General features: G+C 65.0%; 98 protein-coding genes and 1 riboswitch. Of the genes, 51 read left to right on the top strand and 47 right to left on the bottom strand.

Translation table 11 applies throughout. The features are described 5' to 3' along the window. Both XI04_RS14510 and XI04_RS14505 read left to right on the top strand, forming a co-directional pair. A partial coding sequence (locus XI04_RS14510; protein WP_271623716.1) for a DUF2147 domain-containing protein occupies window positions 1-393 on the top strand: 393 nt, incomplete at its 5' end. Window positions 394-662: 269 nt separating this feature from the next. Beyond that, entirely contained in the window at window positions 663-2,117 is a 1,455-nt protein-coding gene (locus XI04_RS14505; protein WP_271610695.1) for a FecR family protein, read from the top strand. A 170-nt stretch (window positions 2,118-2,287) separates the two neighbouring features. Here the strand turns inward: XI04_RS14505 and XI04_RS14500 are convergent, their stop codons facing one another. Together XI04_RS14500 and asd are read right to left on the bottom strand one after the other, a co-directional pair. Continuing rightward, window positions 2,288-2,857: an NUDIX hydrolase gene (locus XI04_RS14500; RefSeq protein ID WP_038947705.1), complete on the bottom strand. Its 570-nt coding sequence runs from the start codon at window positions 2,855-2,857 to the stop codon at window positions 2,288-2,290. A gap of 69 nt (window positions 2,858-2,926) precedes the next feature. Beyond that, window positions 2,927-3,790, bottom strand: coding sequence for an archaetidylserine decarboxylase (gene asd, locus XI04_RS14495; RefSeq protein ID WP_038971270.1), 864 nt, complete (start codon window positions 3,788-3,790; stop codon window positions 2,927-2,929). A 35-nt stretch (window positions 3,791-3,825) separates the two neighbouring features. Between asd and XI04_RS14490 the strand changes: the two genes are divergently transcribed. Next, the gene (locus XI04_RS14490; RefSeq protein ID WP_271623715.1) at window positions 3,826-5,490 is read left to right on the top strand and encodes an aminotransferase class III-fold pyridoxal phosphate-dependent enzyme; all 1,665 of its coding nucleotides are present in this window, start codon (window positions 3,826-3,828) and stop codon (window positions 5,488-5,490) included. Between the two features lie 179 nt (window positions 5,491-5,669). Here the strand turns inward: XI04_RS14490 and XI04_RS14485 are convergent, their stop codons facing one another. The 3 genes from XI04_RS14485 to XI04_RS14475 form a co-directional block, all read right to left on the bottom strand. After that, the gene (locus tag XI04_RS14485) at window positions 5,670-6,329 is read right to left on the bottom strand and encodes a hypothetical protein (RefSeq protein WP_271623714.1); all 660 of its coding nucleotides are present in this window, start codon (window positions 6,327-6,329) and stop codon (window positions 5,670-5,672) included. A 125-nt stretch (window positions 6,330-6,454) separates the two neighbouring features. Beyond that, window positions 6,455-7,144, bottom strand: coding sequence for a class I SAM-dependent methyltransferase (locus XI04_RS14480; protein ID WP_038947708.1), 690 nt, complete (start codon window positions 7,142-7,144; stop codon window positions 6,455-6,457). Between the two features lie 35 nt (window positions 7,145-7,179). Beyond that, a complete protein-coding gene (locus XI04_RS14475) occupies window positions 7,180-8,232 on the bottom strand; it encodes a glycosyltransferase family 4 protein (protein WP_028145560.1) in 1,053 nt (350 codons plus the stop codon). A gap of 274 nt (window positions 8,233-8,506) precedes the next feature. On the opposite strand from XI04_RS14475, the gene XI04_RS14470 reads away from it, so the two are divergent. Both XI04_RS14470 and XI04_RS14465 read left to right on the top strand, forming a co-directional pair. Then, complete coding sequence (locus XI04_RS14470; RefSeq protein ID WP_028145561.1) at window positions 8,507-9,223, top strand: L,D-transpeptidase; 717 nt, start codon at window positions 8,507-8,509, stop codon at window positions 9,221-9,223. A gap of 102 nt (window positions 9,224-9,325) precedes the next feature. Continuing rightward, on the top strand, window positions 9,326-9,745 hold the full coding sequence (locus XI04_RS14465; RefSeq protein ID WP_028145562.1) for a c-type cytochrome: 420 nt from the start codon (window positions 9,326-9,328) through the stop codon (window positions 9,743-9,745). A 217-nt stretch (window positions 9,746-9,962) separates the two neighbouring features. Here XI04_RS14465 and XI04_RS14460 read toward each other — a convergent pair whose 3' ends face one another. After that, window positions 9,963-10,187: a hypothetical protein gene (locus tag XI04_RS14460; protein ID WP_271623713.1), complete on the bottom strand. Its 225-nt coding sequence runs from the start codon at window positions 10,185-10,187 to the stop codon at window positions 9,963-9,965. After that, window positions 10,180-10,971: a DUF899 domain-containing protein gene (locus tag XI04_RS14455; RefSeq protein ID WP_370125096.1), complete on the bottom strand. Its 792-nt coding sequence runs from the start codon at window positions 10,969-10,971 to the stop codon at window positions 10,180-10,182. Before XI04_RS14455 ends, XI04_RS14460 begins: the two co-directional genes overlap by 8 nt. Before the next feature lie 153 nt (window positions 10,972-11,124). Here XI04_RS14455 and XI04_RS14450 point away from each other — a divergent pair, with 153 nt between their 5' ends. From XI04_RS14450 to XI04_RS14415, 8 genes are all read left to right on the top strand, one after another. After that, entirely contained in the window at window positions 11,125-12,345 is a 1,221-nt protein-coding gene (locus XI04_RS14450) for a helix-turn-helix domain-containing protein (RefSeq protein WP_212475182.1), read from the top strand. Between the two features lie 29 nt (window positions 12,346-12,374). After that, window positions 12,375-13,016 carry a Vgb family protein gene (locus XI04_RS14445; RefSeq protein WP_038971277.1) on the top strand — a complete coding sequence of 214 codons (642 nt, stop codon included), beginning with the start codon at window positions 12,375-12,377 and terminating at the stop codon, window positions 13,014-13,016. A gap of 122 nt (window positions 13,017-13,138) precedes the next feature. Continuing rightward, on the top strand, window positions 13,139-14,707 hold the full coding sequence (locus tag XI04_RS14440; protein ID WP_038947715.1) for a DUF4403 family protein: 1,569 nt from the start codon (window positions 13,139-13,141) through the stop codon (window positions 14,705-14,707). A gap of 136 nt (window positions 14,708-14,843) precedes the next feature. Further along, complete coding sequence (locus XI04_RS14435; protein ID WP_212475180.1) at window positions 14,844-15,953, top strand: ABC transporter ATP-binding protein; 1,110 nt, start codon at window positions 14,844-14,846, stop codon at window positions 15,951-15,953. Window positions 15,954-16,001: 48 nt separating this feature from the next. Beyond that, window positions 16,002-17,060: an ABC transporter substrate-binding protein gene (locus XI04_RS14430; RefSeq protein WP_028145568.1), complete on the top strand. Its 1,059-nt coding sequence runs from the start codon at window positions 16,002-16,004 to the stop codon at window positions 17,058-17,060. Between the two features lie 22 nt (window positions 17,061-17,082). Continuing rightward, complete coding sequence (locus tag XI04_RS14425; RefSeq protein WP_038947717.1) at window positions 17,083-18,345, top strand: ABC transporter permease; 1,263 nt, start codon at window positions 17,083-17,085, stop codon at window positions 18,343-18,345. After that, window positions 18,342-19,169 carry an ABC transporter permease gene (locus XI04_RS14420; RefSeq protein WP_038947718.1) on the top strand — a complete coding sequence of 276 codons (828 nt, stop codon included), beginning with the start codon at window positions 18,342-18,344 and terminating at the stop codon, window positions 19,167-19,169. Before XI04_RS14425 ends, XI04_RS14420 begins: the two co-directional genes overlap by 4 nt. Window positions 19,170-19,481: 312 nt before the next feature. Then, window positions 19,482-20,693, top strand: a complete 1,212-nt coding sequence (locus XI04_RS14415; protein ID WP_271610684.1) for an ABC transporter substrate-binding protein — start codon at window positions 19,482-19,484, stop codon at window positions 20,691-20,693. Between the two features lie 117 nt (window positions 20,694-20,810). On the opposite strand, the gene XI04_RS14410 is transcribed toward XI04_RS14415, so the two are convergent. Both XI04_RS14410 and XI04_RS14405 read right to left on the bottom strand, forming a co-directional pair. After that, the gene (locus XI04_RS14410) at window positions 20,811-21,341 is read right to left on the bottom strand and encodes a PRC-barrel domain-containing protein (protein WP_018318630.1); all 531 of its coding nucleotides are present in this window, start codon (window positions 21,339-21,341) and stop codon (window positions 20,811-20,813) included. Window positions 21,342-21,571: 230 nt separating this feature from the next. Next, complete coding sequence (locus XI04_RS14405) at window positions 21,572-22,144, bottom strand: hypothetical protein (RefSeq protein ID WP_271610685.1); 573 nt, start codon at window positions 22,142-22,144, stop codon at window positions 21,572-21,574. A 181-nt stretch (window positions 22,145-22,325) separates the two neighbouring features. On the opposite strand from XI04_RS14405, the gene XI04_RS14400 reads away from it, so the two are divergent. Both XI04_RS14400 and XI04_RS14395 read left to right on the top strand, forming a co-directional pair. After that, complete coding sequence (locus XI04_RS14400) at window positions 22,326-23,111, top strand: response regulator (protein ID WP_028145573.1); 786 nt, start codon at window positions 22,326-22,328, stop codon at window positions 23,109-23,111. Between the two features lie 15 nt (window positions 23,112-23,126). Then, entirely contained in the window at window positions 23,127-24,449 is a 1,323-nt protein-coding gene (locus tag XI04_RS14395; protein ID WP_271610686.1) for an ATP-binding protein, read from the top strand. A 1-nt stretch (window position 24,450) separates the two neighbouring features. Here XI04_RS14395 and XI04_RS14390 read toward each other — a convergent pair whose 3' ends face one another. Continuing rightward, complete coding sequence (locus XI04_RS14390; protein WP_028145575.1) at window positions 24,451-24,666, bottom strand: hypothetical protein; 216 nt, start codon at window positions 24,664-24,666, stop codon at window positions 24,451-24,453. Window positions 24,667-24,909: 243 nt separating this feature from the next. Here XI04_RS14390 and XI04_RS14385 point away from each other — a divergent pair, with 243 nt between their 5' ends. The 6 genes from XI04_RS14385 to thiC all read left to right on the top strand — a co-directional run bounded on the left by XI04_RS14385 (window position 24,910) and on the right by thiC (window position 30,594). After that, window positions 24,910-25,467, top strand: a complete 558-nt coding sequence (locus XI04_RS14385; protein ID WP_271610687.1) for a lytic transglycosylase domain-containing protein — start codon at window positions 24,910-24,912, stop codon at window positions 25,465-25,467. A 181-nt stretch (window positions 25,468-25,648) separates the two neighbouring features. Then, window positions 25,649-25,777: riboswitch (TPP riboswitch) on the top strand. Continuing rightward, complete coding sequence (locus XI04_RS14380; protein WP_212475175.1) at window positions 25,765-26,775, top strand: FAD-dependent oxidoreductase; 1,011 nt, start codon at window positions 25,765-25,767, stop codon at window positions 26,773-26,775. It overlaps the preceding riboswitch by 13 nt. Beyond that, entirely contained in the window at window positions 26,766-26,963 is a 198-nt protein-coding gene (thiS, locus tag XI04_RS14375; RefSeq protein WP_028145578.1) for a sulfur carrier protein ThiS, read from the top strand. Before XI04_RS14380 ends, thiS begins: the two co-directional genes overlap by 10 nt. Window positions 26,964-27,134: 171 nt before the next feature. Then, the gene (locus tag XI04_RS14370) at window positions 27,135-27,917 is read left to right on the top strand and encodes a thiazole synthase (RefSeq protein WP_271610688.1); all 783 of its coding nucleotides are present in this window, start codon (window positions 27,135-27,137) and stop codon (window positions 27,915-27,917) included. Then, on the top strand, window positions 27,904-28,512 hold the full coding sequence (locus XI04_RS14365) for a thiamine phosphate synthase (RefSeq protein WP_271610689.1): 609 nt from the start codon (window positions 27,904-27,906) through the stop codon (window positions 28,510-28,512). The genes XI04_RS14370 and XI04_RS14365 overlap by 14 nt, the downstream gene beginning before the upstream one ends. Before the next feature lie 183 nt (window positions 28,513-28,695). Then, window positions 28,696-30,594 carry a phosphomethylpyrimidine synthase ThiC gene (thiC, locus tag XI04_RS14360; protein ID WP_271610690.1) on the top strand — a complete coding sequence of 633 codons (1,899 nt, stop codon included), beginning with the start codon at window positions 28,696-28,698 and terminating at the stop codon, window positions 30,592-30,594. A gap of 249 nt (window positions 30,595-30,843) precedes the next feature. Here the strand turns inward: thiC and XI04_RS14355 are convergent, their stop codons facing one another. Continuing rightward, window positions 30,844-31,146 (bottom strand): hypothetical protein, encoded by a 303-nt coding sequence (locus tag XI04_RS14355; RefSeq protein WP_271610691.1) that lies wholly within the window; start codon window positions 31,144-31,146, stop codon window positions 30,844-30,846. Between the two features lie 168 nt (window positions 31,147-31,314). On the opposite strand from XI04_RS14355, the gene XI04_RS14350 reads away from it, so the two are divergent. Continuing rightward, window positions 31,315-31,842, top strand: coding sequence for a mismatch-specific DNA-glycosylase (locus XI04_RS14350; RefSeq protein ID WP_271610696.1), 528 nt, complete (start codon window positions 31,315-31,317; stop codon window positions 31,840-31,842). A 250-nt stretch (window positions 31,843-32,092) separates the two neighbouring features. Beyond that, window positions 32,093-32,743: a glutathione S-transferase family protein gene (locus tag XI04_RS14345; protein ID WP_271610692.1), complete on the top strand. Its 651-nt coding sequence runs from the start codon at window positions 32,093-32,095 to the stop codon at window positions 32,741-32,743. A 64-nt stretch (window positions 32,744-32,807) separates the two neighbouring features. On the opposite strand, the gene XI04_RS14340 is transcribed toward XI04_RS14345, so the two are convergent. From XI04_RS14340 to XI04_RS14330, 3 genes are read right to left on the bottom strand one after another with little or no spacing between them, the layout of a single operon-like run. Then, a complete protein-coding gene (locus tag XI04_RS14340) occupies window positions 32,808-33,266 on the bottom strand; it encodes an outer membrane protein (RefSeq protein WP_245448729.1) in 459 nt (152 codons plus the stop codon). A gap of 30 nt (window positions 33,267-33,296) precedes the next feature. Further along, window positions 33,297-34,070 carry an outer membrane protein gene (locus XI04_RS14335; protein ID WP_271610693.1) on the bottom strand — a complete coding sequence of 258 codons (774 nt, stop codon included), beginning with the start codon at window positions 34,068-34,070 and terminating at the stop codon, window positions 33,297-33,299. Between the two features lie 3 nt (window positions 34,071-34,073). Continuing rightward, complete coding sequence (locus XI04_RS14330) at window positions 34,074-34,364, bottom strand: hypothetical protein (RefSeq protein ID WP_271610694.1); 291 nt, start codon at window positions 34,362-34,364, stop codon at window positions 34,074-34,076. A 181-nt stretch (window positions 34,365-34,545) separates the two neighbouring features. Between XI04_RS14330 and XI04_RS14325 the strand changes: the two genes are divergently transcribed. Beyond that, window positions 34,546-35,241: a glutathione S-transferase family protein gene (locus XI04_RS14325; RefSeq protein ID WP_028145585.1), complete on the top strand. Its 696-nt coding sequence runs from the start codon at window positions 34,546-34,548 to the stop codon at window positions 35,239-35,241. Window positions 35,242-35,367: 126 nt separating this feature from the next. Here XI04_RS14325 and XI04_RS14320 read toward each other — a convergent pair whose 3' ends face one another. Next, the gene (locus tag XI04_RS14320; protein WP_028145586.1) at window positions 35,368-35,802 is read right to left on the bottom strand and encodes a hypothetical protein; all 435 of its coding nucleotides are present in this window, start codon (window positions 35,800-35,802) and stop codon (window positions 35,368-35,370) included. A 487-nt stretch (window positions 35,803-36,289) separates the two neighbouring features. Here XI04_RS14320 and XI04_RS14315 point away from each other — a divergent pair, with 487 nt between their 5' ends. The 3 genes from XI04_RS14315 to XI04_RS14305 all read left to right on the top strand — a co-directional run bounded on the left by XI04_RS14315 (window position 36,290) and on the right by XI04_RS14305 (window position 37,569). Continuing rightward, on the top strand, window positions 36,290-36,673 hold the full coding sequence (locus tag XI04_RS14315) for a RidA family protein (protein ID WP_095426030.1): 384 nt from the start codon (window positions 36,290-36,292) through the stop codon (window positions 36,671-36,673). Window positions 36,674-36,824: 151 nt separating this feature from the next. Then, complete coding sequence (locus tag XI04_RS14310; RefSeq protein ID WP_028145588.1) at window positions 36,825-37,085, top strand: hypothetical protein; 261 nt, start codon at window positions 36,825-36,827, stop codon at window positions 37,083-37,085. 232 nt (window positions 37,086-37,317) lie between these two features. Then, window positions 37,318-37,569, top strand: coding sequence for a hypothetical protein (locus XI04_RS14305; protein ID WP_028145589.1), 252 nt, complete (start codon window positions 37,318-37,320; stop codon window positions 37,567-37,569). A 178-nt stretch (window positions 37,570-37,747) separates the two neighbouring features. Here the strand turns inward: XI04_RS14305 and XI04_RS14300 are convergent, their stop codons facing one another. After that, on the bottom strand, window positions 37,748-38,245 hold the full coding sequence (locus XI04_RS14300; RefSeq protein ID WP_028145590.1) for a molecular chaperone DnaJ: 498 nt from the start codon (window positions 38,243-38,245) through the stop codon (window positions 37,748-37,750). A 111-nt stretch (window positions 38,246-38,356) separates the two neighbouring features. Between XI04_RS14300 and XI04_RS14295 the strand changes: the two genes are divergently transcribed. Further along, a complete protein-coding gene (locus XI04_RS14295) occupies window positions 38,357-39,124 on the top strand; it encodes an SDR family NAD(P)-dependent oxidoreductase (protein ID WP_271623712.1) in 768 nt (255 codons plus the stop codon). A 286-nt stretch (window positions 39,125-39,410) separates the two neighbouring features. After that, window positions 39,411-39,659, top strand: a complete 249-nt coding sequence (locus XI04_RS14290) for a helix-turn-helix domain-containing protein (protein WP_028145592.1) — start codon at window positions 39,411-39,413, stop codon at window positions 39,657-39,659. Here XI04_RS14290 and XI04_RS14285 read toward each other — a convergent pair. Next, window positions 39,656-39,898, bottom strand: a complete 243-nt coding sequence (locus XI04_RS14285; RefSeq protein ID WP_028145593.1) for a hypothetical protein — start codon at window positions 39,896-39,898, stop codon at window positions 39,656-39,658. The two genes, XI04_RS14290 and XI04_RS14285, sit on opposite strands and share 4 nt — an antisense overlap. A gap of 156 nt (window positions 39,899-40,054) precedes the next feature. On the opposite strand from XI04_RS14285, the gene XI04_RS14280 reads away from it, so the two are divergent. After that, complete coding sequence (locus XI04_RS14280) at window positions 40,055-40,567, top strand: collagen-like protein (protein WP_097668415.1); 513 nt, start codon at window positions 40,055-40,057, stop codon at window positions 40,565-40,567. Window positions 40,568-40,715: 148 nt separating this feature from the next. On the opposite strand, the gene XI04_RS14275 is transcribed toward XI04_RS14280, so the two are convergent. Both XI04_RS14275 and XI04_RS14270 read right to left on the bottom strand, forming a co-directional pair. Beyond that, window positions 40,716-40,937 (bottom strand): hypothetical protein, encoded by a 222-nt coding sequence (locus tag XI04_RS14275; protein WP_028145595.1) that lies wholly within the window; start codon window positions 40,935-40,937, stop codon window positions 40,716-40,718. A 97-nt stretch (window positions 40,938-41,034) separates the two neighbouring features. Then, entirely contained in the window at window positions 41,035-41,301 is a 267-nt protein-coding gene (locus tag XI04_RS14270) for a DUF2277 domain-containing protein (RefSeq protein WP_028145596.1), read from the bottom strand. 129 nt (window positions 41,302-41,430) lie between these two features. On the opposite strand from XI04_RS14270, the gene XI04_RS14265 reads away from it, so the two are divergent. From XI04_RS14265 to XI04_RS14255, 3 genes are all read left to right on the top strand, one after another. Further along, window positions 41,431-42,507: an alpha/beta fold hydrolase gene (locus XI04_RS14265; protein WP_097668417.1), complete on the top strand. Its 1,077-nt coding sequence runs from the start codon at window positions 41,431-41,433 to the stop codon at window positions 42,505-42,507. 148 nt (window positions 42,508-42,655) lie between these two features. Then, window positions 42,656-43,009: a hypothetical protein gene (locus XI04_RS14260; protein WP_028145598.1), complete on the top strand. Its 354-nt coding sequence runs from the start codon at window positions 42,656-42,658 to the stop codon at window positions 43,007-43,009. 77 nt (window positions 43,010-43,086) lie between these two features. Beyond that, the gene (locus XI04_RS14255; RefSeq protein WP_028145599.1) at window positions 43,087-43,689 is read left to right on the top strand and encodes a pyridoxamine 5'-phosphate oxidase family protein; all 603 of its coding nucleotides are present in this window, start codon (window positions 43,087-43,089) and stop codon (window positions 43,687-43,689) included. Window positions 43,690-43,885: 196 nt separating this feature from the next. Here XI04_RS14255 and bfr read toward each other — a convergent pair whose 3' ends face one another. The 3 genes from bfr to XI04_RS14240 all read right to left on the bottom strand — a co-directional run bounded on the left by bfr (window position 43,886) and on the right by XI04_RS14240 (window position 45,246). Then, on the bottom strand, window positions 43,886-44,374 hold the full coding sequence (bfr, locus tag XI04_RS14250) for a bacterioferritin (RefSeq protein WP_011089420.1): 489 nt from the start codon (window positions 44,372-44,374) through the stop codon (window positions 43,886-43,888). A 132-nt stretch (window positions 44,375-44,506) separates the two neighbouring features. Further along, a complete protein-coding gene (locus XI04_RS14245) occupies window positions 44,507-44,779 on the bottom strand; it encodes a (2Fe-2S)-binding protein (protein WP_018318601.1) in 273 nt (90 codons plus the stop codon). A gap of 161 nt (window positions 44,780-44,940) precedes the next feature. Beyond that, a complete protein-coding gene (locus tag XI04_RS14240) occupies window positions 44,941-45,246 on the bottom strand; it encodes a hypothetical protein (RefSeq protein ID WP_271610535.1) in 306 nt (101 codons plus the stop codon). A gap of 136 nt (window positions 45,247-45,382) precedes the next feature. Between XI04_RS14240 and XI04_RS14235 the strand changes: the two genes are divergently transcribed. Together XI04_RS14235 and XI04_RS14230 are read left to right on the top strand one after the other, a co-directional pair. Further along, window positions 45,383-45,706 carry a hypothetical protein gene (locus XI04_RS14235; protein WP_028145601.1) on the top strand — a complete coding sequence of 108 codons (324 nt, stop codon included), beginning with the start codon at window positions 45,383-45,385 and terminating at the stop codon, window positions 45,704-45,706. A 238-nt stretch (window positions 45,707-45,944) separates the two neighbouring features. Further along, the gene (locus XI04_RS14230) at window positions 45,945-46,229 is read left to right on the top strand and encodes a hypothetical protein (protein ID WP_028145602.1); all 285 of its coding nucleotides are present in this window, start codon (window positions 45,945-45,947) and stop codon (window positions 46,227-46,229) included. A gap of 80 nt (window positions 46,230-46,309) precedes the next feature. Here the strand turns inward: XI04_RS14230 and XI04_RS14225 are convergent, their stop codons facing one another. Together XI04_RS14225 and ettA are read right to left on the bottom strand one after the other, a co-directional pair. Continuing rightward, the gene (locus tag XI04_RS14225) at window positions 46,310-47,536 is read right to left on the bottom strand and encodes a lytic murein transglycosylase (RefSeq protein ID WP_271610534.1); all 1,227 of its coding nucleotides are present in this window, start codon (window positions 47,534-47,536) and stop codon (window positions 46,310-46,312) included. A gap of 7 nt (window positions 47,537-47,543) precedes the next feature. Beyond that, window positions 47,544-49,193 carry an energy-dependent translational throttle protein EttA gene (gene ettA, locus XI04_RS14220; protein WP_028145604.1) on the bottom strand — a complete coding sequence of 550 codons (1,650 nt, stop codon included), beginning with the start codon at window positions 49,191-49,193 and terminating at the stop codon, window positions 47,544-47,546. Window positions 49,194-49,427: 234 nt separating this feature from the next. On the opposite strand from ettA, the gene XI04_RS14215 reads away from it, so the two are divergent. Continuing rightward, window positions 49,428-49,643 (top strand): hypothetical protein, encoded by a 216-nt coding sequence (locus tag XI04_RS14215; RefSeq protein ID WP_028145605.1) that lies wholly within the window; start codon window positions 49,428-49,430, stop codon window positions 49,641-49,643. A 143-nt stretch (window positions 49,644-49,786) separates the two neighbouring features. Continuing rightward, entirely contained in the window at window positions 49,787-50,749 is a 963-nt protein-coding gene (locus XI04_RS14210; protein WP_038950863.1) for a D-2-hydroxyacid dehydrogenase family protein, read from the top strand. Between the two features lie 57 nt (window positions 50,750-50,806). Here XI04_RS14210 and XI04_RS14205 read toward each other — a convergent pair whose 3' ends face one another. After that, window positions 50,807-52,009, bottom strand: a complete 1,203-nt coding sequence (locus XI04_RS14205; protein WP_179879890.1) for a L,D-transpeptidase family protein — start codon at window positions 52,007-52,009, stop codon at window positions 50,807-50,809. Between the two features lie 369 nt (window positions 52,010-52,378). On the opposite strand from XI04_RS14205, the gene XI04_RS14200 reads away from it, so the two are divergent. Further along, window positions 52,379-53,167 carry a hypothetical protein gene (locus XI04_RS14200; RefSeq protein WP_271610533.1) on the top strand — a complete coding sequence of 263 codons (789 nt, stop codon included), beginning with the start codon at window positions 52,379-52,381 and terminating at the stop codon, window positions 53,165-53,167. Window positions 53,168-53,272: 105 nt separating this feature from the next. Here the strand turns inward: XI04_RS14200 and sseA are convergent, their stop codons facing one another. From sseA to XI04_RS14185, 3 genes are all read right to left on the bottom strand, one after another. Next, window positions 53,273-54,133: a 3-mercaptopyruvate sulfurtransferase gene (gene sseA, locus XI04_RS14195; protein WP_271610532.1), complete on the bottom strand. Its 861-nt coding sequence runs from the start codon at window positions 54,131-54,133 to the stop codon at window positions 53,273-53,275. A gap of 141 nt (window positions 54,134-54,274) precedes the next feature. After that, complete coding sequence (locus XI04_RS14190) at window positions 54,275-54,688, bottom strand: rhodanese-like domain-containing protein (protein WP_271610531.1); 414 nt, start codon at window positions 54,686-54,688, stop codon at window positions 54,275-54,277. 122 nt (window positions 54,689-54,810) lie between these two features. After that, on the bottom strand, window positions 54,811-55,986 hold the full coding sequence (locus XI04_RS14185; protein ID WP_028145611.1) for a vWA domain-containing protein: 1,176 nt from the start codon (window positions 55,984-55,986) through the stop codon (window positions 54,811-54,813). A 123-nt stretch (window positions 55,987-56,109) separates the two neighbouring features. Here XI04_RS14185 and XI04_RS14180 point away from each other — a divergent pair, with 123 nt between their 5' ends. Both XI04_RS14180 and XI04_RS14175 read left to right on the top strand, forming a co-directional pair. Next, entirely contained in the window at window positions 56,110-56,355 is a 246-nt protein-coding gene (locus tag XI04_RS14180) for a GlsB/YeaQ/YmgE family stress response membrane protein (RefSeq protein ID WP_018318587.1), read from the top strand. Between the two features lie 95 nt (window positions 56,356-56,450). Then, window positions 56,451-57,293, top strand: coding sequence for an AAA family ATPase (locus XI04_RS14175; protein WP_095426129.1), 843 nt, complete (start codon window positions 56,451-56,453; stop codon window positions 57,291-57,293). Between the two features lie 999 nt (window positions 57,294-58,292). Here the strand turns inward: XI04_RS14175 and XI04_RS14170 are convergent. The 6 genes from XI04_RS14170 to XI04_RS14145 form a co-directional block, all read right to left on the bottom strand. Next, window positions 58,293-58,586, bottom strand: a complete 294-nt coding sequence (locus XI04_RS14170) for a BrnA antitoxin family protein (protein ID WP_028145613.1) — start codon at window positions 58,584-58,586, stop codon at window positions 58,293-58,295. Continuing rightward, window positions 58,573-58,833 carry a BrnT family toxin gene (locus XI04_RS14165; protein WP_271610530.1) on the bottom strand — a complete coding sequence of 87 codons (261 nt, stop codon included), beginning with the start codon at window positions 58,831-58,833 and terminating at the stop codon, window positions 58,573-58,575. Before XI04_RS14165 ends, XI04_RS14170 begins: the two co-directional genes overlap by 14 nt. Window positions 58,834-59,026: 193 nt before the next feature. Further along, window positions 59,027-60,673 (bottom strand): GMC family oxidoreductase, encoded by a 1,647-nt coding sequence (locus tag XI04_RS14160; RefSeq protein ID WP_028145615.1) that lies wholly within the window; start codon window positions 60,671-60,673, stop codon window positions 59,027-59,029. Between the two features lie 16 nt (window positions 60,674-60,689). Next, window positions 60,690-61,283 (bottom strand): GNAT family N-acetyltransferase, encoded by a 594-nt coding sequence (locus XI04_RS14155; protein ID WP_038950869.1) that lies wholly within the window; start codon window positions 61,281-61,283, stop codon window positions 60,690-60,692. Between the two features lie 158 nt (window positions 61,284-61,441). Beyond that, window positions 61,442-62,380, bottom strand: a complete 939-nt coding sequence (locus XI04_RS14150) for an SMP-30/gluconolactonase/LRE family protein (RefSeq protein ID WP_271610529.1) — start codon at window positions 62,378-62,380, stop codon at window positions 61,442-61,444. Window positions 62,381-62,518: 138 nt separating this feature from the next. After that, window positions 62,519-63,352: an AraC family transcriptional regulator gene (locus XI04_RS14145; RefSeq protein WP_028145618.1), complete on the bottom strand. Its 834-nt coding sequence runs from the start codon at window positions 63,350-63,352 to the stop codon at window positions 62,519-62,521. A gap of 172 nt (window positions 63,353-63,524) precedes the next feature. Between XI04_RS14145 and XI04_RS14140 the strand changes: the two genes are divergently transcribed. Continuing rightward, complete coding sequence (locus XI04_RS14140; RefSeq protein WP_152102474.1) at window positions 63,525-64,628, top strand: mandelate racemase/muconate lactonizing enzyme family protein; 1,104 nt, start codon at window positions 63,525-63,527, stop codon at window positions 64,626-64,628. 9 nt (window positions 64,629-64,637) lie between these two features. Here XI04_RS14140 and XI04_RS14135 read toward each other — a convergent pair whose 3' ends face one another. Continuing rightward, window positions 64,638-64,994 (bottom strand): hypothetical protein, encoded by a 357-nt coding sequence (locus XI04_RS14135; RefSeq protein WP_271610528.1) that lies wholly within the window; start codon window positions 64,992-64,994, stop codon window positions 64,638-64,640. Between the two features lie 183 nt (window positions 64,995-65,177). On the opposite strand from XI04_RS14135, the gene XI04_RS14130 reads away from it, so the two are divergent. Next, window positions 65,178-65,402: a hypothetical protein gene (locus XI04_RS14130; protein WP_018318578.1), complete on the top strand. Its 225-nt coding sequence runs from the start codon at window positions 65,178-65,180 to the stop codon at window positions 65,400-65,402. 280 nt (window positions 65,403-65,682) lie between these two features. Here XI04_RS14130 and XI04_RS14125 read toward each other — a convergent pair whose 3' ends face one another. Next, on the bottom strand, window positions 65,683-66,339 hold the full coding sequence (locus tag XI04_RS14125; protein ID WP_028145621.1) for a glutathione S-transferase family protein: 657 nt from the start codon (window positions 66,337-66,339) through the stop codon (window positions 65,683-65,685). A 157-nt stretch (window positions 66,340-66,496) separates the two neighbouring features. Between XI04_RS14125 and XI04_RS14120 the strand changes: the two genes are divergently transcribed. Beyond that, window positions 66,497-67,720 (top strand): polyhydroxyalkanoate depolymerase, encoded by a 1,224-nt coding sequence (locus XI04_RS14120; RefSeq protein WP_028145622.1) that lies wholly within the window; start codon window positions 66,497-66,499, stop codon window positions 67,718-67,720. A 30-nt stretch (window positions 67,721-67,750) separates the two neighbouring features. Here the strand turns inward: XI04_RS14120 and XI04_RS14115 are convergent, their stop codons facing one another. The 7 genes from XI04_RS14115 to XI04_RS14085 all read right to left on the bottom strand — a co-directional run bounded on the left by XI04_RS14115 (window position 67,751) and on the right by XI04_RS14085 (window position 80,283). Continuing rightward, the gene (locus tag XI04_RS14115; protein ID WP_271610527.1) at window positions 67,751-69,655 is read right to left on the bottom strand and encodes a diguanylate cyclase domain-containing protein; all 1,905 of its coding nucleotides are present in this window, start codon (window positions 69,653-69,655) and stop codon (window positions 67,751-67,753) included. Beyond that, window positions 69,652-71,808, bottom strand: coding sequence for a glycosyltransferase (locus tag XI04_RS14110; protein ID WP_038973444.1), 2,157 nt, complete (start codon window positions 71,806-71,808; stop codon window positions 69,652-69,654). The genes XI04_RS14115 and XI04_RS14110 overlap by 4 nt, the downstream gene beginning before the upstream one ends. Window positions 71,809-71,820: 12 nt before the next feature. Next, entirely contained in the window at window positions 71,821-73,101 is a 1,281-nt protein-coding gene (locus XI04_RS14105) for an HlyD family efflux transporter periplasmic adaptor subunit (protein WP_240536535.1), read from the bottom strand. A 317-nt stretch (window positions 73,102-73,418) separates the two neighbouring features. Further along, a complete protein-coding gene (locus XI04_RS14100) occupies window positions 73,419-76,748 on the bottom strand; it encodes an adenylate/guanylate cyclase domain-containing protein (RefSeq protein WP_271611367.1) in 3,330 nt (1,109 codons plus the stop codon). 322 nt (window positions 76,749-77,070) lie between these two features. Then, window positions 77,071-77,586 (bottom strand): hypothetical protein, encoded by a 516-nt coding sequence (locus tag XI04_RS14095; protein ID WP_028145627.1) that lies wholly within the window; start codon window positions 77,584-77,586, stop codon window positions 77,071-77,073. Window positions 77,587-78,019: 433 nt separating this feature from the next. Further along, window positions 78,020-78,946: a 2-hydroxyacid dehydrogenase gene (locus XI04_RS14090; protein ID WP_038973445.1), complete on the bottom strand. Its 927-nt coding sequence runs from the start codon at window positions 78,944-78,946 to the stop codon at window positions 78,020-78,022. Window positions 78,947-78,954: 8 nt separating this feature from the next. Next, window positions 78,955-80,283 (bottom strand): NAD(P)/FAD-dependent oxidoreductase, encoded by a 1,329-nt coding sequence (locus XI04_RS14085; RefSeq protein WP_038973446.1) that lies wholly within the window; start codon window positions 80,281-80,283, stop codon window positions 78,955-78,957. Between the two features lie 235 nt (window positions 80,284-80,518). On the opposite strand from XI04_RS14085, the gene XI04_RS14080 reads away from it, so the two are divergent. Then, on the top strand, window positions 80,519-82,384 hold the full coding sequence (locus XI04_RS14080) for an ATP-binding protein (RefSeq protein ID WP_271610523.1): 1,866 nt from the start codon (window positions 80,519-80,521) through the stop codon (window positions 82,382-82,384). 10 nt (window positions 82,385-82,394) lie between these two features. Here the strand turns inward: XI04_RS14080 and XI04_RS14075 are convergent, their stop codons facing one another. Then, window positions 82,395-83,420, bottom strand: a complete 1,026-nt coding sequence (locus XI04_RS14075) for an AraC family transcriptional regulator (protein ID WP_271610522.1) — start codon at window positions 83,418-83,420, stop codon at window positions 82,395-82,397. A 188-nt stretch (window positions 83,421-83,608) separates the two neighbouring features. On the opposite strand from XI04_RS14075, the gene XI04_RS14070 reads away from it, so the two are divergent. From XI04_RS14070 to XI04_RS14055, 4 genes are all read left to right on the top strand, one after another. Then, window positions 83,609-84,058 (top strand): cupin domain-containing protein, encoded by a 450-nt coding sequence (locus XI04_RS14070; RefSeq protein WP_028145632.1) that lies wholly within the window; start codon window positions 83,609-83,611, stop codon window positions 84,056-84,058. 106 nt (window positions 84,059-84,164) lie between these two features. Next, window positions 84,165-85,655 carry a flavin-containing monooxygenase gene (locus XI04_RS14065; protein WP_271610521.1) on the top strand — a complete coding sequence of 497 codons (1,491 nt, stop codon included), beginning with the start codon at window positions 84,165-84,167 and terminating at the stop codon, window positions 85,653-85,655. 89 nt (window positions 85,656-85,744) lie between these two features. Beyond that, window positions 85,745-86,812: a hypothetical protein gene (locus tag XI04_RS14060; RefSeq protein ID WP_271611368.1), complete on the top strand. Its 1,068-nt coding sequence runs from the start codon at window positions 85,745-85,747 to the stop codon at window positions 86,810-86,812. Between the two features lie 65 nt (window positions 86,813-86,877). Then, the gene (locus XI04_RS14055) at window positions 86,878-87,873 is read left to right on the top strand and encodes an NAD-dependent epimerase/dehydratase family protein (RefSeq protein ID WP_271623711.1); all 996 of its coding nucleotides are present in this window, start codon (window positions 86,878-86,880) and stop codon (window positions 87,871-87,873) included. Window positions 87,874-87,899: 26 nt separating this feature from the next. On the opposite strand, the gene XI04_RS14050 is transcribed toward XI04_RS14055, so the two are convergent. Continuing rightward, window positions 87,900-88,691 carry an ABC transporter substrate-binding protein gene (locus XI04_RS14050; RefSeq protein WP_271610518.1) on the bottom strand — a complete coding sequence of 264 codons (792 nt, stop codon included), beginning with the start codon at window positions 88,689-88,691 and terminating at the stop codon, window positions 87,900-87,902. 244 nt (window positions 88,692-88,935) lie between these two features. On the opposite strand from XI04_RS14050, the gene XI04_RS14045 reads away from it, so the two are divergent. Further along, on the top strand, window positions 88,936-90,129 hold the full coding sequence (locus XI04_RS14045; RefSeq protein ID WP_161966368.1) for an efflux RND transporter periplasmic adaptor subunit: 1,194 nt from the start codon (window positions 88,936-88,938) through the stop codon (window positions 90,127-90,129). A gap of 13 nt (window positions 90,130-90,142) precedes the next feature. Then, on the top strand, window positions 90,143-93,301 hold the full coding sequence (locus tag XI04_RS14040) for an efflux RND transporter permease subunit (RefSeq protein ID WP_271610517.1): 3,159 nt from the start codon (window positions 90,143-90,145) through the stop codon (window positions 93,299-93,301). Between the two features lie 84 nt (window positions 93,302-93,385). On the opposite strand, the gene XI04_RS14035 is transcribed toward XI04_RS14040, so the two are convergent. Both XI04_RS14035 and XI04_RS14030 read right to left on the bottom strand, forming a co-directional pair. Next, a complete protein-coding gene (locus XI04_RS14035; RefSeq protein ID WP_271610516.1) occupies window positions 93,386-95,653 on the bottom strand; it encodes a cation:proton antiporter domain-containing protein in 2,268 nt (755 codons plus the stop codon). A 227-nt stretch (window positions 95,654-95,880) separates the two neighbouring features. Continuing rightward, window positions 95,881-97,053 (bottom strand): MFS transporter, encoded by a 1,173-nt coding sequence (locus XI04_RS14030; RefSeq protein ID WP_038973451.1) that lies wholly within the window; start codon window positions 97,051-97,053, stop codon window positions 95,881-95,883. A 59-nt stretch (window positions 97,054-97,112) separates the two neighbouring features. Here XI04_RS14030 and XI04_RS14025 point away from each other — a divergent pair, with 59 nt between their 5' ends. Beyond that, complete coding sequence (locus XI04_RS14025) at window positions 97,113-97,913, top strand: AraC family transcriptional regulator (protein WP_173015779.1); 801 nt, start codon at window positions 97,113-97,115, stop codon at window positions 97,911-97,913. The last annotated feature ends 155 nt before the right edge of the window (window positions 97,914-98,068 follow it).

The raw sequence follows: 98,068 nt of genomic DNA, 5'->3' as shown, positions 1-98,068 counted from the left end.
GCTGCCGCGCCGTCGGTCGGCTTTGACGCCAATACGCAGCCGGCTCCCGTCGCGGCTCCTGCTCCTGCACCCGCGCCGGTCGCGGTTGCTCCGGCGCCTGTGGTGGTTGCCAACACGCCGATCGGCGTCTGGGCCACCGAAGAGAACAAGGGCAATGTCCGCGTCGAGCAGTGCGGCGCCAATCTCTGCGGCTATGCCGAAAAGACCAATGCGCGCATCCTGATCAACATGAAGCCAGAGGGCTCGAAGTGGAGCGGCCGCATCCACGATCCCGACTCCGGCCGCAATTACGACTCGACCATCGCGATGAAGGGTCCGAATGCGATGCGCGTGCAGGGTTGCGCCTTCGGCGGCATGTTCTGCGGCGGCCAGACCTGGAAGCGCGTGAGCTGACACCGCAGGTGTCATCCCGGGGCGATGCGAAGCATCGAACCCGGGATCTCGCGCGGCGAACTCGCACCACAACTTCGAGATTCCGGGTTCGCGACTTCGTCGCGCCCCGGAATGACGAGTAAGAAGGCGGCGCCAAATCCCTCACCGAACGTGACGTCTGAACGTTCGGCCCTCCTCCTACCACACACGTTCATCCGCCATTCAGGTCCCCCCGGCTGATATCAACCGATCTCGCCTCGCGTTCTCACCGGGACTTCCTCGTGACATCAATGCTGGCCTGGCGCCGCTTCGTGTTCGCGCTCGTGCTGCCGGCATTGCCGCTGGCAGGCGCGAGCGTTGCGATCGCATCCGATGCGATCGAAGTCGCCCAGGCCCAGCCACAAGCGCAGCCGGCGCCAGCGCCCTCCCCGACGCCATCGGCTTCACCGACACCGGCCGCGGACGCACAACCCGCCGCCGTCGAGCCGATCGGCAACGTTGCGACCGTCACGGGCATCGCGACCGTGATCCGTGACAAGAATTCCTATCCGCTGCGCGTGCGCGACGACATCTATCTCAACGACGTGGTGCAGACCTCGTCGAACTCCACGGTCGGCATCACTTTCGACGACGCCACCACGTTCAATCTTTCAGCCAGCTCGAAGATCACCATCGACAATTACGTCTATGAGGACGGCGGCAAGCAGAACTCAGGGATATTCGACGTCGGAAGGGGCACAGTGGCCTTCGTTGCAGCTGCGGTGGCGAAGACCGGTAACATGAAAATCACGACGCCGACCGCGACGCTCGGCATCCGCGGCACCACCGGCGTCGTCGAGGTGCCTGAAGGCGCGGCAGCGAGCAGCGCGCGCAACGTCAACATCAAGCTCTATCCCGACGCCGACGGCCGCGTCGGCCACATCGAGGTCGACGACCGCACCAGCGGCACGCGGCTCGGCGCGCTGACGCAAGGCGCGAGCGGCTTTGCGATCCGGCCCGGCGCGGCCACCGCCGGAATCATGCGCTTCGCCGCGGTACCGATCACGATTCCCGCGCAACAGATCGCACGCGACCGCGGTTTCGTCGGCCAGGTGCATCTGGCGCAAACCACGGGCCGCCAGATCGTCACCGAGCAGCGTGACTTCCGCCGCGCCAATCCGACCGCGCTCAGCCGCATTCCGCGGCCGGCCCAGGCGCCGCAGCAACAACAATTGCGGCCGACGACCGCACCTAGCCAACAGTTGCAGCGGCCGAACGGCCAGCCCGGTCAGAACAACCGTCCGGGTCAGCAGCAGCCGGGCACGCCGGGCCGGCAAGGAACGCAGCAGCCGCCGCGGCAAGGACAACAAGGACAAGGCGGCGCCGTGCAACCGGGCACGCCGCGTGCGGGCCAGGGGCAACTGCCGCGAGGACAACAGCAACAAGGCCAGCCGCAGCACGGCCAGCAGCAAGGTGCAGGGCGTCCAACGCGCCCTGGACAAGCCACCCCGCCGAACGCCACGCCGCAAACACAGCCGCAGCGTGGTGGGCAGATTCAGCCCGGAGGAGTCGTGCCGTCACAGCCGGGCGGGACTCATCCGCAGTCGCAACTGCCGCGCACCGGCATGCAGCCGGCCCATCCGCCCGCAGTCCAACCGCCGGGCATGCAGCGACCCGGCGGCTTCCAGCAGCGCCTCCCTGCCGCGCAACGCCCCGTAGCGCCGCGCAAACCGGCGCCGGCTCCGAAGGAGAAGGAGCGGCGGTAAAGTTCGGCGTGCATGAGCGCGCTCGGTGCGCTTCCTCGCCTAGTGTGAGGGGCTGCTTCCGCAAAAATAGTGGCAGTGAGACTCGCGGAGAGTGCCCTCACCCGGATTGCATCTACGATGCAATGATGCAATCCGACCTCTCCCCGCAAGCGGGGCGAGGTGAAGACAACTCACGCCTCGCCGCGCAGCCAGGCCTTCACCTTCTGCAGGAGACCATGCCGCAGCTCCTCGACGGATGCGGCTTCGGCCGGCGTCAGCGTCTGCAGCGTTGCATCGATATCGTCGGCCGCGAGCGGCGGCGTCGGCTGGGGCGCGGGCGGCGACGCCAGCCCCGCTGCCGCAAGCGCGATCGGGCCGATCTGGGTCAGAAAGGCGCGCTCATATTCGCGCGACAGGCGCGCAAGCGCGTCGTCCAGCGGCAGCCAGTCGACCGCCTTGATGTCGTTCATCAGCTTGCGGACCGGACCGCCCTCAGCTTCCATGCGCCAGAAATGCACGACCTTGGAACGCCCGCCGGACTGATAGACGAGCGTGCCGAGGAATTCGTGGATGGCGACGTCGTGTCCAGTTTCCTCGAGCACCTCGCGGTGCGCGGCCTGTTTCGGCGTTTCGCCGTCGTCGAGCTTTCCCTTGGGCAAAACCCATTCGTTGCGCTTGCGCTGGCGCACGACCGCGATCAGCGGCACAGCTCCACGCCGCAGCACAATACCTCCCGCCGCCATGACCGGCGCTCGCGCCATCACTCACATCCGTGTCGATCTATGCATCCCCGCAGGACGATATAGGCGTCGGACGCGGCGGATTGAAGGCTATCCTCTCCTCAACAGCGCCTGACCGGCGCGAATGCGCGTGCCCTCGGCGATGCCGTCGCAGAAGGTGAAATCGCCGGGCGCGAGGATGATGATGGTCGAGCCGTGCTCGAACCAGCCGAGCTCCTCGCCCTTGGCCACGTTGACGTCGCAGGGGAAATTGACCGGGCCGCGGGTCTGCGCGTTCAGCACCATGTCGAGGAAGTGCAGGCGGATGCTCGCGACCAGGATCGCGGCAACCGGCACCAGCGTCACGGCCTCGCCGGTCGCTAGACGCGTCCGGATCACGGCGCGCTCGTTCTTGCAGAACAGACGCTCGACCCGCTTCAAGGCGATCGGGTTGACGTTCCAGACATCGCCATGGATCAGCGTGACCCGCTCGATATGCGCATCATGGGGTGCATGGAAGCGGTGATACATGCTCGAGGTCAGCCGCAACGTGACGAAGCTTCCGTCGCGATGCTGATCAACCAGTGCGGAATCGCCGAGCAGGTCGAGCAGCGAATAGGGCGCGCCCTTGACCTGAAACAGCTCGGTGTCGGCGATCTTCCCGTGGGCACCGACGATGCCGTCGGAGGGGCTGGCGACAATGGAGGGGTCGGGATCAAAAGGCCGCAGGCCCGGCTTGAGCTCCCGGGTGAAGCAGTCGTGCAGGCTCTTGAAATGAGTCTTGCGCGCCTCCGACAGATCGAGGTCGGAGAACAGCTTCCACAGAGCGATCGAGAAGTCCCGCACAAGCGGATTCTCGATCTTGGAGAACCAGCCCATGAAGCGGGTTAGCGCGGCGCGGGGGATGCGGTTGGTCAACAGGAAGTTGAGGTCTTCCTGCTGGGTGAAAGAGGCGATGAGGGCTTTGACTGTCATGAATCTGTCAGCTCACAGTATTAGCGCTTGTTGTCATGGAAACGACACTCCCGATTCTCTCGATGTCCGTGGCCGCCGCAGCGTCTGCTGCCGCCGTCCTCCCGAAGATCAAGGCGCGGGTCGAACTGTCCCGCGCCAAGCACCGGTCGCTCGCCGGGCACTCCAAGATGTCGCGCCGGGTGGCAAAGCTGCTCCCGTTCTACGAATTCGAGGGCGACAAATATTTCGGCTGCGACGGCGCGCCTGATAACGTGGTGGCGCAGCGTAAGGACGCCTTCTTCCGCCTCGCCAAGCTTTACGCCGAGCGCTACCCCAGGGGTCGCGCGATGACGAAGGAAGCGGCGGAAACCATCTCCGACCTGAACTTCACCGAGAGCTACCGCGTGCCGTTCCAGTTCTCGCGTCTCGTCCGCGAGCATCTGGGCACCTCGACCTTCATGGAGTCCTCGCGCGGCGTCACCGTCACGGACGTCGACGGCAACACCTCCTACGACCTCACGGGCTCCTACGGCGTCAACATCTTCGGCAACGACTTCTACAAGGAGTGCATCGAGGGCGCCGAGAAGCGGGCGCATGCACTCGGCCCCGTGCTCGGCCCCTACCATCCCGTCATCCTCGAGAACGTGCAGCGGCTCCGCCAGATCTCCGGCCTCGACGAAGTCTCGTTCCACATGTCCGGCACCGAGGCCGTGATGCAGGCGGTGCGGCTGGCGCGCTACCACACCAAGCGCACGCATCTGGTTCGCTTCGCCGGCGCCTATCACGGCTGGTGGGGCGACGTGCAGCCCGGCGTCGGCAACCCGATTTCCGCGCACGAGACCTACACCCTCGCCGAGATGTCCGAGAAGACGCTGCACGTCCTGCGCACGCGCAAGGACATCGCCTGCGTGCTGGTCAATCCGCTGCAGGGCCTGCATCCGAACGCCAACGCGCCCGGCGATTCCTCGCTGGTGGATTCCTCTCGCGGCGGCAATTTCAATCGCGCGGCCTACACCGAATGGCTCACGAGGCTGCGTGAAGTCTGCACCGAGCGCGGCATCGTGCTGATCTTCGACGAGGTCTTCGTCGGCTTCCGTCTCGCCGCCGGCGGCGCCCAGGAATATTTCAGCGTCAAGGCCGACATGGTGACCTACGGCAAGAGCCTCGCCGGCGGCCTGCCGGTCGGCGTGGTCTGCGGCAAGAAGGAATTGATGCGCCGCTTCCGCGACGACCGCCCCGCCGACGTCTGCTTCGCCCGCGGCACCTTCAACTCGCATCCGTACGTCATGACGGCGATGGACGAGTTTTTGAGCCGCCTCGCCTCCCCGAATTTCCGCGCCATCTATGACAGGCTGGATGCGACCTGGAACGGTCGCGCGCAAAAACTCAACCAGATGATGACCGACGCCGGCCTGCCAGTACGGTTCGCCAACTTCTCGTCGATCTGGACGGTGAAATACACCACGCCGTCCCGCTACAACTGGATGCTGCAATATTATCTGCGCGCCGAGGGCTTGGCGCTGAGCTGGGTCGGCACCGGCCGGCTGATCTTCAGCCTCAACTACACCGACGCCGACTTCAGCGAAGTCGCCGAACGCTTCGTCCGCGCCGCCGGGAAGATGAAGGCCGACGGCTTCTGGTGGCACGATGGCGTGCTCACCAACAAGAACATCAAGCGGCAGATTTTGAAAGAGATGCTGGCCAAGCGCTTCGGGCGCTGAGGCTGCGTGCTCCGACGCCGTCATGGCCGGGCAAAGCCGTCCGGAGGACGGCGTCGCTTCCGCTCGCCTATGCCCGGCCATCCACGTGTCTCCACGCAACGGCCCCAAGACGTGGATGCCCGGGACAAGCCCGGGCATGACGTAGACCATGGACATTCGCGATCCGGGCAACGGCCGTGTCAGGCGTGCTGCTCTTCGAGCGTGGGCTCGCCGATGAGGCCCAGCGTGTGCTCGGGGTTGAGGTGCAGGCCGGGGTCCATCAGCTCGCCGCGCATCAGGGCGAGCGGCGCGCTGCGATAGAGCATCAGATCGTGGAAGGGATCGGTCAGGATCTTGGTCATCCAGACGAGGCCGGTCTCGACGTCGCGGATGAAGAACAGGTGCACGGTGCGGAACAACAGACCGCCGCCGCCGACCACGAGCCAGATCTTGGCAACCTGCCGCATGAAGTCGGTCGCGGACGCCCAGGGGATGAACAGGCCGAACAGCGAGGGATCAGCGAACAGCACCAGGGGCGAAGCCGCCCAGATCGCCATCAGCACCACCTTGCGCTGAAGGTTGTAGCCGACCTTGATCTCTTCCTTGTGCTCGTGGGTGGCCTGGTTGATGTGGTCGTAGCCGTGCGGCTCGAAGAAGAAGTGACCGGCCTGGCGCGAGGTCATCGAGACCAGCCAGCCGACCAGCGCGGAGATGACAGGGTCGATGAACAGCCAGACATAGGCGAAGAGAAAGCTCAGCGCGCTGATGAAGTGCAGGCTCTGATTGATGCGGCTGTGGTGATAGTAGCGATGGTCGTCCCAGCGCTGGATCCGCAGCTGCTCGAGATAATTCTTGATCATGCTCTCCCCCAAAATGCTTTCGGGTACGGGATTACAGGGATTCGATGTAGGCCGTGTGACATCATCATTTTGTCATGTGGCGATGTGCAGCGGCGCGATGACGCACGCGACGCGTGAGCTTCAGCTCACGCCGCTTTCGCGACGTCGACCTTGCGGAAGCGCACCAGCGAGAAATGGCCGAGCGGCGGAATCAGGCGGCGCTCGGCGAGCTCGATGCCGTGGGCGCCGGCCAGCCACTTAGCATAGCGCGACCAGGCGAACTCTGCGGTGCGGAAGCCGAGCGGACGCACCACCGGCTGCAGCTTCTGCTCGATGAAGCGGCGCATGCCGGCATCGGCGCTGACGCGGGTGAGGATGATCAGCTCGCCGCCGGGCCGCAGCACGCGGGCGAATTCGTCGAGCGCCTTCTCCGGGTTCGGCACCGCGGTGACGACATATTGCGCCATCACGACGTCGAAGGAATTGTCGGGGAATTCGAGCTTCTCGGCGTCCATCACCGCGAGGCCCTCGACGTTCTTCAGCTTGCCCTCGGCGACGCGCTGGCGCGCCTTGTCGAGCATCGCTTCCGAGATGTCGGTGCCGAAGATGCGCAGGTTCGGTGCATAGAGCGGCAGCGAGATGCCGGTGCCGACGCCGACCTCGAGCACGCGGCCGCCGATCTTGTTGGTGGCCGCGATCGCCGCCTGCCGGCCCTTGGCGAACACACCGCCGAACACGAGATCGTAGACGGGCGCCCAGCGGTCATAGGCCTGCTCGACCGTGCCACGGGTGAGATCGAGCTGCTCGGTGCCGTCAAGGTTCATGATCTTAGCCATCGATGAGGTTCTCGCTGTGGGTCAGACGTTTGGGATCAACCGCGCACCGGCCGCCGCGCCATCCGAGGCGAGGCGCGCAAGGCGCGGCTGGGCTGAAGTGAGGTGAGATTGCCGACGAACTGGCGCGCGCTGTTTTCCCAGGAACGCTCCAGCGCGAAGTTACGGCAGGTCTCGCGCGACATGGTGAGCGCGCGCAGGCACGCGGTACGCAAATCGTGGTCGATCGCGCCGATCGGATGATCGGCGATGACGTCTTTTGGACCCGTCACGGGAAACGCCGCAACCGGCGTGCCGCAGGCCAGCGCCTCCAGCTGCACCACGCCAAACGTATCGGTCAGGCTCGGAAACACGAACACGTCGGCGGCGGCGAGATGCGCGGTGAGATCCGCGCCCTTCTTCTCGCCGAGGAACACCACCTCCGGATATTTCTTCTGGAGCGCCGCCTTCTGCGGGCCGTCGCCGACGACGACCTTGGTGCCGGGCAGATCGAGCGAGAGAAACGCTTCGAGATTCTTCTCTACCGCGACCCGGCCCATGGTCATGAAGATCGGCCCCGGCAGATCGAGCCGTGCCGGCGAGTCGGGATGAAACAGCTCGGTGTTGACGCCGCGCGTCCAGAAGCCGAGCCGCTTGAAGCCGCGCTCGGAGAGCTCTTGCCGCAGCGAGGGCGTCGCCACCATCGTCATCGCGGCGGCATCATGGAAGTGGCGCAGCACGGCATAACCGACGGCGGCGGGGATGCCGGTCCGCACCGAGACATATTCGGGAAAGCGCGTCGTGTAGGACGTGGTGAAGGCAAGCCGGTTGCGACGGCAATAGGCTCGCGCGGCCCAGCCGATCGGACCTTCGGTCGCGATGTGGAGCGCGTCCGGCGCGGCCTTCTCGATCCGTCGCGCGATCTCCTTTCCGCTCGGCAGCGCGATGCGCAGGCCCGGATAGGTCGGCAGCGGCCAGGACGGAAAGCCGTCCGGCGTCAGGAAGTCGATCTCGACATCGAGGGCCTTGGCGGCATTCGCCAGCGAGGTCAGGGTGCGGACCACACCGTTAACTTGGGGATGCCAGGCGTCAGTCGCGATTAATACCCGCATGGGGAAATCCCGAGAGTTTGATGATTCTCGGTTTCCGACCATCAACGAAGGATATTTCAGGCGTGTGACGTCACAGAAGTGTCGGCCCACAGTTTTGTTCGTTAACGGGCACCTGCGGCCACGAAACTGTCATGAAACAATCCTTGCCGCCGTGAAACCGTTTTCGGTTTTCCGCGCAAATGTCCCGAAACGTTTTGCGGTTAGTGATCTCAGCAACAGAGCACCGCAACGGTGCCGCGGTGGCCGAAACCACCGAGCAAACAGGGGCGATCACATGTTCAATCTGGATACGTTCAAGACGTTTTCGCGCGCCGTTGCATTCGGCGCAGTCGCGGTCTCCGCGATCGCATTCGCGGGTAGCGCCAAGGCCGCGCCGGTGCAGCTCTTCCCCTTCTTCCAGCCGCTGCCGCCGTTCGCCGCGCCGCAGCCGATCCAGCCCTATCAGCCCTACCAGGCGCCGACCTATCAGACCGAGCCGTCCGAGGATCAGGACGCCGTGGAGATGCCGGCGCGCTTCCGCCGCCAGACCGTCTCCTACGCGACGCGTGAGGCGCCGGGCACCATCATCATCGATACGCCCAACACCTATCTCTATTATGTGCTCGGAGGCGGCCAGGCGCTGCGCTACGGCATCGGCGTCGGCCGCGACGGCTTCACCTGGTCGGGCACGCAGTCCGTCACCAGGAAGGCCGAGTGGCCGGCCTGGACCCCGCCGCCGGAAATGATCGCCCGCCAGCCCTATCTGCCGCGCCACATGGCCGGCGGCCCCGGCAACCCGCTTGGCGCCCGCGCCATGTATCTCGGCGGCACCATCTACCGCATCCACGGCACCAACGCCCCCGACACCATCGGCAAGCGCGTCTCCTCCGGCTGCATCCGCCTGACCAATGATGACGTTTCCGACCTCTACTCCCGCGTCAACGTCGGCACCAAGGTGATTGTGCTGCCGATGACGGAACGGAGAGCGGAGCTCGGAACCGCGACGCGCTGAACCGACAGGACATTGTGACGCAAACGGCCCCGGAACATCCCCGGGGCCGCCTTCGTTTGCCCTCGACATTCCGGCGCGCGCTTGCTGAGGCGCGGGTCCCCGATGGAGGCGCAAATGCAATTCTCGGCGAACTCATGGCTGCGCCCAGTCGCCGGTGCCGGAGCGTTAACGCTGCTCGTGTCCGTACCCTCCTCGCTCGCTCAGCAGCCGGCGAGCGAAGCGGCAGCTCAGCAGGCCTTCAACAATTCCTGCCGCACCTGCCATTCCGTGAAGGAAGGCGACAATCGCCTCGGTCCCAATCTCAACAAGATCGTGGGACGCAAGGCCGGCTCGCTGCCGGACTACAACTACTCGTCCTCGATGAAAGAGGCCGGCTTCGTCTGGGACCAGGACAAGCTCACGCGCTTCATGGTCAAGCCGGACGAGGTCGTATCCGGCAACAAGATGCAGCCCTATGGCGGCGTCTCGGCGGAGGACGCGGCGAAGGTGGTGGCGTATCTGCAGGCGGCGGGCGGGCAATAGTCGCGTGGGCGCCGCGTGTGAGGCTTGCATTCGAAATCTCAGCGCAATCCTTCGAGACGCCCGCCTGCGGCGGGCCCTCAGGATGAGGACGGAGTGTGCGGCAGCTCGTGCTCACGCAGCTATTGCACCAGGGCGCGAATGCCAGTTAGCCTCATCCTTGAGGAGACCGCGAAGCGGTCGCCTCGAAGGACGAGGCGTTCACACCGGCGGAAATCGCTCATCCGCCGGTCCTCTCTGAGATCAATCGCAGCCACGCCGCTGAATGAAACGCGCTCATCAGCAGATACATCGGCACCATCTCGCCGAGCGAAGACCCGCGCCCGGCGGCGCACAGCATGTCCGCCTGACCGCCGCCGATCATGGCCGTCAGCCCGGCCATGATCGCAAAGGTCGGCGTGGCCGCGAGGCCGAACCATCTGGCAAGGCTGGCGGCACTAGTCACGACCTTCCGCCGCCTCCTGACGAAACGCCTTCTCGCCGGCGTCCGAGATCTCGACCCATTTCTTGTCGGGCGCCCCGCCGTCCGTGTAGCTGTCGTGCCAATTCCACCATTTGTAGGTCGGCGTCTGCGGATAGCCTTTTGGCGAGTCTTCCCAGACCTCCTGGCGGCCGAGCGGCGTGATGTCGAGATAATTCCAGGTGCCGCCCATCTGCTCGTCGCCGCGGCTCTTGACGAAATAGGTGCGGAAGATGCGGTCGCCGTCGCGGTAGAACACGTTCGTCCCGTGCCACTCGTCGACGCCGAAATCGGCGTCAAAGCTGTCGGTGACGGTGACCCACGGCATGGTCCAGCCCATATGCTTCTTCAGCCTGATGATGGCGGCCTGCGGCGCCCGCGAGGCGAACACCAGCGTGGTGTCGCGAGCGTTGAGATGCGCGACGTGGGCGACTTGGTCGGCCACCATGGAGCAGCCGCGGCAGGCGTGATCGGGCCAGCCGAACACGCCGGGCTCGAAGAAGGCGCGGTAGACGATCAGCTGCCGTCGGCCCTGGAACAGGTCGAGCAGGCTGACCTTGCCGCCGGGCCCCTCGAACGAATAGGTTTTGCTCACTTCCATCCACGGCATGCGCCGGCGCTCGGCGGCCAGGGCGTCGCGGGCACGGGTATGCGCCTTTTCCTTCACGAGCAGTTGCTGACGGGCGGCCTCCCAGTCCTGCGGCGACACCACCGGCGGTGTTTGCATGTCGGCCTGTCCGTTGTTCCGTTCGTTTTGGGCTAATGTCATCATGACTCTCCGAATCTCTTGCCTGACGTCTTGCCTGGGCGATCACTCCGCGTCTCGTGGAACCGCTCGCCCTTCACCGCACCTTGTCGGCCGTCAACGAATTCTGGCACCTCGTGGTTGCGCGGTGGGAGTAACAAGTGTGGCGGGATTGACATGGAGTCGCTGATCACGGCCGCAGCGCGCGCGCTCGAGGCCGGCGATCCGCTCGGCGCGCTGAACCGCGTTGCGTTGCGCAACGATGCGCCGTCGCTGGCGCTGCGCGGCATCGCGATGGCGCAGCTCGGCGATCTCGCAAAGGCGAAGACGCTGCTGCGAAGCGCCGCGCGCGCCTTCGGTCCGCGCGAGGCGGTGGCTCGCGCGAGATGCGTGGTGGCCGAAGCCGAGATCGCGCTGGTTTCGCGCGATCTCGGCTGGCCGACGAAGACGCTCGCGGCGGCACGGACGACGCTCGAAAAGCACGGCGATGTCGCCAATGCCACGCATGCAGGCCACATCGAGGCACGCCGTCTTCTTCTCGTCGGGCGGCTCGACGAAGCCGAGCGTATCCTCGCCGAGCTCGGCACCTCTCGGCTCCCGCCTGCCCCGCAGGTCGTCCGCGAGCTCGTGGTCGCCGGCATCGCAATACGGCGGCTCAGAACCAAAGACGCGCGCGTGGCGCTTGGCCGGGCGGCTCACGCAGCGAGCCTGGCGGGCATCCCAGGGCTGACAGCCGAGGTCGAGAGCACGAACCGCGTGCTCGATACGCCCGCGGCACGCCTGATCACGCATGGCAACGAACGTCCGTTGCTGCTGGAACAGGTCGAGGAGCTCGCGGCTGCGGACGCGCTGGTCGTAGACACGTTCCATCATTCGGTGCGCAGGCAAGGCACCAGCGTATCGCTCGGAACCCGCCCGGTGCTGTTCGCACTCGCCCGCATTCTGGCGCAGGCGTGGCCTGCGGACGTCTCGCGCGAGGCGCTGATGGCTGGGGCGTTTCAGGCGAGGCACGTCGATGAATCGCACCGCGCGCGCTTGCGCGTGGAGATCGGCCGCCTCCGCGCCAAGCTCAGGCCTGTGGCCGATGTGACTGCGACGAAGCAGGGTTTTGCACTGACGCCGCGCAAGACGCGGCAGGTCATGGTACTGGCGCGGCCCGTCGAGGAGAAGCACGCCGCTGTCCTCGCCTTCCTCTCCGACGGCGAGCCGTGGTCGAGCTCGGCGCTCGCGCTGGCGCTGGGAACCAGTGCGCGCACGGTGCAACGCGCGCTCGACGAGCTGGCGCGATCGAACAAGGTGCAGTCGTTCGGACATGGGCGGGCGCGGCGCTGGATGACGCCGCCTGTCCCGGGTTTCCCGACAGGCTTGTTACTCCCGGGACCGCTCCTGAAGACGTAAGGTAGGAGCACATCACAGGGAGCGATCACATGAAGCGTTCAGCCGCCGAGATCATCAGGGAGTACGGACCTTTTGCCGGCGTCGAGGCCGTGCATGGCGTCACCTATGACGGCAGCCATGTCTGGTTCGCATCCGGCGACAAGTTGAATGCGATCGATCCTGATAGCGGCAAGGTCGCGCGCTCCCTCGATGTCGCAGCCCATGCGGGAACGGCGTTCGACGGCCTGCACCTGTTCCAGATCGCCGAGGATCGCATCCAGAAGATCGATGCGGCCTCGGGCAAGGTGCTCGCCAGCATTCCTGCGCCGGGTGGCGGTGGCGATTCCGGCCTGGCCTGGGCCGAGGGCTCGCTGTGGGTCGGGCAATATCGCGAGCGCAAGATCCATCAGGTCGATCCGGACACGGGCAAGGTCCTTCGCACCATCGAGAGCAAGCGGTTCGTGACCGGGGTGACCTGGGTCGATGGCGAGCTCTGGCACGGCACCTGGGAGGGCGAGGATAGCGATATCAGGCGGATCGATCCTGACACGGGCAAGGTACTCGAACTGCTCGACCTGCCGGCGGGGACGATGGTGTCAGGACTGGAGTCCGACGGCGGCGACCGCTTCTTCTGCGGCGGTGGCGCTAACGGCAATGTGAGAGCGGTCCGCCGTCCCCGGCGCGGGGCCTGAATGCACGGCAGCGATGCGGTCGCTGCCGTTAGCCCGTTCGCCCCAATTCCACCCCATCGGTGCGCTCTAGCGCCCTCCTCGCCTGCCCTGTAGAATCCCTGCCGGGGCGGCTTGGGGGATCGATGCGACTGACGTTGAATCTGAAGACCATCACGATCGCCGTCGTAGTGCTCGCGGCGTCGTTCTTCATCAGCTTGAAGGCGATGGACTGGCTGTCGCCGCGCGCGACGAATTCCGCGCCGCCGGTGGCGCAACTGCCGCCGTTGCCGCCGGTCGCGAAGAGCTCGATCGTCGTGGCGCCGGTCGCCATCGCGCTGTCGGCGATCCGCGACCAGGCCGAGAAGGCCGCCCCGCGCAATTTCGCAGGGAAGGCCGACAACCCGATCTCGCAAATCCTGGAGAACGCCGACATCGGCTGGACCGCCGTGCGCGGGCCGATGGCAGCTGCCGGCGACAAGGACGTGCTGACGATCTCGACACCGCTCAGCGGCAAGCTGAACGTGACGGGCTCGCTGTCCTCGAAAGCCACCGGCGCGCTCGGCGATGCGCTCAGCGGCGTGCTCGGCGGTGACGCAGCGAAACGGATCGGCGCGGTCAACATCAAGAATCTGAACGCCAGCGCCGAGATCAAGGGCAACGTGATCGTCACTTCGCGGCCAAAGCTCGCGGCCAACTGGCATCTCGAGCCCAATCTCGGCGCCCAGGTCAATCTCGGCGACACCAACCTCAACGTCGCCGGCGCCAAGGTCAACGTGCCGGCGCAGGTCAAGCCGCTGATCGACAAGAATGTCGGCGAGCAGATCAACATCGTCTCCGAACGCATCCGCAACGATCCGAGCCTGCGCGAGAATGCGAAGCTGCAATGGGCCAAGGCCTGCCGCTCGATCCCGCTGCAGGGCTCGGGCTCCTCGGCCGCGCTTCCGCCGCTCTGGCTGGAGATGAAGCCGATCCGCGCCATTGCCGCGCAGCCGCGCGTCGATGCCCAGGCCGTGACGCTGCTGATGGGGCTGGAAGCGGAGACGCGCGTGACGTCGACGCAGACCAAGCCGGACTGCCCGTTCCCCGACAAGATCTCGATCGTGCCGCCGACCGGCACCGGCGTGAGCATCGGCGTGCCCATCGACGTGCCCTTCACCGAGATCAACAAGCTGATCGCCGCGCAGATGGTCGGCCACACCTATCCCGAGGACGGCTCCGGCCCGGTCGACGTGACCGTCAAGAGCGTCAACGTGGTCCCGTCGGGCGAGCGCCTGCTGATCTCGCTTTTGGTGCGCGCCAAGGAAAAGAAGAGCTGGCTCGGTCTCGGCGCCGAGGCGACCGTGCACATCTGGGGCCGGCCGGTGCTCGACCAGGGGCAGCAGACGCTGCGGCTCACCGACATCCAGCTTGCTGTGGAATCGGAAGCCGCCTTCGGCCTACTGGGTGCCGCGGCGCGCGCGGTGGTGCCGCAGATGCAGCAAGCACTGCTGCAGAGGGCGACGCTCGACCTGAAGCCGATCGCCGCCAACGCGCGCGAGAAGATCGCTGGCGTCATCGCCGACTTCCAGAAAAGCGAGGACGGCGTCAAGGTCGACGCCAAGATCGACAGCCTGACGCTGGCCGACATTGCCTTCGATTCCAAGACGCTGCGCGTGGTCGCGGAAGCCGGCGGCACGCTGAATGTGTCGGTGACGAAGCTGTCGGGGATGTAGCTCGCCTTCATTCGCCGCGCTTGGACGCCTCTTGATCGGTTGCGCCGCTGGCATTCTGATCGGAGGATGCTAAGCTGTTCCTCGCAACCTCGAATGAGGTGCCGACGGCACTGTAGTGGGTAAACGCGAGGTCAACATGGAAGCCGGCATGGTCACGCCTGCGCCGGCACTGGTGCGCTTTTCCGGCATTCAGAAGACCTATGATGGCGAGCATCTCGTGGTGAAGAACCTCGATCTCGACATCAGGAAGGGCGAGTTCATCACCCTGCTCGGCCCGTCGGGCTCGGGCAAGACGACCACGCTGATGATGCTGGCCGGCTTCGAGGTTCCGACCCATGGCGAGATCTACCTCGCGGGCCGGCCGATCAAGAACATGCCGCCGCACAAGCGCGACATCGGCATGGTGTTCCAGAACTATGCCTTGTTTCCGCACCTGACGATCGCGGAGAATATTGCCTTCCCGCTATCCGTTCGCAAGACGAACAAGGCGGACGTGCAGGAGCGCGTTGGATCGGCGTTACGCATGATCAAGATGGAAAACCTGGCGCACCGGCGGCCCGGACAGCTGTCCGGCGGTCAGCAGCAGCGCGTGGCGCTGGCCCGCGCGCTGGTCTTCAATCCGCAACTCGTGCTGATGGACGAGCCTCTGGGCGCTCTCGACAAGCGCCTGCGGGAGCAGATGCAGCTGGAGATCAAGCAACTGCACGAGACGATGGGCATCACCGTCGTTTACGTCACCCACGATCAGAGTGAAGCGCTCACCATGTCGGACCGCATCGCCGTGTTCAACGACGGCATCGTGCAGCAGATCGACAAGCCCGATGCGCTGTATGAGCATCCGGTGAACAGCTTCGTCGCCCATTTCATCGGCGAGAACAATGTGCTGGCCGGCACCGTCGAGACGGTCGACAAGGACTATTGCCGCGTCGCGCTGGCTGGCGGCGGCACTGTCACCGCACGGGCGGTCAATGTATCAGGCGCGGGCGCATCGACCTCGCTGTCGGTGCGGCCGGAGCGGATCACCATTATCCCGGACGGCACCTCCAGCGACGGACCGAACCGGCTGCCGGCCAGGGTGCAGAACATCATCTATCTCGGCGACCACGCGCTGGCCGTGCTCGATGTCTCGGGGAATGCCGAGTTCATGGTCAAGCTTCAGCCCGGCGCACATGACAGCCTGACACACGGTGCAAACGTGTTCGTCACCTTTCACCCCGAGGACTGCCTCGCCCTCGATCCCGTCTGATCCAGCGATCGAACTCAACGCAACGCACATGAAGAAGGAACCATGACCATGCTGAAGCGCAAGATTGGCAAGATTGCTCTGGGTTTCGCCGCGGCCTTCACCGCTAGCGCCGCGCTGGCCACGGTCGGGCAGGCGCGCGACCTCACCGTCGTGTCGTGGGGCGGCGCGTATCAGGATGCCCAGAAGAAGGCCTATTTCGAGCCGTTCAGGAAGGCGGCCGGAATTGCCATGAACGATGAATCCTGGGACGGCGGCGTCGGCGTGCTGCGTGCCAAGGTGCAGGGCGGCGCCGCCACCTGGGACGTCGTCCAGGTCGAGAGCGACGAACTCGCGGTCGGCTGCGAGGAAGGCCTGTTCGAGAAGCTGGACTATTCCAAGATCGGCGGCGAGGCCGCCTACATCCCGCCGTCGGTCAATCCGTGCGGCGTCGGCGCCATCCTCTATGACTTTGTTCTCGGCTATGACAAGGACAAGCTGAAGGAAGCGCCCAAGGGCTGGGCCGACTTCTTCGACACCAAGAAGATTCCGGGCAAGCGCGCCCTGCGTCAGGGCCCGAAGACCACGCTGGAGATCGCTCTGATGGCCGACGGCGTCGCGCCGAAGGACGTCTACAAGGTGCTGGCGACCGACGAAGGCGTCGAGCGCGCGTTCAAGAAGCTCGACACCATCAAGGGCGACATCGTGTGGTGGAAGGCCGGCGCCCAGCCGCCGCAACTGCTCGCCTCCGGCGAAGTCGCGATGACCTCGGTCTACAATGGCCGCATCGACACAGCGAACAAGAACGAGAAGAAGAACTTCGGCATGGTCTGGGACGGCGCGCTGTTCACCCTCGACAGCTGGGTCATCCTGAAGGGCAGCCCGAACAAGGACGCGGCCTACAAGTTCCTGGACTTCGCAGGCAAGGCGGAGAACCAGTCGAAACTGTCGGAGAATATCTCCTATGGCACCTCGAACAAGGACGCAGCCGGACGGCTCGCGCCGGCCGTTCTGAAGGACCTGCCGACGGCGCCTGACAACATCAAGAATGCGGTCGAGATCAACGTTGCGTTCTGGCTCGAGAACATCGACCGCCTGACCGAACGCTTCAACAAATGGGCCGCGAAATAGCGCGCCCGGCAAGGCTCGACGAATGACGGATGCGTCCCTGTCCGGTGCCAATGCGTCGACCGAGGTGCCGCTCAAGCGCCGATTGAGGCGCGCGGAGCGGACACGCCAGGTCAAGGCGTTGGCGCTGGTCGCGCCGCTTCTCGTCTTCCTGCTCTTCACCTTCGCAGGCCCCATCGCCGGCATGCTGTGGCGCGCGGTCGATGACCGGGAGGTGCGTCAGGTTCTGCCTCAAACCTTCGCGGCTCTCGCCAGCTGGAACGGCAAGGACCTGCCGGACGAAGAAGCCTTTGCTGCGCTGGCAAGCGACATCATGGCGGCGCGCACCTCCGGCACCATTGCGATTGCGGCCAAGCGGCTGAACTACGCACTCAACGGTTTTCGCACGATCCTGACCAGCACGGCACGCAATCTGAAGACGATGCCCGAGCCCGGCACGGCCAAGGAGACGCTGGGCAAGATCAATCCGGCCTGGCGCGAACGCACGACCTGGACGACAATCAGGGATGCCAGTGGCCCGGTCACGGGCTTCTACCTTCTGGCGGCGCTCGACCTTGTCAGGAACGTCGACGGCGTGATCGTCGCGGCCCCGCCGGACCAGGCCATCTATCGCAGCCTGTTCACCCGCACCTTCATCATCAGCCTCAGCGTCACCGTACTCTGCCTGATCCTCGGCTTCCCGGTCGCCTACCTCTTGGCGACGCTGCCGCCGAGCCGCTCGAACCTGCTGATGATCTTCGTCCTGCTGCCGTTCTGGACCTCGCTCCTGGTCCGCACCTGCGCCTGGATCGTGCTGCTGCAGAGCAAGGGCGTCGTGAACGACAGCCTGCACTGGCTCGGCATCATCGACGAGCCGTTGCGCCTGATCTACAACCGCTTCGGTGTCTGCGTGGCGATGACCCACGTTCTCCTGCCATTCATGATCCTGCCGCTCTACAGCAGCATGAAGGCGATCTCGCCGGCTTACATGCGTGCCGCGGCCTCGCTCGGCGCGCCACCGGTCACCGCCTTCCTGCGAATCTACCTGCCGCAGACCCTGCCCGGCATCGGCGCGGGAAGCCTGCTCGTGTTCATCCTGGCGCTCGGCTATTACATCACACCTGCGCTCGTCGGCGGCGCCGCCGATCAGATGATCAGCTACTTCATCGCGCTCTACACCACCGAAACCGCCAATTGGGGCCTTGCTTCGGCGCTCGGTGCGGTGCTGCTGCTCGCCACCCTTCTGCTGGCACTGGTCTACGGCAAGCTGGTGCAGGGCCAGCAGGTTACGGGAGGGATGAAGAATTGAGCGACAATGCTTCCCTCCGCACGCCCAGCCAGCGCATCGCGTGGACAGCGACCATCATTGTCTCCACGCTGGTGTTCATCTTCCTGATCGCGCCGATCCTGGCGATCATGCCGTTGTCCTTCAGCTCGGGCTCGTACCTGACCTATCCGCTGCCGGGCCTGTCGTTGCGCTGGTATGACGACTTCATCAATTCGCCGCGCTGGATGAATTCGCTGAAGAACAGCATGATCATCGGCGTCGCCTCGACGCTGCTGTCCATGGTGCTCGGCACGCTGGCCGCGCTCGGTCTGGCGCAGTGGAAGAGCCGGTTCAAACCGCTCGTGCTGGCCTTCGTGCTGTCGCCGGTCGTCGTCCCCGGTGTCATCACCGCGGTCGGCCTGTATTTCTTCTTCGCGCCGATCGGACTGACCGGCAGCTATCTCGGCTTGATCCTGGCCCACACCGCGCTGGCGACGCCTTTCGTGGTGATCACGGTCGGCGCGACGCTGCAGAGCTTCGACACCAATCTGGCCCGCGCCGCCGCCTCGCTCGGCGCCTCGCCGCTCGAGGCGTTCCGCCGCGTGATCCTGCCGCTGATCCTGCCCGGCCTCGCTTCGGGTGCATTGTTCGCCTTCGCGACCAGCTTCGACGAGGTCGTGATCGTTCTGTTCATGGCAGGTCCGGAGCAGCGCACCCTGCCGCGCGAAATGTTCAGCGGCATCCGCGAGAACATCAGCCCGACGATCACGGCAGCGGCGGTCATTTTGACGACGGTCTCGGTGGTCCTCCTCGCCACCCTCGAAGGCCTGCGCCGCCGCAATGAACGGCTCAAGGGTGGCGGCTGAGAGCCGGGCGTGACTTCTCTCCTTCCCCGCAAGGACGGCGGCAGTATCGTAGGGTGGGCAAAGCGAAGCGTGCCCACGCTTCTATCGCAATGTTGGTGAGATGGTGGGCACGGCGCAAGTGCGCCTTTGCCCACCCTACGATCCTGATCTCGCTGATCCTGCTTCGCGGAGAGAGGCGAAGGGGAACACCGCCCGCCCCTTCTCTTTTTGCATCCCGCTATGGCGCACACCGCTTAGCTGCCGTGACTGATTGTCGCTAGAACAGTCCCCGCAACAAAGCCCGAATAACAACACACAGGGAGAAGAACAACCATGCAAAAACTCATCGCAGCCGTCGCGGCCGGTCTCGCCCTCGCCGCTACGTCCGGCACGGCGCAGGCGCAGATTTCCGACGACGTCGTCAAGATCGGCGTGCTCACGGACATGTCGAGCCTCTATGCCGACGCGACCGGCAAGGGCTCGCTCGCCGCGGTCGAGATGGCGGTCGCCGATTACGGCGCCAAGGCCGCCGGCAAGCCGGTCGCCGTGGTCGCGGCCGATCACCAGAACAAGCCCGACGTCGGCGTCAACATCGCCCGCAACTGGTATGACAACGACAAGGTCGACGCGATCTTCGACGTTCCGACGTCGTCGGTGGCGTTGCCGGTCTCGGCCCTGACGCGCGAGAAGAACCGGATCCACATCAATTCCGGCGGCGGCTCGTCCGACATCACCGGCACCGCCTGCTCGCCCAACACCGTGCACTGGACCTACGACACCTATGCGCTGTCGAACGTCGCCGGCAAGGCGATGGTGAAACGCGGCGAGGACAGCTGGTTCTTCGTCACCGCCGACTACGCCTTCGGCATGGCGCTGCAGCGCGACGCCGCCAACGTTGTCAGGGAGAGCGGCGGCAAGGTGCTCGGCGAAGTCCGCCATCCGCTCAACTCGTCGGACTTCTCCTCCTTCCTGCTCCAGGCCCAGGCCTCCAAGGCCAAGGTGGTCGCATTGGCCAATGCCGGCGGCGACACCACCAATGCACTGAAGCAGGCGTCCGAGTTCGGCCTGACGCAGGGCGGCCAGAAGATGATCGCGCTTCTGCAGGAGATCACCGACACGCATTCGCTCGGCATCAAGGCGACGCAAGGCCTGATCGTCACCGACGCCTTCTACTGGGACATGAACGAGGAGACCCGCGCCTTCTCCAAGCGCTTCAACGAGAAGGTCGGCCACATGCCGACCATGATCCAGGCCGGGCTCTACTCGGCGACCATGCACTATCTGAAGGCGATCGACGCCATCAAGAGCGACGAGGCGCCGAAGGTGATGGCGCAGATGCGCGCCACGCCGGTCAACGACTTCTTCGCCAGGAACGGCAAGATCCGCATCGACGGCCGCATGGTCCACGACATGTATCTGTTCGAGGTCAAGAAGCCCGAGGAATCCAAGGGCGAGTGGGACCTCTACAAGCTGATCGCCACCGTGCCCGGCGACGAGGCCTTCCGCCCGCTCGACAAGGGCGGCTGCCCGCTGGTGACGCACTGAGAGCCGTCTCCCTCGCCCCGCTAGCGGCACGAGGTAAGAAATAGACACGACAGCACGCCCGGCGAAAACCGAGCGCGCTTCGTTTAGGCAGTTACGCGGGCTGCATTACTCCCTGCATTACTCCGCGTACTTGAACTCCGGCATGTTCTTCAGCTCGTCCTTGCTGGCATTGAACACAGCGTGGTCCGGATACCACTTCGAGGTGGACGACGTCGTGGTCGCGGCCGGCCTGTCGGTGCCGGTCGCAGCGCCTGTCGTGGTGGATGCGGCGGGCTTGGCGCCCGGGTTCGTGCCGGTGCCGGTATAGGCGACGGCCTCGTTGACGAACTTCAATTTCTCATAGGGCACGGCGACCAGATGCTCGCCCATGCCGAGGAAGCCGCCGACGCCGATCACGGCAATCTTGACGTTGCCGCTCTTGTCCATCAGCAACTCGTTGATCGAGCCGATGTTCTCGTTGGCCTCGTTATAGACCTTCAGGCCCGACATTTTCGACGTACGCCACTCGCCGGAAGCGGTCGTGGTGGCCGTCGTCGCGGTGGCCGCGGTCGGCGCCTTGTCGGTGGTGGCGGTCGGCGATTGCGCGAACGCCACGGTCGCAAGCAGTGCGGTGCCGGCGAGGCCGGCGGCGATGGATTTCGTCAGCATGTTGTCCTCTCCTTCACAGAAAAACTCGTGTAGAGAAAACAGCGCTGATCACACGCAGTTCCGTGCGCGCCGCAATTTCGTCGCGCTATGCGCGAGCGCGCAAACCTCGCAGGGACTGTTCCTGCGTCACCCAGGAACATTTTGCGGCGCACGGTTCCCCGCCGACGATCATGCGCCCTGGGTGAAGCACGATCGCGGCGAGGACCCGCGCCGACCCGCGTCGCTCAGGGTCAGCTCTTGTAGTCGATCAGAAGCGCGGAGAAGTCGGAATTGCCGGACGAGCCGCCGTTGGCGCCGTAGGACGCGCTCGATGATTGCGACTGCTGCAGCGCCTGCAGGAACTGCTGGAGGATCTCGGCGGTGGTCTGGTCGCTGGAGGTACTGCTGGTCGAGTCCGTGGACGACGCCGAATCCGAAGAGCTGTCGTCCGGCGGCGGACCGGGCGGAGGTCCGCCTGCACCACCGGGGCCGCCCGCCCCGCCCGGACCGTTCGCGAAGGCGGACTGAAACACGTTCTTCAGCTCCTCGGCCTGGTCCGAGGTCAGCGTGCCGTTCGACACCTCTTTCGAGATGAGGTCGTCGATCTTCGACTGCATCTCGTCCTTGGAGGGGCGCGTGCCGCTGGACTGGTCGCTCGACCGGCTCTGCTGGAGTGCCGTGTCGATGTCGGTCAGCGCCGTCGAGAGCGCCGACTGGTCCGAAGACGAGATCGTGCCGGCGGACACTTCCGATTGCAATTCCTGCTGCAGCCGCTGAAGCGGCGACTGGTGGTTGCCGGCGGAGGCCGCCGAAATCGAGGTCATGATGGCTCCTTGGATTTTGCGGGGGTTTCGTCGCGGACCACGCCACGCTATGGTTAACGGCCTTAACGAGACCTTGCCCTTTCGCGACGGCGCGATTGCCGCCTGTTGCGGGAAGCCAACCAGAAACAATCCGAAACAAAGATCTTCGCCATTTGGCCCGAATCCTGGACAAACAAAGCGCATGGCCATTCCCAATCCCAACATCCTGGTCGTCGAAGACGACCGCGAAACCCGGACGTTGATTGCGAAGTACCTGCGCAACAACGCCTGCAACGTCACCGCCGTGAGCGACGGCCGCGAGATGTCGCGCGCCATGGCCGATCACCGCGTCGACCTCATCATCCTCGACGTCATGCTGCCGGGCGAGGACGGCCTGAGCCTGTGCCGCAAGGTGCGTGCCGAGGCGCAGACGCCGATCATCATGCTGACCGCGCGCGGCGAAGACGTCGACCGCATCGTCGGCCTCGAGATGGGTGCGGACGACTATCTGCCGAAACCATTCAATCCGCGCGAGCTGCTCGCCCGCATCAACGCGGTGCTGCGCCGCCAGGCCGCGGCTCAAGCGGCAAGCTCGATCGAAGGCGCGAGCACGCTCACCTTCGAGGGTTGGCACATCGACCTGCGGCTGCGCGAGCTGCGCAATCCGGAAGGCGCGCGCGTCGCGGTGACCAGCGCCGAATTCGATCTCCTGCGCACGTTCTGCGAACGGCCCGGCCGCGTGCTGTCACGCGACAGCCTGCTCGACCTCACGCAGGGCCGCAACACCGGATCGTTCGAACGCTCCATCGACGTGCTGGTCAGCCGCATCCGCCGCAAGATCGAGCCCAATCCGGCCGATCCCACCCTCATCAAGACGGTGCGCTCCGGCGGCTATCTGTTCACGCCGCGAACGCAGGTCGCAGGCCCTCAAGCAGCAAGCCCTCAAGCAGCGAGCACTGAAGCGGTTGCGGCGCCCCTGAGCAGTTGAAGCGGGGCGCCGACGATGAAGCCGTTCGGATTCTTCCACCTCAAGGGGATCGGCGGGCAGATCGCCGCGCTGGTGCTGGCTTCGACCGTCGCGCTCCATCTCGTCGTCACCACCGCCTTCCTGATCAGCCGGCCCGACCGCCCCGACACGCCGCCGGACGGCGCGCATCAGTTGACCGATGCCGCGCTGCTGCTCGGCTCGGCCGAGGCCGGCGAGCGTCCGCGCCTCGTCGCCGATCTCGCGCGCGCCTTCCCCAAGCTCGGCATCGAAATGCTCGCGCCCGGCACCGCAAGCGTCGAGGAGAACGACAATCAGCACCTGCGCGGGATGCGCCGTCATCTCGGGCGCGGCTACCGGGCGGTCCAACTGACCTCGGACGGCACAGTATCCCGCGTCGGCGTCGCGTTGCCCGACGGCACCATGATCGCCGGGCATGTCGAGGGCGGGCCGCGGCCATGGTTTTGGGGCGCGCCGTGGCTGATGGCGCTGATGTCGGCTTTCATCTGCGTCAGCGTGCTCGGGCTGTGGGCGGCGCGCGCGCTGGCGGCTCCGCTGTCGTCCTTCGCCAAGGCCGCAGAGAATTTCAGCCTCGATGGCGGGGCGGAGCCGCTGCCGGAGCGCGGCCCGGAAGAGATCCGCTCGGTGGCGCGCGCGCTCAACCGCATGCATGAGCGGATCGCCCGCCTGATGTCGGATCGCACCAGGATGCTCGCTGCGATCAGCCACGATCTGCGCACGCCGATCACGCGGCTGCGCCTGCGCGCCGAATTCATCGAGGACGAGGGCAACCGCAAGCGGATGCTGGTCGATCTCGACCAGATGCGCGCGATGCTGGAATCGGTGCTGTCGCTGCTGCGCAACGACCGCAAGGTCGAGGCGGTCACTCTGGTCGACATCGCCAGCACGCTCCAGCTCGTCGCCGACCAGTTCGGCGACATGGGCCATGTCGTGCATTATGACGGGCCGGCGTCCGTGACCGCCGCCGCGCGGCCCGACGATCTGCATCGCGGCGTCACCAACCTGGTCGAGAACGCCGTGCGCTTTGGCGCCGAGGTGATGATCCGCCTCGACATCTCGGGCACCACGCTCGTCATCGACGTCGAGGACGACGGCCCCGGCATTTCAGATTCGCGCAAGCAGGAGATGCTCGAGCCGTTCGTGCGCGGCGACGATGCGCGCACCATGGACGAATCCACCGGCTTCGGGCTCGGCCTGTCGATCGCGCGCGCTATCGCGCTCGCCCATGGCGGCGAGCTGTCGCTGCACGACCGCAACCCACATGGACTAATCGTACGGATGCAATTGCCGCTCTGGCAGCAGCCGCGGCTCGCCGCCTGACTCAAGCCGCGAGCGGCGGGTGCTCGATGGCGGTCTCGTCGAAGATGGCCACGGCCTCGAAACGATAATTGCAGGCGTGGCAATTCCAGAGATAGGAGACGCGCCCCTCACCCGGCTCGATCCAGTCAGGCTGCGGGATCGGCGTGCCGCATTGGGCACAGGGGTTTTGTCTGGGGATGTCGCCGGCATACAGCCTGGCCATGTTTGATTTTGTCATGGCACCTCTCCCGATTTGCAGCGTCTTCTTACTCGCTTTCGCTGGCACGCGCGAATAGACAGGCGTGCTGCCGCGAGCGGGGGTCGTCCGCCCCCGAAGCTCTCTTGCGCCAGCTTTGAGTCGTAACAGCGGCTCGGCACCGCAAAATCGGGCGATGGCGGCGTTTGGTCACATCATCGCCGCGTTCGGAAGGCCTAACGACGACTGGGCGCAGGTCACTCTAGGGGACCTCAGGGATATCTGATGAAAATTTTACGCATTGCCGCGCTGCTCGCGGCCGGATTGACATTGCCGCAGGCCGCAATCGCGGGTGAAGCTGAATATGCCGAGATGGTCGCGGCTCATGCCCGCGCCAACGGCGTGCCGGAAGCGCTGGTGCATCGCGTGATCATGCGCGAGAGCCGCTACCAGCCACACCTCGTCGGCCGCGGCGGCACCATCGGGCTGATGCAGATCAAGCTCGCGACCGCCCGCGGGGTCGGCTACACCGGCGACGCCGCCGGTCTGCGCGATCCCGACACCAACCTCACCTATGCCGTGAAATATCTCGCCGGCGCCTATCGCGCCGCCAATGGCGACCACGCCCGGGCCGTGCGTTATTTCGCCGGCGGCTATTACTACGCCGCCAAGCGGCAGCGGCAGGAGACCGTGCAGATCGCCAATATGGGCGTTACCAATATGGGCAATATGGGCCAACCCTGGCTCGAGCCGAACGGCAACCCGCAGCCGATGTTCGGCAGCGTCCCGCATAAGAAGCTGGCCCAGCGCGTTCGCAACGCTCGGGCGCAGGCGCTGAAATAACTCCCATGTCCCGGACGCGCTGCGACGCGAAGCGTTGCTGCGCAGAGCCGGGACCCCGCATCCCTGCATCAGCATGGGCCCCGGCTCAGCAGCGCACCACTGCGTGATGCGCTGCGTCCGGGGCACGGCTGCAGTTCCCGTCAACACGCGTTGACCACCCCGCCCCACTGTCCTACATTAGAGCCGTTCCGAGGGGTGCTCCGAGGAGGAGCTGAGATACCGCTAAATGGGCAATACCGCCCAGGACCGCGGTGACCCTTTGAACCTGATCCGGGTCATGCCGGCGAAGGGACAGGGATGTTGCAAACGACCAAGCGACCGGACTCACCGGTATCCATCATCGGCGCAGGCATCGCGGGTGCCTGGCAAGCCCTGCTGTTCGCGCAGGCCGGCCATGCCGTGACCTTGCACGAGCGCGGTGACGAGGCGATGACGGACGCCACCAGCCATTGGGCCGGCGGCATGCTCGCGCCCTATTGCGAGGCCGAGGTCGCCGAACCCATCATCAGCCGCCTGGGGCTGCGCTCGCTCGACCTCTGGCGGCGCGAGCTGCCCGATACGCCGTTCAACGGCTCGCTGGTCGTCGCCCATCCGCGCGAACGCAGCGACTTCGAGCGCTTTGCGCGCATGACCGAGGACCACCGCCGGGTCGATGCCTCAGGCCTCGCCGCGCTCGAGCCATCGCTGGAAGGCCGCTTCCGCGACGCGCTGTTCTTCCCGGCCGAGGGCCATGTCGAGCCGCGCCGCGTGCTGCCGCAGCTGCACGAGCGCATCCGCGCCGCCGGCGGCACCATCAAGTTCTCCAGCGACGTCGCAGCCGGGGATCTCGACGGCATCGTGATCGACTGCCGGGGCCTTGGCGCCCGCGACGAGCAGAGCGAGCTTCGCGGCGTCAAGGGCGAGATGATCCTGATCGAGACCAGCGAAGTGCAGCTTGCGCGCCCGGTGCGGCTGATGCATCCGCGCTGGCCGCTCTACGTGATCCCGCGCGAGGACAATCTGTTCATGCTGGGCGCGACCTCGATCGAGGCCGAGGACACCGGCGTCAGCGTCCGCTCCGCGCTGGAGCTTTTGGGCGCCGCCTACGCCGTGCACCCGGCGTTCGGCGAAGCCCGCATCGTCGAATTCGGCTCCGGGCTTCGTCCCGCCTATCCCGACAATCTGCCGCGCATCGGCATTCGCGGCAAGACGATCTCCGTCAACGGCCTCTATCGCCACGGCTTCCTGATCGCGCCGGCGCTCGCCGAGCTGACGCTTGCCTATGTCGAGCGCGGCCAGATCGACAACGAGGTGATGCAATGCGTTTGATCGTCAACGGCGAGCAGCGCGAGGTGACTTCGGGAAGCGTCGATGCGCTGCTCTCGGAGCTCGACTACGAGGGCACGCATTTCGCGATCGCGCTCAACTACGACGTCGTGCCGAAAAGCCGCTGGGCCGAGACGGCACTGAAGGCCGGCGACGAGATCGAGATCATCACGCCGCGGCAGGGAGGGTGAGGTGATGGTGGCACGCTCTATCCTCGCGTCGTCCCCGCGAACGCGGGGACCCATAACCACACGGAGCGGTTATGAAGCTCGGTCTCTCCCCGCGTGCCCCAGGAGAAATCACGCGGTATGGATCCCCGCCTTCGCGGGGATGACAACTGCATTTGAGGAGACACCGTCAACATGGTGACCTTCTACGGCAAGACTTTCGCCTCCCGCCTGCTGATCGGCAGCGCGCTCTACCCCTCGCCGGCGATCATGCAGGAAGCGATCCGCGCCTCCGGCTCGAACATCGTCACGGTGTCGCTGCGGCGCGAATCCGCCGGCGGCAAGACCGGGGACGCGTTCTGGAATCTGATCCGGGAGCTCGATGTCACGGTGCTGCCGAACACCGCGGGATGCCGCAGCGTGCGCGAGGCCGTGACCACGGCAAAGCTCGCCCGCGAATTGTTCGGCACGAGCTGGATCAAGCTCGAAGTCATCGCCGACAACGACACGCTGCAGCCCGATGTCGTTGGCCTCGTCGAAGCAGCAAGCATCCTGATCAAGGACGGCTTTGAAGTGTTCCCCTATTGCACCGAGGATCTCTCGGTCGCCAACCGCCTGGTCGATGCCGGCTGCAAGGTGGTGATGCCGTGGGCCGCTCCCATCGGCAGCGCCAAGGGCATCACCAATCGCGACGCGTTGAAGCTGCTGCGCGAGCGCCTGCCCGATATCACGCTGGTGGTCGACGCCGGCCTCGGCGCTCCCAGCCACGCGGCGCAGGCGCTCGAGCTCGGCTATGACGCCGTGCTGCTCAACACCGCAATTGCAAAAGCCGCCGATCCCGTCGCGATGGCAAAAGCCTTCCGCCTCGGCTGCGATGCCGGCCGCACCGCTTATGAAGCCGGGCTGATGAACGCCCGCGACTTCGCCTCCCCCTCCACCCCTGTCGTTGGGACTCCGTTCTGGCATGCCGTATCCTGATCGATTTTATCCCGTCGTCGACAGCCTCAAATGGGTCGAGCGGCTGACAAAGCTTGGCGTCGGCACCATCCAGCTGCGCGCCAAGGAGCTCAACGACGCCGACGCGCTGCAGATCGTCACCGACGCGCTGGCGATCACCAAGGACACGCAAGCCAAGCTGGTCGTGAACGACTATTGGCGCGCCGCCGTCGTCGCCGGCGCGAAGTACCTGCATCTCGGTCAGGAGGATCTGGTGGAAGCCGACCTCAAGTCCATCCGCGAAGCCGGCCTCTCGCTCGGCATCTCCACCCATGACGATGCCGAGCTTGAAACCGCACTCAAGGCAAAGCCCGACTACGTCGCGCTCGGCCCGATCTTCTTCACCACGCTCAAATCGATGCGTTTCGAGCCGCAGGGCATTCCGAAGATCACGGAGTGGAAGAAGCGCATCGGCACCATTCCGCTGGTCGCGATCGGCGGCATCAAGTTCGAGCAAGCCGCGGAGATCTTTGCGGCGGGCGCGGATTCTATCGCGGTGGTGTCCGACGTGACGCAAAACGCCGACCCCGATGCCCGCGTGCGGCAATGGCTTGGCCTGTCCACGGAGGCTGCGTGATGTGCGCTCCGCTCTCACCCCACACTCCGCTGTCATCGCCCGGCTTGACCGGGCGATCCAGTACGCCGCGGCTTCTCGGCTCCAGCGCACCGCCGCGGACTACTGGATCCCCGCCTTCGCGGGGATGACAGCGGTAATTGCCTCTCGCACAGCGACATCAACGAATTAAACCGGAGGATCCCCATGAACATCCGCTCCAACCCCGAAAAAACCATCCCCGCCGTCACCACCGGCCCCCTTCCCTCCTCGCGAAAGATCTTCGCCTCCCCCGACGCCGCGCCCGACCTGCGCGTACCGCTGCGCGAGATCATCCTGTCGGAAGGCGCCGGCGAGCCGAACCTGCCGGTCTACGACACCTCCGGCCCCTACACCGATCCGAGCGTCACCATCGACGTCAACGCCGGCCTTGCCCGCAACCGCAAAGCCTGGGTGCTGGAGCGTGGCGGCGTCGAGGAATATCAGGGCCGGCAGATCAAGCCGGAGGACAATGGCAGCGTCTCCACCGACAACGCCGCGCGCGCCTTCAGCGCCTATCACCAGCCGCTGCGGGGCCTTCCCGGCCACAAGATCACGCAGCTCGAATTCGCCCGCGCCGGCATCATCACCAAGGAGATGATCTACGTCGCCGCGCGCGAAAACCTCGGCCGCAAGCAGCAGCTCGAGCGCGCGGAAGCCGCCCTCGCCGACGGCGAAAGCTTCGGCGCCTCGGTGCCTGCCTTCATTACCCCGGAGTTCGTGCGCGACGAGATCGCGCGCGGCCGCGCCATCATCCCCTCCAACATCAACCATTCCGAGCTCGAGCCGATGATCATCGGCCGCAACTTCCTCACCAAGATCAACGCCAATATCGGCAACTCCGCGGTGACGTCGTCGGTCGAGGAAGAGGTCGAGAAGATGGTGTGGGCGATCCGCTGGGGCGCCGACACCGTGATGGACCTCTCGACCGGCCGCAACATCCACACCACCCGCGAATGGATCCTGCGCAACTCGCCGGTGCCGATCGGCACCGTGCCGATCTACCAGGCGCTGGAGAAGTGCAACGGCGATCCGGTCAAGCTGACCTGGGAGCTCTACAAGGACACCTTGATCGAGCAGTGCGAGCAGGGCGTCGACTATTTCACCATCCACGCCGGCGTGCGCCTGTCCTACATCCATCTCACCGCGAGCCGCGTCACCGGCATCGTCTCGCGCGGCGGCTCGATCATGGCGAAGTGGTGCCTGGCGCATCACAAGGAGAGCTTCCTCTATACGCATTTCGACGAGATCTGCGACCTCATGCGCAAGTATGACGTCTCGTTCTCGCTCGGCGACGGCCTGCGCCCGGGCTCGATCGCGGACGCCAACGACCGCGCGCAGTTCGCCGAGCTCGAAACGCTCGGCGAATTGACAAAAATCGCATGGGACAAGGGCTGCCAGGTCATGATCGAAGGCCCCGGCCACGTGCCGATGCACAAGATCAAGATCAACATGGACAAGCAGCTCAAGGAGTGCGGCGAGGCGCCGTTCTACACCCTCGGGCCCCTGACCACCGACATCGCGCCGGGCTACGACCACATCACCTCAGGCATCGGCGCCGCCATGATCGGCTGGTTCGGCTGCGCCATGCTCTGCTACGTCACGCCGAAGGAGCATCTCGGCCTGCCCGATCGTAACGACGTCAAGACCGGCGTCATCACCTACAAGATCGCAGCTCACGCCTCCGATCTCGCCAAGGGCCACCCGGCGGCGCAACTCCGCGACGACGCCCTCTCCCGCGCGAGGTTCGACTTCCGCTGGAGCGACCAGTTCAACCTCGGCCTCGATCCGGACACCGCCAAGAACTTCCACGATGAGACCCTGCCGAAGGAAGCCCACAAGGTCGCCCATTTCTGTTCGATGTGCGGACCAAAGTTCTGCTCAATGAAGATCACCCAGGACGTGCGGGACTACGCGGCGACGCTGAACGACCCGAACAGCGTGGGCATGTCGATGCAGGGCACCGCCGAGGACGGCATGGCGAAGATGAGCGCGAAGTTCAAGGAGATGGGGAGCAGCGTTTATCTGGATGCGGAGAAGGTGAAGGAGAGCAATCGGGTGCTGTGAGGGAAAGCCGCCACGCTCCCATAATTTCGCTGGAAGCCGATCCGGTAATCCGCGGACGCGTAGAGGCCGGGCGAAAGCCTGGCCTCTTTCATTTGGCACAGAACGATCCAACGGCGCACTGGAGAGCAAGGGTCCGGTATCAGAGTTAGAGAGTTTGAGACTCGTTAGATGCGTCGATCTTGGTACTCTTGCTCCGTGAGATCCTCCAACTCTAGATCCCCGATTTGAAATGACCAACTCGTCCTGTGCTTAATCGGGTCGTTTTGGCGCCCCCCCGAGAAACCACCAGGATCTGAATTCCGGATTATCGTAGATCGACAGAACGTCTCCATTTTCAAACACCAAATCGAGCTGGTCCTTACTGACAATTCGCGCCTCGGCAACTTTAATCCGCAGAATGCGATCGACATTCAGAGATTTTTGAGTGCCGTAGATATCGTAAGAGAAATCGACTGCGCCATCGGAGGACTTGAATGAGAGACGGTCCGCCACATTCAGCAAAGCATGCTCATTCTCGAACCAAAACATAATATGATACTTGTCGATCGTCACTTGATAGAGCTCCCATCCAATGATGGGGCTAAAATCAAGGTGTTGGGTGAAACCAATCGCCATCTCAAATTCACCGCTAGCAAGCTTAGCTCGGATAAGAGTAGCGACATCCGAGGTCATTGTCGTCCCGCATATCTCTTCCCTCATGCGAGCTACAGCCGCGGATGTCTGACGTGTCGAACGCACCCCCCCCACCGCCTCCCCGACCAACTCCGCCCCAACCTCCGTCTCGTCTTCGTCGGCACCGCCGCCTCGACGCGCTCGGCCGCGGTCGGGCACTACTACGCCCATCCCGGCAACCGCTTCTGGCGCGCGATCCATGAGGCCGGGATCACGCCGCGGCGGTATCAGCCAAGCGAGTTCGCATCGCTGATCGCGCTCGGCATCGGCTTCACCGATCTCTCCAAGTCGGGCGCCGGGATGGATCACCAGATCGCGGCGGAGACGATCGACGTATCAGGCTTCAGGGCGAAGATGGACAAGTATCGGCCGCGGACGATTGCGTTCACCAGCAAGAAGGCGGCGAGCTTGTTTTACGGCAGGGCATCGGCTGCGATTTCGCTGGGGCGGCAGCCGCGCGATGCAAGCTTGCCGGAGATTTTTGTGCTGCCCTCGCCGTCCGGTGCTGCGTCGGGGAGTTGGACTCTGGAGCCGTGGCGCGAGTTGGCGGCGTGGATTGGTCGTGAGGTGAGCTGACAACGGCGCGTCACACTCCGCCGTCGTCCCGGCGAACGCCGGGACCCATAACCACAGGGAGGGGTTTGGCGAAGACTGTTCGTTTCGGGAAGGGGACCAACCGCAACAGATAAATCACGCGGTATGGGTCCCGGCGTTCGCCGGGACGACACCGTTTGTTTGGCTACACGCGGGAGAAGGAACGAACCGTTGTCGGAATCCGCGCTGCCCGTTCGTCCTCGAACCAAACGCGCGCCACATGGAGCCACTTATGCCCCCCACCATCACTGCCTTCGAAAGCTCCCCCGACCGCGGCCGGGGCCAAGCGCGCGACATGCGGGTTCGCTGGGCGCTGGAGGAGGTCGGCCAGCCCTACGACGTCCGCCTCGTCTCGTTCGCGGCGATGAAGCAGCCGGCGCATCTTGCGCTGCATCCGTTCGGGCAGATCCCGACCTATGAGGACGGCGATCTCGCGCTGTTCGAGTCCGGCGCGATCGTGCTGCATATCGCTGAGCGCGACGACGGGTTGCTGCCGAAAGACGCCGATGCCCGCGCCCGCGCGATCGCGTGGATGTTCGCCGCGCTGAGCACGGTGGAGCCGCCGATCGTCGAGCTCACCATGGCCATGCTGTTCGAGCGCGACAGGAGCTGGTACGCGGAGCGGCTGCCGATGCTCCAGGATCGCGTTCGGACCAGGCTCGGCGAACTGTCCCGCCGGCTCGGCCAAGCCGACTGGCTCGACGGCGCCTTCAGCGCCGGCGACCTCATGATGGTGACGGTGCTGCGGCGGCTGAACACATCCGGCCTGCTGGACGAATATCCTGACATCGCCGCCTATGTCGCGCGCGGTGAAGCGCGGCCGGCGTTCCGGCGCGCGTTCGACGCGCAGCTGGCGGTGTTCAAGGCTGCATCACAGTCGTAGGGTGGATTAGCCCCGGGCTGCGCGAATGTCCCTCGGCATAATCCTGCGACCGTCTCGCGCCGCCTCACTGAAACCGATACGTCATGGCGAACGTCGCCAGATGCGCCCGCATCGCGACGTCGTAGGTGTTGACGGACGGATCAAACTCGGCCCGGCCGCTCGACCGTGCGACGGTGAAGCCGGCCTTGCCGTAATCGGCATAGCGGTATTCGGCGCGCGCGAGCCAGTTGCCCCACACGACTGTCTCCAGGCCGCCACCGAGCGTCCAGCCCATCTTCGTGGTCGACGAATTGATGATCGGCGACGACAGCGCGAAGAAGCCGCTGCAATTGCGGCTGGTGCAGGTCGAGGTCAATTCGAAGTTCTGCCACGCCGCGCCGGCGGTGGCATAGAGCATGGTGTGGGGGTTGACGAGATAGCCGGCGCGCGCGCGCAAGGATGCGTCCCAGCGGCTGCGGATCGAAAGGCTCTCGCCGCGCGCCTGGGAGTCGGCGAGATGGACGCTGGTAAAACCTTCGCGCACGGTGGTGCGGTCGGCAAAACCAAAATCGCCCTACACGCCGGCGGTCCATTGCGAGGCGAGCTGCCAGAGATAACCGGCATAAGGGCTGGCGCGGAACGCGGTGTTGTCCATCGGCCGGTTGTTGGCGCGCTCTGCGAGGTCGAACGCAAAGCCGCCGATCGTCTCCGATGTCGCGGTCAGGTCGGTGCGCGTGGCGCGCGCACCGAGACCAAGGCCGAGATACGCACCGGTCCAGGATGGCAGCATGGCGGCCTGCGCTTGCAGCGGATGCGAACCGGCGCCGGTGACGGGAGCACCGAACTTGTAGGCGAGGCCGACGCTCGCCGTGTGGGTCCGCAGCCTGGTGTCGAAATTGTCGACCGTCAGCGCGGGCCCCGCGCCGCTTCTGGTGCGTGCCATGGTGAACGGCGTGGTGCCGAAATCGGCGTAGCGATAGTCGGCGCGCAGCAGCCAGTTGCCCCACAGCGCGGTCTCGAGGCCGCCCCCGAGCGTCCACCCGGTTCTGGTGGCGGAGTTCGACACCACGGCAGGCAGCGCATTGTTGCAGGTGGCGCCAACACAGACCGAGGTGACGTCGAATTGCTGCCAGGCAAGTCCGCCCGTCACATAAGCCATTGTCGCGGGCGTCAGGAGATAGCCGGCGCGGCCGCGCAGGCTCGCATCCCAGCCGGCCGTGAGCGCAAGGCTGTCGACGAGGAAGGTGGACGAGCCGGCCCGCGGCGAGGCGCGAAACCCCTGGAGGATGGTGGTCTGGCGACCAAAACCCACATCGCCTTCGACGCCGAGGACCCAGCTCGGCGCCACCTGTCAATTGAAGCCGGCATAGGGATTGACGCGAAGGCCCGGGCCGTCGAACGGCTGACTGACGACGGCATCGCTGATGTCACGGGGAATGCCGTCCTCGAATACCGATGTGGTGGTGAGGTCGGCGGCGGTCGATCGGAAGCCGAGGCCGAGGCCGGCATAGAAGCCGGTCCACGACGAGATCGCGACCGGCGGCGCCTTGGTGAAGGGCTTTACCGCGATATCCGCAGCCTGTGCCGATGCTGCAAAGGCGAGCCCGACCAGAAGCGCGCCGCCGAAAGACAATGCCGGCATGTTTCGGCGGGTCAGTGAGCATCGCATGTCGGGGCCCTGGCGCAATAATTTCAGGCCGAATCCATACTGCGAACGGGCGATACCTCGCGTCCTCCGATCGAACGACACCGCCCACAAGGCGCCGGACTGTTGCAAGCCTGTCACTGCGGCGATACGACTCCGGGTGGAAGGGAGCCCGCCCATGCTGACCCTCTATTCCTACCCGCAACTGTTCGGCGTTGCCGACAACAACGGCTATGGCCTCAAGGTCTACGCCTTCCTCAAGCTCGCGGGCGTGCCGCTCGTGCACGAGCACATCTTCGACGCCTCCGCCGCGCCGCGCGGGCAGCTGCCCTACATCGTCGACGACGGTGAGGCCATCGGCGACAGCGAGGCGATCATCGCGCATGTGATCGCGAAATATCGCCTGACGATCGATGCCGCGCTCTCGAGCGAGCAGCGCCGCACCAATCTCCTCGTCACGCGCATGCTCGACGATCTCTATTGGGTGATGTCGTATTCGCGCTGGAAGGACGAGCGCTATTATCCGGCGTTCCGCGACGGCTTCATCGCGCAACATCCGCAAGTGAGTGCAGAAGGATTCGAGAAGGCGAAGGCGTATAATGCGCAGCGCTATCATTACCAGGGCATCGGCCGCTACACGCCGGAGCAGGCTTACGCGCGCGGGCTCGCCGATTTGCAGGTGCTGGCCGAAATCGTGCCCGCCGCGGGCTTCGTGCACGGCGCCGCGCCAACGAGCGTCGATGCCGGCATCTACGGCTTCGTCGCGAACATCTATTATTTTCCGATCCCGACGCCGCTGAAGGCGTTCGTCGATGCGCAGAAGAATCTCGTCGCGCATTGCGAGCGGATTCATGCGGCGATCGGAAAATCGTAGGGTGGGTTAGCGCAGCGGCTGCGCGAAGCGCGGGCCGATGCGCGTAACCCACCTCTTCTCCTTCCGCGGTGACAGAAGTGGTGGGTTACGCCAAGGGTCTAACCCACCCTACGGCGGCACCCTGCTCTACCGCATCGTGATCGCGAGGCCGCTGAGATCCGCATTCGCCATCAATCCCACCTGGGTGCCGGTCAATTCCAGCACGGCGCCCTTCTGGTTGGTGAGCACGATGGCGCGGGCGCCGCGGCCGACGGCAAGGCCGGCACCGGCGGCGCCGTAAACGCCGGCGACATCGGAGGGACGATTGATGTTGGAGACGCGGCCGCGCAGCACCGTCTTGGAACCGCCGAAGACGAGACCGTAGTCGAGCCCGCCGGTGGACAGCCCATAGGAGCGGCCGCGGAAGTTGAGCACGCCGGAACCGCCGGAGCCGCCGATGATCCAGCCCGCCTTGTAGATCGTCAGCACCACGGTGCCGCCGTCGGCCATCGCCGAGGTCGAGAGCCCGGCCAGGGCGGCAATGGCGACCAGCGCGGCGCGGAAGGTGGATGCGATCTTCATGGATATCTCCGGGGGCTATTTTTCAAGGAGGGATTCGAATCAGACGCAGCGAATCTATCCGATGGATCGCGGCGGCAAAATGATGGGGCTGCCATGAGACGCAAGGCGCGGCGTCGCACTCAACCGTCATCGCCCGGTCCAAACATCCAACCGGGCGATCCAGTATTCCAGAGGCGGCGGTGACTGCGCCGAGAGGCCGCGGCGCAATGGATGCCCCGGTCAAGCCGGGGCCTGACGGCGGAGGTTCGGGCACAAAGTCGCGCATCTCCATCATCCCATTCCGCCCCTGTCTTGCCCGACGGAGCAACTTGGAGGTTTATCCTTTACCGAATTGTAAAAACTCAATGATCTCCACATGATCTCTACTGTGCATGGGGTTGTTTTCGCGTTTTTGTTCTTGCCGGTCTCCGCAACCCGATTGCAAGTCTCCCGCATGTCGCTACGCTCATGCGGGCTACGCGCCCGTTCCTGCATTCGAGGTGATGCCATGCCGATCCAGCATTTCGCGCCCCCGCCGCACGTGAAGGCGCCGCCGCTGTCCTTTGCGACGCGCGTCGGTGATCTCCTGTTCGTCTCCGGCATTCCCGGCTTCGATGCCAATGGTGCGCTGCCCGACGGTTTCGAGGCGCAGTTCGCCAATGTCGTCGTCAACATCAAGCGCGTGCTGGGCGAGGCCGGCGCCGGTGTCCGCGACCTCGTCAAGGTCAACGTCCTCTTGACCCGCGCCTCCGACGTCGCCGCCATGAATGCGCTCTATGCCGGCGCCTTCGGCCCGCCGCCCTATCCGGCGCGCACCACCTGCGTGGTTCACGCCCTGCCCGACCCGAGGATGCTGATCGAGATCGAGGCGGTGGCGTCGCTGGCGAAGTGAGCCACTGAGCGTGTGGCTTGCCGGGCACGCGGCCGAACCAAATGCTTGGGGAACAGCTGACATGTCCGTGAACGGCAGCTCCCCGGCTTGCAAAGGACCTGCTTTTACCGCACGAATTTTTGCGTCCCACTTCCCCACAAGGAGATATTTCATGCGTCGCGTTCTCGCCCTCTGTGCCGTTGCCGGCATCGCCACCTCTGTGTTCGCCGTGCCGGCCTCGGCGGCGGTCGGCTATTACGTGATCCGCTGGGACAACACCGGCATCTGCCAGGTCTGGAACGAGGACCTGAAGTACAAGCCGTTCCAATGGGGCGTGTCGACCTACAAGGTCGTCAGCAAGCCGCTCCCGACCTTCCAGGCCGCTTCCGACGTCCAGATCAAGATGCGCGCCGAGCGCCGCTGCACGCTCTGAGCTTTTGCAACGGACCGGATTTGGAGGGCGGGTCGCGCGAGCGATCCGCCTTCTTCTTTTGCGGGACCGCGCGTTTTCCGGCCGAAATCAGCCATGTCCCGCTCGCGCGCTTTGAACCTGACCGGCCTGCGGAACTACTCACATCTTGTCCGGGGCGCATCCCCAGCGTCCGGCACCAGCCCTCCCCGCATTGCCGGGAGGCGCATCACATCATTCATTTGAGGAGCTGATCATGCGTCGTATTTCCGTGCTGTGCGCTGCCGCCGGTCTTGCCGTCACCGCCTTCGTCGCGGCGAACCCAGCGGAAGCCAGCTATCACCTGATCCGCTGGCAGGACACCGGCCTCTGCCAGATCTGGGACGAGAGCATCCCGACCACGCCGTGGCCGGCCGGCTATCATCGCGCCAGCGCAACCGTGCCGACGTTCATCGACGCACTCGCCGTGAAGGACGCCGCGCTGAAGAACGGCCAGTGCACCTGGTAAGATTTCGATCGGCGGACGAAGAGCGGGCAAGGACGCGGGCATGCGTTCTTGCCCGTTTCTCTTCGAGATGTCGCAGGGTGGGCAAAGCGCAAGCGTGCCCACCGTTTCCATCCACCACGAAGATGGTGGGCACGGCGCTTGGCGCCTTTGTCCACCCTACGAGATATCGTCGAGCACCTCACGCGTCCTTGTGCGCGCCGGGATGGATCAGGACGTCGCGCGCGGCGGCGAGGTCGATGAAGGCTTGCGTGCTGCCGCCGTGGTCGGGATGCATGCCCTTGGCGGCGCGGCGATAGGCCTGGTTGATGTCCTCGCAGGTGAGCTGCACCGCGAGCGGCAGGCCGAGCATCTTGCGGGCACGATCCTCGCTGGACAGCTGTTTCGGCGTGGCGTTGCGCCGGCCGAAGCGCGGCGCGGTCAGATCATGAACGACTTCGAGAACGACGCCGATGCGGCGCTGGGCCGCCAGCGTGACGCCGTGATCGTCATTCTCGACCGCCTGGCGCAGCACCGGAAGCGCCTGCTCGGCGGCCTGGCGCAGCGTGGCATCGACGCTCGTCCGCGCGATCTCGGCCACGAGCCGGCCCGCCTCGGCCCAATCGGCCGATTGCGCCGACCGCAGGCGTTCAAGGGCGAGTTTCCAGGAGTCGAGCCGTGTGTCGAGCCGTTCCATCATGCGCGCAACGTTTAGCAATGAAGATCAGTATGCCAAGGCTGCCGTTTCCGTCCCCTTAATTTCGAGTTAGCGTTTCGTGAAACTTCGAAACGAAATCGGGAGAAAAATGTCATGGCATTGCTCGCAAACCACATCGCCGTCATTACCGGCGCCGGCTCCGGCATCGGCCGGGCCATCGCGGCCGGCTACGCTCGCGAGGGCGCGCAAGTGGTGCTGCTCGACGTCAATGCCGACACGGTCGCGGAGGCCGCCCAGGAGATCAGCAAAGCGGGCGGCAGGGTCGAGAGTTTTGCGCTCGACGTGACCCGGCGCGAGGACTGTTTTGCGCTCGCCAAGCAGATCGCCGACAAGGTCGGGCAGGTCTCGATCCTCGTCAACAATGCCGGCATTACTCGCCGCAACGCCTTCACCGCGGAGACCGAGACGGTGGCGAAGGACTGGAACGACATCATCTCGCTCAACCTCAACGGCGTCTTCAACATGACGCAGGCCTTCCTCGCACCCTTGCGCGCGAGCAAAGGCCGCATCGTCAATATCGGCTCGATCCAGTCCTTCGTGCATCTGCGCACGCCGAGCTCGGCGGCCTACACGACCTCGAAACACGGCGTGCTCGGCTTCACCAAGGCGCTCGCGGTCGAGCTCGGCAAGGAAGGCGTGCGCGTCAACGCGATCGGGCCGGGCTTCATCGAGACCAACATCAACGCCAATGTGCGCGCGACCAATCCGGCGCTGGTGCAGGCCTTCGTCGACCACACCCCGCTGGCGCGCACCGGCAAGCCCGAGGATATCGTCGGGCCCGCGATCTTCCTCGCGTCGGATCTGTCGGCCTATGTCACGGGAACGATCGTGACGGTGGACGGCGGCTACCGGACGGTGTGAGGCGCGACTCACTATCCCCGCGCACGGGATCATCGTCCGCCTTGTCGGCAATTGCGCCACTGGACCGGACGATGACACCGCATGTGTGGAAGAGATAGTCCCGCATCACGATGCATCTGGCGCCAATCGCGGCGGCTTAGCGGCATTCCTGGGGTCAATTGGTGCGTTCGTTCGCGATTAACCTTTCATTAACCAAACCCGCCCACCGTACATCTACGGCTTGGGGGTCGTTGGTTCTCGATCCGCTTCCAAAGATGGCAGCGGGCGTTGATCGGGAGGTGTGTTGATGACCACTGTTCATGTCGCTGCGTCCGAGTCGGGCGCGCAATTCCTTGCTCCCAACCAGATCGTTCCGCTTCTGATCGGCGCCACCGTCGACGAAGTCGAGCGCGAGCTCGTGCTTCAGACGCTTGCGCGCTGCGACGGCAACCGCACCCGCGCATCGCGCGTGCTCGGCCTGTCGGTGCGCACGCTGCGCAACAAGATCAGGATCTACGCGGCGTCCGGCATCGACGTGCCCGCCTATCAGGATTAGCGTCCGAGGACGCGCCGCTGAATCAATCCGCCGATGATGACCGCAAGCGCGATCATCACGACCGAGGCTGCGATCATCTCGATCGCGCGGAGGAAGAAGGCCGTCATGACAGCCCATGACGGCTGCGGCTCCTCGGCGAACGCGACCGGCACGACGTCGGGTACCAGTTGGTGCGCGAGGCCAAGCGCTGCTGCAAGGACGGCAGCGAACAGCCAAAGGATCTTCCACGCTGCGCGCATCGGTCGCTCCTCGCAAGAGATGTGGCCGTGCGATCGATGACACAGCAGCGCGTGCCGCCGATTGATGTTGATCAAGCGTGGTGAGCTGTCCCGGCGGAATTGCTGCTGTCGTCAAACGCCGCTAAGTAGCTTGCTTCCGGTCAAGGGAGCAGCGGCGTGGCAGACGAACAGAAACGGCAGGGATCTCAAGGGCCGCGCGGACGGCAGGGCGAGCCGGGACGGCCGGGGCCGCAGGGTCATCCGGGCCGGCGCGGTCCCGACGGCGCGCGCGGCAAGCCGGGTCCGCAAGGCAAGCCGGGGCCGATCGGAAAGGCGGGACCTCAGGGCAAGCCCGGTCCGCAAGGCAAGCAGGGCGAGGCTGGCCCGCGTGGGGCCGCCGGCGCGCAGGGACCTGCCGGACCGCAAGGGCCGGCGGGGCCGCAAGGCCCGCGCGGCGAGGCTGGGCCTGCCGGTCAATTGCCCTCGATCGAACAGGTGCTGCCGTGGCTCGAGCAACTGTTCGACGCCTGGGACGAGCGCCGCCGCCAACGCGAGCGCGACGCCGCCGAGCGCGAGGCGCTGGAGGCCGCCGTGCAGGAGCCCGATGAGGCCATCGTCGACGACGAGAGCGACGAAGGCGAAAGCGACGAGCACAGGAAGAAGAAGAAAAAGAAGAAGCACCGGGATTAGCGATGCCGGTGCCCCGGACGCAGCGCGGCATGCAATGCTGCGCTGCTGAGCCGAGGCCCTTATCGCCGGGAGCTGCGCTGACGATGACTGGGTCCCGGCTCTGCGGAGCGGCACTTCGCGCCGCACCGCGTCCGGGACACGAGCCAAATCAAGACGCGCCGGAAGCGTCATCCTTGCGCGGCAGCATGCCCATGCGCTCGAACTGCCAGCGCATGGCGCGATACCAGAGATAGCCCACTGCCGCGCCGCACAGGGCCAGGATGATCACGTTGGCGCTCGAGAACGAGCCGCTCCACCACATCATCCACGCAGTCCACAGCAGCGTGAAGACGATGGCACCTGCTTTCAGCGGAAGAAGGGGGCGGCTCATGATCCTGCTCCGGGCTGTCAAAATCCCGGCGGACATCATTGCAGGACGAGGCGCCCCATACCGTGAGCCAGATCACGGAATGCGAAGCTGCAGCCCTCTAACCGAAGCGCAGCCGCGAGCGCTCCTTCGCCCTTTCCGCCTCGACCTCGCGGTCCCGCGCCGGCGCATGGGTGTGCAGCGAGGTCAGGAGATTTCGCGCAGCCTGCGAGACCTCGGCCACTGCACGGTCGAACGCCGCCTCGTTGGCCTGCGACGGCTTGTTGAAGCCGGACAGTTTTCGCACGAACTGGAGCGCACTGGCGTGGATCTCATCCTCCGTCGCCGGCGGCTCGAAGTTGAACAGCGTCTTGATGTTGCGGCACATGCAGGGGCCTCTTCCGGATGTTTCCTTGAAGACGATCGGCGGAGCCGAAATCCTACATCCTTCCGCGCACTTCTGCTAAGTTCCGCTCCAACGCGGCCGCCGACCATGAGCCGCAATGGGGAGAGAAACATGAAGGCTTCCTGCGCCGCGCTGTCGGCTGTCCTGCTGTCCTTTTCAATGCCGGTCCTGGCCGCCGATTATCCGGCACCCAAGCAGGGCGACTGGATCGCCAGGGACTTCAAGTTCCACACCGGTGAGACCATGCCGGAGCTGAAGCTGCACTACACCACAATCGGCGAGCCCTCAGGCCAACCGGTGCTCGTGCTGCACGGCACGGGCGGCTCGGGCACAAGCATGCTGTCACCCGCCTTCGCCGGGGAGCTGTTCGGCGCGGGGCAACCGCTCGACGCCTCCAAATATTACATCATCCTTCCCGACGGCATCGGTCATGGCAAATCGTCAAAACCCTCGGACGGCATGAAGACGAGCTTCCCGAAATACGATTATGACGACATGGTCGAGGCGCAGCATCGCCTGGTGACGGAAGGACTCGGCGTCAAGCATCTGCGGCTCGTCATCGGCAATTCGATGGGCGGCATGCACACCTGGCTGTGGGGCGAGAAATATCCGAACGCGATGGACGCGCTGATCCCGATGGCCTCGCAGCCGACCGAGATGGCGTCGCGCAACTGGATGCTGCGGCGGATCATGCTCGACACCATCCGCAACGACCCGGACTACAATGGCGGCAATTACACCAGCCAGCCGCGCATGATGAGATATGCCATCACCGCCTACGGCATCGCCAGCATCGGCGGCACCCTGGCCTACCAATCGCAGGCGCCGACCGCGGCCAAGGCCGACAAGATCGTCAACGACCGGTTGGCGACGCCGATCACGGCGGATGCCAACGACTTCGTCTACCAGTGGGAGTCCTCGCACGACTATAATGCCGGCGAGAAGCTGGAAGCCATCGAAGCATCGCTGCTGCTGATCAATTCCGCCGACGACGAGCGCAACCCGCCCGAGACCGGCATCACGGACGCGGCCATGAAGCGGGTCAAAAACGGCCGCCTCTATCTGATCCCGGCGAGCGCCGAGACGCGCGGCCACGGCACCACCGGCAATGCGAAATTCTACAGCGAGCAGGTGCGGCACTTGCTGGAGAGCACGCCGCAACAAACGATCGAATCGGCGCGTCGCTGATTTTGCAGCGCATCATGTGCGGCACTTCGGAGCCGCATATTATTTGGGCATGCAATGCGCTGACAGCTCGGGCTTAATCGCGTCACCGATGGAATCGACGCGAGCAAGACTCGCGCGCGAATAGCGGAACGCGACGAGGAGGGATCGCATGCACAGGCTCGCACTGTGCGTTTGGCTGGTCGCGATGACGGCGCTGACCAGCGCCGCACTCGCATTCGACAACGGGCAATATGACCACATCCCGCCCGATATCCGCGCCTGGTTCAAGAGCGTGATCGCGCCGAACGGCGTGCCCTGCTGCGATGTCTCGGACGGCCATCGCACCGACTACGATGTGCGCAGCGGCGCTTATTGGGTGCCGATCGAAGGGCAATGGATGGAGGTGCCCGAGCGCGCCATCATCCGCGACCGGGGCAATCCGGTCGGCCAGGCCGTGGTGTGGTACGTTCGCCACCGCGGCGCCATCATCATCAGCTGCTTCGTGCCGGCCGATGCCGTGTAAAACGTCTTGATCGATTCCATTGGCTGGAGGCGGCCCGATTGGGTAGCTTGCCGCCAAGCTGAAGCGGAGGCACGCCATTGACCGATCTTTGCGCCGAAGACCTCACCACCATCTACGCCAAGCCGAGCCCGCGCGTGATCGCGAAAGCGCGTCCCGCGATCGACGCGCATGCGAGGAAGTTCATCGAGATGTCGCCGTTCTGCGTGCTCGCGACGTCGGGCGCGGACGGCAGCGTCGATGCCTCGCCACGCGGCGGCGGCACCGGCTTCGTCCACGTCGCCGGTCCGAACCAGCTATTGATGCCTGACCGCTCCGGCAACAACCGGATCGACAGTTTCCGCAACGTCGTCGAAGGCTCGGGCTTCGTGCATCTGTTGTTCTTCGTGCCCGGCATCGACGAGACGCTACGCGTCGGCGGACGCGGCACGCTGTCGGCCGATCCGGATCTGCTCGCTTCCATGGTGGAATTCGGCAAGCCACCGCGGGCGGTGCTGAACGTCGCCGTCAGCGAAGTCTATTTCCATTGCGGCAAGGCGCTGATGCGCTCGAAGCTGTGGTCGCCGGAGAAAGTGCAGCGCTCGGTGATGCCCAGCATCGTCACGGTCATCCACGACCAGACCGGCCTCGGCGAACCGGCGAGCCAGGAGACCGTGGAAGAGATCTACAAGACGCAGTTGTAGGTGGGGCGACAATCACGGTGTCGTCCCGGACAAGCGCAGCGCAGATCCGGGATCCATAGCCACAGGGAGTGGTTTTGCGAAGACTCGCAGTGAAGAACTCGTCCCACGGTACTCATACCGGCGCATCCAGATAGATCACGCGGTATGGGTCCCGGCTTTCGCCGGGACGACACCGAGTATGCGCCAGAGCCGAAGCTTAGTGCCCCTCACCCTCGAGCCCACCGACGTGCTTCTGGGTGTAGAGCTCGAGGCCGATGCGGCCGATCAGGTCGAGCTGGGTTTCGAGGAAGTCGATGTGGTGCTCCTCGTCGCTCATCAGCTTCTCGAACAAGTCACGCGTGACGTAGTCCTTGACGCCGTGGCAGTAGGTCGCCGCTTCCTGGTAGAGCGCACGCGCGCTCATCTCGGCAGCGAGGTCGCACTCGATGATCTCCTTGACGTTCTGGCCGATGCGCAAGGGATCGAGCACCTGCATGTTCGGAAAGCCGTCGAAGAACAGGATGCGCGCGGTGAGCTTGTCGGCGTGCTCCATCTCCTCGATGGACTCCTTGCGCCAGACCTTGGCCATGTCGAGGAGGCCCCAATTGTCGAGGAAGCGGTAGTGCAGCCAGTACTGGTTGATCGCAGTCAGTTCGTGACGCAGTGCCTTGTTGAGATAGTCGATGACTTTTGCGTCGCCCTGCATGGTTCACTCCAGCTCTTGCAGTCCAAATCGGCCCAAAACCGAATTTAGAACGCTTCTAAGTCAGTTTACGAATGAGGGCAACTGGCTACGGCGGCGCGGCCGGGGAAATGCTCAACCGAGCTGCGAAGGCTTTCAGCAGGCCGCGAGGGCGAACTGGGCGGGCTCAGCCGCTTCGTCATTGGCAGCCACAGTGTGGTTGTGCGGACAGCCGGCACAGCAGGACTGGGCGCAGGGGCCAAGGGCTTCGTCGATGATGGTCTTGATCGTCCGGGCGCAGCGACCGCATTCGGCGCTGCAGCCGAGGCATCCATAGACCTGCTTGGCATGGCGCACGGCGTCGTCGGACTCGGCGACGGCGGCACGGATGTCGTCATCGCTCAGCACGTTACAGGAACAAACGATCATGGAAGCGGCAGGCCCTTCGGTGATGCGTCATCATCGATATTTAACGAGCCCGCCGGATGCAAAAGGAAAAAGCGGTATTTGAAGCTATTCCAAACTGGCCCAAAAGCAGCCTAGAACGGCCCTAAATTTCAGCGTTGCGCTGGATCAAGATTGGAGCGGATCTAATCGCCGCCTCCGCCTCCCCCACCATCGCCGCCGCCTCCGCAATCGCCACCACTGCTGCCGCTGTCGCTGCTGGAACAGCTGCCGCTGTCGGCCGAGCTGCCCGAACTGTCGCTGGAAAACCAGCTTCCCAGCGAGAAGCCGTTATTGCTGCCCGAATAGGTGTCGCCGCTGCTGCTGCCATCGCCACCCGGCCCGACGCGGGAGCGCCGCTGGCCGCGGTTCTGGAGATGGGTGATCCAGCCGTAACCGATCGCGGACACGACCCCGGCAGCAATCAATGCATTGATCATCGCGTTGCCCATCGTCGCCTCCTGGCCGAGCCTGCGGTTCACATCAATTGGTCGCCCGCCACCAAGGTGCCGTTCATTGATCATTCAAACGAAGTATGGAACTCTGCTCCCAAAGGGTTCCCGCGTGTTCGTACGAAAGGTCAAGCCGATGAAGAAGTTGCTCCTGACGGTCGCCGCCGTCGCCTCCCTGGCCGTTGCGGCCGGAACCCCGGCCCATGCACAGCGCGGCGTCGCGGCGGGCGTAGCAGCCGGCATCATCGGCGGCGCCATTGTCGGCGGCGCGCTGGCCTCTCCGTATTATTACGGACCCGGCCCCGGCTATTACGAACCCGGCTATTACCCGCCCCGCTACTATGCGCCGGGCCCGGGCTATGTCTCTGACGATTATTACGGCGGCGGCTGCGTCTGGCAGAAGCAGCGCTTCTGGGACGGCTATGCCTGGCGCGTCCGCCGCGTCAGAGTCTGCGGCTGAGGCGACTCGAACCGGTCCATCGCGACCACATCGGCTGACCGGTTCACTACGGATTCGCCGTTCATCTCCGGGCCTGAAAAAGACCGCTTTTTCTCGTCACAGCTCCGTGTGCGTTTACCGTGGGTTGACCAATTGCGCGCTTCCTAGCTGCACGGCCAATTCCATCAGCGTGTGCGTGAACCTTTGAAACCCGGGCGCCTCTAACAAGAGGAACCCATCTCCCAGGAGAGCCAAGAGCATGAAGAAGACTTTAGTTGCCGCCCTCACGGTTGCGACGGTCGCCGGTTCGCTGGTGACCGCCACTCCGTCCGCCAAGGCCCATGACGGCGTTGGCGCCGGCATCGCGGCCGGCCTGATCGGCGGCGCCATCGTCGGCGGCGCCATCGCGTCGAGCCGTCCGGCCTATGGCGGCCCCGTTTACGTCGCCGAGCCCGGCCCGCCGCCCCCGCCCTGCTACTGGCAGCGTCAGCGTTATTGGGACGGTTACGGCTGGGTCGTTCGTCCGGTTCGCGTCTGCTACTGATCTGATCGCACCGGCGCTCGTGAGCGCCGCGATCGAAGCCCGGCCGAGACCATCGGCCGGGCTTTTTCTTTGGTCGCGCGCTATCGCGCCGCCTGGATCGAGCGCAGCACCTCTTCGCTGGGCCAGCAATCGACCTTGAGGCCCGCCGACTTCTGATAGGCACCGAGCGCGGCGCGCGTCTGCATGCCGGCCTTGCCGTCGATCTTGTCCTTGTAGAGCCCGACGCGCGTAAGCCCACGCTGCATGGTCTCGACATCCCTGGTGCGCAATTGCTTCGAGGCCGCCCATGGCGTTGCGAACGGAAGCGGGCTCGTCATGCGGTCGGCCAGATGACCGACGAACAGCACATAGAGGTCGGAGAAATTGTATTCCTTGATGACGAAGTAGTTCTTCGTGGTCAGGAATGACGGGCCATAGATGCCTTCCGGCTGCAACAGCGAAGCCGGCTGCGCCTGCTCAGTGGCACTCAGCTTCTGCCCACGCGCTGGCACAAAGCCTTCGCGCAGCCACTGGCTGAGCGGCTTCGTCACCTCGGGCACACCGGTGGTGCAATCGACCTTGGCCGGCGCCTGCACCTCGTAGGCCCAGCGCACGCCGCTCTGCCAGCCCTTGTTGACGAGTTGCTGCGCGGCTGAGGCCAGCGCATCCGGCACCGAATGCCAGATGTCGATGCGGCCGTCGCCGTCGAAATCGACACCGTGCTTGTAATATTCGGACGGCAGGAACTGCGTCAGCCCGGTGGCGCCGGCCCAGGACGAGCGCATGTCCTTGCGCGTCACCACGCCTTCGCCGAGGATCTTCAGCGCAAGGATGAACTCGGTGCGGTATTGATCCTTGCGTCGCCCGACATAGGCCTGCGTCGCCAGCACGCGGACGAGATCGTAAGGCAGCGTGTAGCGGCCGTAATCGGTCTCGCGGCCCCAGATCGCGAGCATCACGGTTGCCGGCACGCCGGACTTCTTCTCGATCTCGCTCAGCGAGGCGCGATATTTCTGCAGCAGCCGCTGTCCTTCGCCCGCAAGCCGCGCGATCGAGGCTTCCTTGACGTAGTCGGCCGGCACCTGCACGAACTCGGCCTGCGACGGCGCACCTAGCGCGGGCCGTCCGGGCAGGATCAGATCGGGCAGCTTGTAGTCGGGCTCGAGCCCGCGCGTCTGCTCGTCGAACGTCTTGCGCGAGACGCCTTCTGCCTGCGCCTCCGGCCACAGCGAGGCGATGAACTGGGTGAAGGCGGCATCGGCGGCGCGCGCGGACGTCCAGCCGCAGGTGACCACGATCACCGCAGCGATGAGCGCCCGCCGCATCATGCCGAAATCACCGCGTCAGCTTCTTGTACTTCACGCGGTGCGGAATGATGCTGTCCTGGCCGAGCCGGCGCATCTTGTCCTTCTCGTAATCCTGGAAGTTGCCTTCGAACCATTCGACATGGCTGTCGCCTTCGAAGGCCAGGATGTGGGTCGCGATACGGTCGAGGAACCAGCGGTCATGGCTGATGATGACGGCGCAGCCGGCGAAATCCTCCAGCGCCTCTTCGAGCGCGCGCAGCGTGTCGACGTCGAGGTCGTTGGTCGGCTCGTCCAGCAGCAGCACGTTGGCGCCGGACTTCAGCATCTTGGCGAGATGCACGCGATTGCGTTCACCGCCGGACAGCGCGCCGACCTTCTTCTGCTGGTCGGCACCCTTGAAGTTGAACGCCGAGCAATAGCCGCGCGAGTTGACTTCCTTCTTGCCGAGCAGGATCAGCTCGTTGCCGCCGGAGATCTCCTCCCACACGTTCTTGCTGCCGTCGAGCGCGTCGCGCGACTGGTCGACATAACCGAGATGCACGGTCTCGCCGACCGTGATGGTGCCGTTGTCCGGCTGTTCCTGCTTGGTGATCATCTTGAACAGCGTGGTCTTGCCGGCGCCGTTGGGGCCGATCACACCGACGATGCCGCCGGGCGGCAGCTTGAAGGTGAGATCGTCGATCAGCAGGCGGTCGCCGAAGCCTTTGCTGAGACCTTCGAAGTCGACGACGTTGGCGCCAAGCCGCTCGGCGACCGGAATGATGATCTGCGCAGTCTGGGTCTGCTTCTCGCTCGCCTGCTTGAGCAGATCCTCGTAGCGCTGATAGCGCGCCTTGGACTTGGCTTGGCGTGCCTTCGGTGACGAGGCGACCCATTCCTGCTCGCGCGCGAGCGTCTTCTGGTGCGCTGCGTCCTCGCGTCCCTCCTGCTCCAGCCGCTTCTGCTTCTGCACCAGCCAGGACGAGTAATTGCCCTCGTAGGGAATGCCCTTGCCGCGATCGAGCTCGAGAATCCAGCTCGTGACGTTGTCGAGGAAGTAGCGATCATGGGTCACGATCAGGATCGCGCCGGGATAGTTGCGCAGATGGCCTTCGAGCCAGGACACCGACTCGGCATCGAGATGGTTGGTCGGCTCGTCCAGCAGCAGCAGCTCGGGCTGGTCGAGCAGCAGCTTGCACAGCGCGACGCGGCGGCGCTCACCGCCGGAGAGCTTCGTGACATCCGCATCGTCGGGCGGGCAGCGCAGCGCGTCCATGGCCTGGTCGACCTTGCTGTCGAGATCCCAGAGGCCCTGGGCCTCGATCTCGTCCTGTAGCTTGGTCATCTCGTCGGCGGTTTCCTCGGAGTAGTTCATCGCCAGCTCGTTGTAGCGATCGAGGATGGCCTTCTGCTTGGCGACGCCCAGCATGACGTTCTCGCGCACGCTGAGTGCCGGATCGAGGTGCGGCTCCTGCTCGAGATAGCCGACACGGGCGCCCTGCGCGACCCAGGCCTCGCCGTTATACTCCTTGTCGAGGCCAGCCATGATCTTGAGCAGCGTCGACTTGCCCGAGCCGTTGACGCCGAGCACGCCGATCTTGGCGTCCGGGTAGAACGACAGATGGATGTTATCGAGCACCTTCCGGGTCGGGTAGCTCTTGGTCAGGCCCTGCATGAAATAGATGAACTGGCGCGCCATCGGTCCCGAAAACCTTCGATTTGAGGAAATTTGCTTAGCCTGCGATGTAGCGATCCCGCCCCCAAAGGGCAATGTTTTCCGTCCGTTCACCACGGATGAATACGGGACGGACACCATCCGGTCACCGATCCGGACAATTGAAACCATCTTTTAATAAATCAGGCCGAAAGCTCGGTTTCGCGCGGAAACAGCGCCACCCGCTCAGAACGAACGGGAGCACAGCGAGGCCGCATCATGGCTCTGATCGAGACCCATTCTCTTCCTGTTCCGGCAGAAGCCGGCCACGTCTCCGGCTTCGTCTCGGAGATCAAGGGATTCTGGAAGCGCTTCTTCGCCACCGCCTTCAATCCCTACCGGCCCGAACTGCACTACATGCGTGGCCCCGGTCCAGCATGGCGCGCCAAGCACGGCATGGATGCGCCGTTCCGCCTGAAGCCCCGGGATCTCTGAGCGCCTCCTTCCTATCGGACTTTTGAAGACGCAAGCGGCTTGCGCGCCGTCCTGATTGCGCGCAACCATGGCCCGGTTCCGACGATGGCGCGCGCCCAGCGCCCTCACCTCTCGCCATCAACTCTGGCCCTGGATGAACGCTGATGAGCCGGCTGCGCTGTGCAATTCTCGACGACTATTTCAATCTCGCGCTCGACGTCGCCGACTGGCAGAAACTGTCCGACCGCCTCGACGTCACCGTGTTCAGCCATCCCTTCGCCTCCGAGCAGGCCGCGGCCAGCGCGCTGGCCGATTTCGAGATCATCTGCGCGATGCGCGAGCGGACGGCCTTCCCGAAGAGCCTGTTCGAGAGCCTGCCGAAGCTGAAGCTGCTGCTCACATCGGGCATGCGCAACGCCGCGATCGACATGGAAGCCGCGAAGGCGCGCGGCGTCACCGTCGCGGGCACGCAATATTCGCGCGATCCCACCGCACCGCTGACCATGGGCCTGATCCTGGAACTGACCCGCGGCATCGGCCGCGAGAACGCGCGCATGCATGCCGGCGAGCCCTGGCAAACCTTTGCCGGCGTCGAGATCGAGGGCATGACGCTCGGCATTGTCGGGCTCGGCAAGCTCGGCAGCAGGATGGCCGGGATCGCCAAGGCGTTTGGCATGAACGTGATTGCCTGGAGCCCGAACCTGACGCCGGAGAAATGCGCGGCGGCCGGCGTCGGCTACGCCACCAAGGAGGAGCTGTTCGCCAAGGCCGATATCGTCACCATCCATGTGGTGCTGAGCGAGCGCTCGCGCGGGCTGGTGAGCCGCGACGATCTCGCGCGGATGAAGCCGACGGCCTTCCTCGTCAACACCGCGCGCGGGCCAATTGTCGATGAGGCGGCGCTGCTCGAGGCGTTGCAGCAGCGCAAGATCGCGGGCGCCGGCATCGACGTCTTCTCGGTCGAGCCGCTGCCGGTCGACCATCCCTTCCGCAAGCTCGACAACGTCGTGCTGACGCCGCATCTGGGCTACGCGACCTCAGACGGCCTGCGCATCCATTACGGCCAGATGGTCGAGGCGATCGACGCTTTCACCAAAGGCAGCGAGCTGCCGCGCAAGCTGGCCTGAATGATGAAGGGCGTGCCGATGGCACGCCCTTTTGCAATCTGAATATTCCCGACGCGCTTAGCGCACGGTGACCGGCGCGGGTAGCGGCGGCACCACGGTCGGCTGCGTGCCCGGGACCGGACCGGCCTGGGCGGCCATCGGAGCCGGACCAGCAGCAACGGGCGCGGGCGCTGCGGACGCCGTCGCGGTTCCCGGCGGCGGACCACCGGGCATCACCACCACGCGGGTGCCGACCTTGACGCGATCGAACAGGTCGGAGACGTCCTCGTTCAGCATGCCGATGCAGCCGGACGAGACGAACTTGCCGATGGTCGAGGGCTGGTTGGTGCCGTGGATGCGGTAGACGGTCGAGCCGAGATACATCGCGCGGGCGCCGAGCGGATTGCCGGGGCCGCCGGCCATGAAACGCGGCAGATAGGGCTGGCGCTCGATCATCTCGGTCGGCGGATGCCAATCCGGCCACTCGGCCTTGCGGGTGATCTTCTGCACGCCGGTCCAGGTGAAGCCGTCGCGGCCGACGCGGACGCCGTAGCGGATCGCACGGCCGCCACCGAGCACGTAATAGAGGTAGGTGTTGGGGGTATCGACCACGAGGGTGCCCGCGGGCTCCTTGGTCTGGAACGAGACCTCCTGGCGGCGCAGGTTCTGCGGCAGCTGCACCGGCGCAGCATCGGGCTGCTCCTCAGGCGGCAACGCGGCCATCGTCATCGGCCTTCCGTCAGCGCCGACCGGCGGCTGCCCGGCCTGGACCGTTCCGGTCGCGGCGGGACCACCAACGGCCTCCGGCGGACGCATGCCGTCACCGGCGGGAGCCTGTCCCTGCTGGCCCGGACGATTGGCATAGATCACTGGCGGCGGACCCGCGGGGCGGCCGTAGCGGGGATCGTCGGGCGACATCACGGGGCCCTGCGACGGTGCGGCCGAATAGACCGGCGCCCCAGTCGGGCGGCCATAACGCGGATCATCCGGCGACATCACCGGACCCTGCGGCGGCGCGGCCGAGTAGACCGGGGGAGCACCGACCGGACGGCCATAGCGCGGATCGTCGGCCGGGCCGGGCGGCGGCAACGATGCCTGCGGCATCGCGTCGTCGTCATCTTCCAGCGCGTCGAAATTCGGCGTGCGGTCGCCGGGCCGATATTCGGCCGGGGCGCCGTAGCTCGGTGCCTGCTGAACCGGATAGCTCTGAGCCTGCGCGAGCGAGGTTCCCGCCGCAGCGACTGTTGCGGCAGCGCATATCGTCAGAAAATGTTTGATCATCATCGCTCTTGTATAGTCCCCAAGCCCGATCGGACCGTTAACGGCCAGATGGCCGAAGATAGCGGCACATTCAAGACATATCAGGCTTATTTGCGCGGGACCTGCCGATTTGTGATCCGCAAGACTACCGTTGCCCCGTTGCATCACGGGGCGGAAATCAGCTCATGGCGTCGATTGCCGGAGTCTTCGGCCCCGTTTTTTGCGGAACGGGTCGGAATCGTTGCGGTATGTTCGAATCAGCCTGATTCGCCGCCCATTTGAGCTCCCGATCCCCGCGTGGCGAACGCGGCAAACAGTACCGTCACCGCGTTCAGATGGCTCTTGGGCCCTGGCCTCTTCGCCGCCGGGGCGGAAATTCGCAATCGCTCGATGCTTCCCGGCTTTCGCTTCCTGTTTGCCGCGATCCTGCTGTCAGTCTCCATCCTGGTGTTCGGCCTGGGCGCCGCCGCACTGCTGCGGGCGAGCCACGAGCAGTATGTCAGCAACCCCTCCTGGCGGAACGGCCCGCAGGAGCAGGTGTTCGCGCAGGCTCCCGAGCCGGCCCAGCCGGTGCTCGCGGTCCTCCGCGCGGAGCCGGAGCCGACCGCCGAGCCCGAGCCGTCGCTGCGCGACAAGGTACCGACCATTGGACTGCCCGAAAGCGAGTCCGACCAGGTCGCCGTGCTGACGACCGAGACCGAGGCCCAGTCCCAGGTCGCGGCACCTCCGGCTGACGTCCCGGTCGCCGAACCGGCCAAGGCCGAGACAACGAAGACCGAGACAACGAAGGCCGAGACGACGACGGAGGCCGCAGCGCCGGCGCCCGCCGACACGCTCACCCCGGCCGACACCACGGCGTCGATCCCCGCGGCCGAGCCTGCCGCGACCGCCAGCGAGCCAGCGCCGGTCGATCCCAGCGCGGCCCTGGCCTCCTCCGCACGCGATGCCGCCTCGGCCAAGCTGGCCGCTTTGAACGAGCCGGCGACGACGGCCGTGAAGGATGCGCCGGCGAAGGCCAAGACCGAGAGCAAGGCCGACGACAAGGCGGCCAAGCGCAAGGCGAAGGTCAAGAAGCGGCATCGCGTAGTGCGTCGTCCGCCGCCTCAGCAGTTGCAGCAGCAGCTCGATCCATTCGGTCAGCCGCAGACGTTTGCGACGACGACCACGCGCACGCGGTGATCTTCACCGCGCCCCGCTTGCGGGAGCGATTTCGCTTGTGGCCATCCTTCGAGGCACGCGCTCAAGGCGTCGAGAGCGCGAGGGCGCGCACCGTCATCGTGACGCTCACGCCGGCCCGGTCGCGATGGCTGGGCCGCCCTCCTGGCCCCATTCCGACCACGAGCCGTCATAGAGCGCGGTGTCGGTGATCCCAAGGCGATAGAGCGCGAGCGTCAGCACCCCGGCTGAGACGCCCGAGCCGCAGCTCGTCACGATCGGCGCATCGAGCTTGACGCCGGCGCTCGTGAAGGCGGCGCGCAAGTCCTCGAGCGGCTTCATCGTGCCGGTCGCGGCATCGAACAGCTGATTGTAGGGCACGTTGCGCGCGCCGGGGATGTGGCCGGAGCGGATGCCGGCGCGCGGCTCGGGGGCGCGGCCCTCGAAGCGGTCGCCGGCGCGCGCGTCGATCACCTGCTCGGCACGGCTTTCCACATTGGCGATCAGCTGCTGCATGCTGCGCACGCGATTTGAATCGTAGCTCGCCTTGAACGTCGCTGGCTTCGGCTTCACCTCGCCGCTCTCGACCGCTCGCCCCTCGGCGCGCCACTTCTTCAGGCCGCCATTGAGGATGCGCACGTTGCTATGGCCGAAGGCCAGGAACATCCACCAGGCGCGGGGTGCGGCGACCCAGCCGCCGGCATCGTAGAGCACGACGGTGTCGGCGTTGGAGATGCCGAGATTGCCGATGTCACGGCCGAACTGCTCGGCGCTCGGATACATGTGCGGCAGCGGGTTGGAATGGTCCGACACCGCATCGACGTCGAAGAACGCAGCGCCGGGCAGGTGCGCGGCGAGATAGTCGTCCTTCGGCAGCGGCAGCACGCCCGGCAGCTTGAAGCTGGCGTCGAGCACTTTGACGTTGGCGTCGTTGATGTGGGCGGCGAGCCATTCGGTGGAGACGAGGGGGTCGGTGGGGGTGTCAGTCATTGATGTACTCTCTGGCAACTTTGTCGGTCGTCATGCCCGGGCTTGTCCCGGGCATCCACGTCTTTCGGTGCGCGAGCAAGAACGTGGATGGCCGGGACAGGCCCGGCCATGACGGAGTGTGTGGTACGCGCGGTATCCAATTCACCCCTTCTTCTTCGGCTCCCACGCTTCCGTCGGCCCACCGGCATCGCGCCAGGCGGCGTAGCCGCCGGCGATGTGGGCGACGGGCTTCAGGCCCATGTCCTGCGCGGTCTTGGCCGCGAGTGCGGAGCGCAGGCCCCCGGCGCAGTGGAAGACGAACTTCTTGTCCTCCTGGAAGACCGGCTTGGCGTAGGGGCTCTGCGGGTCGATCCAGAATTCCAGCATGCCGCGCGTGCAGGCGAACGCGCCGGGGATTCGACCGTCGCGCTCGATCTCGCGAGGGTCGCGGATGTCGACGATGACGACGTCGCCATTCTTGGAGATCTCGATGGCGTCCTTGGCGTTGAGCGTCTCGATCTCGGCACTGGCCTCGTCGATCAGCGCCTTGATGCCGCGGGTGATGTTTTGGGGCATGTGGTTCTCCCTCTTGTTGTCATTCCGGGGCGCGCAGCGCGAGCCCGGAATCCATTCCTCTACACGCACTGCGGCCCGATGGATTCCGGGCTCGCCCTTCGGGCGCCCCGGAATGACGAGAGCTAGTGCGTCAATTCCTTCATCGCACCCTCAAGCCCCTCGATCGTGATCGGGTACATGCGGTTCGCAAAAATGCGTTTGATGATTGTGGTCGATTCCGAATAGTCCCAATGCTTCTGAGCGACCGGATTGAGCCACACCGCATGCGGATAGGTGCGGATGATGCGGTCGAGCCAGACCGAGCCCGGCTCCTCGTTGACATGCTCGACCGAGCCGCCGGGCACCATGATCTCGTACGGGCTCATCGACGCATCGCCGACGAACACGATCTTGTAGTCGTGCGGGTATTTGTGCAGCACGTCCCAGGTCGGCGTGCGGTCGGTGAAGCGGCGCTTGTTCTGCTTCCACACGCCCTCATAGAGGCAGTTGTGGAAGTAGAAATACTCCATGTGCTTGAACTCGCTCTTCGCCGCCGAGAACAGCTCCTCGACCTGCTCGATATGCGCGTCCATGGAGCCGCCGATGTCGAAGAACACCAAAAGCTTCACCGCATTGCGCCGCTCGGGGCGCATGTGGACGTCGAGATAGCCGTGATTGGCGGTCTCGCGGATGGTGGTGTCGAGATCGAGCTCGTCGGGTGCGCCGGTGCGCGCGAATTTGCGCAGGCGGCGCAGCGCCACCTTGATGTTGCGGATGCCGAGCTCGACATTGCCGTCGAGGTCCTTGAACTCGCGCTTGTCCCACACCTTCACGGCGCGGTTGTTGCGGTTCTTCTCCTGGCCGATGCGCACGCCCTCGGGATTGTAACCGTGGGCGCCGAACGGCGAGGTGCCGGCGGTGCCGATCCACTTCGAGCCCCCCTGGTGCCGCCCCTTCTGCTCTTCGAGGCGCTTCTTCAGGGTCTCCATGAGCTTGTCCCAGCCCATGGCCTCGATCTGCTTCTTCTCTTCGTCAGTCAGGTATTTTTCGGCGAGCTTCTTCAGCCACTCCTCGGGGATCTCCGCCTTCTCCATGGCGTCGAGCAGGTTTTCCAGCCCCTTGAACACCGTGCCGAAGACGCGGTCGAACTTGTCGAGGTTGCGCTCGTCCTTCACCAGCGAGGTGCGCGACAGGTAGTAGAAATTCTCCACCGAATAATCCGACAGGTCAGCGTCGAGCGCCTCCATCAGCGTGAGGTATTCGCGCAGCGTCACGGGGACCTGCGCATCGCGCAGAGAAGTGAAGAATTGCAGGAACATGGGTGACAGATTGCCCGTCGGGTGGCTGACGTCAAGGGGCGGAGACCGCCGCGGGGTGCTGGACCGCGAAGCTTTTTGCTCTAGAATTGGGGCCCTCACGGGGTTGTTTTGGGGACGTTTGCAATGGGAATTGTCGCAGCACTCATCATCGGTGCGATCGCGGGCTGGCTTGCGGGCAAGATTGTCCACGGGGCGGGATTTGGACTGATCGGCAACATCGTCGTCGGCATCATCGGTGCGCTGGTCGCAAGCTGGGTGTTGCCCCAGCTGCACATCCAGCTGGCAACGGGCACGGTCGGCGCCATCGTGGACGCCACGATCGGCGCGGTGATTGTGCTCGTCATCCTTTCGCTGATAAAACGGGTCTGAAAGCCTGACCGAACCAGGAACAGCCGCCGCGAGCGGCCGTTCGCTTGTCGCGACGGGGCCGACGCCTCTCGCCGACGATGACCCAAGGACACGCGATGAAATTTACCGGCACCAAGGACTATGTTGCGACCGACGATCTCAAGGTCGCAGTCAATGCCTCGATCGTGCTCGAGCGCCCGCTCCTCATCAAGGGTGAGCCCGGCACCGGCAAGACGGTGCTGGCGGAGGAAGTCGCGAAGGCTCTGAAGGCGCCGCTGCTGACCTGGCACATCAAGTCCACCACCAAGGCGCAGCAGGGCCTCTACGAATACGACGCGGTGTCGCGCCTGCGCGACAGCCAGCTCGGTGATAGCAGGGTGTCCGACATCAAGAACTACATCAAGCGCGGCAAGCTGTGGGACGCCTTCACCGCCGAGCAGCGGCCGGTGCTCTTGATCGACGAGATCGACAAGGCCGACATCGAATTCCCGAACGACCTCCTGCTCGAGCTCGACCGCATGGAATTCCATGTCTACGAGACCGGCGAGACGATCAAGGCCAAGCAGCGCCCGATCATGATGATCACCTCCAACAACGAGAAGGAGCTGCCGGACGCGTTCCTGCGCCGCTGCTTCTTCCACTACATCAAGTTCCCCGACGCCGACACGATGGGCCGCATCGTCGACGTCCACTTCCCCGGCATCAAGAAGCGCCTGGTCGAGGAAGCGCTGCGCATCTTCTTCGAGGTGCGCGAGGTGCCCGGCCTGAAGAAGAAGCCGTCCACGTCGGAGCTTCTGGACTGGCTCAAGCTGCTGCTCAACGAGGACATGAGCGTCGAGCAGCTGCGCGAGCGCGACCCGCGAAAACTGATCCCGCCGCTGCACGGCGCTCTGCTGAAGAACGAGCAGGACGTGCATCTGTTCGAGCGGCTGGCATTTTTGAGCAGACGGGAAGTGTGACCTTCCCGTGTCCCGGACGCGCAGCAGCGTGCAACGCTGCTGCGCGTCCGGGACCCAGTAGGCGACACGGTACAATGCGGAGACATGGGCCCCGGCTCTGCAGCGCACCGTCAAGAGATGCTGCGCTGCGTCCGGGGCACGAGAGTAGAGTTCGGTGCGCCGCTTTCTCCACACCGTCATTGCGAGCGCAGCGAAGCAATCCGGAATCCCTCCGCGGTGACAGTGTGGATTGCTTCGCTGCGCTCGCAATGACGGAGTATGAGGCAGCAGTTGCCCTTCCGACTCGCATTTTGAATCGCAGACACACCTTCGCAGCCTCGCGACGCATCTCGCCCGAGCTTTGCTCTCTCCGTCGCCCCCAAGGAAAGAGGGCGCAGGGAAGGCCGGGTGCCGGCTTGGCACCCGCGGTCCGCTGTGCGCAGATAGCGCAAAAGGACTGCACAGCGGCATACAGGTGCGGCCGAACACACGGCCTTCCCTGCGCGATGGTCGGACGGCTTATGCCGTGATCTCCCGGGAGCCGAACTTTCCCTCTGGCCTCCCTCGCCCCGCGAATTGGATGATGCCGTCTGCCCGGTTGGGCTCGCGCACATCTCCGCGACAGGCTTGACCGTAGCAACGACGGCCAGGACCACACGGTTTTGCCGTACGCAGCTCATCCGGCTTCGCCAAGAGGCTTCGCCGGACTTCAGCGCCGCTCGTCCGCACGAAGCCTCGGGCTCACAGGGACTACCCGCCCTGCCCACGCCTCTCGCGCACGACGCTGCCGCGTCCACCGCAACCCGGCCCGCGCTTCGAACGACTCGCGAACCGCCCCTCTTCGTCAGGCCGGGCTGTTTCGATGTATGCCGCAATTCCGAATTTCGGTAAAGTGGAATATTTGCGCGGAGGGGTTGACGGGTTGCGGGTGTTTTGCCCGACGGGACACGAAAGATGGATTGTTCAGGCTTCCCCCGAAGATCGCGGGGCAACATCCCTCCGCATCGCCCATCTCGGCCATCACGGCGCCTTGCGCTTGACCGCCTTGCGCAAGGTCTCGTCGATCCGCGATTGCCAGCCCGGCCCGGTCGACTTGAAATGCTCGACCACCTCCGGGCTGAGGCGCAACGAGACGAGCTTCTTCGTCGGCGCCTTGTTCGGGCCGCGGCCCTTCCGGATGGATGCGCCGAGATCTGGGAAGACCTCGGCAAACGGTCGCGCCTTGGCAAAGTCCGCCTTTGTCAGCTCCGGATTATCGCTGACTGCGCGCAGGTCTCTCTTTGTGTAGCCTGACTTCTTCCTAGCGTTCGGCATAGAGTTTCCTTTCGCTGCGGCTTGCCGGTCGCATGCTGATGATGCTGACGCCCTCGCGGCCCGGCCGCGCGAATACGACAACAATGACGCCACGGATGCTCACGCCGACCGCGATCCAGCGCTTGCTCTTGTTGTGCGAGGGAATGACCAGCGCGGTGTCGAAGAACGCTTCGTTGAGATCGGCAAAGTCCAGCCCGTGCTTGTCGAAGTTGGCGAGCCGCTTCGGTTCGTCCCAGACGATCTTCATTGCCTTTAATGTAGCTACGATTTAGCCGGTCCGTCAATATCTTGTAGCTACAAAATAGACCGGCCGCAGCTCGTAGGGTGGGTTAGCGTCAGCGTAACCCACCTCTTCCGTTTCCGCATCGGCAGAAGTGGTGGGTTACGCCAGCGAACTGCGCTTCGCGCAGCCCGCTAGCTAACCCACCCTACGCAGATCCTCACGCCACCGCGGCGTCCGGAATCCTTGCGGCTTCCATCGGCGCCTTGCCACGGATCAGGTCCGAGGCACGATCCGCGATCATCATCGTCGACGCATTCAAGTTGGCCGAGATCATGCGCGGCATCACGGAGGCGTCGATGACGCGGAGACCTTCGAGGCCGTGGACGCGGAGCTGGTCGTCGACGACCGCCCAGGTGGAATCCGCCGGGCCCATGCGGCAGGTGCAGCCGGGGTGGAAGGTGGTGGTACCGCGCTCGGTGGCGGCCGCCAAAAACTCGTCGTCGGTGTTGATGTTGGGACCGGGGAAATCCTCGTAGGCGTAATAGGGCGAGAGCGGCGCACTCTTGAGCAGGCGCCGCGCGAGCTTCATGCCGCCGACGATGACGCGGCGATCGAGCTCGGCGTCCAGATAATTGGTCTGGATGATCGGCGGCGCGAACGGATCATTGGAGCGGATGCGGACATAGCCGCGGCTCTCCGGGCGCTGCTGCCAGGAGGCGACCGTCATGCCGGGCTCGTCTTCGAGCTGGCCCTGCACGCCTTCCTTGTAGGACGCCGGCGTGAAGGTGAGCTGGAGGTCGGATGAGTCGGCACTCTCGCCGGAGTGCCAGAAGCAATAAACCATGGTCGGCGACAGCGAGAGCAGGCCGCGGCGCGCGGTCGCCCATTTCAACGCCTCGATCCACAGCGAGACACCGCGGCGGAGCTCGTTGATGGTCTTGATGTCCTTGACGCGCGCCACCGTGCGGGGGGCGTAGTGGTCCTGCAGGCCTTCACCGACCGGCAGCGCGTGACGCACTGCGATGCCGTGCGCGGCCAGCAGGTCCGGCGAGCCGACGCCGGAGAGCTGCAAGAGCTGCGGCGAGTTATAGGTGCCGCCGGACAGGATGACTTCCTTGTTGGCGCGCACCTCCACCGGCGTGCCGCCCCGGCCGCCCTTGGTGTAGCGCACGCCGACGGCGCGCTTGCCCTCGAAGATGATCTCGGTGGCATGCGCGTGCGTATGCACATGCACGTTGGGCCGCTTCATCGCGGGCTTGAGGAAGGCGGTCGAGCCGGAGACGCGCAGGCCCTTGTCGATGGTGCGCTGGCAGTACGAGACGCCCTCTTGCTTGGCGCCGTTATAGTCGGGGTTGCGCGGGATGCCGAGCGAGACCGCGCCTTCCATGAAGGCCTCGCAGAGCGGGTCGCGCCACTCCATGGTCGTGACCGTGAGCTTGCCGTCGCGGCCGCGGAAGGTGCTGTCGCCCTCGCCGACCCGCTTCTCCAGCCGCTTGAAGTAAGGCAGCACGTCGGCATAGCCCCAGCCGCGATTGCCCATCTGCGCCCAGGTGTCAAAATCCATGCGCTGGCCGCGGTTGTAGATGTGGCCGTTGATCGAGGAGGAGCCGCCGAGCGTCTTGCCACGCGGCGCATAGATGCTGCGCCCGCCGGTCCAGGGCCCCGGCTCCTGCTGATAGGCCCAGTTGATGCTCTTCATGTGGAAGGTCTTGATGAAGCCCGCCGGCAGATGGATGTAGGGATGCCAGTCGGACGGGCCGGCTTCCAGCACGCAGACGCTGACGTTGGGGTCTTCGCTCAGCCGGCTGGTGAGCACGCAACCCGCAGAGCCCGCGCCGACGATCACATAATCAAATCTGTCCATGGTGCCTCGGCCGCTCCTAGCGCGGCTTGTCGTTGAGTTGAAATTCCAGATGCGTCTGCACCGTCGGCCATTCGGCGGCGGTGATGCTGTAGACCACAGTGTCGCGCAAGCTGCCGTTCGGCGCGACCTGGTGGCTGCGCAAAATGCCGTCCTGTTTGGCGCCGAGGCGCTCGATGGCGCGGCGGCTCTGGTGGTTGAAGAAGTGGGTGCGGAATTCGACCGCGATGCAGTTCAGCGTCTCGAAGGCGTGGCGCAGCAGCAAGAGCTTGCACTGCGTGTTGAGCGGGCCGCGCTGCGCGCTCTTGCCGTACCAGGTCGAGCCGATCTCGACGCGGCGGTTGGCGGCATCGATGTTCATGTAAGTGGTCATGCCGACGATGTTGCCGCCGGCGTCGAACACGGTGAACGGCAGCATCGAGCCCGCAGCCTGCAGCCCCAGGCGCCGGTCGATCTCCTTGGCCATGTTGTCCGGCAGCGGGATCGCGGTGTACCAGAGCTTTGACAGCTCGCCATCCTTCACGGCCGTCACCAGCCCGTCGAGATGCTGCTGCGACAGCGGCTCGAGACGGGCGTGCTGTCCACGCAGGGTGATGGGATCGGGCCAGGGCATTTCTCACTCCATATTGACTGCTGTCATTCCGGGGCGACGCGAAGCGGCGAGCCCGGAATCCATAACCACCGCTCGGGGTTATGGATTCCGGGCCTGCGTGCCGGCGCACGCATCCCGGAATGACGACGGATGTATTGGCACGGCTCGTCCAGATACATTCACTTGTTCAAAAAGTTCAACGGCAAACCGCCACGCGGCCAGTCCATGGCGACGAGCTCGCCCTTGCCCGATAGCGTGATGTAGGCGGTCTTCAGCGCGGGGCCGCCGAAGGCGATGTTGGTGGTGACGCGGTCGCCGGTCGGGACCTGCTCGACCAGCGTGCCGTCGGGCGCGATCACCGAGATGCAGCCGGAAACGAGGGTGGCGACGCAGACATTGCCGTTCGCCTCCACCGCGAGCGAGTCGAACATCTGGTAGCCGCCGAGGCCGCAGATCGGCTTACCCCGCTCGCCGCGATAGATCACGTCGCGCGGCTTCAGCGTGCCGGGCGCGGAGAGCTCGTAGGCCCAGAGCCGGCCGGTCGGCGTCTCCGCGATGTAGACGGTATTCTCATCCGGCGACAGCCCGATGCCGTTCGCCGGCAATATGCCGTGCACGACCTCGACCAGCTCGGTCATCCCAGGCTTGAGGTAGTACATGCCGCCGACGTCCATCTCGCGGGCGCGGCGCTTGCCGAGATCGGAGAACCAAAGGCCGCCCTGCTTGTCGAACACCAGATCGTTCGGCCCGCGCAGATCGTGCGCGCCGCATCTGGTGACGACGGTCTCGACCTTGCCGGATTGCAGATCGACGCGCTGGATCGAGCCGCCGAGGTAATCGTCGGGCTGCGGGCCCGGCATGATCATGTTGCGGGTCGGGATCCAGGAGAAGCCGCCATTGTTGCAGATGTAGATCTTGCCGTCGGGGCCGAGGGCGGCGCCGTTCGGCCCGCCCGGAATTTTCGCGACGATCTCCTTGCGGCCGTCGGGATAAACGCGCGTCAGGCGCTGGCCGCGGATCTCCACCAGCACCACCGAACCATCAGGCATCACGACCGGCCCTTCGGGAAATTCGAGGTCGGTGGTGAGAACGCGGACGTTGGACGTGGCTGTGGACATTGGGGCCCCTCCCGGCTGATTGTTATGACTTGCACGGGATGTCCGGCACGGGCCCCACACGCAAGATTTGCCTGCGGTTATGACAAAGACACCCCGGCTTGCCAAGCAAGCGGGATGGTATGCCAGCGTTGCGGAAGCCTACGGCTTCACCGGCAGCCAGATCTCGAAGCCGCCATTGCCGGTTGCGGGATCGAACGCCTCGTCGTAGCGCTCGAAACTCGGCGCGTCCGCGGCCGTCAAACCTGAGGCGGGCAGCCATCGATTCCAGATCGTGTTGACGGTGCGGCGGATCGAGGCGACGTGCTCGGTATGCGTGAACACGGCATAGCGCTGCTCGGGGATGCGGATGCGGGCGAAGCGTCGCGGCAGGTCCGAGAACTCGGCGACCTCGACGCCTGCGATGTAGTCGAAATTGCCGGAATCGTCGCCGTTGCAGCAGACGCCGTAGGCGACCTGTCCGACCCTCGAGGGAATATCGGCGACCTCCTGATGAAAGCGGTGCCACAGGCCGGGGATGACGGCGCCGTTGTCGCAAGAAATGCGCTCGCCGGGACCGGCGACGAGCAACGCCCGCGCGGTCTCGAAGCGCGGCGGGGCGAGATGGTCGAGCATGGTGGAGTCCATGAGGATCGGCTCCTGAAGCTTGAGGTCATTGGCGCACATTGCCGCCCTGACCGCTTCGGGCGTGGTGCCGAATTGGTCGCGGAACGCGCGGGTGAAAGCTTCGTGCGAGCCGTAGTCGGCCTCCAGCGCGACGCTGAGGATATCAGGCGCGCCGTTCGCGAGAAGACGCGCCGCCTCGGTCAGCCGCCGCGCGCGCAAATAGCGCATCACCGGAAGTCCGGTGGCTGCGGCAAACGCGCGCACGATGTGGAACCGCGACACGCCCGAGATCGCAGCGATCTCGTCGAGCGTCATCGGCTCGGCCAGATGGCTCTCGATATACCAGAGCGCGCGCTGGGCAGGGTTCATGGCGGCTCAACCCTCGTTCGAAGCGTGACGATGATGCGCCGTCAGCGCCGGCTTCGCTTGATCGGCATTGCTGTCCTCGCGGGAGGATAGTCCGGGAATGGCCACTGGCAACGCCTTGGCGTTCGCGGCTAGACTGTTTGGAAACCGCTCACGAGAAAGAGGAACCCGCGTCATGGAAATCACCGATGTGCGGGCACACCATATCCGCATCCCCTATGACGCCGGCGTTGCGAGCTTCCGCCAGGGCGCATCCGCGATCACCGCGCTCGACATGGTGCTGGTCGAGGTCACCACCGACGCCGGGCTGACCGGCTGGGGTGACGCCTTCGCCTATGTCTGCCCGCGCACCACGCGCAGCGCCGTCGAGGAGATGATCGCGCCGCAGGCCCGCGGGCTGAAGGTGCCCGATGCCGCCGGCATCCCCGCCGCGATGGAGCAGATCCAGCGCAATCTGCATCTGTTCGGCCGCTACGGCATCACCATGTTCGCGATCTCGGGGCTCGACATCGCGCTCTGGGACCTTGCTGCCAAGGTCGAGGGCGTGCCCCTGCATCGCCTGCTCGGCGAGACCAGGCGCACGGCCATTCCCGCCTATGCGAGCCTGCTGCGGATCGGCTCGCCCGACAACATCGCGGCCGAATGCAGGAAGGCGCTCGCGCTCGGCTATGGCGCAATCAAGCTGCACGAGACCACGGCGCCTGCGGTGTTCGCCGCGCGGGAGGCGATCGGGCCGGCCATTCCGCTGATGGTCGACATGAACTGCCCGCTCACGGCCGAGCAGGCGATCGCGTTCGCAACCTCATGTCGGGACGCGCGGCCGATGTTTCTGGAGGAGCCGGTGTGGCCGCCCGAAAACTTCGCCGCGCTCGCCGAGGTCCGAAGCAAAGGCGGGCTCGGGATCGCCGCCGGCGAGAATGCCTGCACGGAATATCAATTCCGCCAGATGATGGAGGCGGGCGCGGTGAGCCACGCCCAGCCGTCGGTGACCAAGGTCGGCGGCATCACGGAATTTCTGAAGGTCGCGGCGCTCGCCGATCAGCTCGGCGTCAAGATCGTTCCGCACTCCCCGTATTTCGGTCCGGGCCTGCTCGCGACGCTGCATCTCCTCGCGACACGCGACGACGGGCTGGTCGAGATGTTCTATCTCAAGCGCGAGGCCTGCCTCTGGGGCGACCGCGCGGACAGCGATGCCACCGGCCATGTCGCGGTGCCCTCGGGCGTCGGGCTCGGTTATGATCCCGATCGGGACGTGATGGAGCGCTATCGCGTGGCGTGATCGGCAGGCTTATTTCGCAGCATCCTTCGCCGGCGGCGCGTCCTGCTTCTTCTTCAGATCCTCGGCCGTCTTCACCTGGGCGGCCTGGAGATCGAGAAGCGTCTTCTGCAGGCCCGCGAGGTTCGTCTTCAACGCGTCGATCTGGCGGTTTGCTGCATCCAGCTTCTGCTGGTGGTCGAGGTTCAGCTTCGTGATCGTCTTCTGCAGGAAGTCGACATTGCTCTGCAGGCAGCTGGTGCGCCGCTCCATGGTCTTCTCGACCGTGCAGATCTCGATGCCGGGCACGTCCTGCGCGTGCACCTGCGCATTCGCCAGCGTTGCGAGCAGCAATATTGCGAAACAAATGCCGGCGTTTCGAAGCAGCATGAGAGGTTCCTCGTCCAATCGATCACGGCAATGTGCGCTTTTTGCGCACAGCCACTCAGGGCTACCACACTCGTACCGCATTCTCGCGTTGAGCTTGCATCGTTCCCTTGGACGGGGAACGATGATCGGCACGCGGAAGAAGTGGGCGCTGTTCCGCGGCTTTGTTTAGGGGAGATTTTTGGAATGGCAACGCGCGATAGACGACTGGCGGAATTCGACGGCGCCGGAGAACCACCGCCGGGGCTTGCGCTCGAAGTGCTGTGCGAGGACCACAGCGGAACGTACCAGCTGCCGTTCGCCTGCCGCTATGTCGAGGGACGCTGGCAGAACCACGAGGCCGGCATCGCGGTGGAAGCGACCGTCATCGGCTGGCGCCTGCCGCGCGTGAGGCAGCGCGGGGCCGCCTGACGCCCATATCTGTTCCAAAATGCAACGCGGCCGCGCTCCGCCTTAACCTTCGGAACGCGGCCCGAACGAATCACGTCCGAATCGGCCGAACGGCTGCGTACGCAGCTGTTCACGGCTAGATGTCGATGCGGCTCTACCGGCGCGTACAATATCTGCGCAGCGCGGCGGATGGCCCGGGCCGGGCACGGGCGCCAAAGGTTAATCGCGACAAGGGTATAGCGCGCAAGACCACCCTGGCCGGCACCCGCCCCCGAAACAGGCAGGGCCAGGCAAGGACTGCCTAATATTCGACCTCGAGCTCCTCGATCTCGGCCGGCTCCTCCCTCGCCGCCGCGATCCATTCCTTCATCTCATCCATCGCCATGACGGTGTCGGCGTAGGCCTTCAGCTGCGGCTCGAGCTTGACGTCATAGGTGACGAAGCGCGTCACCACAGGCGCGTACATCGCATCCGCCATGGTGCGCCGCTCGCCGAACAGGAACGGGCCGCCGGATTTTTCCAGGCAGTCGCGCCAGATCGACCAGACCCGGTCGATGTCGGCCTGGGCGCGCGACCAGATCTTGAAGCCCGGAAAATGTCCTTTCAGATTGACGGGCAGCGAGGCGCGCAAGGTGGTGAAGCCGGAATGGATTTCGCCGCAGATCGAGCGGCAATGGGCGCGCTGCACGCGGTCATCAGGCAGCAGGCCGGCTGACGGCATCGCCTCGTTGAGGTATTCGGCGATCGCAAGCGTATCCCAGACCACGGCACCGTCGTGCCGCAGACACGGCACCAGGATCGACGACGACAGCAAGAGGATTTCGGCGCGCGCCGACGGATCGTCCGGCGCGGTGACGATTTCCTCGAAATCGAGCCCGGAGAATTTCGTCAGCAGCCAGCCGCGCAGCGACCAGGACGAGTAGTTCTTGCTGCTGATGGTCAGTGTCGCCTTCGCCATATGGCCCTTCCCTCACGCCTGGGAGCGCACTGCCGCGCGTGCGCGCCCCGTCCTTCCCACCCAAAGATCAGCAAGCGACGTGCCAATTTTGCGGACGGTGTGGCTGCCGTTTGGCGTCGTTATTGCATAGCACCACGGGATGGGTGGGCACTTTAGTATGATGTCGATGTATTATCAGGCCTTTCAGAACCAGATGGACCTGACTGCGCCGTGGCGCGCGGGGGCTTCGTCCGCGCTCAGATTCCTCAATCTGGTGCCCCAGGGCATGTCGGATCAGGTCGTCGGCCGGCTGTCGGCGGCGCTGGAGCTGATCTCGCGCTCCACCCTCACCTATCATCGCCCGGCCTACGGCATCGACAGCGTCATGGTGGGCAATCGCGAAGTCGCCGTCACCGAGGAGATCGCCTACGCGACACCGTTCGGCTCGCTGCTGCACTTCAGGAAGGACGGCGTGACGGAGCAGCCGCGCATGCTGCTGGTGGCGCCGATGTCCGGCCATTTCGCAACGCTGCTGCGCGGCACCGTGCAGACGCTGCTGCAGGACCACGACGTCTACATCACCGACTGGCACAATCCGCGCGACATCCCGCGCAGCGAGGGTCGCTTCGGGCTCGACGACTACACCGAGCATCTGATCGATTTCCTCGGACAGCTCGGTCCGCGCCCGCACATGGTGGCGATCTGCCAGCCGTCGGTGTCGGCGCTCGCGGCCGCCGCGATCATGTGCGAGGACAACCATCCCTCGCGCCCGGCGACGCTGACGCTGATGGCGGGGCCGATCGACACCCGCATCCAGCCGACCAGGGTCAACGACTTCGCCAAGAGCAAGCCGATCGAATGGTTCGAGCAGAACCTGATCAACTACGTGCCGATGCAGTGCCGCGGCGCCTTGCGGAAAGTCTATCCCGGCTTCGTGCAGCTCACCGCCTTCGTCTCGATGAACCTCGAGCGCCACATCAAGCAGCACATGGATCTCGCCAACCACATCGCCAAGGGCGAGAAGGACAAGGCCGCGACCATCAAGACCTTCTACGACGAATATTTCGCCGTGATGGACCTTCCGGCCGAGTTCTACATCGAGACCGTGCGCGACGTCTTCCAGGAGCACCTGTTGCCGCAAGGCAAACTGATGCATCGCGGCCGCCCCGTGAACACCAAGGCGGTCAGCCGCATGGGGCTGATGACGGTCGAGGGCGAGAAGGACGACATCTGCTCGATCGGCCAGACCCTTGCTGCCCAAGACCTCTGCACCGGCGTGCGCGCCTATCGGCGCGTCCACCACATGCAGGCCGGCGTCGGCCATTACGGCGTGTTCTCAGGCCGGCGCTGGAATAACGAGATCTATCCGCTGCTGCGGGATTTCGTGCACGTCAATTCGTGACACCACGCCGCGGCGCGCTGGAATTGCTCTTCAAGCCCGTATCGAGCCGGGCCACGCGACGACTTGCCCTGACATCACCAGGCGGTTGCGTCCGCCCTCCTTGGCGGCGTAAAGCGCCTTATCCGCAGCCGCTATCAGCGACGTGCAATCCGCCTTGTCGCCGAACGACATATGTGTGGCGCCACCAATGCTGAGGGTGACCTGCCTGGATGGCGGGTTGAGCGCGTGGAGGATGCCGAGGTCTTGAATCGCTTGCCGGATTCGCTCTCCGACCTGCTCGCACCCTTCCATGTCGGTATTTGGTAGCAGCAAGATGAATTCCTCACCACCATACCGAGCGGCTACGTCTGCCGGCCGTCTGGCCTGCTCCGCCAGGACCCCGGCGACCGAGCGAAGACATGCATCGCCAGCCTGATGCCCGTACTGATCGTTGAAACTCTTGAAATGATCGACGTCCATCATCAACAGTGACAGGGGCGTTCCTTCGCGCCTGGCTCGGTCCCATTCCGCCTCAAGCCGTTCGTCGAAGTGTCTGCGGTTTGCCAAGGCCGTCAGGCCATCCGAACTGGCGAGAGCCGCCAGTCTATCCTCCAGATCCTTACGTTCGGACATGTCGCGCGAGATCGCCACCACGCCGTTGATGTCTCCACTCTGCGCACTCCTGGCGACGCGCAGTGCGGTTTCGATCCAGACCTCGCCTTTCTCGCGATGCCGGGTGCGATACGTGATTCTAGCCTCTTCGGCTTCGCCGTTCCCCAACGCGGAGATCGTCTGCCCAACCCGGGCCAGGTCCGCGGGATTTATGCCGGCGAGGGCTGACGTATCCACCAACTGGTTTGGAGCCCAACCAAGAATCCGAGCGCTGGATGGCGACGCATAGAGGATCCGTCCATCGACCGCTATGCGCATGACCATGTCTCCCGACTGCTCTGCAAGGAGGCGAAAATCCGCCTCCTTGGCGACCAGGGCAGCGGCCATCTTCTGCCGCAGGTGCAACTGGCGCACCAGAAAGAGCCCGGCAACACCGAGCCCAGCTGTCAGCGCCAGGACTGCGGCAATGCGCGTCAGCGCGGCTCGGCGCCAGGGGGCCAAGACGTCATCTTCCGATTCCGTAGCAACGAGGAGAACGGGGTAGCGGCTGCTGAGTTGATAGAAGCTCAGACGCCGGACGCCGTCGAGAGGCGACGTGAAGTAGTATACGTCCGCGGCCGGCCGCTCACGGATAATCTTGAAGAGCGGAGCACTCGACAGATCGCGGCCCGTATATCCGTTGTCCGGGCTACGCGCGAGGATAATGCCGTTCGCTGTCGCCAGTGCAATTGAACCGCTCTGGCCGACGTCGAAACCACGATAAAACTGCAGAAAATAGTCGACGTCGATCGTGGTAAGGGCAACTCCGGCAAAACTGCCGTCAGGATGATTGAAGCGCCTCGACGCGGTGATGATCCATTGCCCCCCCGACCTGCTCCTCACTGGAGACCCAATGAAGGTGCCCCGGTCAGCCACGGCACGATGATGCTGGAAATACTCTCGGTCGCTGTTGTTGAGGCCGGCGAAATCCACAGGCTCGCTGGTCGCGAGCCAGCGGCCGGTCTCGTCATAGACGAACACGGCGCGGATCCGGTTCGCGGCTTTGCGCCGGGAAAGAAAGGTCTGAATCTTGGCGATTGCCGCCGGGCTGGTTCCCTCGAGTTCGAGTTGGCCAACCAACACATTGAGAACGGTGTCCGCGAGTTCGAACGTATCGTCCGCGTGCTGCGTCACCGACCGGGCCAGATTGGCCATGTCTGTTTCGGAGCCCTTCAGCACCGTCTGTCGCGAGGACCACTCCCGCCAACCGCTGAGTGCGACAATCGCCAAGCAGGCGACCACGACGAATGCCGAGGCCCAGAGCGTCAGACGCCCCTGGCGAACATCACTACGGTGATCGATCAAGAGACGCAGCCAGGTTCAGTAAAGCTCGTCGGATGCAGGCTTCGAACTCCGGCAAGATGTGCCAAATCGTCGATCCGCGGTTGAGGCCGAATGACCAGGCTCTCTGCCGGCAGACGCACCGTCGGCGAGAGCGATGCGGGCTTCGCGCCAGTTGTAACAATGTGAGGCAACGGCGCGGCCATTGACCAGATGTTCTTGAGCATAGCCCTGTTCACGGAGCATGCGATGACACCGTTCCCCTTCAGACGGGCGACGGTAAAGAGCTTGCGGATCAGCAGGTCTCGTTCAAGCGACTGCGGCAAATCGAACTGCAGCCCGATGAGATGGCCTCTTTGTTGCACGACCATCGCGTCGATCCACCCCACCTGCGCGATGTGCACGCGCAGCGGTTCTCCACCGCGAGGACAGTCAATGCCGGCGCCGAGCAGAACGCCGGCGCCAGAGAGGGAGATGTTGCTCACGCGCCCGGAAAGCCGCTCGCCGGTGCCCGTCTCGATCAAGACTGATTCATCGAAGTCGAAACGCTCCTCGGCGCGTCCCATCCGCGCCTGCAGCGAGGTCATGCAGACGAAGAAGAGCACGACGATGTTCACCACCGACCAGAAGGCGACCATCGGTAAAGCGGCCGGATGATCGATCATCCGCCATTCCGGGATGGTGTTCACAACCAGGCCGACAACCGTCAACGCCATCAAGGCCGCTGACGGCCAGAATATCTCCGCGGCGTAGCTTGCGCACCGCGCGGCAGCTCCCTTGGGCGTCACCCTGAACGCATGTCCCGTCGGCTTGACGAGAGTCCCAAGCACCGTCGGCAGAATCTTGAAGCTCTGGATCGTCGCCGACACCTGAGCGGCGAGCGGAAAATGCGCGTGCGGCGCAAACCACGAGATGCCGCCGTTGAGCGCCAGGATCGCGGGGAATAAGTAGTAGAAGACCGACTCAGGGGTAACGTCGACGACAGGCGCGAGCCCAGTCCACATGAACACGATCGGAACCACCACGACCGTGAGCGCCCGCAGGCCCAATGAGAGCCAATGGGTCGGAAAGAACAGGAGCCGATGCATCAAGCCCAATCCGGGGCCGAGCGGGCCGTCGGCGAGATACAGCGTCTGGATCGCGCCACGCGCCCAGCGTTGCCGCTGCACGAAAAAGGCGTCAAGGCTTTCCGGCGCCAGTCCAATCGCCAGCGGCTCGTGTAGATAGCGAGTGACGTACCCCTTGCGCAGCAGGACCAGCGTCAGCAGGATGTCTTCCGTAATGGACTGGGTCGGCAAGGCATCGCCCACCGCGCGGAGTGCTGCGCGACGCGTGACGGAGTTGGAACCACAACAAAAGGCACCATCCCAGCCGTCGCGCGCTGGCATGATGGAATCGAAGAAGAACCGTTGCTCGTCCGGCAGCCCCCTGTGCAGGCCAAGATTCGCCTGCATCGGGTCCTCATTGTAGAAGGTGTGCGGGATCTGAACGATTCCGATCTTTGGATCAGCGAAGAAGCCCATCGACCGCATCAGGAAATTGCGCTGCGGCACGAAGTCCGCGTCAAAGATCGCGAAGAACTCGCCGCTCGTCTTCGTCAGCGCATGATTGATATTGCCGGCCTTGGCATTCAAGTTGTCGGCGCGCGTGAGATACCCGGCGCCCTTGTGTTCGCAGAGTTCCTTGAGCCAGGGTCTGCGACCATCATCCAGGACCCAGACGTGGAAGTTTGGATAGTCCAGACACAGCGCGCCAGTGATCGTCTTTTCCAGCACCTCGAATGGCTCGTCATAGGTCGGAATAAAGACGTCGACCGAGGGCAGCTCGTCATCCGGCAGGCTGCGAAGCCGATGCTCGTGCTGATCTGCTTCGCTGCTGCGATCGGTCCTGCGAAGGAACGTCAGATAGAGAATGAACTGATCTGTGAAGGTCAGAAGCTCGACGAAGAGACAGAACCAGATCCAGCCGACCTGATACCAAGTCCCGCTTGCCGGCAGCACGGTTGTGAAAATACGCCATTCGAGATAGCGGGCGACCACAAGCCAAACCACGATAAAGACCGCGACACGCGCCCAAAGGCGCGCGACTGGAAAGGTCGGCGCCAACAGGTACATCGCCGCAAAGATGCCCAGCATCGGCGCGAACAGCTGAGAGAGAGGCAGAGTCATGGCCTGCATGGAACATCTCGCTCACAGGGACGAATGATCGAGCTCCAGGCGCGCGGTCAGCCATTTCAACTTCGAGCTGACCAATCGTAGCAGGCCGTCGGCGCTACGCTCGAAGCGCACCTCAGCCAACCGTCCGATATCGCAGGAGCCGTTATGGTCGGCCGACGTCTCATTGGGCGGAAGCGATATCTCAACGGTAATGTTGCCCGGATCGGGCCGCGGCACCCGAGCCGCAAGCAGCCGATCATCGCCGTACGCTGCCGATCCGCGGACTTGCCGGATCTGGCCGGTCTTCCATTCGCGGCTCCCAATCAGGCGCACGGTAGCCGCATCTCCGGCCTTGATCTTCTCGAAATCGCGTTCGGGGAGTTCAACAACGATAAATCGGCGTTCGCAATCTGCAAAATCAAAGACCGATTGCCCTTCCGTGACCATCGAGCCCGGGCTGGCCGCGACCGACCAGACCACATGGGCTGCGGGCAAGGACAGATCGTAGTGATCGAGACGATCGAGCCGAGTGCGTTCCTCTGCGATTTCCGCGGCCAGCTGCGTGGCACGTGAGCTGTTCTGCAACAGGTCTGTCTCGAGCTCCTGGCGGCGGAGGACAAGCCGCTCGCGCTGCTGCTGAGAATACGGCACGTCATTGGCGTCGCCACGAAGATAAATGCCCTTCTCGGCCGCCCCCAACTCGGTCTTGAGGCGCTGCAGGCGTTCATCGGCCATCTGGCACCGCGTTGCGGTTGCCTCCTGCGAGGCCTGGGCCTCACCGGAGCGGATTTGCGAACTGATGCCGAGCTTCACGAGCCTCTCCATCCGGCCCGCGACATCGTTCCGCTGCCGCGCCTCGGCGAGACAGCCGCCTTTTTCAACTTCCGTTTCGCCGATCTCGTGGTTCAGGCGCGCGACCATCCCCAAACGATAGTCCTCGCTGCGCTCGCCGAGCTTGCGATCGAGCCCGGCGATTTCCTCGAGTTGCCGACGTGCGAGCTCGGCGCGTTTGGTGGACATGGCAAGCTGCTGATCGAGGTCCATGAGGTGCCGGCGATCCGGCGACCGCGCCCCGACCATCGGCACCACCCGGCTCTGCTGGAAATATTCACCCTTGCGTGGAAGATCAGGCGAGAGCTGACCCGCGAAGGGTGCAGTCACCCGCATGAGCTCGGCATTGACGAATGCGGAGGGAGCGATTCGGTAGGTCACATACGGCAACAGGGCCCATCCGCTCAGCGCGATGATCCCGAGCGCCAGGGCTCGACGAACAACCCGGCTACGAATGAAACGTTCGACGTGCAAACGAACCACGACTGGATCTCCAATGGGCTTTGGTCGCTGCGCCAGCCGCAGCGAAGGCAAGCCAATCGCCGCATGGCCCGGCGCTGGGATGACGTCTGCGCCTTGAGGCAAGGAGCAATCCGACAACATTGCCGCCAGCCGAAATCGGGATTCGCCGCCGCGGCAGACTCGCCTTCGCAACCACGAGAAGCATATCTAGCATTCACCACAACAGGTTAAGCTGTGTCAAAACCGGATAACTACGGCTGCCGAGTCGAGGATCAAGATATCGACCCATTCCGGCTTGAAGTCGGCGCGGCGTTTGCGCCGATCGAATGGCGGCGCGGCTAACGCCCGTTCCCAAGCAGCTCTTTCGCTTCTACGACTTCGGGAAGATTTCGCTCCGCATCGAACTCGGCGAGCAAGGGAGCAAGCACTTCAGAGACCGCGCCCGCTCGGTCCCTTGTCTTGTGCAGGCGAGCAAGTCCAAGGGCGCTGCGCAACTCGAACGTCTTCGCCTGCTGGCGTCGTGCGATTTGCAGCGCTTGCTCGAAGGCATCTTCGGCACCGGATTCGTCTGGAGGATCCTGACGCAACAAAAGCTCGCCATAGACGCGGTGCAGCTCGGCATCGAGCCAATGCTGGCCGGATTGCGCCACCCATGCGATCGATTCGCTCAGGATTTCCAGCCCGGTTTCGACTTGGCCCGACTCTGCGTCCGCCATGGCGACATGCATCCCCCAAAACGGTTCACAGAGGTAGCAGTCATTTTCGTGTAGCAAGGTCCAGCCGCGGCGCATTTCCGTAAGTCCAGTGGCTCGGTCGCCGTCGCGCCACTTGGCCAGGCCGTTCAGGTAGGTGCCCGCGGCCACATACAGCGGCATCGTGTGGTCGCGCGCGAGACCGAGCGCCAGGATCGTCTCTGTTTGCTGCAACATGCCGCCGCATACTCCGTCGAACACGGCTCGATGCACAAGCGCATTGGCCTGGGAAAGCGCCCGTTTTTCTCCGGAAGCACTCACCGCTTCGGCGGCGAGGCGGCGTGCCCGGGCGATCCTGCCAAGCGGCCAAAGCACCAAGGCGAGAAACCTCATGATCACGAACGGAAGATCCAGCGCCGAGGCCCTGAACGTCGCTGGATCCGGCTCGGCGCCATAGATGTCCAGTGCCTGCTCGAGATGCACCCTCGCGTTCAAATAGTCGCCCCCGAACCAACAGGTCACCCCGCCGGTCCAATGTGCAACGACGGCGGCCACCGGTGAGTCCGGTCGTCGGTCGGCCGCGCTCTTGATGGCATCCGCCAGCTCCCGCATCGGAGCGAGTTCGCCGTGTGTCAGGCAGGCATTGAAGAGGCCCGAATGGATCGGCGCAAGTTCAACGGGATCATTGATGTCGACTGCGAACTGGCGCGCTCGCGTCCATGCCGCGACCGTTTCCGGAGCACTGTGGCCGAGGCTGCCCCGTAATGCGCGGCCATAGGCGATTTGAAGATGCAGCCTGCTCATCATCCGGCGAGGCTCGTCGGGCAACTCATCGGCAATGGCAATCGCCTTGCCGAGATGCGCAATCGCCTCGGAATAGGCCGAGCGTTTCAGCGCCTGCTGGCCCGCCTTGCGCCACCACTCGAGGGCGACCTCGTTCAGCCCAGCTTCGGTGAAGTGGTGCGCCAGAACTTCCGGCTCAGTCTCGGCCACGGCTGGAAACTTTTCGCGCAGGACATCACCGATGCGCGTGTGAAGCATCTGCCGTTTGCTCTTGAGCAGGCTCTCATAGGCCGCCTCCTGAACGAGAGCGTGCTTGAAACTATAGTTTGCTTCGGGCGGAGCCCCGCGACACACCAGCAGTTCGGCCTCTTCGAGTTGCCCCAGCGCAGCGCTCAGCGTCAGATCATCGCGTCCCGCCACATATCTCAGCAACGCGTACGAGAAATCGCGGCCGATGGCGGCGCCTATCTGCGCCACCTCCTTGACCGGAGCCAGCCGGTCGAGCCGCGCCATCAGCGAATCCTGCAGCGTCGCGGGAATAGCCAGCGGCGGGAGCGGACTTTCGAGGCGATAGCGCCCGGCACCTTCGACGAGCCATCCGGACTCCAGCACCATCTTGGTCAATTCCTCGACGAAGAGCGGGACGCCATCCGTCCTGTCGATGATCTGCTTCAGCATCTCGCGTGGCAGCTGGCGACCAACGGTCACCTGCTCGACCAGCGCGCGCGTGTCCTGCCGGTCGAGCCGGTCGAGCCGCAACAGACTGACGTTGGCAAGGCCCGACCAGGAGGGCTCGAATTCCGGCCGCGATGTCATGAGCACGAGTATCGGCAGCCCCCTGATCCGGTCGACCCCGAGATCGAACAGTTCGAGTGTCGTGGCATCGGCCCAGTGCATATCCTCGCAGACAATCAGCAGGGGCTGCTCTCGCGCCAATCCCTCGAGCTGATCGAGAAGGGTGGCAAATGTCTGTCGCCGCAGCTGCGCCGGGCTCAGACCGAGCGGCGGATAACGGTCGCCGGTTGGGATCGAAAGCAGTGCCGCAATGAGCGCTGTCGCCCGGGCAACCTGCTGCGTTCCAAGCGCCAGCATCGCCTCGAGCTTGTCGAGCTTTTGCCCGGGCGTGTCGTGCGAGCAAATGCCGGCGGCGCGCTCGAGTTGCGCGACAAAGGGATGAAGCGCACTGTTGGTGTGGTACGGCGAGCACTGATATCGCACCCGGCGGTGCACCCCCAACACGGGGCTTTCGGACAGCATTGCGACCATGCGCGACTTGCCGATGCCGGCTTCGCCGGAAATCAGCACCATCTGCCCGTGCCCCTGCCATGCCAACCGCTGGCGCGAGAGCGTGAGCTCGATCTCCTCCTTGCGGCCGACAAAGCCGATCGAGCGCGCCGCGTGGACCGCCTCGAAGCGACTTTCCGATGCGGGCGCTCCCTCGACCGCCCAGACCGCGATGGGTTCGGATATCCCCTTGACCTCGCGGCGGCCGAGGTTGCGAAACGTGAAGAGATCACCGAGCAGCCGGCGCGTCGACGAGGCAACGACGACCGCTCCCGGCTCCGCCAGGCTCTGGAGCCGGGCAGCGAGGTTTGGTGTATCGCCGACGGTTGCGCGCTCCTCTGACGCATCTCCGCTGATGAGGTCGCCGACCACCACAAGACCGGTCGCAATTGCGATCCGCAGTTCAACCCGTTCGTCGGCGCCCATCTTGAGCTGGCGAACCGCGGAGATAGTGTCCAGGCCGGCCCGCACTGCGCGCTCCGCATCATCTTCGTGGGCGCGCGGATAGCCGAAATAGACGAGTATTCCGTCACCGACGAACCTGGCTATCCTGCCGTCATAAGCAGCAACGACGCTCGCGCAGGCGGCGCGATAGGCCCGGATCACTTCCCACATATCCTCGGGATCGAGACGCGCCGAGAGCGCAGTCGAGCCGACCAGATCGCAGAACATGACAGTGAGGTGGCGACGCTCGGCGTCGTGAGGAGGCGCCGGCGATGCGATCAACGCGGCTGGATCAAGGTCGGCAATCGCACGCAGCATTTTGCGGCGATGCCCGAGCAGGACTCCGAGCTTGTCGAAGTCCTCGACCATCAGCTCGGGAAGGACGCCCATGTCGATCCCATTTTGGACAAAACGCTCTGCGTATTGCCCAAGCCCCAGCTTCTCGAGCCACTCCGCAATCTGCATTGGCTCCACCGATCGTGTGGTTGGCGGTGAGCAGAATTTTGGACCACGGCGCGCAGGGACAATATCCCAACCTCACCATGATGGCACGTCTTGTTTGTTGCGCGATAACTTAGGTTGCTTGGTACCGATACCGCTTCCACGCTGGGACATTGTTTGATGCGAGCGGCTGCGCTACCAAAAATCGTCTGCACGCCGCATTGGACGACAGAAGTTGCGATGAGTCGTCGGTCACTCGCTTTCAGGCCCTAAGCCTGATCCCGGTACCGGGCTTGTGCCCACGTCACGACGCCAAGCAGACGTTTTTCCGTGAGCACAATTATCTTTAGTCCTTGTTGTCGGGCACTTCGCAGTTACGCGCCATCGCTCCCGCCGCAACTTGAAGCGAAGAGCCAACCACCCAGCAGCCGGCGACGAAGGCTACCAGGCCGTTGGGGAGGTTTTGATCAAGGACAAGGATGCTGACGGACAGGGCTGCTGCAATCGCTGCGCCGAACGTTCCGGCCGCACTCATGATCTCAACCATCTCGGAGCCATCGTATTCTTCGGAGGTACTCGAAATCGACCTCCGAGCGATCGACCGGGACAAATCAATTCCGACATAATAGCTGAGAGCGCCGTAGAGCACCGTCAGCAGCACGATCCAGCCGCTTTCAAAAAGTCCGCCCTTCTGACGCAATAGGGCCGCACCCACATAGAGGCCGCAGGAGGCTCCGACGGCTGCAAGCCCAATTCTTTCAAGAAGATGGGCCGACCTGATCAGACTGGAACGGGCGATCCGAAGATTGCCGGCGTACCTTGTCAGGGAAAATGCGCTGGGTGCTGCGTTGCTCGTCTTCATTGGGTACTCCTTACTAAGTAGCAGCCTACCGGCCGACCCCGAATAGGAGCTGCGTGGACGCGTTTCGCGATGTCCTTGCTTCCAATTTCTGAAAGATCGTTGCTGAGTGATGGGGTTGGCTTGCCCGTGACCAAGACGAGAGCCAATCCAAAGCTGCGAGCACGCGGCTTCGCAGGCATTGTCTCTCACCCGTGTCTGTGAGTTGGCGCCGGGTGCGACAATTTCTTGCGGGAGTGATAGCTGGAAAAGAGAGTGATGGAATATGAGGCAATTCACATACCGCAGTTCCCTGTCGCTCCATCCAGTCACAATTTCAGGAGGACAGATCCTCATCGTCGCGCCTCAAGCGACGTCGAAGGAGACGACGGGAATCCATCATCCCTCGAGCATGAGAGGTAAGAGGAGCCCGGGGCTGCTGGTGTTCCCATTCACCTCAGTAACCGCGGCTGCGATCGACACGCCCCGGCAACTCCTCGCCGCGGCGGTGACGGTCGATGACATCGAGCACGAAATCGACAGCCGTGTCCGGCGTCGTCATGCTGGCATTGTGCGGCGTCAGCAGGATGCGGGGATGGCGCCAGAACGGATGTCCCTCAGGCAGCGGCTCGGGCTCGGTGACATCGAGCACCGCGCCGGACAGCGCGCCGCTGTCGAGCGCCGCGAGGAAGTCGGCCTCAATGAGATGCGGGCCACGTCCGACATTGACGAGGGACGCACCGCGCGGCAGGCGTGCGAACAAATCCGCGTTGAGGATGCCGCGCGTCTCGTCGGTCAGCGGCAGCAGGCAGACGAGGATGTCGCTCTGTGCGAGGAAATCCGGCAAGGTGTCAGCACCCGCGTAACAGGTCACGCCCTCGATCTTCCGCGCCGAGCGATTCCACCCCGACAGCGGAAAGCCGAACGCCTTGAGCCGTTCGAGCACGGCCTGGCCGAGCTGGCCAAGTCCCATCACGCCGACACGCCGCCGTTTCGCCGGCGTGATCCGGATCTCGCGCCAGACCTGCTGCTTCTGCTGACTGATGAAATGCAGGAGGTCGCGATGCAGACCGAGCACAGCCATCGTGACGTACTCCACCATGGTCTCGGCGATGCCGGGCTCCAGCATGCGGACCAGTGGAATGTGCGCCGGGACTTTGGTGGCATCGAACTGATCGACGCCCGCGCCGACCGAGAAGACCAGCTCGAGATTGGGGAACGTCGTCGCGATGTCGTCGGGCGGCACCCACGCCACGAGATATCGGATATCAGCGGGATCGCCGATGTCAGGCCAGAGCCGGAATGGGACGTCGGGCGCGCGTTCCGCGAAGAAGCGCGCCCACTCGGCGCCGCGAACCATGTTGGCCTTGTAGAGAACCGTCATGCGAGCCCTCAGAACGGGCTGACCGGCGCGAGCCGGCGGCCGTCGATCATGCGCTTGTGGCTGTAGGCCACGGGATCGACCAGCGGCGTGGTGCCGGTCACGATGTCGGCGGCGAGCTTGCCGGCGGCGGGGCCGATGCCAAAGCCGTGGCCGGAGAAGCCGGTGGCGAGGAAGAAGCCCGGCAGCGCGTCGACCGGCGAGATCACCGGGATCGTGTCGGGCGTGCAGTCGATGGTGCCGCCCCAGGCTTCCGCGATCTCGACATCCTTGAGTTCAGGGTTGGCCTTGATCAATGAAGCGAGCGCAGCATTCACCAGCGACATGTCGGGCTCGGGATCGCGGACGCGCTCGGTCTCGAATGGCGACGGCTTGTCAAAGCTCCAGCTGGTGCCGCGCACGATCTGGTCGAAGAAGGACTTGCCGAGCGACAGCTTCAGTCCGTTCTTGCGATGCAGATAGGTCGGCCAGAAGGTGCGCGCATAGCGGAACAAATCGGGCGACAGCTCCACCGTGCCGCGGTTGCGCAACGCCAGCGTAAAGCCGCCGTCAAGGCGGCGGCGGACGCAGTAGAGATCGGTGCCCAGCGCGCCCGAGGTGATCTCCGGTCCCGGCGTGGTCCGGCAGGCCGTCGCGTTGACGAGACCGATCGGCAGCTCGATGCCGTGACGGCGGCAGAACAGCGACGACCACGCGCCGCCCGACAGCAGCACGGATTGCGTGCGAATGGTGCCCTTCTCGGTGACGACGGCGCTGACCCGCCCGCCCGTCGTCTCCAGCCCGCGCGCGGCGCAGCCCTGATGGATGGTGACGCCGTGTTTTCGCGCGGCGGTGGCGAGCGCGGGCACCGCCATCGACGGCTCGGCGCGACCGTCGCTCGGCGTGTGCAGGCCGCCGACCCAGGTGTCGATATTGCCCGGCATGCGCTCGGCGACCTCCGCCGGCGTCAGGACGGTGGAGTGGACCTGCATCTCGCGCGCGACCGCGGCCCAGCGCTCCCAGCTCGCAAGCTCGTCCTTGCTCTTGGTCAGGAACAGCACGCCGGTGCGGCGGAAGCCGGCATCGACGCCGGCGTCGTTCTGCATGTCCTCCCAGAGCCTCAACGCTTCACGGGCGAGCGGAATCTCCTCGCGCGCGCGGCCTTGCTGGCGGCACCAGCCCCAATTACGGCTCGACTGCTCGCCGCCGACATGGCCCTTCTCGACGAGAGCGACCGAGAGGCCCTTCTTCGCCAGATGATAGGCCGCGGAGACGCCGATGACGCCGCCGCCGATGACGACGACATCGACCTGCTGCGGCAGGCGTTCGTCGCTGTTGATCCGGTTGAGCGGCGGGGACATGGGCACTCCTGGAGTTCAGTTCGAACGAACATGACTGAATACAGCTGTCAATCGCATTGCTTGTATGCGCGCCTCCTCGCCATGCGATTCGCCCGCAGGTTGAGGCCGGAGAAAGGCTGGCGGCCGACACCACCGCAAATTGCCCCTCGACGCCGCCGCGCGGAGTCTGTAGCTCACATCAAAGCGGCACCCGGGACCGGGCGGCCGATGCGGTAGTCTTCTTTGGTGGGAGACCATGAAACTCAGGGGGCTTCTGACACTCGCGATGGCCGCACAGGTCGTGGCGACCGCGGCGGCCCTCCTCGCCTCCTATGCCATGGCCGGAGCCGGCTTCGGCATTCCCCAGCTTGTTGCCCTAATGGCAAGCGCTGCCGTTGCGGCGCTGATGGTTCGCCTCTGCGCCCGCGCGATCGAGAGATCGGAGGACAAGCGCGCCGCCACGCAATCGACCGAGCTGGCGCGGGCGCGCAGCGACAGCGCACAGATGACACAAGCCGTCATCAAGACCGCGCTCGATGCCTTCATTCAGATCGACGACAGCGGCGCCGTGCTGGAGTGGAGCTTTCAGGCTGAGGCCCTGACCGGATGGACGCGCCAGGAGGCGCTCGGCGCCGACGTCGTCGATCTCATCGTCGCCGAGCCGCTGCGCGCCGCCTTCAGGCAGCGCATGGCGCGGTTGGTGCCGGAATTGTCGGACACCCCGTCCGGCTTGCGCTTCGAGCTCGCCCTGATCCACCGGAACGGTGACCGGATCCTGGCCGAGGCCTCCAGCACGGTCATGCGGCTCGCAGGGCGCACCCTCATCAACACCTTCGTCCGGGACATCACCCAGAAGCGTGCGGCCGAGGAGCAACTGGTCCAGTCCCAGAAGATGGAGGCGGTCGGGCAGCTCACCGGCGGCATCGCGCACGAATTCAACAACATGCTCACGGTGATCACAGGCACGATCGAGATCCTCGCCCATGCCGTCAGGGACAACCCGCCGCTTGCAACCATCACCAAGCTGATCAGCGAGGCCGCCGATCGCGGCGCCGCGCTGACGTCGAGCCTGTTGTCCTTTGCCCGCAAGCAGGCGCTGCAGCCGGCCGAGATCGACGTCAACGAGCTGCTGGAAGAGCTCGCAAAGCTGCTGCTGGCGACCTTCGACAAGAAGATCGAGATCGTCACCCGGCTCGACCGCAACGTCTGGCTCGCCTACGCCGACCGCGGCCAGCTCAGCTCGGCACTGCTCAACCTCGCGATCAACGCGCGCGATGCCATGCTGGACGGCGGCAGGCTGACGCTGACGACGCGCAACGTCGTGTTCGGCGTGCGCGAGGCGGTCGCGGTCGGCGCCGGCTATGCGGGCGACTATGTCGAGATCGAGATCGCCGACACCGGCACCGGCATTCCGCAGGCCATCCTGGAGCGGATCTTCGATCCGTTCTTCTCCACCAAGGAGGTCGGCAAGGGCACCGGACTCGGGCTCAGCATGGTGTTCGGCTTCGTCAAGCAGTCCGGCGGCGGCATCAAGGTCGCCTCCGAAGAAGGCCGCGGCACGATCTTCACGCTCAATTTGCCGAAGGCGGAGGCGAGCGCGCTGCGCCCGACCGGCTATGACGACCGCAAGATCATCGGGGGCAAGGAAACCGTCCTCTGCGTCGAAGACGACCGCGACGTCCGCCACTACGTCACGGTTCAGCTCGAAGGCCTCGGCTACAAGGTCATCCCAGCCGCCAATGCGACCGAGGCGCTTGCGATTGCGGCCGAAGGCAAGCCGTTCGACCTGCTCTTCACCGACATCGTGATGGCCGGCGGCATGAACGGACGCGAGCTCGCCGAGCAGATGGTGGCGGCGCGCCCTTCCCTGCGGGTTCTGTTCACGTCGGGCTATGCCTACGATTCGCTGCACGCACAGGGGCGCGCGACGATGGGCGCGCCGCTGCTGAGAAAGCCCTATCGCAAGGCCGAGCTCGCACGCATGCTGCGCCGCTGCCTCGACACCGCCGTCGATTCCGCCGGCGACGCGATCCCGACGCCCTATTCGGTGCAGGCCGATGTCGAGGCGTTCCTGCGCAAACAGGCGGCGGAAGACAACGGCAGAACGCGGCCACGGAAATAGCTCTCTCGCGCTAGCTCATCCTTCGCCGCAGCGTCGCCGACGGCGTCTCGCCGAATTTTTCGCGATAGGCGCCGGCCATGCGGCTGAGATGGGTGAAGCCGAGATCGAAGGCGATGTCGGTGATGGAGGCATCGGGCGCGGCCTGCGCCAGGCGGGCGTGCAGACCGGCGAGGCGCATGTCGAGCAGCATCCGCGAGATCGACAGGCCGAAGTGACGGCGGAAGCCGAGCTGGAGCGCGCGGATGCCGATGCCGGAGGCGCAGGCGAGCTGCACAAGGTCGAGCGGCTCGCTGGCATTGTCCGCCAGGTGGTCGCGCGCAGCGCGGAGCGCGCGCGGCAGACGCTCGGCCTGGCCGGAGAAGTTCTGAATCGCATCCGACAGGCCATGGCGCTGGCCATTGAGCAGGTGATCGAGCAGCAGCTCCCGCCAATCGGCCATCGCGACCGGTGACAGCCGGCGGGAGGGACCGAGACGCTCGGCGAGCATCATCAGCTCGGCCAGGCTGCTCCGCAGCGCCCGCCCGGTCGGCGCGTCCAAATCGATCACCGGATCGAACTCGACCGTGCCTGATGCCCCGCCCGACAGCGCCGCGGCGCGCTGCTCGACCATGCGGCGGTCAAACAGCAGGATCGCCTGCGCGCAGTCGCGCCACATCATTCGGGTCGGGATCGTCGGCGACAGCAGCGACGCCGTCCGCTCCGGCGCGGCGTCAAGCTCGGTCGTGCCGGCGCGAATGTAGGCCGTGCCCGTGAGCGGGACCTGCACCAGGAAGAAGCGCTCGAGGCAGCCGGGGTCGATGCCGACCGATCCGCCATAGGCGACGTAATTGATGGAAAAGCCGTCGAAATCAGCGCAATTGTGCCGGGCGGAGAAGCCGGAGGCGCGCAGCCGTGCCGGCTTGAGATCGTGCGGGCAGAAGATGCGCCCAATCTGTTCGGCCGCTTCGTCGACATCGTCAGTGGTGACGCGGGCGAAGTCCGCGAGCCGTTCGGCCGCGGGCGCCCTTGCGCTCATTTCCAGCACGGCTGCGGACATGGTCGACCACGCTTCGCGTCAGGGAATTGCTTTAAGCCTATAATAGTTCCCCGGACGCGAAAAGGGCAGCGCCGGCGAAATAGTCATGCTGCATGGCAACAGGCGTTCGCGGATTCGTTTAGCGGATAGACAGGCACCCCACCGCTGGCTGAAGCTCCATTCCCGCCGGAATCCAACAGGAGCGCGCCATGACTGCACTCGAAAAGGGCATTACCGCTAGCGGCACAGGCTACGGCGGCAAGAGCTGGAACATTCTTGGCCAGGTCTACTTCCCCAAGGCCGTCACCGACTCCACCTTCGCGTTCGAGACCAACAGCGATCCCGGCCAGTTCGTGCCGGTGCACATCCATCCGACCCAGGACGAATTCATCCTGGTGCAGGAGGGCACGCTCGACCTCAAGCTCGACGGCAAATGGGTCAAGGCCCATGCCGGCGACCTCGTGCGCATGCCCCGCGGCATTCCGCACGGCTATTTCAACAAGTCCGACAAGCCGTGCCGCGCGCTGTTCTGGGTCTCGCCGATGCAGAAGCTGGAGGCGCTGTTCAACCAGCTGCACAATCTGACGGACCCTGCCGAAGTCGTGCGCATCTCGGCGCTGCATGAGGTCGACTTCCTGCCGCCCGAGGCCAACGACTAGGCGCGCCCCCTCGTCCACTTTCATCTGCTTGCAGGTCCGCCGGCCGCGCCTTGCGGCCGAACGAGGCCGCTTGCGCGCGGAAAACCCATCGTTTGCGAGCAAATCCATGGTCAGCCCCAAGCATATCTGCGTGATCGGCGCCGGCGTCTCCGGCCTTGCTGCCGCCAAGGCGTTCTCCAGCCGTGGCCACCGCGTCACCATCGTCGAGCGCAGCGCCGATCTCGGCGGCGTCTGGGAGCCGGCGCGCTCCTATCCCGACGTGCAGACGCAGAGCCCGAAAGAACTCTACCGCTACACCGACCGCGCCATGCCGGAGGCCTATCCGGAATGGCCAACCGGGCCGCAGGTCCACGCCTATCTCGCCGACTACGCCAGGAGTTTTGGTCTCGACCGCATGCTGCGCCTTGGCACCGAGGTCGCCGGCATGGCGCGCCGCGCCGACGGCAAGCCCGGCTGGACGCTCGCGCTGAAGGACAAGCACGGCACGAGCACGAGCGAGGATTTCGATTTTGTCGCGGTCTGCACCGGCCAATTCAACGAGCCGCGCGAGCTGCATTGCCCTGGCGAGGATGAATTCCTCGCCCAGGGCGGCCAGATCCTGCATTCGTCGAAATACGGCGATCCCACGCTGGCGAAAGGACGCCGAATCGTCGTGCTCGGCGGCTCGAAATCGGCGACCGACATCGCGGTGAACGCGGTGAAATCGGGCGCGCGCGAGGTCACCATCGTGATGCGCGAGCCGGTCTGGCGCATCCCCTATTTCATCGGCGGGCTCGTGAACTTCAAGCGCATCCTCTACATCCGCGCGCAGGAGGAGATGTTTCCGGGCTGGGGCATCGGAGCGATGACGCGGCTCGCGCATCGCATCGCCGCGCCGCTGGTCTGGGCGAACTGGCGCGGGCTGGAGAGCCTGCTCAAGGCGCAGCTCAAGCTCGGCCGCTGCAAGATGGTGCCGAAGGAGCGGATCGAGGACGGCGTCAACTGCTCGGTGCCGATCGCAACGCCTGGCTTCTACCCGATGGTCGCCGACGGCCGCATCAAGGCGGTGTTCGGCACCTTCGACCATTACGACGGCGACAGCATCGTGATGAACGGCGGCGAGCGCGTGAGCGCCGACGTCGCGGTGCTCGCGATCGGCTACAAGCTCGGCGTGCCGTTCCTGCCCGCGGCTTACAAGCAGAAGCTGGTCGATGCCGACGGCCAGTACCGGCTCTACCGCCTGATCGCCAACCCTGATCTGCCCGAGCTCGGCTTCGTCGGCTTCAACTCGTCTTTCTGCACCGTGCTCTGCGCCGACCTCGCCGCCAACTGGCTGGTACGCTATGCCGACGGCCAGCTCGCCAACCAGCCGACGGCAGCGCAAATGCACAACAACATCGAGATGATGCTGCACTTCAAGCGCGTCGAGCGGCCGGCCGCCGGCGTCTATGGCGGCCTCTGCGTCGCGCCCTATCACTACCGCCATTTCGACGAGCTGATGGCCGACATCGGCGCCAAGAACCAGAAGCGCGGCGGGCTCAAAGGGCGCTTCCAGCCGCCGGATGCGGATGCCTATGCGAAATTCCTGGCGACGGCGCCGGACTACCGGGCGGCATAAGAATTCCGGCTGAGCGGGATTTGCATCTCGCCAGCCCTCGCCTCTGATGCTTACGATCTCCCTGGCCACCGAATCGACAGGAACCGGCCATGGGATCGAGACGTCTTGCCGCCCTTGCGGCTGTTGCCTTCTTCGTCGCGGCGCCCGCCGTCGGACAACAGCGCGCGCTCACGCCTCGCCAATCCGAGGCGGTCGCCACCTATGACAAGGCGCTCGCCGAGTTCAAATCGATCCTCGCCGAGCGGCGGCGCCAGATCGAGACGAAGCAGCCGCTGCCGAACCTGCCGGGACAGGCGCTCTACCTCGCCCGCGTCGCCGTCATCAGTTCTTACAAGGATCTCACCGACGCCATGCCGTCGCGGATCGGCAGGCCCAACAAGTTCGAGATTCCTCCGGCCTATTTCGACGCCGAGATCGAGCCCTTGATCGACGAATATTCTGAGCTCTTCGACGTGATGGAGGCGCCGCCGGCCAATGCGCAGAACTCGCCCACGCCATTCAAGGACGTCGTCGATCTCGCGACGGTGATCGCGCGCGCCAAGGGGCTTGCGCCTGACCACGCAGCCGCTGCGGGGCGCATCAGCCTCGGGCTGTTCTTTGCCGAGACCAACGGCAAGCAGAACGTCCGCAACGGACGCTCGAACACCTATATGGGCAGCTTCCAGACCGGCCCGTCCGAGGACCGCAACGGCCGCAGGAAGTGGGGCACCATCAAGGGCGAGATCGCCGCGATCGATCCCGCCTTAAGCGCGCGCGACGACAAGGAAGAGGCGCGGGCCCGCGGCACCGATCTCCGCTTCAATCACTGGACCAACGTGCGCGACGGCCTGATGAACGCACATGCGGATGTGTTCCGCGAGATCCCTGGCATCGTGAAGACGCTGCCCGACCCGATCGACCAGATGAAGCTGTTCGAGCTGATCCAGATCGTTCCCACGCCGACGAGATCGGCGCTCAAGTCCGGCGACCTCCTGAACTACAGGGTGTCGAGCCCGACGATCATGAAGCATCTGCGCAACAACAGCATCTTTGCCTTCGGACAGGCCGACCGGGCGCGCACCTCGGCAAGCTTCCGCGAGATCCTCGCCGCGATGTGGCTGTTCAACCGGAAGTTCGAGAAGGCGATGGCGAAATATGCGGAGATCAAGCCGCGCTGACGGAGTTGCAGCGACAACCAGTAATTGTATTATTGCGGGATCTCCTTTGCAGCACGGACCGTCACATGCGCATTCTCATTCTCGGCGGCAGCCAGTTTCTCGGGCGGGCGATTGCGGCCCATGCATGTGCTGCCGGTCATGAGGTGACCTGCGCCGCCCGCGGTCTCGCGGGTCCGATTGCGGCAGGCGCGCGTCTCGTCCGGATCGACCGTGATGTGGCCGGCGGGCTTGCGCCGCTCGCAGGCGAGTCGTTCGATGCCGTGGTCGACGTCTCGCGTCGTCCCGGCCAGGTTCGCCGCGCGGTCGCGGCGCTGAAGCGACCAAATGTGCATTGGACCTTCGTCTCGACCATCAGCGTGTATGCGGACAATCGGATACCCGGACAACGTGCCGACACGGCGCCGCTGCGCGAGCCTGCGGCCGAGGATGTGGAGCACAGCGCCGATGCCATTTACGGCGCGGCCAAGGTCGCCTGCGAACAGGTGGTCGGCGGCGATCCCTTCATCTGCCGCGCCGGCCTGATCGCAGGCCCGGAGGACCCGACGGGGCGCTTCGCCTATTGGCCGACACGGCTTGCACGCAGCGGCGAGGTGCTGGCGCCGGGATCGCCTGACGATGCCGTCCAGTTCATCGATGTCCGCGACCTCGCGCAGTGGATCGTGCATGCGGCGGAGATTCGTCTCACCGGCATCTATGACGGGATTGGACCCGTGCGCTCGCGCGGCGAGTTCCTGGCCGAATGCGCATCGGCGCTGAACGCGTCCTGCACGTTCACCTGGATCGATCGCGCCTTCCTCGAGGCACACGACGTGCGGCGCTGGGCCGGTCCGCGGTCATTGCCGATGTGGCTGCCCCTGCCCGACTTCGCGGGCTTCCTGACGCGCGACACCTCGCCGGCGCGCGAGGCCGGACTGACCTCGCGACCAGCGGGAGACACCGCGCGCGACACGCTGCATTGGCTTCACGTCAGCGGCGGCCCGGTCGTCGGGCTTTCCGCCGATGAAGAGCGGGACGTGCTGGCGGCCTGGCATGCCGAAAGGACACCGGCAACCGGAACCTAGCCCAATCGCGCAAGCCGGCTGACAGTCTACTCCGTCCGGATCGGCGAATCCTTCAGGCCGTTGTCATCATAGGCCTTGCGCAGAGTGCCGTTCGTCGTGGCCTCGGTCATGAATTTGGTGACGAAGGCCAGTGCCTGGCCGTGGCCGAGCGGCACGGCGACGGCGGTCACTGTCTTCTTGAACGTCTCGTCCAGCACCTTGGTGCCCGGAATCTTCTGCGCCATCTTGTTGAGCTGGTCGCGCGACAATGCGAAGGCGTCGATCTCGCCGCTCCTGAGCAAGCCGAAGATCTCGTCATAGGTCTGATAGCCGGTGACCGTTGCATGCTTCAGATGCGCGATCGCGCCGCGCATGGTGGTGGTGGCGTTGACGGCCGCGACCTTGATTCCGGGTTGGTCGAGCGTCGCAAAATTGGTGACGGCGGAGCCGGGCTTGACGATGTAGGTGGCGTCGGCGACCTCGTAGATCGGGCCGAACAGCATCTTGGTCTCGCGCTCGGGATCCCTGGGGAGCCAGGTGACGTCCCACGTTCCTTTTGACGCCGCGTCGGTGATCTGTCCGGAGTTCTGGTGGACGACATATTCGACGGGGACGCCGAGCTTGGCGGCCATCGCCTTGCCGAGATCGACGGGAACGCCGGCATAGCCGGCTTCGATCTTGGTCGACCAGAATGCGCCGCCTGCGGGGCTGATTGCGATCGCGACGCGCAGCTTGCCGGTCGGCGCGATCTCGTCCTTCAGACCGTCTGCTAGCGCCGGCATGGCGACCATCGCTGCGAGAACGAGGCTGGCAAGGCCCGACTGGAGGGACGTGGGCATGTCATGTTCTCCTCACCTTTTCTTCTTGGCTTCTTCCCGGCTGGCTCGCGCACCGTCACACGGTCTTTGGCACAATTCTGGTCGATCGTGCGCTCGGTGAAAAGCGGTTTGTCGTGACAAATCTGTCAAAGGCCACACCGCCCTGTGCAGCGCAAGGCCGGCGACTGCCATGGCTATGGTGTTCCACGGCCGGACATTTGTTGGTAGCCTGCCGCACCGACAGACGATACTCGGGGGCTACCGAATGACCTCATCGAATCCCGCATCTGCTGCACGGCGCAATGAAGCGTGGAGACAGGCCGGGCGGGCACTGGCCGCCGCTGCGACCGTGGTCGCACTGGCGGGTTGCGAGGACAAGAACACGTTCGTGGCACCGCCGCCGCCCAAGGTGGACGTGGCAACGCCGGTGCAGCGTCCGGTGACGCGCTACATCGAGGCCACCGGCAACACCGCGCCGATCAAGAGTGTCGATCTCGTGGCGCGGGTGCAGGGTTTCCTGCAGTCGATCGACTATCAGGACGGCACCTTCGTCAAGCAGGGCACCCAGCTGTTCACGATCGAGCCCGAGACCTACAAGCTCAAGGTCGAGCAGGCGAAGGCGGCCGAGGTCGGTGCGCAAGCCACGGTCAAGCAGGCCGAAGCCGATTTCAAGCGGCAGGTCGAGCTCGTGCAGCGCCAGGCGGTCTCGCAGTCCACCCTGGACACCTCGACATCGACCCGCGACAACGCCCAGGCCAACCTCCAGCAGGCCCAGGTCAATACGAGGCTGGCCGAGGTCAATTACGGCTACACCAGGGTAACAGCGCCGTTCGACGGCATCGTCAGCGCCCACCTGGTCTCGATCGGCGAGCTCGTCGGCGTCTCCTCGCCGACCCAGCTCGCGACCATCGTCGCGATGGATCCGATCTGGGTGAACTTCACGGTCAACGAGCAGGACGTGCTGCGCATCCGCGCCGAAGCGGCCCGCCGCGGACTGACCCCCGCCGACATGAAGCAATTCCCGATTCAGGTGGGACTGCAGACCGAGACCGGCTATCCGCATGAGGGCAAGCTCGACTACGTCTCGCCGACCCTCAATACGTCAACCGGCACGCTCGCGGTGCGCGGCGTCGTGCCCAACGACAAGCGGGTGCTGCTGCCCGGTTATTTCGTCCGGGTGCGCGTGCCCTTCGACCAGGAGAAGAGCGCCCTGCTCGTCCCCGACACCGCGCTCGGCAGCGACCAGGGCGGCCGCTATCTGCTGGTGGTCAACGGCGACAACGTCGTCGAGCAGCGCAAGGTGCAGATCGGCCCGGTCGACAACGGGCTGCGCGTCATCGAAAGCGGCTTGAAGCCGGACGACCGCGTCGTCATCGCGGGACTGCTGCGGGTGATCCCGGGCCAGAAGATCGATCCGCAAACAACGAAGATCGAGCAGCCGCAGGCGTCTGCCAAGTAGGGAGCTGCCTGCCATGATCTCAAAGTTCTTCATCGAGCGGCCGGTCCTGTCGAACGTCATCGCGCTGTTGATGATCCTGATCGGCGGCGTCGCATTGTTCAATCTCGCCATCGCGCAATACCCCGATGTGGTGCCGCCGACCGTGCAGGTCACCACGCGCTATCCCGGCGCCAGCGCCAAGACCGTGATCGACACCGTTGCCTTGCCGATCGAGCAGCAGGTCAACGGCGTCGAGGACATGCTCTACATGCAGTCCTACAGCGGCTCCGACGGCACCTATACGCTGACCGTGACCTTCAAGATCGGCACCGACCTCAATTTCGCGCAGGTGCTGGTGCAGAACCGCGTCTCCAGCGCATTGTCGCAATTGCCGAGCGCGGTGCAGAACCAGGGCGTCACCGTGCAGAAGCGGTCGACCTCGATCCTCCTGTTCGTGACGCTGAACTCGCCGGACTCCAGATACGACAGCCTGTATCTTAGCAACTACGCCACCATCAACATCCGCGACGAGCTCTCCCGCCTGCCCGGCGTCGGCAACGTCACCGTGTTCGGCGCCGGCCAGTATTCGATGCGGGTCTGGCTCGATCCCAACAAGCTGCAGGTTCGCGGCCTCGTGCCGCAGGACGTCATCAACGCGATCCAGCAGCAGAGCCAGCAGGTCTCCGCCGGCCAGGTCGGCGCGCCGCCGACGCCGCCGGGCCAGGCGTTCCAGTACACGCTCAACGTCAACGGACGGCTCGACGACACCAGCCAGTTCGAGAACATCATCGTCAAGTCAGGCACCAGCGGCGACGTCACGCGGGTGCGCGATGTCGGCTGGGTCGAATTGGGCGCGCAGACCTACAGCCAGATCTTCTCGCTCAACAAGCAGCCGGCCGTCGGCATCGGCGTGTTCCAGTCGCCCGGCGCCAACGCGCTCCAGGTCGAGCAGGCCGTCGAGAAGAAGATGGCGGACCTCGCCAAGCGGTTTCCGGAAGGCATCAAATACGACACGCCGTTCGACACCACCAAATTCGTCGAGGCCTCGGTGCACGAGGTCTACATGACCCTGATCGAGGCCGGCCTTTTGGTGCTGGTCGTGATCCTGGTGTTCCTGCAGGACTGGCGCGCGATGCTGGTGCCGGCGACAACCGTGCCTGTCACCATCATCGGCGCCTTTGCGGCGATGGCGGCGCTCGGCTTCACCATCAACATGTCGACGCTGTTCGCGATCGTGCTCGCGATCGGCATCGTTGTCGACGACGCCATCGTCGTGGTCGAAGGCGCGGCGCACAACATCGAGCAGGGCATGAACGGCCACGATGCCGCGATCAAGGCGATGGACCAGCTGTTCGCGCCGATCGTCGGCATCACGCTGGTGCTGATCTCGGTGTTTTTGCCGGCCTCGTTCCTCGCGGGGCTCACCGGGCGCATCTATTCGCAATTCGCGCTGGTGATCGCGGCGACTGCGCTGCTATCCGCCATCAACGCGGCGACGCTGAAGCCGACGCAATGCGCGCTGTGGCTGAGACCGACGGTGCCGCCGGAGCAGCGCAACTTCTTCTATCGCGGTTTCAACGCGGTCTATGACCGGGTCGAGCGCGGCTATACAAGGCTGATCACCTTCCTGTGCCGGCACGCCACCGTCTCGGTTGCGTTCGCGCTGCTGGTCATCGGAGCCAGCGGCTACGGCCTGTCGCGGGTGCCGACCGGCTTCCTGCCGATCGAGGACCAGGGCTATCTGATCGCCGCCGTGCAGCTGCCCGACGGCGCCGCGCTGGAGCGGACCCAAGCCGTGCTCGACAGAGCGAGCGGGCTGATCAAGGAGACGCCCGGCGTGGCGCAGGTCATCACCATCGCCGGCATCTCCGCGCTCGACAACAGCGCAAGCCTAGCCAATGCCGGCGTCGCCTACATCATCCTGAAGGATTGGGACGCGCGCAAAGGGCCCGGCGAGGATCTGCGCTCGCTGGTGTATGGGCTCAACGACAAGCTCGCGACCATCATGGAGGCGCGCACGCTGGTGCTGCCGCCGCCGCCGATCCAGGGCATCGGCAACGCCGCCGGCTTCTCGATGCAGGTCGAGCTGCGCGACGGCAACAGCGATTTCGCCAAGCTGCAGGCGATCACCGGCGCGATGGTCAGTAACGGCCAGAGCCAGAGCGCGCTGCAGCGCGTGCAGTCCTCGTTCCGCTCCTCGGTGCCGCAATTCAACATCGAGATCGACCGGGTCAAGACCCAGACGCTGCACGTCACGACCGATCAGGTGTTCTCGGCGCTGTCGACCTATCTCGGCTCGTCCTATGTCAACCAGTTCAACAAGTTCGGCCGTGTGTTCCAGGTCTACACCCAGGCCGATCCCGCCTTCCGCGTCACCGAGCGCGACATCGCCAACATGCAGGTGCGCAACTCGAACGGCGACATGATCCCGATCGGCACCGTCGCCAAGATCACGCCGGCCACCGGCCCCTCGCTGATCAGCCTCTACAACCTCTATCCGTCCTCGACCGTGATCGGCCTGCCGGCGCAGGGCTACTCCTCCGGCCAGTCGTTGAAGCTGATGGAGGAGATCGCCGACAAGACGCTGCCGCCTGGCACCGGCTATGAATGGACCGCGATGTCCTATCAGGAGAAGGCGGTCAGCAACCAGATCTACTGGGTGTTCGGCCTCGCCATGCTGCTGGTCTATCTCGTGCTCGCCGGCCAGTATGAAAGCTGGTACGCGCCGATCTCGGTGATCCTCGCGGTGCCGCTGTCGCTGCTCGGGCCGATGCTGATCCTCTCCGGGCTCAAGATCGACAATAACCTGTATTGCCAGATCGGGCTGATCCTCCTGATCGCGCTGTCGGCCAAGAACGCGATCCTGATCGTCGAGGTCGGGCTCGAGCTCCACGGCCGCGACGGCAAGCCGGTGCTTGAGGCCGCGATCGAGGCGGCGCGCGCCCGCTTCCGCCCGATCCTGATGACCTCGTTCGCCTTCATCCTCGGCGTGGTGCCCCTGGTGCTCGCGACCGGCGCCGGCGCCAGCGCGCGCAAGTCGATCGGCATCACGGTGTTCTCAGGCATGCTGGCCTCGACCTGCCTCGCCGTGCTGTTCGTGCCGGCCTTCTTCGTGGTGGTGCAGCGCTTCGAGAACTGGCGGGCGAGCAAGAAGGTGGCGAAGGTGGAGACGGCGGCGGAGGTGAAGCCCTAAGAGCCCACTGCGGAAACACCTCTCCCCACCCCTCTCCCGCGAGCGGGAGAGGGAGCGCACCGTCCACGCGGCTACAGCCACATCCTAAGCCTTCTCCACCACCGCCTGCCGCGCCTCGCCGCTCGACACCAGCAGCACCGAGACTTTCGACTGCCTGAGCACGGCGTCGGCGACGCCGCCGAAGGAGAGATGGTCGGCCTGGATGCGGTCGACGCCCATGACGACGAGATCGACGTCGGTGGTGTCGATCTCGCGCAGGATCGCGGCCTCCGGCGCCCGGTTCACCCGCAGCGTGGTGGTGATGTCGACGTCGTAGCGGGCGGCGAGATCGCTGGCGTCCTTGAGGATGCCCGCCTCCTGGCCGAGGCCACGGGAGGCGCCGCGCTGCGCGCCCTTGTCGCGCGTCGTCGCGACATAGATCACCCGGAGCGAGCCTGACCCGGCCTGCGCCAGCGCGACCGCCACCTCGGCGCCGCGCTTGGAGATGCCGCTGCCGGAGACGGGAACGAGGATGTTGAGCGCATCGGGCGCCGGCTGCTTCAGGTGCTTGCCCTTGGCCGCGACGATCGCAAGCGGTCCTTCGAACTTCGCGGCGATGTCGTCGATCCTCCGGTCGAAACGGTCCTTGGCCGTCACGACCTTGTCGACGCCGACGACGAGAAGATCAAAACCCTTGCGCGCCTCGTCGGCGATGGTCTCGCCGAGCTCCGCCTGCCTCGCACGGGTGACGACATCGACGTTGCCGGCCCCGCCGTCGCCATGGGCGGAGACGACTTCGGCGGCCTTCTTCACCACCGCTTCGTGGCTCTCCTCCTGGTCGCGGCCCTTCTCCTGTTCCTTGGCGCTCTTGCCGATATGCAGCACGGTGATCGGCAGCCCGCGCATGCCGGCGATCAGGCCGGCGATGTGGGCGGCAAAGGTGGCGTTGACGCTTTCGTCCACCGCCAGCAGAGGGCGCTCGAGATTGGCGAGGAAGCCGCGCTTCTCGAATTCCTCCCGCTCCAGCCGTTCCTTCTCGTCCTTGTTCATCGGCAGCCTTGCCAGCGCGGCGCGCAGCATCGGCGGCATCGCCATCGTGGTCACGATCGCCATGGTCACGATCATCGTGAACAGGTTCTGGCTCAGCACGCCGATGGACAGGCCAATGGTCGCGATGATCACCTCGGTCGAGCCGCGGGCATTCATGCCGCTCGCCAGCGCCAGCGACTCCCGATTGTTCAGGCCGCCCAATGTGCCGCCGACGAAGGCGCCGCCGAACTTGCCGACGCTGGCGATCACGACCAGGAGGCCGGTGAGCATCAGCAGATTGGGATCGCGCAGCACCGAGAGATCGGCACTGAGGCCGGCGAGGCCGAAAAACACGGGCATGAAGAAGCTGGAGATCAGCCCGCGCAGGCGCTCGTCGATCTGCCGCGTCAGGATCGGTGATTCCCCGACCAGGATGCCGGCGACGAAGGCACCGAGCACGGTATGCACACCGATCAGATGCGTGATCAGCGCCATCACGCTCATCAACAGCAGGATCACCGTGATCACGGCCGCGGCGCTGACGAGATTGTCGTTGGCCCAGCGGATCAGCTGGAACACCAGGCGGCGGCCGATGGTGAAGCTGACGGCGAGGAAGGCGAGCGTGCCCAGCACGGCTTTCGCCACCGAGGCGATATCCAGCGTGCCGTGCGAGGCCAGGCTGAAGATGACGGCGATGATGATCCAGCCGATGGCGTCGTCGATCACGGCGGTCGCGACGATGATCTGACCGACATTGCGGCGCATGAAATTCATCTCGCGCACCACCACGGCGACGATCTTCACGGACGAAATCGACAGCGCCGTGCCCATGAACAGCGAAGCGACCAGGCGCTGTTGCGGATTGGGCAGCAGCGCATCGGGCAGGAACTCGCCGAGCGCGAAGCCGCAGGCGAAGGGCACGAGGATGCCGGCGATCGAGATCGCGATCGCGGCCCTGCCGACCTTCCTGACCAGCTTGAGGTCGGTCTCCATGCCGGTGAGCAGCAGCAGGAGCAGGATTCCGAACTGGGCAATGCCGTCGAGCATCGCCTTCTGCTCGGGTGCCTTCGGGAAGATCGCGTGCTGCGCTTCCGGCCAGATCCAGCCGAACAGCGACGGTCCCAGGATGATGCCGGCGAGCAACTCGCCGATCACCGAGGGCTGGCCGACGCGCTGCATGATCTCGCCGAGACCGCGACCGACCGCGATCAACAGCACGATCTGCGCCACCAACAGGAATTCGGATGGGCCAGCCGATTTGCCGCCCTCGGCACCGGCCGCAATGGTGGTGAGGACAAGCGCCGCGGGGACGAGGCCGACCGGTCGGAGCAGGCGCCATGGCATGCTGGTGTCTTTCCCCCTTCACCCCCGGTGTCGGGGCCACGGGGATAGAACCCTCGGGAGGTGGGGCGGGTTCCACCCCGCTGGTGCCCCGGACGCAGCGCAGTGCCTCTTCGGCGGTGCGCTGCAGAGCCGGGGCCTATGCCGCCGAGAAACTTGCCCGCAATTTTCTCGGTCCCGGCTCTGCGCCGCAACGCTTACGCGTTGCAGCTTGTCCGGGACACGGGCCCTCACACTGCAGCCGGCGTCCTGATTTCGCGCGGCAGGATGATCGCCGCCGCGATTGCCAGCAGGCAGAGCGCGGCGAAGGCGTGCAGCATGGTGACGAAGCCGCCCTGCTCGTAGAGCCAGGCGACCAGGCCGACCGAGGCGCCGGCCGCGGTGAAGCCGATGAAATAGCGCACGGCGTAGGCGCGCGAGCGCCATTCCTCGCTGGTGTACTTGCCGACCATGGCATCGTTCACCGTGACCTGCCCGAACGCGCCCATGACGATGCCGATCGAGACCAGGATCAGCGGCAGATTGTTCAGGCTGGCGGCGAGATAGAGGAACGGCGCCAGCATGAAGGACAGCGGCAACGCCACCGTCTTCAGCGAGTAACGGTCGAGCAGCCGGCCGATCGTGTACTGCGTCATCGCGCCGAACACGTAGACGCAGGCCGCGATGACGCCGAGCAACGCCGGGCTCTTGGTCAAATCGGCGAGACGCTCCGCGAACAGTTTTGGCAGCGCCACGGTGACGGCGTTGAACGTGGTGGAGATCGCGATCACCACGATCAGCAGCGACAGCACCACGCGCCACATGTCCTGTTTTGCCACCCGCGCCTGCGCCGCCGCCTGCTTCGAACCCTTGCGGTCCTCGTGCACGACCAGCATCGCAAAGGCGATGCCGATCAGGATCGTGACCACGCCGGGAACGATGAAGGCAAAGCGCCAGCCGAGATACTGGCCGATCACGCCGGTCACCAGCGCCGACGAAGCGACGCCGAGATTGCCCCAGACGCCGTTGATCCCCATCTCGCGGCCGAGCCGGTCGGCATAGGACACGATCATCGCGGTGCCGACGGGATGATAGATCGAGGCAAAGATGCCGATCGCCAGCAGTGCCGCGCCGAGTTGCGCCGGGGTCTGCACGAAGCCGACCGAGATCATGGACGCTCCGATGCCGACGAAGAAGATCAGCATCATGTGGCGGCGGCTCCAGCGGTCGCCGAGCCAGCCGGTGAGCAGCGAGCCGGCGCCGAAAGCCACAAAGCCGGGTGTCGCGTAGGGCAAAAGTTCCGAATAGGCCATGCCGAGCGCGGGCCCCATGATGATGACGGCGGCGGCGAAGATCAGCATCGAATAATGGTCGATGAAATGGCCTGCATTGACGAAACTGATGACCCGGCTGGGGCTGTTCATACGAATCCTCTCCTGCTCCGAAATGAGTTATATGTCCTCCCCATGACGGGATGCTGCCAATGACTGTCTTGGAAACGCCAATCCTTAGGGAGGTCCGGAGCAACCACCGCTCGCCCGCGGGCGTGCACCTGGTCGCGCGCGACTATCCCAAGGGCATGCGGATCGATCCGCATTTGCACCGCGAGGCGCAGCTGATCTATGCGGCACGCGGCACCATGCAGGTGACGACGCCCGGGGGGCGATGGCTGGTGCCGCCGGACCGCGCGGTCTGGGTCCCGGCCGGGCTCGAGCATGCCATCGATCTGCTCGCCGACATCGAGATGCGCACGCTGTATTTCGACCTGTCCTGGCTGAAGCGCGAGCAGCGCTATGACGGCCTGACCCGGGAATTCGTGGTGCGGGTGTCGCCGCTGCTCAATCAGGCGATCCTGGCGCTGTTCGACGCGCGCAACACGGAGGAGCGGACCGAGCTGCTGGTGCGCCTCGTCATGCTGGAATTGCACCAGGCCGAGGATTCCGCGACCTTCGTGCCGCTGCCGCGCGAAGTGCGCTGCCGCCGCGCCGCCATGATCGTGCTCGACGATCCCACCGGCCTGCACGACATCGACGCGCTGGCGCGCGAGGTTGGAACTTCCGCGCGGACGCTGTCGCGGCTGTTCTCGACGGAAACGCAGCTGAGCTTCAAGAGCTGGTGCCAGCGCGCGCGGATTGCGGCGGCGATCCAGCGGCTCTCCATGGATGCGAATGTCTCGGTGAAACAGCTCGCGACGCAGCTCGGCTATGCCAGCGTGCCCGCGTTCTCGGCCGCGTTCCGCCAGGTGACGGGGCGCACGCCGACTGAGTTTGCGGGGAAAGTGTAGCTGGTCGATACGAGCGCAGAACTCGTAGGGTGGGCAAAGCGGAGCGTGCCCACGCATTTTTCGCAATCGAGAGAGATCGTGGGCACGGCGCAAGTGCGCCTTTGCCCACCCTTGTATTAGCGCGCCGGATTAGAATGGCCTGGTTCCGTGAGGAA

It is taken from the genome of Bradyrhizobium sp. CCBAU 11430 (genome assembly GCF_028128855.1).
In the GTDB taxonomy this organism is placed as follows: domain Bacteria; phylum Pseudomonadota; class Alphaproteobacteria; order Rhizobiales; family Xanthobacteraceae; genus Bradyrhizobium; species Bradyrhizobium ottawaense.
The sequence above is the reverse complement of the archived record's forward strand: the minus strand, read 5'-3'. Positions and strand labels throughout refer to the sequence as shown.

Excerpts from the sequence above, each read along its gene's own strand:
- XI04_RS14505 (WP_271610695.1), top strand. The coding sequence starts at position 663 with ATGCTGGCCTGGCGCCGCTTCGTGTTCGCGCTCGTGCTGCCGGCATTG.
- XI04_RS14500 (WP_038947705.1), bottom strand. The coding sequence starts at position 2,857 with ATGGCGCGAGCGCCGGTCATGGCGGCGGGAGGTATTGTGCTGCGGCGT.
- asd (WP_038971270.1), bottom strand. The coding sequence starts at position 3,790 with ATGACAGTCAAAGCCCTCATCGCCTCTTTCACCCAGCAGGAAGACCTC.
- XI04_RS14490 (WP_271623715.1), top strand. The coding sequence starts at position 3,826 with ATGGAAACGACACTCCCGATTCTCTCGATGTCCGTGGCCGCCGCAGCG.
- XI04_RS14485 (WP_271623714.1), bottom strand. The coding sequence starts at position 6,329 with ATGATCAAGAATTATCTCGAGCAGCTGCGGATCCAGCGCTGGGACGAC.
- XI04_RS14480 (WP_038947708.1), bottom strand. The coding sequence starts at position 7,144 with ATGGCTAAGATCATGAACCTTGACGGCACCGAGCAGCTCGATCTCACC.
- XI04_RS14475 (WP_028145560.1), bottom strand. The coding sequence starts at position 8,232 with ATGCGGGTATTAATCGCGACTGACGCCTGGCATCCCCAAGTTAACGGT.
- XI04_RS14470 (WP_028145561.1), top strand. The coding sequence starts at position 8,507 with ATGTTCAATCTGGATACGTTCAAGACGTTTTCGCGCGCCGTTGCATTC.
- XI04_RS14465 (WP_028145562.1), top strand. The coding sequence starts at position 9,326 with ATGGAGGCGCAAATGCAATTCTCGGCGAACTCATGGCTGCGCCCAGTC.
- XI04_RS14455 (WP_370125096.1), bottom strand. The coding sequence starts at position 10,971 with ATGACATTAGCCCAAAACGAACGGAACAACGGACAGGCCGACATGCAA.
- XI04_RS14450 (WP_212475182.1), top strand. The coding sequence starts at position 11,125 with ATGGAGTCGCTGATCACGGCCGCAGCGCGCGCGCTCGAGGCCGGCGAT.
- XI04_RS14445 (WP_038971277.1), top strand. The coding sequence starts at position 12,375 with ATGAAGCGTTCAGCCGCCGAGATCATCAGGGAGTACGGACCTTTTGCC.
- XI04_RS14440 (WP_038947715.1), top strand. The coding sequence starts at position 13,139 with ATGCGACTGACGTTGAATCTGAAGACCATCACGATCGCCGTCGTAGTG.
- XI04_RS14435 (WP_212475180.1), top strand. The coding sequence starts at position 14,844 with ATGGAAGCCGGCATGGTCACGCCTGCGCCGGCACTGGTGCGCTTTTCC.
- XI04_RS14430 (WP_028145568.1), top strand. The coding sequence starts at position 16,002 with ATGCTGAAGCGCAAGATTGGCAAGATTGCTCTGGGTTTCGCCGCGGCC.
- XI04_RS14425 (WP_038947717.1), top strand. The coding sequence starts at position 17,083 with ATGACGGATGCGTCCCTGTCCGGTGCCAATGCGTCGACCGAGGTGCCG.
- XI04_RS14415 (WP_271610684.1), top strand. The coding sequence starts at position 19,482 with ATGCAAAAACTCATCGCAGCCGTCGCGGCCGGTCTCGCCCTCGCCGCT.
- XI04_RS14410 (WP_018318630.1), bottom strand. The coding sequence starts at position 21,341 with ATGCTGACGAAATCCATCGCCGCCGGCCTCGCCGGCACCGCACTGCTT.
- XI04_RS14405 (WP_271610685.1), bottom strand. The coding sequence starts at position 22,144 with ATGACCTCGATTTCGGCGGCCTCCGCCGGCAACCACCAGTCGCCGCTT.
- XI04_RS14400 (WP_028145573.1), top strand. The coding sequence starts at position 22,326 with ATGGCCATTCCCAATCCCAACATCCTGGTCGTCGAAGACGACCGCGAA.
- XI04_RS14395 (WP_271610686.1), top strand. The coding sequence starts at position 23,127 with ATGAAGCCGTTCGGATTCTTCCACCTCAAGGGGATCGGCGGGCAGATC.
- XI04_RS14390 (WP_028145575.1), bottom strand. The coding sequence starts at position 24,666 with ATGACAAAATCAAACATGGCCAGGCTGTATGCCGGCGACATCCCCAGA.
- XI04_RS14385 (WP_271610687.1), top strand. The coding sequence starts at position 24,910 with ATGAAAATTTTACGCATTGCCGCGCTGCTCGCGGCCGGATTGACATTG.
- XI04_RS14380 (WP_212475175.1), top strand. The coding sequence starts at position 25,765 with ATGTTGCAAACGACCAAGCGACCGGACTCACCGGTATCCATCATCGGC.
- thiS (WP_028145578.1), top strand. The coding sequence starts at position 26,766 with ATGCGTTTGATCGTCAACGGCGAGCAGCGCGAGGTGACTTCGGGAAGC.
- XI04_RS14370 (WP_271610688.1), top strand. The coding sequence starts at position 27,135 with ATGGTGACCTTCTACGGCAAGACTTTCGCCTCCCGCCTGCTGATCGGC.
- XI04_RS14365 (WP_271610689.1), top strand. The coding sequence starts at position 27,904 with ATGCCGTATCCTGATCGATTTTATCCCGTCGTCGACAGCCTCAAATGG.
- thiC (WP_271610690.1), top strand. The coding sequence starts at position 28,696 with ATGAACATCCGCTCCAACCCCGAAAAAACCATCCCCGCCGTCACCACC.
- XI04_RS14345 (WP_271610692.1), top strand. The coding sequence starts at position 32,093 with ATGCCCCCCACCATCACTGCCTTCGAAAGCTCCCCCGACCGCGGCCGG.
- XI04_RS14330 (WP_271610694.1), bottom strand. The coding sequence starts at position 34,364 with ATGCCGGCATTGTCTTTCGGCGGCGCGCTTCTGGTCGGGCTCGCCTTT.
- XI04_RS14325 (WP_028145585.1), top strand. The coding sequence starts at position 34,546 with ATGCTGACCCTCTATTCCTACCCGCAACTGTTCGGCGTTGCCGACAAC.
- XI04_RS14320 (WP_028145586.1), bottom strand. The coding sequence starts at position 35,802 with ATGAAGATCGCATCCACCTTCCGCGCCGCGCTGGTCGCCATTGCCGCC.
- XI04_RS14315 (WP_095426030.1), top strand. The coding sequence starts at position 36,290 with ATGCCGATCCAGCATTTCGCGCCCCCGCCGCACGTGAAGGCGCCGCCG.
- XI04_RS14310 (WP_028145588.1), top strand. The coding sequence starts at position 36,825 with ATGCGTCGCGTTCTCGCCCTCTGTGCCGTTGCCGGCATCGCCACCTCT.
- XI04_RS14305 (WP_028145589.1), top strand. The coding sequence starts at position 37,318 with ATGCGTCGTATTTCCGTGCTGTGCGCTGCCGCCGGTCTTGCCGTCACC.
- XI04_RS14300 (WP_028145590.1), bottom strand. The coding sequence starts at position 38,245 with ATGATGGAACGGCTCGACACACGGCTCGACTCCTGGAAACTCGCCCTT.
- XI04_RS14295 (WP_271623712.1), top strand. The coding sequence starts at position 38,357 with ATGGCATTGCTCGCAAACCACATCGCCGTCATTACCGGCGCCGGCTCC.
- XI04_RS14290 (WP_028145592.1), top strand. The coding sequence starts at position 39,411 with ATGACCACTGTTCATGTCGCTGCGTCCGAGTCGGGCGCGCAATTCCTT.
- XI04_RS14285 (WP_028145593.1), bottom strand. The coding sequence starts at position 39,898 with ATGCGCGCAGCGTGGAAGATCCTTTGGCTGTTCGCTGCCGTCCTTGCA.
- XI04_RS14275 (WP_028145595.1), bottom strand. The coding sequence starts at position 40,937 with ATGAGCCGCCCCCTTCTTCCGCTGAAAGCAGGTGCCATCGTCTTCACG.
- XI04_RS14270 (WP_028145596.1), bottom strand. The coding sequence starts at position 41,301 with ATGTGCCGCAACATCAAGACGCTGTTCAACTTCGAGCCGCCGGCGACG.
- XI04_RS14265 (WP_097668417.1), top strand. The coding sequence starts at position 41,431 with ATGAAGGCTTCCTGCGCCGCGCTGTCGGCTGTCCTGCTGTCCTTTTCA.
- XI04_RS14260 (WP_028145598.1), top strand. The coding sequence starts at position 42,656 with ATGCACAGGCTCGCACTGTGCGTTTGGCTGGTCGCGATGACGGCGCTG.
- bfr (WP_011089420.1), bottom strand. The coding sequence starts at position 44,374 with ATGCAGGGCGACGCAAAAGTCATCGACTATCTCAACAAGGCACTGCGT.
- XI04_RS14245 (WP_018318601.1), bottom strand. The coding sequence starts at position 44,779 with ATGATCGTTTGTTCCTGTAACGTGCTGAGCGATGACGACATCCGTGCC.
- XI04_RS14240 (WP_271610535.1), bottom strand. The coding sequence starts at position 45,246 with ATGGGCAACGCGATGATCAATGCATTGATTGCTGCCGGGGTCGTGTCC.
- XI04_RS14235 (WP_028145601.1), top strand. The coding sequence starts at position 45,383 with ATGAAGAAGTTGCTCCTGACGGTCGCCGCCGTCGCCTCCCTGGCCGTT.
- XI04_RS14230 (WP_028145602.1), top strand. The coding sequence starts at position 45,945 with ATGAAGAAGACTTTAGTTGCCGCCCTCACGGTTGCGACGGTCGCCGGT.
- XI04_RS14225 (WP_271610534.1), bottom strand. The coding sequence starts at position 47,536 with ATGATGCGGCGGGCGCTCATCGCTGCGGTGATCGTGGTCACCTGCGGC.
- ettA (WP_028145604.1), bottom strand. The coding sequence starts at position 49,193 with ATGGCGCGCCAGTTCATCTATTTCATGCAGGGCCTGACCAAGAGCTAC.
- XI04_RS14215 (WP_028145605.1), top strand. The coding sequence starts at position 49,428 with ATGGCTCTGATCGAGACCCATTCTCTTCCTGTTCCGGCAGAAGCCGGC.
- XI04_RS14210 (WP_038950863.1), top strand. The coding sequence starts at position 49,787 with ATGAGCCGGCTGCGCTGTGCAATTCTCGACGACTATTTCAATCTCGCG.
- XI04_RS14205 (WP_179879890.1), bottom strand. The coding sequence starts at position 52,009 with ATGATCAAACATTTTCTGACGATATGCGCTGCCGCAACAGTCGCTGCG.
- XI04_RS14200 (WP_271610533.1), top strand. The coding sequence starts at position 52,379 with ATGCTTCCCGGCTTTCGCTTCCTGTTTGCCGCGATCCTGCTGTCAGTC.
- sseA (WP_271610532.1), bottom strand. The coding sequence starts at position 54,133 with ATGACTGACACCCCCACCGACCCCCTCGTCTCCACCGAATGGCTCGCC.
- XI04_RS14190 (WP_271610531.1), bottom strand. The coding sequence starts at position 54,688 with ATGCCCCAAAACATCACCCGCGGCATCAAGGCGCTGATCGACGAGGCC.
- XI04_RS14185 (WP_028145611.1), bottom strand. The coding sequence starts at position 55,986 with ATGTTCCTGCAATTCTTCACTTCTCTGCGCGATGCGCAGGTCCCCGTG.
- XI04_RS14180 (WP_018318587.1), top strand. The coding sequence starts at position 56,110 with ATGGGAATTGTCGCAGCACTCATCATCGGTGCGATCGCGGGCTGGCTT.
- XI04_RS14175 (WP_095426129.1), top strand. The coding sequence starts at position 56,451 with ATGAAATTTACCGGCACCAAGGACTATGTTGCGACCGACGATCTCAAG.
- XI04_RS14170 (WP_028145613.1), bottom strand. The coding sequence starts at position 58,586 with ATGCCGAACGCTAGGAAGAAGTCAGGCTACACAAAGAGAGACCTGCGC.
- XI04_RS14165 (WP_271610530.1), bottom strand. The coding sequence starts at position 58,833 with ATGAAGATCGTCTGGGACGAACCGAAGCGGCTCGCCAACTTCGACAAG.
- XI04_RS14160 (WP_028145615.1), bottom strand. The coding sequence starts at position 60,673 with ATGGACAGATTTGATTATGTGATCGTCGGCGCGGGCTCTGCGGGTTGC.
- XI04_RS14155 (WP_038950869.1), bottom strand. The coding sequence starts at position 61,283 with ATGCCCTGGCCCGATCCCATCACCCTGCGTGGACAGCACGCCCGTCTC.
- XI04_RS14150 (WP_271610529.1), bottom strand. The coding sequence starts at position 62,380 with ATGTCCACAGCCACGTCCAACGTCCGCGTTCTCACCACCGACCTCGAA.
- XI04_RS14145 (WP_028145618.1), bottom strand. The coding sequence starts at position 63,352 with ATGAACCCTGCCCAGCGCGCGCTCTGGTATATCGAGAGCCATCTGGCC.
- XI04_RS14140 (WP_152102474.1), top strand. The coding sequence starts at position 63,525 with ATGGAAATCACCGATGTGCGGGCACACCATATCCGCATCCCCTATGAC.
- XI04_RS14135 (WP_271610528.1), bottom strand. The coding sequence starts at position 64,994 with ATGCTGCTTCGAAACGCCGGCATTTGTTTCGCAATATTGCTGCTCGCA.
- XI04_RS14130 (WP_018318578.1), top strand. The coding sequence starts at position 65,178 with ATGGCAACGCGCGATAGACGACTGGCGGAATTCGACGGCGCCGGAGAA.
- XI04_RS14125 (WP_028145621.1), bottom strand. The coding sequence starts at position 66,339 with ATGGCGAAGGCGACACTGACCATCAGCAGCAAGAACTACTCGTCCTGG.
- XI04_RS14120 (WP_028145622.1), top strand. The coding sequence starts at position 66,497 with ATGATGTCGATGTATTATCAGGCCTTTCAGAACCAGATGGACCTGACT.
- XI04_RS14110 (WP_038973444.1), bottom strand. The coding sequence starts at position 71,808 with ATGCAGGCCATGACTCTGCCTCTCTCTCAGCTGTTCGCGCCGATGCTG.
- XI04_RS14100 (WP_271611367.1), bottom strand. The coding sequence starts at position 76,748 with ATGCAGATTGCGGAGTGGCTCGAGAAGCTGGGGCTTGGGCAATACGCA.
- XI04_RS14095 (WP_028145627.1), bottom strand. The coding sequence starts at position 77,586 with ATGAAGACGAGCAACGCAGCACCCAGCGCATTTTCCCTGACAAGGTAC.
- XI04_RS14090 (WP_038973445.1), bottom strand. The coding sequence starts at position 78,946 with ATGACGGTTCTCTACAAGGCCAACATGGTTCGCGGCGCCGAGTGGGCG.
- XI04_RS14085 (WP_038973446.1), bottom strand. The coding sequence starts at position 80,283 with ATGTCCCCGCCGCTCAACCGGATCAACAGCGACGAACGCCTGCCGCAG.
- XI04_RS14080 (WP_271610523.1), top strand. The coding sequence starts at position 80,519 with ATGAAACTCAGGGGGCTTCTGACACTCGCGATGGCCGCACAGGTCGTG.
- XI04_RS14075 (WP_271610522.1), bottom strand. The coding sequence starts at position 83,420 with ATGTCCGCAGCCGTGCTGGAAATGAGCGCAAGGGCGCCCGCGGCCGAA.
- XI04_RS14070 (WP_028145632.1), top strand. The coding sequence starts at position 83,609 with ATGACTGCACTCGAAAAGGGCATTACCGCTAGCGGCACAGGCTACGGC.
- XI04_RS14065 (WP_271610521.1), top strand. The coding sequence starts at position 84,165 with ATGGTCAGCCCCAAGCATATCTGCGTGATCGGCGCCGGCGTCTCCGGC.
- XI04_RS14060 (WP_271611368.1), top strand. The coding sequence starts at position 85,745 with ATGGGATCGAGACGTCTTGCCGCCCTTGCGGCTGTTGCCTTCTTCGTC.
- XI04_RS14055 (WP_271623711.1), top strand. The coding sequence starts at position 86,878 with ATGCGCATTCTCATTCTCGGCGGCAGCCAGTTTCTCGGGCGGGCGATT.
- XI04_RS14050 (WP_271610518.1), bottom strand. The coding sequence starts at position 88,691 with ATGCCCACGTCCCTCCAGTCGGGCCTTGCCAGCCTCGTTCTCGCAGCG.
- XI04_RS14045 (WP_161966368.1), top strand. The coding sequence starts at position 88,936 with ATGACCTCATCGAATCCCGCATCTGCTGCACGGCGCAATGAAGCGTGG.
- XI04_RS14040 (WP_271610517.1), top strand. The coding sequence starts at position 90,143 with ATGATCTCAAAGTTCTTCATCGAGCGGCCGGTCCTGTCGAACGTCATC.
- XI04_RS14035 (WP_271610516.1), bottom strand. The coding sequence starts at position 95,653 with ATGCCATGGCGCCTGCTCCGACCGGTCGGCCTCGTCCCCGCGGCGCTT.
- XI04_RS14030 (WP_038973451.1), bottom strand. The coding sequence starts at position 97,053 with ATGAACAGCCCCAGCCGGGTCATCAGTTTCGTCAATGCAGGCCATTTC.
- XI04_RS14025 (WP_173015779.1), top strand. The coding sequence starts at position 97,113 with ATGACTGTCTTGGAAACGCCAATCCTTAGGGAGGTCCGGAGCAACCAC.